The sequence below is a fragment of the Saccharothrix sp. genome (assembly GCF_031180885.1).
GTDB lineage: Bacteria > Actinomycetota > Actinomycetes > Mycobacteriales > Pseudonocardiaceae > Actinosynnema.
The window spans coordinates 1-113,485 of the sequence record NZ_JAPSLK010000023.1 but is presented as its reverse complement, the minus strand read 5'-3'; the positions used below and the strand labels follow the sequence as shown (position 1 = coordinate 113,485).

The following is a 113,485-nucleotide window of genomic DNA, read 5'->3' as shown; positions in this document are numbered from 1 at the left end:
GCCGAGCCCAGCCGAGCCCGGCCCCGCCCAGCCCAGCCCAGCCCAGCCCATCCCGGCCCCGCCCAGCCCAGCCGAGCCCAGCCGAGCCCGGCCCCGCCCAGCCCAGCCCAGCCGAGCCCGGCCCAGCCCAGCCCAGCCCGGCCCGGCCCCGCCCAGCCCGGCCCAGCCGAGCCGAGTTGGCCCGAGCCCCGCTGAGCCGGGCCACCCCCGCCGAGCCGTGCGGGGTCACCCGCGCCGAGTAGGGCCATGCAAGGCTGCGCCGCGCCGGGCCGCGCAGCCGCGTCGGGGCGACGCAGGCCCTAGCCACCCCGCGCCCAGCTGGCCACCCCGCGCCGTGTCGGCCGTGCCGGCCGAGCTACCCGGGTCGAGCCGCCCGTGCCGTGCCGCCCGCGTCGGGCTGAGCCTGGTCGGGCTGAGCCTGGTCGGGCTGGGCCCGTGCCGTGGCGGCTGCGGTGGGGGCGTGTCGGGTCCTTGTGTGCCGTGGTGTCCGCCGTTCCTTATTACGGAATCGCGCGAGAGGGCGGAAAGTTGCGGATTTCGCATGTCGCTCGATTGGGTGCATCTGCCGAGCGACCCGTTTGTGCAGGTTATAGGGGTTCTTCGAGCGGAGTGGAAGTGGAGATTAGCTCGGGCGTGTGAGTGGCTTCTGGCGTGGGTTGGGCGGGGTGCGCCGGGTCGGGACGGGTGGGGGCAGGGCGGGGAGCGGGCGGCTGGGGTGAGTCGGGGCGGGGGTGCAGGTAGGAGCCGGCGGGGGTGGGGTGGTCGTGGTGGCGGGTGGGTTGGCTGGTTGGGGTGGTGGTGGGTGCATGTCAGGGTTTCGTAATGAGTGATCTGGTGGTCGTTGATCCGGACACTGCGGCATGATCGGGACGTGATCTCCCGCAGCTCGTCCATGCGCCGCACCGCCCTGCCCGCTCTCGTCCTGCTCGCCGTGGCGGGGTGTGGGTCGCCGTCCGCCGGGGGTGGTGCGTCCACCGCCGCGACCACGACTGCCACGACGACCCAGACCTCCGCCGCGAGTCCCGGGGCCACCACGTCCGCCCCGGCGGCGACCGTCCCCGACCAACTCCGGTTCAACGCCAAGACCGTCGACGGCGCCGCCTTCTCCGGTGAGAGCCTCGCCGGCAAGCCCGCCGTGCTGTGGTTCTGGGCCCCCTGGTGTCCCAAGTGTCAGCGGGAAGCGCCGGGGATGGCTTCGGCGGCCAAGGACAACGGCCAAGTCACGTTCCTGGGGGTCGCCGCCCTCGACAAGGAACCGGCGATGCGGGACTTCGTGCAACGGTTCGGGCTGGGCGGGTTCCAGCACCTCGCGGATCTCGACAGTGCGGTGTGGAAGCGGTTCGGCGTCACCGCGCAGCCCGCGTACGCGTTCATCAGCCGGGACGGCAAGGTCGAGGTGGAGACCAGCCAGCTGAGCGAACAAAAGCTCCGGGAGCGGGTCGCGGCACTCGCGGGGGCGTGATGACCGAGGGTCTGCTGCTTGCGCTCGTCGCGGGCATGGTGGCGACGGTGAACCCGTGTGGGTTTGCGATGCTCCCGGCCTACCTGGCCCTTGTGGTGCAAGGAGAAGTGCAAGGGGAAGCGGGAGCGAAAGGCAGAGTTGGGCGGGCGTTGGCGGCCGCGGGGGTCATGACGGCCGGGTTCGTGGTGGTGTTCGGGGTCTTCGGGCTGGCGATCGCCCCTGTGGCGGCCTCTGTGCAGCGGTACCTGCCGTTCATCACGGTTGTGATCGGCGCGGCACTGGTAGTGTTCGGGCTCCTTCTGGTGGCGGGCAAGACGATCAACCTGATGGTGCCGAAACCGACCAAGGGCGCGCCGACCGCACGTCTGGGCTCGATGTTCGGGTACGGCATCGCCTACGCCATCGCCTCGCTGTCGTGCACCATCGGCCCGTTCCTCGCCGTCGTCGGCACCACGCTGAGCGGTGCGAGCTTCGTCGAGGGCGTGGGGGCGTTCCTCGCCTACGCGCTGGGCATGGGCCTGGTCGTCGGCGTGCTCGCGGTCGGCGCGACGTTGACCGACAACGTCCTCGCCACCCGCGCACGGACGTTGCTGCCGCGCATATCCCGCATCGGCGGGGTGCTGCTCACCGTCGTCGGTCTTTACGTTGCGTACTACGGCGTTTACGAATTGCGGTTGTTCTTCGGCGAGGCCGATCCGGCGGACCCGGTCGTCGACTTCGCCGGGGTCGTGCAGGGCGCGCTGGTCGACGCGGTCACCGCGGTCGGTCCGTGGCCGTTCGTCGCCGTGCTCGCGCTGCTGGTCGCGGCGGGTGTCGTGACGGCCCGCCGCAAGGCCGGCGCGCGAGCCGCCGACCCCGAAAGCGATTTGTAAGTCCACAATAGACTGAATGTGGACGGCAAGCGTTGTCGCACCTAGGATTTCGATCACGCGCCACTGCTGGGGAAAGGGGCGCCGGGGGTTGATCATGGGGGTGCGAAATTGTCGCGAGAACTGCTGCCGCCGTACCTGAGATGCCACTGCACGAGACCGTCGCACCACGCCGCGCGCGGCGTGACCGACCGCGCCGAGATCGACCGGTTGGAACGCGGACTGCTGCGCAACGCCCACGTGGAGGCCCGGCTGCTGTCCGTGGACGACCAGCCGGGACACCACCCGGACGACTGGGGCCTCGTCGGGGTGCGCCGGCGCACGATCTACACCGCGAACGCCTTGGACGACAACACGGCCACGTCGCTCGCGCAGGGCGTCGAGGAGGTGCGGGTGCTGCGCAACCGCCCGGCCACGGGACTTCTGGTGGTCGACGACGTTGCGGTGCTGCGGTCGGGTCCGGCGGGGGCGGTGGTGGTGCGGGCGCCGGAACTGGTCGCGTTGACGGCCGCGTACTTCGACGCCCTGTGGACGGACGCGGTGCCGCTCGGGGACGGTGACCGCACCCCGGCCGACGGTCTTTCCGCCGTGCAGCAACGGATAGTGCGGCTGGCGGCCAACGGGTTCAAGGACGACACGATCGCCCGGATGCTCGGGCTGAGCACGCGTTCGGTGCGGCGGCACATGGAACGGCTCGCGGCGCGGGTGGGCGCCACGAACCGGCTGTCGCTGGGAGTCGCCGCGACCCGGCTCGGCTGGGTCTGAGTCCGACCGCAACAGGGGATGCCCAACCGGGCATCCCCTTTTTTGTTGCTGGCACGCGGTTCTCAGCGTCTGTCCGGTTCCGGTCGTGTCCGCTTCTCCCCTCCCCGGCCCCGCCGGCCGAACCGATGATCGTTCGCGCGGCGGGCACCGCCGCTCTCCTCCGCCGGGCGCGGGACGCGGGCGGGGAGGAGGGGGATGGCGACACCAATGGCGACACCAAGGAGCGAGATGAGCCGGATGACGGCACGACGACGCCTCGGCCTGCTGGCCGTGACGACGTTGACGGTGGGGGGGCACCCTCGGCGGGCTGGTCCAGCCCGCTTCGGCGGCACCCGCGAGCGACCCGGTCCTGTACTGGAACGACGTCCTGCTGGAAACCTACAAAGCCGTGGGCGGAGCACCCGGTCCGCTGGCCAGAGGCGGCGCGATGGTGCACGCCGCGATCTACGACGCGGTCAACTCCATCACCAGCACGGGGCAGCCCTACGTCTACAAGGCCGAAGCGCCGACCGCGTCGGTGCGCCACGCCGTCGCCCACGCCGCGCACGACGCGCTGGTGGCGGCGTTCCCCGGCCAGGACTTCTCCGACGAACTCGCCGGGGCCTTGGCGGGCGCGGGGTCCGACACCGGCAACGGCACCGGTCTGGGCAAGGCCGCCGCCGCGGCGATCGTGGCCAACCGCACCAACGACGGCTCCGGGGACACCACGGCGTACCCGGTGAACACCGCGCCCGGCCACTGGCGGCCGACCGGCTCCGGTGACGCGGCGACCCCGAACTGGGGCAAGGTCAAGCCGTTCACCATGACCTCGGCGACCCAGTACCGGCCGCAGCACCCGGCCGGCTACTCGTCGATGACCTCGCTGCTGGCCGGCCCGGAATACGCCGCGCAGCTCAACGAGGTCAAGAGCCTGGGCAGCGTCAACTCCACCACGCGCACCGCCGAGCAGACCCAGATCGCGCACTTCTGGGCCAACGACCTGGACGGCACCTACAAGCCTCCGGGCCAGCTGTTCGCGCACACCCAGATCGTCGCCAACCAGCGCGGCCTGGGCCTGGCCGAGAAGGCGCGCCTGTTCGCACTGGTCGCCCTGGCGATGGGCGACGCGGGGATCGTGGCCTGGGACCGCAAGTACCAGACCGACCTCGACCTGTGGCGGCCCGAGACGGCCGTCCAGCTCGCCGACACCGACGGCAACGCGGCCACCGACCCGGACCCGAACTGGCGTCCGCTGTCGAAGCACCGCGACGGCACGCCGTTCTCGCCGCCGTTCCCGGCCTACACCTCCGGTCACGCCACCTTCGGCGGCGCGTGGGCGGGCGCGATGAAGTCGTTCTTCGGCACCGACGACATCACCTTCACCGCCACCACCGACGACCCGTTCGCGCAGGGTGTGACGCGCACGTTCACCAGCTTCACCGCCGCGGCGGTGGAGAACGCGCGCAGCCGGATCTACCTGGGCGTGCACTTCCAGTTCGACGGCGACTACGGCGTTTCATCGGGCAAGTCGATGGCCGAGAGCGCGGCGGTGCGGTTCGTGCGGGTCGCGGGCGCGGCGACGCCCGGCGTGGTCGGCTGCTCCTTCGGCGACCTCTACAAGACCTTCAGCAACGGGACCCTGAAGGACTACCACGCCTCGCCGAACCGGGACACCGCGCTGCAGGTGCACTTCGCCAGCAGTGACGGCGTGGCGCAGTACGTCACCGTGGACAGCGGTTTCCTGAAGGGCCAGAAGGGCTGGATCAGCAACTCCTGCGTCCGGTTCATCGCCTGACGCGCGGTGGCGGGCTTCCCGTTCGGGGGAAGCCCGCCACTCGCGGCGTCAGCCGTTGGTCGCGATGGAGGCACGGCAGCCGGAGCAGTACGTGCCGCTGCGGAAGTGCCTGCCGACCGCCCACGTGGTGGCCGTGCCCGGCACCTGGGTGACGCCGCGCAACGCGGTGTGGGACAGGTCCGCCGAGAGCGTCGCCGGCCGCCACGAGCCGTCGTACCGGGCCAGCAACGGGGTCGCGTCCCGCCCGGCGCGGGCCTCGCCCGCCACCCACAGGCCGCCCCGACCGTCGTCCGCGGCGGCGTTGATGCGCGTCGGCGCGAACGCGGTCGGCAGTGCCGCGCGGTCCCACGCGACGCCGTTCCACCGCAGCACCAACGGTTGCGCGTCCGCCCGGCCGACGGCCCACACCTGCCGGTCGGTGACCACGACGTCGGTCAGCTCCACCTGGTGCGCTCCGAAGGCCGGCACCGGGACGGCGGTCCAGCCCGTGCCGTTCCAACGCCAGGACAGGCCCCGGGACTGCGCGCCGGCGAGCCCGCCTTCCGTGCCCACCGCCCAGATCTGCGCCGACCCGGCGACCGCCTCGGCCTTGGCGTAGCTGCCCGCGGCCGGGAGGGCGAAGCGCTGCAACGCCGTGCCGTTCCACCGGTGCGCGACCGGGCGTTCGACCAGGCCCGAGCCCTCGTGCCCGACGGCCCACGCGGTCGTGTCGGACACCGCCACCACGTCGGTGAACCGGCCCTGGTCACCGGCCGGCGTGGTCCCCAGGGCCTTGCTCCACCCGCCGTTGCGGGTCAGCAGCAGCGGCCGGGCGACGCCGTCGACGTAGTCCTGGCCGGCCGCGAACACCCGGTCGCCCCGCGCGTGCACGCCCCGCAGCGTCGAGTACGCGGTGGCGGGGAAACCGCTTTCCGAAGCCCACTCGACCCCGTCCCACCGCAGCACGACCAACCCGCCGCCGACCTCCGTGAACCCCACGGCGTACGCGGTGTCCGGCCCGGTGGCCGACACGTCCTCGAGCAGGTACTCCAGCCCCGAGTCCGGCGCCGCGACCCGCTCCCACCCGGTCCCGTCGTCCGCCGCGGCGGTGCCCGCCGTCAGCACGACCAGCGCGCTCGCGGTCAACGCGGTGCGCCACCTCGTGTTCACCCGATTACCTCCCGTCACCCGGCTCGGACCGAGTGTGGCGGGGCGCGGGTGGCGGGGGAGAGGGCGGGACGGCGGACGTAAGGGGCTCGTAATCACCTTCGGGTGATCATGGCGAGGGCGGCGTCCACGGTGTCGCGCAGGTCCTGTGCGTCGGCTCCGGCGCGGGAGCGGAGGTTGACGGCGTGGGCGAGGAGGGCGAGGACCGAGGCGGCGGCTTCGGGGTCGGTGTCGAGTTGGCCGCGGCTCTGGGCGGTGCGCAGCGCCTTGAGCAGGGCGTCGCGCAGGCGCTGGTGCTGCCGGTCGAGCAGGGCGCGCACCTGCGGGTCGTCGTTCTCGGTGCCCGCGTGGGCGTTGGAGACCATGCAGCCCCAGCGCGCGTGCTCGCCGGCGCAGCGGACGTCGATCAGGCGGTGGAAGAAGTCGGTGATGGCCGGGAGGCCGCGGTCGTCCTGTTCGAGGGGCGCCAGGTTGGACCGTTCGTCGACGTAGCGCTCCAGGGCGGCCCGGTACAGCTCCTGCTTGCCGCCGAACGTCGAGTACAGGCTGGACCGGTTGAGCCCGGTCGCGTCCACGATGTCCTGGATCCCGGTCGTGGCCACGCCGCGCCGCCAGAACAGCCGCACGACGGTGTCGAGCGCGGCCTCCGGGTCGAAGTGCTTGACGTCGGGCATCCGGTCCTCGCCATCTTGAACTGGAGGTTCCAAGATACCCCGCGACGGCGTCAGGGGCGCCGGCGGGGGACTGACCAAGATCGTGTGCGGGATGCCGAAGTGGTGATGTTTCCGCGGTGCGGGGGCGAGGTAGACCGTGGGGTCGTGCCGCCAACGGAAGGGACCGCGTCGGTGTCGTCGGGTGTGTTGGCCGGGCGTTACGTGTTGGGCGATCTGCTGGGCAAGGGCGGCATGGGGGAGGTGCGGCGGGGCTGGGACCGGGTGCTGGGGCGGCCCGTCGCGGTGAAGCTGGTCCGGGGTGAGTCGGAGGCGTTGCGGCGGTTCGGGCACGAGGTGCGGGTGTTGGCCGGGCTGGACCACCCGGGGCTGGTGCCGGTGTTCGACGCGGGCGCGGACGGGCCGGTGTCGTTCGTCGTCATGCGGTTGATCGAGGGGCGGACGCTGCGGGAAGAGCTGGAGTCCGGGCCGTTGGGCCTGGAAAGAGTGCGGGAACTCGGGATCGCGCTGGCCGAGGCCCTGGACCACGTGCACGCGCGGGGCGTGGTGCACCGGGACGTCAAGCCGGGCAACGTGCTGCTCGACCGGGACGGCCGCCCCCACCTGGCCGACTTCGGCCTGGCCCGCCGCCTGGACACCCCGCACCTGACCAGGTCGAACCGGATCATGGGCACGGCGGCCTACCTCGCCCCCGAACAGGTCCGCGGCGAGGAGGTCAGCGCCGCCACCGACGTCTACGCCCTGGGCCTGCTCCTGCTGGAGTGCCTGACCGGCCGCCGCGAGTACCCCGGCGGCACCGCCGACGCCGCCGTGGCCCGCCTGCACCGCCCCGCCCGCATCCCGTCCGACCTCCCCGACGACCTGACCCGCCTGCTCGCCCTGATGACCTCCCTGGTCCCCCGAAGACGACCCACGGCCCTCGCCTGCGCCCACGCCCTGCGCCACCGCGAAACCCCCACCGCCGTGGACACGGCACCCGACCGGCGCAGGTGGCGCCCGGCGCTCGTCGGCGCGGCCCTCGTCCCGATCGCCGTCCTGGTCACCGCGCTGCACGCGCCCCTGATGGAGTCGAGCCCGTCCCCACCCTCCCCGACCACGACGACCACCCCGTCGGGCACCCGCTGACGCGGTTCGCCGAACGGCCCACCGGGTACGCCTCCGAATGAGCACGGGGAGGAGCACGATGACCGGTGACGGCACGCCCATGGGCCTCGTCCACGTCGAGACCGAGGTGTTGGCGGGCGTCGCGATGGCCACCTTCGCGGGCCAGGTCGACGCGGTGTCCCAGCAGCACGTGTCCGGCGAACTGCGCGGACTGCTCGACCAACACCCGGTCGCGCTGGTCCTCGACCTGCGCCGGGTCACCTTCCTGGCCTCCATCGGCATCGCCATCCTGGTCAACGCCCACCACGCGGCCCGGCGGCTCGGGATCGCGTTCGCGGTGGTCGCCGACAACCGCGCCGTGCTGCGCCCGCTGGTCGCCGCCCAGGTCGACCACGTCCTGCCGGTGCACCCGACCGCGACCGCCGCCCTTGCCGCCGTTCGGCTCGCGACCACCTGAGCGAACGGCGCCCATCGGGGTTTCGCGGCCGACTGATGCGGGTAGGCGGCGGGCACGGCAGGGGGTGGTCGCGGTGGAGATGGACTTCGACGACACGACGGCCCGGCGGTTGCGGCGTTACGTGGACCAGGTGGCGGCGGCGCTGGGGTTGGGCAGCGAGTGCGTGTGCGTGGACGCCGGTCCGCCGGCGAACGCCTACGTGGCGCTGGAGGGGCGCATCCCGTCCTTCCCCGAGTGGGACGTGGCGCTGCTGTGGGACGAGGAGTTCGGCTGGTCGGGTGCGATCGAGACGACCACTGACGAGGTCGTGCTCGCCTACATGGGTGGCCACGCGGTGCCGCCGCCCGCCGAGGTCGCGCGCTTCGCCACGGACCTGCTGCTGGACCGGCACCCTGGCGACCCGCGCGCGATCCGGCCGGCCGGGTCGGGCGGCGCGGAACTGGCGTCCCTGCCGCGCGCCGCCGGTTAGCCGGGGGTCGGACGCGGTCTGCGCAGGCGGCGGCCTGGTTCACGGTCAGCGCGGTGCGCTCCCGCTCGCCCGCCGAGCGCTCGGTCCCGCGCGGGCCGCGGGCGAACCGGGGCGAAGGTCCCGGCCGGGGGCTGTGGTGGTCCCGGCCGCGCGGTGACCGGTGAGCGCTGCCGAACCGGTCGTCCGGGGCGACCCTGGGGAGGCGACCAGTCGAGCGAGAGGACCGTGATGAGTTCCCCGATCGTGGTGGGTGTGGACGGGTCGGCGTCGGCGTTGTCGGCGGTGGCGTGGGCGGCCCGGGAGGCGGCGCGGCGTCGGGCGCCGTTGCGGTTGGTGCACGCGTACCTGGTGCCGACCCGGGGTTACCCGGACATCGTGCTGAGCGGGCACGAGGTGCGGGAGGCGGTGGAGGAGCAGGGCCGGCAGTGGCTGGCCGAGGCCGAGGCCGCCGCGAAGGCCGCCGCGGACGTGCCGGTGGAGGCGGTGCTGGAGTTCTCCGGCGCGGCCGGCGCGATGGTGTGGGAGTCGGAGCGGGCGCGGATGGTCGTGCTCGGGTCGCGCGGGCTGGGCGGGTTCACCGGGTTGGTCGTGGGGTCGGTGGCGGTGGCATTGGCTGCGCACGGCAAGTGCCCGGTGGTCGTCGTGCGCGGCGAGGATCACGAGGCCGGCCCGGTCGTGGTCGGAGTGGACGGGTCGCCGGCGAGCGAGCAGGCCGTGGACTTCGCGTTCGAGGCGGCCTCCGCCCGCAACGCCCCGCTCAAGGCGGTGCACGTGTGGAGCGACTTCTCGATCGACGGCCTGTACGACAGCCTGCTGACCGTGGACTGGGACCAGGTCGAGGCCGCCGAGCACCGCGTGCTCGCGGAACGGCTCGCGGGCCACGCGGAGAAGTACCCGGACGTGGCGGTGGAGCGGGTCGTGGTGCGGGACCGGCCGGTGCGTGCTTTGCTGGCCGAGGCGGAGGGCGCGCGGTTGCTGGTGGTGGGCAGCCGGGGGCGCGGCGGTTTCACCGGGATGCTGCTCGGCTCGACCAGCCAGGCGCTGGTGCACCACGCGACCTGCCCGCTCGCCGTCGTCCGGCCGATCGACGGGGAGTGAGATGTCGGCGAGCGACCGCGTGGACCTGGTGGACGCCTACTGGCGCGCGGCCAACTACCTGTCCGCGGGCCAGATCTACCTGATGGACAACCCGCTGTTGCGCGAGCCCCTGACGGCCGCGCACATCAAGCCCCGGCTGCTCGGGCACTGGGGCACCACGCCCGGCCTGAACTTCGTCTACGCGCACCTCAACCGGGTGATCCTGGAACGGGACCTGGACGTGCTGTTCGTGACCGGTCCCGGGCACGGTGGCCCGGCGCTGCTGGCCAACACCTGGCTGGAGGGCTCGTACGGGGACAACTACCCCGAGGTGCCGCGCGACGAGCACGGGATGCGGCGGCTGTTCCGGCAGTTCTCCTTCCCCGGCGGGGTGCCCAGCCACGTCGCGCCGGACGTGCCGGGGTCCATCCACGAGGGCGGTGAGCTGGGGTATTCGTTGGCGCACGCGTTCGGTGCGGCGTTCGACAACCCGGACCTGCTGGTGGCGTGCGTGGTCGGGGACGGCGAGGCGGAGACCGGGCCGCTGGCCGCGAGTTGGCACGGGGCGAAGTTCCTGGACCCGATCCGCGACGGCGCGGTGCTGCCGATCCTGCACCTCAACGGCTACAAGATCGCCAACCCGACCCTGCTGGCCCGCGTCCCGCACGACGAGCTGGACTCGCTGCTGCGCGGCTACGGCTACGCACCGTCCTATGTGGAGGGTGACGATCCGGCGGAGATGCACGCCCGCATGGCGGAGGTCCTGGATCGGGTGCTGGACGGGATCAAGCGCATCAAGACCTCGGGCGAACGGCCCCGGTGGCCGATGATCGTGCTGCGCAGCCCGAAGGGCTGGACCGGTCCGTCCGAAGTGGACGGCAAGCCGGTGGAGGGGACCTGGCGGTCGCACCAGGTCCCGCTGGCCGGTGTCCGGGACAACCCCGAGCACCTGCGGCTGCTGGAGGCCTGGCTGCGGTCCTACCGCCCCGAGGAGCTGTTCGACGACCAGGGCCGACCCCGGCCGGAACTGCTGGACCTCGCCCCGCGCGGGGCGAAGCGGATGGGGTCGACCCCGCACGCCAACGGCGGCCTGCTGCTGCGCGAACTCCGGCTGCCCGGCGTCCGGCCGTACAGCGTCGAGGTGGAGAAGCACGGCTCCACCACCTCCGAACCCACCCGGGCGCTGGGCCGGATGCTGCGGGACGTGTTCAAGCTCAACGCCGACCAGCGCAACTTCCGCCTGTTCGGCCCGGACGAGACCGCGTCGAACCGGCTGGACGCGGTGTTCGAGGCGACCGGCAAGCAGTGGCAGGCCGACACCCTGCCCACCGACGAGGACCTGGCCCGCGACGGGCGGGTGGTGGAGGTGCTGTCCGAGCACCTGTGCCAGGGGTTCCTGGAGGGCTACCTGCTCACCGGCCGGCACGGGCTGTTCAACTGCTACGAGGCGTTCACCCACATCGTCGACTCGATGTTCAACCAGCACGCCAAGTGGCTGGGCACGCACCGGAAGCTGCCGTGGCGGCGGCCGGTGGCGTCGCTGAACTACCTGCTGTCCTCGCACGTGTGGCGGCAGGACCACAACGGGTTCTCCCACCAGGACCCCGGCTTCATCGACCACGTGATGAACAAGAAGGCCGAGGTGGTCCGGGTCTACCTGCCGCCGGACACCAACACCCTGCTGTCCGTGGCGGACCACTGCCTGCGCAGCCGCGACTACGTCAACGTGATCGTGTCGGGCAAGAACCCCACTCCGGACTGGCTGAGCCCCGAGGAGGCGGCGCTGCACTGCGCGCGGGGTGCGGGGATCTGGGAGTGGGCGGGCACCGACGAGGGCGCGCCGGACGTGGTGCTGGCGTGCGCCGGCGACGCGCCGACGATGGAGGTCATGGCGGCCACCGCGCTGCTCCGCGAACACCTGCCCGACCTGCGGGTCCGCGTGGTGAACGTGGTGGACCTGATGCGCCTGCAACCGGAGACCGAACACCCGCACGGGATGCCGGACCGCGAGTTCGACGCGCTGTTCACCACCGACAAGCCGGTGATCTTCGCCTACCACGGCTACCCGTGGCTGATCCACCGCCTGACCTACCGGCGCGCCAACCACGACAACCTCCACGTGCGCGGCTACAAGGAGGTCGGCACCACGACCACGCCGTTCGACATGGTGGTGCTCAACGACATGGACCGCTACCGGCTGGTCATCGACGTCATCGACCGGGTCCCCGGCCTGGGGTCGCACGCGGCGCTGCTGCGCCAGCGGATGCAGGACCAACGGGTCCGCCACCACGCGTGGATCCGCGAGCACGGCGAGGACCTGCCCGAGGTCCGCGAGTGGACGTGGCCGTACTGATGAACGTGCTGGTGGTCAACGCGGGCTCGTCGAGCTTGAAGCTGAGCGTGCTGGGGGAGGGCGACGAGGTCCTTGCCCAGCGGCACGTCGAGCGGTGGGAGGGCGGGGACGTCGAGTTGCCGGACGACGTGCCCGAGATCCACGCCGTCGGCCACCGCGTGGTGCACGGCGGGCCGGACCTGACCGAGCCCGTGCGGTTGGACGACGAGATCCGGGCGGAGATCGGGCGCCTCACCGACCTCGCTCCCCTGCACCAGCCGCGTGCGCTGGCCGGGATCGACGCGATGATGGGGCTGCTGCCGGACGTGCCACAGGTGGCGTGCTTCGACACCGCTTTCCACGCCACCCTGCCGCCGGTGGCGAGCACGTACCCGTTGCCCGCGGAGTGGCGGCGGCGTTGGCGGTTGCGGCGGTACGGATTCCACGGCCTGTCCCACGCCTACGCGGCACGCCGGGCGGTGGCGCTGGCCGGCGGCGGCTCCGGTGGCGGTTCGCGTGCTGGTGGCGGTTCGCGGGTGGTCACGTGTCACTTGGGTGCGGGTTGCTCGTTGGCGGCGGTGCGCGACGGCCGGTCCGTGGACACGACCATGGGGTTCACGCCGTTGGGCGGCTTGGTGATGGCGACCCGGAGCGGCGACCTGGACCCCGGTCTGCTGGTGTGGCTGCTGCGCGACCGGCTGGAACTCGACGACTTGGACGACGGCCTGGAGCACGGTTCCGGCCTGTCCGGCGTGGGTGGCCGGGCCGACCTCCGCGACCTGCGCCAGGCGGCCTCGGACGGGGACGGCGACGCGAGGCTGGCGATCGAGGTGTTCGTGCACCGGCTGCGGCAGGGCGTGGCGGCCATGGTGGCGTCGTTGGGCGGCGTGGACGTGGTGGTGTTCACCGGCGGGATCGGCGAGCACGACGCCGACGTCCGCGCCGACACCCTGCGCGGCCTTGGCTTCCTCGACGTCGAGCTGGACGACGCGCGCAACGCCTCGGTGGACGGTGACGGGCGGGTCAGCGCAGATCAGTCCACTGTGGATGCTTGGGTGGTCGAAGCCCGCGAAGACGTCGAGATCGCTCACGGGGTTCGGCGCCTGCTCGGCTGAACCGTCACGGGGTGGCCTGGCGGCGCACCATCTCGTTGATCCAGATCGGCGCGTAAGGCGAGGTGCAGTTCGGGGGAGTGGGGTAGTCCTTGAGCACTTCCAGCCTTTCGCCGATGTCGATCGCGCGGGCGCGGTGCGCGGGGTGGTCGATGCCGATCTGGGCCAGGCAGTGGTTCATCGCCCACTGGAGGCGGTCGGGGGCGTCCTTCATCTCCGCTTCGACGACGTCGAGGAGTTTGTCCAGGTCGAGGCCTTCTGGCTGCTTCGCCACGCGGTCGGTGGTCAACGCCCAGCCGCCGCTAGCGACCACCGGGTCGGGGTCGGCGGTCCACGCCAGGCGCAGCTCTTCGGCGTGCGGGTTCTTCTTCACCACGTAGTTCACCAGCCAGTCGTGCACCTTGGGGGCGCGTGCCTCGCGCAGCATGGCGTCCAGTTCGTCGCGCGAGAACGCCTTGGGGCGGCTGACCAGGATCGCCAGCAGCCGCGCCGCCGTGTCGCCGGTCGCCCACAGCCCGCGCGCGAGTTCCTGTTGGGTCTTCAACCGCTTGGCGACCGCGCGCAACTTGCCGAGGTTCACCCCGTGGTCGTCCCCGTGCTTTTCGTTGACCGCCCGCGCCTTCGGGTCCTCCAGCGCCGCCAACTCGGCCATCACCTCGGCCACCGCAACCACGACTACCTCCCGCTCCTCACGTACAGCCTACGAGGTGACCGCCCCCGCGAGGTGGTCCCGCAGGCGGGCGTGGCGGAATTCGTAGGTGGGGCCGTTGCGGCGGAGGATGCCCCGACGGTGGGCGTCGTCCAGGAAAGTCATGAGGCGCAACGGGGTTCGGCCGCGCAGCGCCAGCCACAGCCGTGCGATGGTGAAGCGGGACCAAGCGGTGTAGGCCAGCCACACCAAGCCGTAGAACAGCCAGAACAGCACAAAACCCCGAGGTATCACCCACGGGGAAGTCGCGAACGCCAGGAAGGTGGCGAACATGGCCGGTATGGGCAGGCTGCCCACGACGGCCACGACCAGGTCACCGCGCAACACCGAAAGGGGAGTGGCGGACCGCGGCGGTGTGCTGTGGTCGATGCGGCCCACCATTCCCCACAGCAGCCCGGACACCGCGCCCGCGGCCACGGCGGCGGCCGGGCTCACCACCCAGCCCAGGGCGAACCCGAACGCGAAACCGCCCAGCACCCCCAACACGTGCAGCCGCGGCCCCGAGTGCAGCCGCTGCACGTCCGGGTACGGCCGGACGAGGGTCAACAGCACCACGGCGGCGGCGTTCGACAGCGCGACCATCGTGGCCAGCGTCAAGTTCCCGGGAGCCGACAGCCGCAGCCCGATCCAGGCGACCACCCCCACCCCTACCGCCGACAGCAGCGCCGTGACGGTCCGGGGCACGGTCCGGACCAGCCGCCACCATGCGATGTCCTCCTGCCGGGCCAGGAACCGCAGCCACCGCTCCACCTGCCCGGCCCGCCACCGCCGGCGACCGCGCGGCAGGGGCGTGTCGGGGTAGGCGGCCGGCACGAACCGGTCCAGCAGCCGCCGTTCCACCTCCGCGTCCGGCAACCCGGCCAGTTCCGCCGGACGGGTGCCCGACGCCATCGCCAACCACAGCAGCAACGGCGAGGAGATCCCCTCCCAGCCGGGGACGTGCGGCGGACCCAGTCCCACCACCTCGGCGCCGGTCAGCGTGACGTGGTCGCGGCTGGTCAGGACCAGCGGGTCGGGCACGGACGGGTCGTGGACCCGTTCCAGCGCGTGCAGCGCGGCCGGCGGGTCGCACACCTCGTCCAGCCCGTCCAGCACCGGCACGATCCGCCGCGCCCGCACCAACTCCAGCGCCACCGCGACGGACATCCCGTAGTCCCGGGCCAGTTCCGCCGCCATCCACTGGTGCACGTGCTGCCGCAACGGGTTCCAGGAGTGCAACGCGAACAACACCGCCACCGGTTCGCCCGGCGCACGCCGTGCCAGCAACTCCCGCACGATCCGCACCGCCGCGACGGTCTTCCCGGCACCCGCCGGCCCCACCACGACCAGCCGACCACGCTCCGGCACCGTCACGCTCGTCCACGCCGTCGCGATGCCCCGGACCTCGACCTCGTCTCGCCACTGCGCCGCCACCACCTCGGCGAGCCGGTCCAACCGCTGCGCGGTGGTCAACGACCTCCGTTGGCGCAGCGCGAGGAACAACCCGATGGCGGCGACCACGAACCCGGCCACACTGGCGACCTGGTCCGCGACCTCCAACATCACCCCATCATGGCCCAGAACGCTACGACAGGGCGCGGGCCAGTTCACGGCGGCCGTTGATGCCCAGCTTGGTGTAGATGCGGCCCAGGTGGTTCTCCACGGTCTTCGGCGTCACGAAGAGCTCCTGCGCGATCTCGCGGTTCGCCCGCCCGGTCACCGCGAGGTCCGCCACCCGGCGTTCGCTCGCGGTCAACGCCTGGACGCCGACGGACATCAGCTTGCGCGGCCGGTCTCCCAGCGCCTCCAACGCGGCGACCGCACGCGCGCGCAACGCGGTGGAGCCGCAGTCGGTGGCCAGGTCGATGGCGCGGTGCAGGGGCTCGCGGGCTTCACTGCGGCGACCGGCGACCCGCAGCGCCTCGCCCAGGTCGACCAGCGAACGGGCCAGGTGGAGCCGCGCGGGGGACGGCTCCAGCACCGTCACCGACTCGGTGAGCAGGTCGAGCCGGTCCTCGGCCGAAGCGTGCGCGAGCACCCGAAGGGCGGCGCCGACCTCCGTCGGCGTGTCCCACTTCCGTGCCACGCCGACCAGTTCCTCGGCCAGGGCGAGGGCTTCGCGCTGTTCGCCGAGCAGCAGCAACGCGCGCACAGCCGGGGCGCGCCACGAGATCGTCGGCGGGTCCACGCCCACCGCGTGCAACTGGTCGCGTTGCTCGAACGCCTCCGCCCGCGCCAGTTCCGGGTTGCCCCGCGCCAGGGCCACACGGGCTCGGGGCTCGTGCAGCCAGATGGTCGGGATCACCCGTGGCACGTCGGAGTGTTCCGCGTCGAAACGGTCCAACAGCGCCGCCGCCCCGTCGACGTCACCGCGTTCCAGAGCGCTGTACGCACCGAAGTGGGTCGCGGTGGCGCGCAAGGCGATCACGTGTGACACGGGGTCTTCCTGCGACACCGCCGCCAGCACGCCCTCGGCCTCCGCCTCCACGAACGCGACGTTGCCCAGCTGCCAGTTCAGGAAGATCGCCGGGTTGCACACCATCGCGTACTCGACCGGCGAGCCGTGCCGGTGCACGCGCTGCTTGGCCCGTTCGATCTCCTGCCGGGCATCGTCGAACCCGTCCGCGGAGATCAGCGCCACCAGGGCCACCACCCACGCCACCATGGCCTCGACGCTGCCGGTGCAGTCCTCGAAGTACGCCCCGCCCGCCAACGCGCGCCGGGCGGTGGCCGCGACCTCGCCGGCGGGCCACACTTCGTAGCGGCCGGTCTGGGCGAGCAGGCCGAGCAGGGTGCGCTCGTCCGGGGTGACGCCGGGCAGGGTGGCGTAGCCGCGCAGGTGGGCGGAGGCGGTCTGCCGCTGCTCGGGCAGGAACGACCTGATGACCGCGAGCCGCGCCTCCAGGTGCATCCGGCCCGCCTCCCGGGCGCCGGCCGGGCGGGCGGCGATGGCCCGGGTCAGTTCGTCGATCGCGGCCTGCGGGCCGTCGACGACCGCGGTGGCCGACGCGGCGGCGGCGACCAGTTCGGCGTCCGGCAGCCCTTCCGCGGCGAACTGCAACTGGGTCCGCGCCTCGCGCGCGTTCCCGGTGCGCAGCAACGCCCGCCCCCACTCGGCGCGCAACGCCGGGTCGTCCGGGCGTTCGCCGACCGCGCGTTCCAGGTGGGCGGCGGCGGTGGCGCCGTCACCGGCGGCCAGCAGGGCCAGGGCCGCGCGGCGCAGCACGTCGACCGCGTCGGGCAGGGTGCCGCGGGGCGCGTGCATCAGGTGCGCGGCGATGCGGTCCGCCGGCGCGCCGGCCGCGCTGAGTTCGGTGGCGGCACGGGCGTGCAGCGCGGCGCGCGACATCGGTCCGAGGTCGGCCAGGACCGCCTCGCGCACTACCGGGTGCAGGAACCTTGTGTGGTCGGCGTCATCGGCGATGACGTGCGCGGCGACGAGCGCCTCAACGGCGGCGGGCAGGTCGTCCACGCTCACCTCGGCCACCGCCCCGGTCAGCCACGGGTTGCCGCCCGGACCCAGCACCGCGGCGGCCCGCGCGAGCCGCACCGCATCGGCGGGCAGCCGGCCGAGCGTCGCCCGGAACACCGTGCTCGGGCCGAGCCCGCCGATCCGCTCCGCGGTCGAAGGCTGGTCGAGCGGCAGCCCCAGGGTGTCCAGTTCGTCGAGCAGGACCGTGGTCAGGAACGGGTTCCCGCCGCTGGCGTCGTGCAGCGCGGTGACCACGTCGTCGGCCGGTGCTCCGCCGCGGGCCGCCGCCAGCGCGGTCAGCGCCTCGCGGGTGAGCGGGCGGGGCAGCATCCGCTCGGCGTGCCGGGAATCGCTCAACTGGGCCAGCGGCCCGGAGCCCTCCGGCGGCCGGGTGGCCACCACCAGCGCGATCGGCAGGTCCGAGATCCGTCGCGAGAGGTAGACCAGGAATTGCAGCGACGGCAGGTCGGCCCAGTGCGCGTCGTCCACCGTGATCAGCAGCGGCCGGGTGGCGGACAGGTCGACCGCGACCCACCACAGCGAGTGCAGCGTGCGCGCCAGTTCGGCTTCGCTCGGGTCCGCGGCGGCGCCGTCGATCGCGGCCAGCGCCGCGCCGGCCGGGCCCGCCAGGATCGCTTCGCGCACCTCGCCGCGGTAGCGGGACACGGACCGTTCCACCATCTGGCGGACGACGCCCCACGGCATCGCGCTCTCCAGCGCGTCGCCGATCGCCTGCATCCGGCCGAAACCGCGTTGTTTGGCCATGTCCCGGCAGTCCCGCACGAGTCGGGTCTTGCCGATGCCCGCCGCGCCCTCGATCACGACGATCCGGCCCTCGCCCCGGGTGGCGCTGTCCAGGGCCGCGGCGATCCGCCCCAGCTCCCGGTCCCGTTCGAGGGTGTGGTCCGCGCGGCTCATCCGACCAGGCGGCGCAGCCGGTCGGGGTCGCGCAGCGGCTTGCCGTGCCCGAACAGGACGAGCTTGGGTCTCAGCTCGGCCAGCCGGCGCATGGACTCGCGGTTCTGCTCGCGGTCCCAGGTCAGGAGGTCCGGCGGTCCGGTGACCCGCAGGACGTGGAAGAACACGTCCCCGCAGATCAGCACGCCGTCCTTGTCCCGCCACAACGCGATGTGGCCGGGGGAGTGGCCGGGCACCTCCAGCACGGTGAACCCGGCGACCTCGTCGCCTTCCTTCAGACCCTTGGTCACCGGGTGGGGGTCGGGCATCTTCATGTGCGACAGCAGCTTGGGCAGCCGGCCGGGCGCGGTGACCGGGGTCGCGGTCTCGATCGCCTCGACGTCGGCCTGCCCGGCCCACAGCGGCAGGTCGAACTCGTCGCACAGGGCGTGGCTGGAGCCGAAGTGGTCCGGGTGGGCGTGCGTGACGACGTGCGCGCTGAGCCGCTGACCGCGCAACTGGCGGGAGATCCGCCGGCGGGCGGCGGGCGTTCCGGCGTCGACGAGCACGTCCTCGACCAGGTAGGCGTTGATCATGTGGGGAGGGCGGCCCAGCAGTTGGTGGACACCCGGCGCCAACGGTCGCATTCGAAGATCGTAGCGGCCGGAGGGTCCCCCGTGGGGGTTCCCCCACGCCCCCCGCGCCCGGAAGTGAGGGATCGCCCCTCATGCCCCGGGGGTGGTCCCGGCGCGAAGGTTCCTCCCAGCACCGGCGAACCGGGCCGGAGCGGACAAAGGGGAGGAAACGATGAGGAAGGCGAGCATGATCGCCGCCGCGCTCGCGGCGATCACTCTTGGCGGGACGGGCACGGCCACGGCCGACATCGGCACCCCGTTGGTCGACGTGGACACCGCCAAGGTGGCGCAGGCGCTGCACACGACGCTGGGGAACGGGGCGACCGTCGGCTACGCGTTCGCCATCACCGAGAACGGCGTGCTGGCGAACACCGGGGCGGCCGGCAAGGCGCGGGTGGACAAGAACATCGCCTTCACCCCGTTCACCCGGATCGAGATCGCCAGCTCCACCAAGAACGTCGTCGCGGCGGCGCTGCTCAAGCTCACCGAGGCGGCCGGGATCACGCCGGAAGCCAAGATCTGGCCCTACCTGCCGCCGGACATGCGCGCCACCGCGCACCTGTCGTGGCAGAACGTCAAGATCAAGCACATCCTCGGCCACCAGTCCGGGCTGGGGCAGTTGGTGAGGGACTCGAACGACACCGAAGACGCCCTGATGCACACCCGGTACGAGGGCATCAAGTACACGATGACCAAGGCGGTCACCGTCGACGAGACGCCCCAGGGCTACTACTACGAGAACCGCAACTACGCGTTCGCCCGGGTGGTCATCACCCGGCTGTGGCGGCTGACCGAGCCCGACCGCGGGGTGCCGGACTGGATCAACGCGAACACCCCGCCGTGGACCCTGAACTACGTCAACGAGAAGCTGTTCGCCCCCGCCGGCATCTCCTGGGTGACCTGCCTGGCCGAGAACCTCGACACCGCCGCGCACGCCTACGACCGGGCGAACCTCGCCAAGGGCGGGGTGCTGCACCAGATGTCCGGCACCGCCTTCGAGTCCTGCGCGAGCTACCGCGGCCTGCACATGTCGGCGATGGACCTGGCCCGCTGGCAGGTGTACCTGCGGTACGGCGACATCGTGACGCCGACCGTGCGCCAGTGGATGGACAGCATGAAGCTCGGCTGGCGGCCGTACGGCTACCTGCCCGCGGGTGGCTACGCCCACGGCGGCCGGTACCACGACGACAACGGGCGCGCGGTGCGCACGTGCACCGGGAAGTTCGCGGGCAACGTCGAGGTGTCCCTGGTCGTGAACAGCATCTTGGGCGGGGGTGACCTCCCCCCGTCGTTGGGGGTGGCCACCGCCGTCAACCGCGCGGGCTGTTCCGGTTGGGGGGGGTGCGGCCCGCGGTCGCCGACCGCGGGCCGCCTTCCGTAAGCTTCCCGGGTGAGGAGGCGCTGTGGATTTCGCGCCGGGTGAGGAGCGTTGGCGGGCTCGTCTGGGCACGCTGCGGCAGGTCGTGCGCCAGGAGTTGGTGTCCCGGCAGTTGGCGGCTCACCTGCCTGCGGGGGCACCGTTGGAGGTCCTGGACGTGGGGTGTGGTCAGGGCACGCAGGTGCTTCGGCTCGCGCGGCACGGCCACCGGGTGACGGGCTTGGACTCGTCGCCGACCTTGTTGCGCGAGCTCGGGCAGGCGTTGGACGAGGAGCCGGACGAGGTCCGGGCACGGGTGCGGACGGTCCAGGACGACCTCCGGAACCTGGCCGGGTTGTTCGACGCCGAGAGCTTCGACGTCGTGCTGTGCCACGGCGTTCTGATGTACTTCGACGATCCCGAGCCGCTGTTGGACGACCTGGTTCGGTTGGTGGCACCGGGTGGTGTGGTGTCCCTGCTGGTCCGGAACGGCGACGCACTGGCGATGCGCCCGGGCCTGCTCGGCGACTGGGACACCGCGCGCCGGGCCTTCGAGGAGTCGTCGTACGAGAACCGCCTCGGGGTGACGGCCCGCGCCGATCGCGTCGACGACCTGGTCGCCGCGCTGGCCACCCGACGGCTGGCGGTGCGCGCCTGGTACGGCGTCCGGGTGTTCACCGACACCGCGCCCGACGACGCCCCGGCGCCCGGCGAACCCGAGCTGACGACGCTGCTGGCGTGCGAGGAGCGCGCGGGGGCAACCGACCCGTACCGCCGGGTGGCCGCGTTGACCCACTTGATCGCCGCCCGGCGTTAGGCGCGCGCCGCTGCTCGCGGACACAGACCGGTGGACCCCGTTGTTCCGGACGGCGATCGTCCGGAACCCGGCATACCGTGCCCGGCATGGCCATCGCGCGCTTCCCCACCCTCGTCATCGACTGCCCCGACCCCGCCGCCCTCGCGAGGTTCTACGGTGCGGTGTTGGACTGGCGGGTCGAAATCTCCGCCGACTGGGCCGAGGTCTGCGCGGAGTACGGGCACCGGATCTGCTACCAGCGGGTGGACGGGTACACGCCCCCGGCCTGGCCGTCGCAGGAGCAGCCGCAGCAGATGCACCTCGACGTGACGGTCGACGACCTCGACGCCGCCGAGGCCGCCGTGCTCGAACTCGGCGCGTCCAAGCACCCCCACCAGCCCGGCGAGTCCTTCCGGGTCTTCCTCGACCCCGCCGGGCACCCGTTCTGCCTGTGCGTCAGCTGATCTACCGAGGACCGGTCGTCCCTACCCCTGGCGGACGCGCTCGTAGACGGCGGCGAGGGCGCCGGCGGCACCGTGGGACCCGTGCCGCAGCCCACCAAGCCGGGCACGGCCGCCACGATGACGAGCCGTCGCACCCCGGGCATGACGCACCTACGGCCATTCGGTACCGGGCATACCGGGCCGAATGGACCAGTGGGTGACACCGGGAATGCGCGACCGGGGCCCGGAAAAAACAGGCCCCGGTCGCGGTGCGGGTCAGCTGGTCGGGAAGTTGTCCGGGGTGCTGACCCGGCTCTTGATGAACGCCCCGGACTCCGTCAGCACCCCGCTGCCGGTGTACGTGCCGCCGTTGCACGTGCCCGGCCGCAGCGCGGCGCTGCTCTCGTTCGCGTCGGAGTACGTCCAGTTCGCGTACCCGATCTTCAGCTGGTCCAGCAGGTCCAGCCACGCCGTGCTGCTCGCGCGGTCGAACGCCCCGCCGCCGGTGGCGCTCACCGTGCCGAACTCGCTGACGAACAGCGGCAGGCGCGACGCCGCCCGGCTCACCGTGGACCGGTAGTTGTCCTTGTGCGAAGCGGCGTAGAAGTGGAACGTGTACATGATGTTGGTCGCGTTCACAGGGTTGTTGACGACCTCGGACTCGTTCGAGCCCTCCGAGACGCCCAGCGACGACCAGGCGCGGGTGCCGACGAACACGACCGCGTCCGGGTCGGCGGCGCGGATCACCGGGATCACCTGCTCGGCGTAGCTCTTGATCGCCGCCCAGCTCACGCCGTTGGGCTCGTTCGCGATCTCGTAGATGACGTTCTTCTTGGCCGCGTTGCGCGACGCGACCTGGGCGAAGAACGTCTTGGCGCGGTCGATGTTGTAGTTGGGGTCACCGGGTGTGAGCGTGTGGAAGTCGATGATCGCGTACATCCCGCGCGCCTCGGCCATGTCCACCAGGGTGTTGACCCGGTTGGTGAACCAGCTCGGGTTGGTCTCGTACCCCTGCTCCTGCACGTACATCGCGATGCGGAACAGGTCGGACTTCCACTCGTTCGCCAGCGCGTCCAGCGACGCGTTGTTGTAGCACTTGTCGAACCACTGGATGCCGTGCGTGCTCATGCCGCGCAACTGCACGGGCCGGTTGTACTGGTTGCACAGGTTCACGCCGCACACCCGCAACTGGCCGTTGATCTCGACCGGGTTGCGGCCCACCGGCGGGTTGCCCGTAGTCGTCGTCGTGGTGACCACCGGCGAGCCGGTGCACGCGACGCCGTTGAGCGTGAACGCGGTCGGCGCGGGGTTGGCGCCGCTCCACGTCCCGGTGAAGCCGATGTCGGCGGTCCCGCCGGTGCCCAGCGACCGGTTCCAGTCGACGTTGGTGGCCGTGACCGCCGACCCGGACTGGCTCCACGTGGCGTTCCAGCCCTGCGTGACCTTCTGCCCGGAGGTGGGGAAGGTGAACCCGAGCGTCCACCCGTTCACCGGGTCGCCCACGTTGGTGATCTTCACCGACGCCTGGAACCCGCCCTGCCACTGGCTGGCGACCGCGTAGTCGACTCGGCAACCCTGTGCCGCCGCCACGGCGTGCGGGAACAGGGCCGCCCCGGAGCCAGCGGCCAGCAGGACGGCCGCGGCCACAACGGTGGAGCGCTTCATCGAACTCCTCCTCGACGCAGATCGGCGCACAGGACCACCAGTGCGGCCGTGAACAGGACCAGGTTCTTGACGACGAACTCACCGGTGAGCGTGAGCACCAGCGGGTTGCCCGCCCGGAAGGCCACCGCCGGCTGCACGACCAGGGTCAGGAACGTGCCGCCCAGGTGGACCATCACCAGCACGGCGGCCGGCCGCAGGAACCGACCGGCGACCAGAGCGCCGCCCAGCAGCACCTCGACCGCGCCGAGCCCGGCCACGAGCACCCCCGGCGCAGGCCACGGCACCGTGCCCGCCACCAGGTCGGCGACCGGGGTCGTCCCGGCCACCTTCAACGCCCCGAACCACACGAACACCACGCCGAGCGACCCGCGCAACAGCGGCACGCTCACCGTGTCCAGCACGCGCAACCCCGCCAGACCAGGGCGGGGAATTCCCTCCACCATCCACACCACATCCTCCGTTGGACGCAACGGTCTGGGAGCGCTCCCAGAACTGTAACGTGAAAGACACCGACTGTGAACATCCAGTTGACACTTCGTCACCGGCAGGTCAGTGACCTGCGCATTTCCCGCGCGACCCTGTGGGGCGAACGACCGTCGCAGCCCGGCCGGAGCCGTACTGCGGTCGTCCCGTGGCGATCCCGTACCCGTCCGAGGTGACCGACGCCGCCCGAACGGCCGTCACCCCCTCGCCGGGTCGGGTTGACCCGGTCGCGCGACTGGGCGGTGCACATCAAGTGCACCCGCGCCGCCTCACCGTCCGGGTGCGCGGCCTGCTCGACCGCGCCGGCGCCGCGTTCCTGGCCGCCCGGGTCGCGTGCGCGCTGGAGGACGACTCGGTGCTGGTCGACCTCGCCGACGCCGTGGTCGTCGACCCGGCCGCGCGGGTGGTCCTGCGGCGGTTGGCCGAGTCGGTCCGGGCGCGGGGCTCGCGGTGCGCGGTGGTCGGTTTCGGCTGGCCGCCGGCGGCGGCACGCGCGATGCTGGGACGCGATGGCTACCCGGCGGGATCCGAGTCGTTCCGCGCTGGCCGACCTGGTCGCCCGCCAGCGTGACGAGATCGACCAGTTGCGGGCCGCCGCGCGGCGGCAGGCCGTGGTCGAGCAGGCCAAGGGGGTGCTGGCCGAACGGCTGTCGTGCCGGCCCGACGAGGCGTTCGAGGACATGGTCCGGCTCGCCCAGGCCTCGGGCAACGACCTGGTCGTCATCGCCGCCAGCGTGCTGGGCGTCCCGCCGCCGCCCGGCGGCACGGCGAACTTCGACCCGACCCGGTACGTGCGGCCGGTCCCGGACGTGCCGCCCCCCGGACCCGTCCCGCGCCCGGTGGCCCTGGCCGCGGTGGGCACCGCGACCGACCCGGAGGACCTGGCCGAACTCGTCCGCGAGCACGCCGGGTGCGACGGCGTGTTGGTCTACCTGGTCGAACCCGACGGCGGGTTGCGGCTGGAGGCGGCGGCGAACGTGCCGGCCAAGGTGCGGCTGGAGTGGGAGCGGGTGCCGCTGCGACTGGAGACCGGGGCGCTGGCGTCGGTGCGCAGCGGCCAGCCGGAGTGGCTGCCCGACCTGGAGGAGGCGCGCGGGCACTACACGCTGATCGGCGACCCGGAGACGGTGTGGCGGTCGCGCGCCTGGGTGCCGTTCCGCGACCAGACCCGCACCGCCGGCGTGATCGGTCTGCTGTGGACAGACCACCACGACTTCACCACCGAGGAGCAGTGGGACCTGGAACTGGTGGTGCGCTCGGCGGGCGCCACGCTGTTGTCCCTGCTCAGCCTGGGTGGCGCGCACGGCCGGAACTGGACGTTGTGGGCCCAGCACTTCCTGGACGTGCTGCCCGGCTCGGTCGCCCTGCTCGGGGCGGTGCACGCGGCCAACGGCGAGGTCGTGGACTTCCGGTTCGAGGCGGCGAGCCCCGACGCCGTGGACTTCGCCGGCCGCCGCTACCGGCAACTGGTCGGGCGCAGCATCCTGGCCAGCTACCCGACCGTGGAGGGCACCGAGCTGTGGGCGGCCTACCTGCGGGTCCTGCGCACCGGGGTGCGCGAGGTGATCAGGTCGTTCGACTACGAGGAGAACACCCCCGGCCTGCCCCAGCACGGCCGGTACACGCTGACCATCGGCAAGTTCGGCGACGGCCTGGTGCTGGCCTGGCGCGAGCACGAGGACCCGTTGCAGCTGGAACGGCTGCGCAGCGTGCAGCGGCTGGGCAACATCGGGTGGGGCGAGTGGAACCTGATGACCAACGAGATCAACTGGTCCGAGCAGCTCTACGTCATCTTCGACCGGGACCCGGCGCTGGGGCCGATGTCGCTGGACGAGATCCGGGCCTCGGTGGTCGCCGAGGACCTGCCCATCCTGCAGAACGCGGTGCGGCGGATGATCGAGGACGGCGAGCGCACGGACTCCGAGCTGCGGCTGAAGGCCGGTGACGAGATCCGCTGCGGCCGGTTCATCGGCGAGCCGGTGCTCGACGTGCAGGGCCGGCCGATCCGGCTGGACGTGGTGCTGCAGGACCTGACCGCGACCCGGCGCGCCGAGAAGCGGATGTTCGACCTGAGCGAGCAGTTCGCGCGCGAGCACCAGGTGGCCGACCACCTGCGCTCCGCCGTGCTGCCGCTGCCCAGCGGGCCGCTGGAGCTGCCGGGGCTGCGGGTGGCCGTGCGGTACCTCGCCGCCGAGCAGTGGGCCGAGGTCGGCGGCGACTGGTACCACGCCTTCACCATCCACGACGGCAGCACGTTGCTGGCCATCGGGGACGTGGCGGGCCACGGCCTGGCGACCGCGGCGGCCATGGCGAAGCTGCGCTACGCGTTCACCGGCGCCGCGCTCACCGAGCCCGACCCGGCCGGGGTGCTCGACGTGCTCAACCGGATGCTGACCGGCGGCGAGCACGTCACGCTGGCCACGGCGGCGGTCAGCCGGTACGACCCGGCGGACCGCCGCCTGTCGTGGGCGCAGGCCGGGCACCCGCCGATGCTGCTGGTGCGCTCGCACGAGGTGCACGTGTTGGAGCGGCCGTCGGGGCCGGTCCTGGGCGGTATGCCGGGCGCGGCCTACGGGACGGCGACGACGGTGCTGGTGCCCGGCGACACGGTCCTGATGTTCACCGACGGCCTGGTGGAACGCCGACCGTCCGCTCAGGACACCGACGACCGGGACGACGATCGGGACGACCTGGAGTACCTGATGGAGGAGATCCGCACGTTCGTCGCCGACATCGACCCCGCGGACATGCCGGAGGCCCTGACGTCCCTCCTGGTCCCCGCCTCCCCACTGGACGACACCTGCATCCTCGCCGCCGCCGTCCTGTCGTGATCCCCGCTCACTTGCCCGGCCACGCCCGCTTCGCCAGCAGGCGCAGGCCGTTGAGCGCGACCAGGACCGTCGAGCCCTCGTGCCCGGCGACGCCCAGGGGCAGCGGGAGGTTGCCGACCAGGTCCCACGTCACCAGCGCCAGGATGATCGACCCGGCGATCACGAGGTTGGCCACGACCACCCGCCGCGCCCGCCGCGCCAACGCCACCACCGCGGGCACCGCGTCCAGGTCGTCCCGCAGCACGACCGCGTCCGCCGTCTCCACCGTGAGATCCGAACCCTTGCGCCCCAACGCGATCCCGGCGTCAGCCGTCGCCATGGCCGGCGCGTCGTTCACACCGTCGCCCACGAACAGCACCCGGTGACCCCGGTCTCGCAGGTCGGCCACCGCGTCCGCCTTGTCCTGCGGCAACAGCCCGCCGCGGGCGTCCTCGATACCCACCTCGGCGGCAACCCGTTGCGCCGCACCGGGGTTGTCACCGCTGAGCAGCACCGGCCGCGCACCGGTCACCCCCCACAACCCCGCAACCGCGCCCGCGCTCGACGGCCGCACCCGGTCCGCCAGCACCAGCACCCCGACCCGCTCGCCGTCCACCTCCACCACGACCGCTGTCTCCCCGTCGACCGCCGACGACGGATCGGCCACCACGGAGACCTTCCGCCCACCGACCACCGCCGCCACCCCGACGCCCGGCGTGGCGCGGAAGTCCCGTGCCTCAGCCAACTCCAGCCCGCGTTCGGAAGCGGCGGACACGATCGCGGACGCCACCGGGTGCTCACTCCACCGCTCGACCGCCGCCGCCAGCGCCACCACCTCATCGGCCCGCACGTCCGAGGCCACCGGACGGACGTCGACCAGGCGCGGCCGGCCTTCGGTGAGGGTGCCGGTCTTGTCCACGGCGACCGCCGTCACGCCGCCCAGCCGCTCCATCGCCACCGCGGACTTCACCAGCACCCCGTGCCGCCCGGCGTTCGCGATCGCGGCCAGCAGCGGCGGCATCGTGGCCAGCACCAACGCGCACGGCGACGCCACGATCATGAACGTCATCGCCCGCAGCAGGGTCGGCTGCAACTCCGCACCGAACGCCAGCGGCACCGCGAACAGCGCCAGCGTCGCGACCACGACCCCCAGCGAGTACCGCTGCTCGACCTTCTCGATCAGCAACTGGGTCCGCGCCTTGGTCGCCGACGCCCGCTCGACCATCGCCACGATCCGCGCCAGCACGCTGTCCGCCGGGTCGCGCGTCACCCGCACCCGCAGCGCCCCGGACCCGTTGAGCGACCCCGCGAACACCTCCGCCCCGACCGTCTTGGCCACCGGCAGCGGCTCGCCGGTGATCGACGCCTCGTCCACCTCGCCCACCCCGGCGACCACGACACCGTCCGCGCCGACCCGTTCACCGGGCCGCACCAGGACCTCGTCGTCGACCCGCAGCGCCGATGCGTCCACCACCTCCTCGCCGTCCCCGACCACGCGCGTCGCGCGCTGCGGCGCCAGGTCCAGCAGCGCCCGCACGGAGTCCGCCGTGCGCCGGGTCAGCACCGCCTCCAGCGCGCCCGACGTGGCGAAGATGACGATGAGCAGCGCCCCGTCGACCACCTGCCCGATCGCGGCGGCCCCGGCGGCGGCCACGACCATCAGCAGGTCCACGTCCAGCGTCCGCTCCCGCAGCGCCCGCACCCCGGCCACCGCCGGCTCCCAACCACCGGCCACGCAGCAGGCCAGCAGCAACGCCCACCACAGCCACGCGGGCGCGTCGGCCCACCACGCGCCCAGGCCCAGCGCGAACAGGGCCGTCGAAGCGCACGCCCACCGGACCTCCGCCAGCGCCCACACGCCGACCTTCCCGGGGGCGACCCGAACCATCTCCGCTGTCGTCACACCGCGCACCATACAGGAACACATGAAGACCTCTTCATTTGTTCCTCAAGTAGGATCACCCCATGGGACACGGGACGGACAAGGCCGCGCCGCCCGCCGTGCTGGACGCGGAGTCGGCCGCGACCGTCGCCGCGACCCTCCAGGCCCTGGCCACCCCCAGCCGGCTGCGCATCCTCGCCCGGCTGCGGCACGGAGCGTGCGCGGTGGGGGAGCTGGCCGAGGCGATCGAGATGGAGCAGTCCGCCGTCTCCCACCAGTTGCGCCTGCTCCGCGCGCTCGGCCTGGTCGTGGGCACCCGGCACGGCCGCAGCATCGTCTACAGCCTCTACGACGACCACGTCGCCCAACTGCTGGACGAGGCGGTCTACCACATCGAGCACCTCGGCATGGGCGCCACCGACGTCGTGTCCTGACCTGAACGGGTGAGTCGGCGGGCACGATCGGCAGCGGTCCGTGCGCCGGTGGAGCGGTCGACGCCCACGAACGGGTAGATCTGGTGCCCCGACCCTGGCCGCCACGGCCGGCGACTGGTTGCGTGATCCCCCGGTGGCCAGTGACAGAGAGGTGCGGGGTCGATGCAGCCGTTCCAGTTGCCGGAGTTCTACATGCCCTACCCGGCACGGCTGAACCCCAACCTCGACCGGGCCCGCGCGCACAGCCGGGCGTGGGCGCACCGGATGGACTTCATCGACGTGCCCCAGCACGGCACGGTCATCTGGACCGACGACGACCTCGCGTCGCACGACTACGCGCTGCTGTGCGCCTACACCCACCCCGACGCCTCCGCCGAGGACCTCGACCTGGTCACCGACTGGTACGTGTGGGTCTTCTACTTCGACGACCACTTCGTCGAGCTGTACAAGCGCAACCCGGACGACATCCGGGGCGCCCAGGCCTACCTGGACCGGCTGCCGCTGTTCATGCCGGTGAACGGCGTGATCACCGAGGAACCCGCGAACCCGGTCGAGAAGGGCCTCAAGGACCTCTGGGAGCGCACCGTCCCCGCGCACTCGATGGACTGGCGCCGCCGGTTCGCCGACAACACCAAGCACCTGCTCGACGAGTCGATGTGGGAGCTGCACAACATCAGCGAGGGCCGGCTGGCCAACCCGATCGAGTACGTCGAGATGCGCCGCAAGGTCGGCGGCGCGCCGTGGAGCGCCAACCTGGTCGAGCACGTCACCGGGATGGAGGTGCCCGCCCGCGTCGCGCTGACCCGTCCGCTGGCGGTCCTGCGGGACACCTTCGCCGACGCCGTCCACCTGCGCAACGACCTGTTCTCCTACGAGCGCGAGGTGCTCGACGAGGGCGAGCTGAGCAACGGCGTCCTGGTGCTGGAGAAGTTCCTGGACCTGCCGACGCAGGAGGCCGCCGAGCGGGTCAACGACCTGCTGACGTCCCGGCTGCACCAGTTCGAGCACACCGCGCTGACCGAAATGCCCAAGCTGCTGGACGAGCACGGGATCGACCCGGCGGGGCGGTTGGCCGTGCTGGCGTACGTGAAAGGCTTGCAGGACTGGCAGTCCGGCGGCCACGAGTGGCACATGCGGTCCAGCCGCTACATGAACAAGGGCGCGTTGGACGGCTCCGGGTTGAGCGGCCCGACCGGCCTCGGGACCCAGGCGCTGCGGTCCCTGCTGAACACCGCCCCGCAACGGCTCCGCAGCTTCTCGCACGTCCCGTTCAGCGAGGTCCCGTCGGTTCCGTGGCCCGAGATGCGCCTGCCGTTCCCGAAGTCCACGAGCCCGCACCACCAGTCGGCGACGGACCACACGGTGGAGTGGTCGCGTGAGATGGGCTTCTTCGACGACGTGCCCAGGATTTGGACCGAGGAGATGGTCCGGGGGCACGACTACGGCCTGTGCTCCGCCGTGGTCAACCCCAGGGGCACGTCCGACGAGGTCCACCTGTCCGCGCTCTGGTACACGTGGGGCACCTACGGCGACGACTACTACCCGGCCGTGTTCGGGCGAACGCCGGACATGAGCGGCGCCAAGGCCCTCACCGCGCGCCTGAAGTCGTTGATGCCCATCGAGGGCGCGCCCGCGGCGAACCCGGCCATCCCGCTGGAACGAGGTTTGGCGGACCTCTGGCAGCGCACGATCGGCGGCATGGACCTCGACCACCGCCGCGAGTTCCGGTCGGCGGTGACGACCATGCTCGACTCCTGGCTGTGGGAACTGGAGAACCAGCACCTCAACCGCGTCCCCGACCCGGTCGACTACGTGGAGATGCGCCGACGGACCTTCGGCTCGGAGCTGACCGCCGCCATGGCGCACCTGTCCAAGCCGAACGCCATCCCGCCGCACGTCCGCCGCACCCGGGCGGTCCAGAACCTGGAGAACACGGCCGCCGACTACTCGTGGATGGTCAACGACCTGGTGTCCCACCGCAAGGAGGTCCAGTACCAGGGCGAAATGCACAACCTGGTCCACGTGGCCCGCAACTTCCTTGACTGCGACGTGCACCGGGCGTACGAGGTGGTGGAGAAGCTGCAGAAGGCGCGGCTGGCGCAGTTCGAACACGTCGTGGACGTGGAACTGCCCGGCATGGTCCAGGACTTGGCGTTGGACGACGACGTGCAGCGGGCGTTGGCGGACCGCGTCCAGGCGCTCAAGGACTGGATGGTGGGGATTCGCGAGTGGCACCTGAACACGTACCGGTACGGCGACGACGCGTTGGCGGAGCACTTCGGCGACGGTCGTGCGGTGGCGGTGCCGGCACTGCGCGGCCCGACCGGCCTGGGCACGACTTCACTCCGCAACCTGACCGCCGGCGTCCGCTGACCGTTGCGCGTTCGACCGGCTGGTGGCCCGGGAGCCCGCCCAGCCACTTCGGTCAGGATTCGAGAAGCCGCGCGCGGCGGCCGGCGCTTAGCGTTCTCGGCATGACGAACATCGCCTCCATCACCCTCGACGTGGCCGACACCGGGGCCGCCGAGCGCTTCTACACCGCCGCCTTCGGCTTGGACGGCGTGCTGACCTTCCGCACCTCGGACGAGCCCACCACGGGCTTCCGCGGCTTCATCCTGGCGCTCACCGTGGCGCAGCCGTCCATTGTGGACAGCTACTTGGAGTCCGCGGTGGCGGCCGGTGCGGTGTTGCTCAAGCCTGCCGCGAAGTCGCTGTGGGGCTATGGCGGGGTGGTGCAGGCGCCGGACGGCACGATCTGGAAGATCGCGACCTCGGCGAAGAAGGACAAGGGGCCGGTCGCCCGGCGGGTCGACGAGGTCGTGCTGCTGCTGGGGGTGGGCGATGTGGTGGCCGCCAAGAAGTTCTACGCCGGGCGGGGGTTCGCGGCGGGCAAGAGCTTCGGGCGGGTGTACGCGGAGTTCGCCACCGGGCCGGTCAAGCTGGCCCTCTACCGGCGTCGCGCCCTGGCCAAGGACGTGGGTGTCGGCGCGGAGGGCAGCGGGTCGCACCGGCTGACGGTTGTCGCTGACGCAGAACCGTTCACCGACCTCGACGGGTTCCCGTGGGCGGCGGTCAGCGTGCGCGGGGCTTGACGCGCGCTTCGCGCTGCTGTGAGGAGGAACGCGCTTCGCGCTCTCAAGATCAAAAGCTAAAAGCGAGCGCTCGCCGCGCGGCAGGCCCCCGAGGGTGGAAGGGCGTCGGTTCGTCCCCCGTACGGCCTGCCGGAGGCAATCACCCTTCGCCTTTCTTGGCAACCGGAAAAGCTGGTTGCCAAGAAGGGCGAAGCGCGGTTGGGCTGCGCCCAGGCCGTACGGGGGACGAACCGAGGCCCTTCCTGTGGCTGATAGCCAAAAGCAAAGCAGCCGCCGCGCGGGGAAGCGGTCAGGCTGCGGTTGTGGTCCGTCCCGACAGCCCTCAGCCGGTCTTGCCGCCCAGCAGGGCGCTGGTGAGGGCGTGGCGCTGGTCGGTCATGTCGCGGGCGATGTCGAGCAGTTCGTCGCCCACCACCGGCACGCTGGAACCGTTGCGCCGCAACGCTTCCAGGACCGCGCGGCGGAGGAGTTCCTTGATGAAGCTCGCCGTCACGCCCTCCGTCGCCTCGACCACCGGGGCGAGGTCGGCCCGCAGGTCCACGTCGCGTCCGTACAACTGGAGCAGGCGCAAGCGGCCTTCCGCGTCCGGCCGGGGCACCTCCACCGCCAGGTCGATCCGGCCGGGCCGGTCGGTCAGCGCCCGTTCCAGCTCGTCCGCGCGGTTGGTGGTGAGGACGAACGTGACGTCCGCGTCCGCGCCCACCCCGTCCATCGTGTCCAGCAGGGCGAACAGCAACGGGCTGGAGCCGTTCCGGGGGTGGTCGCGGTCCATGGCGATCAGGTCCACGTCCTCGATGACCACCATCGACGGCTGGAGCCTGCGGGCCAGCGCGGCGGCCTGGCTGAGGAAGCGCATCGCCGGGCCGGTCACCAGGATCACCGTGCAGTCTTCGAGCCGGCTCATCAGGTACCGGACGGTGTGGGTCTTGCCGGTGCCGGGCGGGCCGTGCAGGAGCAGGCCGCGCTTGAGGTGCTGGCCGGCGGCGAGCAGCTTCTCCGAGTGCTCGGCGATGCCCACCACGTGCCGTTCGATCGAGTCGAGCAGGCCGTCCGGCAGGACCACGTCGTCCGGGCCGAGGGTCGGTCGCGGCAGGAACGTGACGAGGCCGTTGCCCCGGTGCTCACCCACGCCGAACGCCAGGACCTGCCCGCGCAGGGCGTTGTGCTCGCGCATCAGCCGCTCGACCTCGACCCCGGTCGCGCGGGCGGCGGACCGGTCACCGGCGAGCACCTCCAGCCGGCACGCCGGCGGCCCGTACTCGTTGTAGCCGCGGATGCCCACCAGCACCGGCGTGCCGTCGGGCGCCCGGGTGAGCGTGAGTCCGAGTTGGACCACGTCCACGCTCTCCTCGGGCCCGATCGCGGCCGTCGCGTACTCCGCCGCCCCGAGGTCGAACGCCTTCTGCCGCCGCGCCGACACCAGCATGTCCACCAGGTCGTCGGACCCCTGCTGCTGCCCGCTGATCCCGAACCACTCGGGCTCGGGTGTCCGCCCGGCGAGGTAGGCCTCCACCGCGCGGTGCACGTTGACGTGCTCCCAGGCCTCGAACTTGCTCACCACCGACACGACCTCGCCCATGTCGCACCCGAGGTGGTCCAACACCTTCGCGATCAACGGCGGCGGCCGGTCGTCGGCCTCGCGCAACCCGTCGGCGAGCTGCAACAACCGCTGCAACCCCAGGGCCAGTGCTTTGAGATCTTCAGGGTTCACATCCCCCATGTCCTCCACATGTCCCATCTTCTGCGGTCGAACGGTGCAGCGACATCCGGGAAAACCCTGGGATGCCCCTGATCACGGGTGGCGGCTGCCGGGTTCGTGTGTTTCGGGTGTCAGTCCCGGACGAGGTCGCGGCCGGCTCGGGCGTACCAGCGGGACAGTTCGGTGTCGATGCGCGCGGAGTCCTCTTCGGACAGGGTGATGGCGGGCTCCTGGTGCGGCCGGCCCTCGACGATCCGGGCGCGCAGGCCGGCCGGCTGGGTGCTCGTTCCACAGGGTCGACTTTCCATGAGCGGGCTCGACCTGGTCGGGGACGAACTGGGTCGGACCAGGTCCGCCAGCACGCCGGGGGTGACCAGCGCGGGCGAGGTCGCGATGCCGCGCGTCGGGTCGCCGTTGACGAAGTGGCCCATCTCGTGGGCCGGCAGTGCTACGCGTTGTTGCGGCTCGAGGACGCCCCAGAGGGGGAGGCCGAGGACGAGGCGCCGGCGGCGGCGCAGGCCGTGGTCGGAGGCGCCGGCGTTGAACTCGAAGTCGAGCGCCACTTCGTGCGGGGTCGGTTCGGCCGGGTGGGGGGTCCTGCCGCGTAGGCGGCGAACTGGCGTGCGTCGAGCCGGCGTGCCGCGGCCTTGAGTCTGTCCACGGCGGGGAGCGTGCCGAGGGCGGGCGTGGTCGGGCGGCGGAATCGCCGAGTCGTTATCGGGGTGGTCAGCGGAACCCCGCGGCGGCGTCGGACGGGAGAAGTGGGGTGTGGCGGACGGTGAGCAGGGCGATGTCGTCGGTCGCGGGGTGGTCGCCGACCAGGTTGGCCATGATGCGGGCGCACGCGAGTTCCGGCGCGGTCGGGACGACCGACTGGCGGAGCAGTTCCAGGCGCTCGTCCAGGTCCTCGTCGCGGCGTTCCACGAGGCCGTCGGTGTAGAGGGCGACCAGCGCGCCGGGCGGCAGGTCGACGCTGGTGCGGTGGCGGCCGGTGACGGCCAGGCGGTAGCCGATGGGCGGGTCGACCGTGGTCTCGACGAACCGCGCCTGATCGCCCGGCACGGCCAGCACCGGAGGCAGGTGGCCGGCGAGGGCGAGGTCCATGCGGCCGGTGTCGGTGTGGATCACCGCGTAGGCGACCGTGGCCATGCTGTGGTGCTCGAAGTGGGCGGCCTTGCGGTCCAGCCGACCCAGCACCGTGGCGGGGTCCTCGAACTCCAGGGCGTACGCGCGCAGGGCGCTGCGCAGGCGTCCCATCACGATCGCGGCGGCCAGGCCGCTGCCGACCACGTCCCCGATGACCAGGCCGGTGCGGTTGCCGGGCAGTTGGAACACGTCGTACCAGTCGCCGCCGACCCCGCTGTCCGCGCCGGGCACGTACCGGGCGGCCATGCCCCACCCCTCCGTCGTGGGCAGGCGGGAGGGCAGGAGGCTGTTCTGGAGCACTGCGGCGGCGGCCCGTTCGGACCGGGAGCGGTGCGCGTAGACGCCCACGGCGAGCCGGTCGGCGACGAGTTGGAGCAGGTCGACCTCGTCGTCGGTGAACCGGCGGTCCGTGGTGCTGCCGATGTGCAGCACGCCGACGAGGTCGTCCTCGGCGATCATCGGGACGCCCAGGAGGGCGTGCAGGCCGCGCTTCCAGAGCAGGGGGTTGACGACCGTCGACTCGTCCACGTGCGAGATCTGCACGGGCTCGCGGAGCTGGGCCACCCGGCCGGCGAAGCCGGTGCCGAGGGCGACCCGGACGCCCTGGAAGACCTCTTCCTCCAGGCCGACGGTGGCGCGGGCGACCAGTTGGGTGCCGCCCAGGTCGGTGAGGAGGGCGGTGACGGTGTCGACCGCGAGGAGGTCGCGGACCTTGGTGAGCAGGACTTCGAACAGCTTGTCCAGGTCGAGTTCCCGGAGGGCGCTGTCGGTGATGGCCTCCAGGAAGCGCAGCCGCGTCTCGGAACCCCGGCTGACGTCCATCACGACTCCGTCCACGTCCCCCGCTCGTGCCACGACCATACTTGGTGCCGTTTTCACGCGTCGAGAAGACGCCAGGTGGTCAGGGCGATGCGTGCTCTGGTCAGGCCGGTGGGGGTGGTGAGGTCGGTGGTGAAGGCCTTGCTCAGGTGGTCCAGGCGGCGGGCGACGCTGGTGTGGTGGAGGTGCAGCAGGTCGGCGGCCCGGCGGAGGGAGCCTGTGGTGCAGTACGCGTCCAGGGTTTCCAGGTCGTCTTCGGTGAGTTGGGAAATCGTGGTGACGTCCGGGTTGGTGCGGATCGTGTCTTGTGGGATTTGGGACAGGAGGGTCAGCGCGCCCAGGTCGTTGTAGTGGACGACCGGGTTGCGTTTCGTGGTGAATTTCAGGGCGGTTCGGGCTTGTTGCCAGGAGGTGTGGGGGTTGGTGGCGGTGCCCAGGCCGGCTTTGGCGTCTTCGGGGAAGCGGGTCGGGTCGAGGGCCGGGGCGAGGATGGCTCCCACCTCGCCCAGAGGAGCGGCTTTGACCGGGCGGGTGGGGCAGAGGCGGGTTGCCAGCTGGTCCAAAGGGGAGGGTGATCGGATGGCTGCTACCTGGACGGGGATGTCGGGCGGGAAGCCCAGCAGCCGCAGGGCTCTGGTTCTGGCGGGTTCGTCGGTGTCCGGGCTGATGACGAGTTCGACCAGGGCCGGGTCGGCCATGGTGGTGCGGGCGGGGCCGTAGCGTTCGACCACGGCCGCGGCGGCGATGGCCAGGCGGTCCAGGACGACCTCGTCGAGGGGGTTGGGCGGGCCCGGGCGTTCCAGCCAGACGGTGCCGATCTCCTCGCCGTCGAGGGTGATGGGAGCGGTGGAGGAGGCCGGGGACGGGTCGGTCGTGGCGGGGGTGCCGTCCGGGGAGAAGCGGGTGGTGGTGTCCGCGCCGCGCAGGCGGTAGCCCGTCACGCACTCGGCCAGGTTCGCCGAAGCCCTGGTCAGGGCGGGGAGGTCCACTCGGCGGCGCATGAGGGTGTCGTAGAACATGACCACGCGGAGGGCACCCTCCACGTGCGTGTCCAGATGCGACAACCGTTGGGCCAGTGCCTCCATGCGGCCAGGATAGGTGCACCGAACGGTGCGCGATCACGGTCGGACCCGCTACGGGTGGCGGATGATCATCTCGGCGCGGGTCGTTTGGATGAAGGCATGGATCCCGAGTTGGAAGCCTTCGTCCCGTTGTTCCCCGACACCGACCTGAGCGACCCGGCCGCCGCGCGGGCGAAGTTCGGCGCCCTGGCCGCCTCGGTGGCCGCGCCGGACGTCGCGGACATGGTGGTCGAGGACCGGACCGTGCCCGCCGAACCGGACGTGCCGGTGCGGGTCTACCGGCCCCGGTCGGCGCAGGGTGCGGTCCTGTGGCTGCACGGTGGCGGGTTCGTCATGGGGGACGTCGACACCGAGCACCCGTGGGCCGCGCGGATGGCGGAGCGGTCGGGTGCGGTTGTGGTGTCGGTCGGGTACCGGTTGGCGCCGGAGAACCCGTACCCGGCGGCCCTGGACGACGTGTGGGCGGTGTTGCGCTGGGCGGTCGAGCAGGCCGACGAGTGGGGGATCGATCCCGCGCGGATCGCGGTCGGCGGGCACAGCGCGGGCGGTGGGTTGGCGGCGGCGCTGGCGTTGCGGGCGCGCGACGAGAACGGGCCGCGGATCTGCTTCCAGCTGCTGAACCAGCCCGGTTTGGACGACCGGCTGGACTCGTGGTCGGCGCGGAACTTCACCGACACGCCCTGGATGAACCGGGCGAAAGTGGCTTGGGCGTGGCGGCACTACCTGAGCGGTGTCGCGGAGGTGGGGCCGTACGCGGCGCCGGCCCGCGCGACCGACCTGTCCGGGCTGCCGCCCGCCTACATCGCGTCGGCGGAGTTCTGCCCCAACCGGGACGAGAACATCGCGTACGCGCTGCGCCTGTTGCAGGCGGGCGTGTCGGTCGAGTTGCACCAGTGGCCGGGGACGTTCCACGGGTCGCAGGCGATCTTGTCGGCGGAGGTGTCCCAGCGGCAGATCGCCGAGCTGGGTGCGGCGCTGCGTCGTGGGCTGGCGGGCTGATGGGCGTTCTGGTGCGCCCGTTCGTGGGCTCGTTCGCGCTGGTCGTGGTGTTCCAGGTGGTGGGGGCGGTGGCCGGGCTGGTGCCGTTGCTCGCGGTGGTCGAGCTCGGTCGGCTGCTGCTCCAGGCGGGCCCGCTCGACGAGGGCCGGGTGTGGTTCGTCGTCCTTGCCGGCGCGGTCGGGTTGTTCGTGCGGCTGGTGTTCACGGCCGCGTCGTCCGGGGTCGGGCATCTCCTGGACGGGCGGGTGCAGTTGTCGTTCCGGCGTCGACTGGCCGAGCAGCTCGGGCGGGTGCCGATCGGGTGGCTCTCCGGCCGTCGGACGGGCGAGTTGGCCAAGGTCGTGGGGGAGGACGTGAGCGCCGTGCACCCGTTCATCGCCCACACCCCCGGTGACATGGTGGCGGCGTTCGTCGTGCCGCTGGTGTCGCTGGTCTACCTGCTCACCGTGGACTGGCGGCTGACGCTGATCACCCTCGGGCCGGTGCTGCTCGCGATCGCGTTGGTGCCGTTGATGATGACCCCGGCCCGGCGGCGCGAGCAGGAGGAGTTCGACGGCGCGATGGGGCGGATCTCGGACTCCGTGGTGGAGTTCGTGCGGGGGATCGCGGTGGTGAAGGCGTTCGGCGGGGCCGGGCGCGCGCACCGCCGGTTCCGGACCGCCGCGGACGAGTTCGTCGGCACGTTCAGCCGGTGGGTGCGCGGTGTCTCCGGGATCGCCGCGGGCATGCAGCTGGCCCTGTCGCCGCCGTTCGTGCTGCTGGCGGTGCTGACCGGGGGCGCGGTGCTGATCGGCGACGGCAGTCTCGCGCCGGCCGACCTGCTGCCGTTCCTGCTGCTCGGGCTCGGGTTGACCGCCCCGGTCGCGAGCCTCGGGCACGGGTTCGACGACATGCAGGCCGCCCACCGCGCGGTCGGGCGCATCCGGGACGTGCTGGCGGTGCCGCCGCTGCCCGAGCCCGCGCACCCGGCCACGCCGGAAGGCCACCGGGTGGAGCTGCGCGGCGTCCGGTTCGGCTACGACGACGACCACGAGGTGCTGCGCGGCGTCGACCTGGTCCTGGAGCCGGGCGCGTTCACCGCGCTGGTCGGCCCGTCCGGCAGCGGCAAGTCCACGCTGATCCGGCTGCTGCCGAGGTTCTTCGACCCGACGCACGGCGCGGTCACCCTCGGCGGGGTCGACCTGCGCGACCTGGCCGACCGCGACCGCAACCGCCTGGTGTCCTTCGTCTTCCAGGACGTCCACCTGCTGCGCGCGTCGGTCGCGGACAACATCGCGCTGGCCGTGCCGCACGCCGACCGCGAGGACGTGGTCCGCGCCGCCCGCCGGGCCGGCATCCACGACCGGATCCTGGAACTGCCGCGCGGCTACGACTCGGTGATCGGCGAGGACGCGGGCCTGTCCGGCGGTGAGGCGCAACGCCTCTCGCTGGCTCGCGCCCTGCTGGCCGACGCACCGGTCCTGGTGCTCGACGAGGCCACCGCGTTCGCCGACCCGCGCACGGAGCAGGCCGTGCGCCGGACGCTCGCGGAGTTGCGGGGTGAGCGGACGGTGCTCGTGATCGCGCATCGGCTGGAGACGGTCGCCGATGCCGACACCGTGGTGGTGCTGGAGAACGGGTCGGTGGTCGAGCGCGGGACACCGGCGGAGTTGGTGGCGCGGGGCGGGACGTTTTCCGAGTTGTGGAAGGGGGTGGCGCAGTGATCACGGTGTTGTCGCGCGTGCTCGGGCACGAGTACGCCGGACCGATGCGCCGCACGGTGGCGCTGATGGCGGCGACCGCGATCGCCGAAGGCCTGTCGTACGCGCTGCTGGTCCCGGTGCTGCGGGCGCTGTTCGGCGGCGGGGACGCGTGGCCGTGGCTGCTCGGGTTCGGGACGGCGGTCGCCGGGTACGCGGTGCTGCGCTACGTCAGCGACCTGGCCGGGTTCAGGGTCGGGACCTCGGTGATGCACGGGGTCTACCACCGGCTCGGTGACCACCTGGCCCGGCTGCCGATCGGCTGGTACACGGCGGGCCGGGTCGGGGAGGTCTCGGCGCTGGCCGGTCGGGGCGTGCTGCAGGCGATGAGCGTGTCGGCGCACTTCCTGGCGCCGTTCATCTCCGCGTGCGTGACGCCGTTGACGATCGTCGCGGTGATGCTCGCGGTCAACTGGCAGCTGGGGCTCGCCGCGCTGGCCGCCGTGCCGGTCGTGGCCGCGGTGCAGGTGTTCGCGGCCCGCCGCAGCGTCGCCACCGACGCCGAACGCGCCGCCCGCGAGCACGACGCCGCCGCGCGGGTCATCGAGTACATCGAGGCCCAGCCGGTGCTGCGGGCCGGCGGCCGGACCGGCGAGCGGTTCCGGCTGCTGGACGACTCGCTGCGCGGCCTCCACCGCGCGTCCCGCCGGTCGGCGCTGTCCGCGCTGCCGGGTGTGGTCGGGTCGGCGTTGACGGTGCAGGCGGTGTTCACCGCGTTGGCGGCGCTGGGCGCGTACCTGGCGCTGGGCGGGGAGATCGGGGCGGCGGAGGTGCTGGCCACGCTCGTGCTGGCGGCCCGGTGCGCGGACCCGTTGCTGGCGTTGTCCGAGGTCGGTGGCGCGTTGCGGGCCGCGTTCGCCGAACTGGCCAGGCTGGACGCGGTGTTCCGCACCGAGCCCCTGCCGGTCGCGCCGCAACCGGTGGAGCCGTCGCACCACGACCTCTCGTTCGAGGAGGTCACCTTCCGCCACGGCGACCGGACTGTGGTCGACGGGTTGTCGCTGTGGGTGCCGCACGGGCATCGGCTTGCGGTCGTCGGCCCGTCCGGGGCGGGGAAGAGCACGCTGCTGCACCTGCTCGCGCGCTTCCACGACGTGGACGCGGGCGCGGTCCGCGTGGGCGGCGTGGACGTGCGGATGATCGACCCGGACGTGCTGATGTCCAAGATCGCGATCGTCTTCCAGGAGGTTTACCTGTTCGACGGCACCGTGGAGGACAACGTCCGCCTGGGCCGTCCCGACGCCACCGACGCCGAGGTCCGCGCGGCGGCGAAGGCGGCCCGGCTGGACGAGGTGGTCGAACGGCTGCCCGGCGGGTGGTCGGCCGGCGTCGGCGAGGGCGGGGCGCTGCTGTCCGGCGGCGAGCGCCAGCGCGTGTCGATCGCCCGCGCGCTGCTGAAGGACGCGCCGATCGTCCTGCTGGACGAGGTGACCTCGGCGCTGGACCCGGTCAACGAGGCGGCGGTGCACGAGGGCGTCGAGCGGCTGATGGCCGGGCGGACCGTGGTGATGGTGGCGCACCGGCTGCGGACCGTGCGGCGGGCCGACCGGATCGTGTTCCTCGACCGCGGCCGCGTGGTCGAGGAGGGCACGCACGACGAACTCCTCCAGCGGGGCGGCCGGTACGCGGACTTCTGGGCGCTGTCCGCGGTGGGCTGAAACGGGGCGTCGGCGACGTAACCTGACGGCGTGGACCTGCTGGCCGCCGCGCTGCTCCGCGTCGCCGACCGCCGTGGCCGTCCGGTGGGTGCCGCGTTCGCCGTGGCCACCGCCGACGGTCCGCGCGTGATCACCGCCGCGCACGTCCTGGTGGACGGCGCGACGGTCACCACCGTGGACGGCCGGGAGCGCGTCCACGTGGCGCTGGGCGACGACCGGGTCGTCACGTGGCGGGACAACCAGGAACGGGTGCTGGTGTGGCGGCTGGACGGCACGCTCGTGGCCGACGTCGTCGTGCGCCCGCCGGCCACCGCGCCGGTGGGTGACCTGCGCGACGACGTCCCGCCGTCCTGGGCCTTCCGGCCGACCGCCGACCCGGGCACCCTCGTCGCCCACAACACCGACAACGGCGAGGTGCACCTGGTGGCGATCCGCGACCCGTCCGCCACGGGCTGCGGCTAGACGACTGCACCGCGCCGCCGAGGGGAACCCCGGGCGCATGGGAGCACGCGCGGTCCGGGGACGGCTGGGGCTCGTCGGCGCGGCGGCGGCGCCGGGGACGTACCTGGGAGCGGCGGACTACCTGGGGTGGCCGCACCCGGAGGTGGGGGCGCCGGTCGCGGCGGTGGTGTTCGGGTTCGGGATCGTGGCCTCCGCCTTCCTGCTGACGTGGGCGGCGGAGGCGGCGCAGGTCGATCTCAGCGCCGGGTTGGCGATCGCGGTGTTGGCGGTGCTGGCGGTGTTGCCGGAGTACGCCGTCGACCTGGTGTTCACGTTCCGCGCCGGGCAGCAGTACGCCGAACAGGGGAGTTGTGAGCACGGGGGAGTGAACCCGTGTTCGTTGGCGCTGGCCAACATGACCGGCGCCAACCGGATCCTGGTCGGGTTCGGGTGGCCGTTGGTGGTGCTGGTGGCGACGGTCGCGGCGGTGCGGGCGCGGCGGCGGAGTGCGACGGCGAGTCCCGGGCGGGTGGCGCTCAAACCGGTGATGGCGGTGGACGTCGTGTTCCTCGGCCTCGCCACCCTCTACTCGCTGACCCTGCCGCTGCGGTCGTCGCTGACCCTGGTGGACGCGGTCGTGTTCGTCGGGATCTTCGCCGCCTACGTGTGGCGGCTGGCCAGGGCGCCGCGCGAGCAGCCCGACCTGGCCGGGGTCGCCGCGTGGGTCGCCGACCGGCGCAAGACCGCGCGGCGGACGGGGGTGGCGGTGCTGTTCGGCACGGCCGCGCTGGTCATCCTGGCCACCGCCGAGCACTTCGCGGAGAACCTGGTCGCCACCGGGCACGCGCTGGGCGTGGACGAGTTCCTGCTGGTCCAGTGGGTCGCGCCGATCGCCAGCGAGTCGCCGGAACTGGTGGTGGCGTGCCTGTTCGCCGCCCGGCTGAAGGCCGCCGAGTCGCTGGGCACCCTGCTGTCGAGCAAGGTCAACCAGTGGACGCTGCTGGTCGGCACCATCCCGATCGTGTTCGCGCTGTCCTCCGGCACCGGCCACGGGCTGCCGCTGGACGACAACCAGCGGCTGGAACTGCTGATCACGGCGGCGCAGTCGCTGTTCGCGGTGGCGGTCCTGATCGACCTGGGCGTGACCGCGGTCGGGGCGACCGGGCTGCTGGTGCTGTTCGTCGTGCAGTTCGCGGCGAGCGTGACGCTGTCCGCCGAGGCGAACCGGGTGGTGTTCCTGGTGTTGTCGGCGCTCTACGTGGTGCTCGCGATCGGCCGCCTGGTGGCGGTGCGGCGCGCGGCGGTGCGGACCGTGCGGGACGGCCTGACCACGCGACTCACCGAACTGGACGCCGAACCGACCGGCCGGCGGTGACCTCCCAGTGGGCCTGGACCTCGTCCAGCGAGCGGCCCTTGGTCTCCGGGGCCAGGAAGAACACGAACAGCCACGCCAGCGCGGTCACGCCCAGCAGCAGCAGGTAGGTCCCGGCGCCGCCGACGGCGTTGAGCAGGTCGAGGAAGAACTGCGCCACGACCAGGTTGGTCGTCAGGTTGGTCAGCAGCATCGCCGACGCGCCCGCCCCGCGCAGCCGGTCCGGGTAGCCCTCGGCGGCGAACACCCACACCAGCGCCCCGAACCCGGAGTTGAAGCCGACCACGAAGACGACGAGCCCGGCGAAACCCACGACACCGGGGGAGTCGGCCGCGAACACCACCACCATCAGGGCGTGCCCCAACGCCATCAACGCGGTGCCGGTGAGTAAGGCGGGCCGGCGGCCGAACCGGTCGACCGTCAACGCGCACGCCAGCGCCGCCACCGCGCCCGCGAGCTGGACCAACCCGGGCAGCACCAGCAGACCGAACGTGTCGGTGAAACCCATGTGCTGGAAGATCCGCGGGCTGAAGAACACCATCGCGTTGATCCCCGTGGCCTGCACGAAGAACCCGAGTGCGACCACGAACAACGTCAGCCTCCGGTGCCGGGGGCCGATCAGGCTGCGCAGGACGCCGGTCGGGCGCGGCTCGCCCCGCAGGTTGCGCCACCGGTCGGTCTCGGGCAGCGGCAGCAGGCGCACAGCGGTGGCCACGGCGAGTGCGCCCGGGATCGCGAGCATCAGCCGCCACTGCCCGCTGTCGGCGAGGACGTAGCCGCCGAAGTAGCCCAGCGCGCACCCGAGCGAGGTCGCCACCTGGTAGAGCACGGCGATCCGGCCACGGGCGCGGGTCGAGGCCGACTCGGCGATGAAGACCGGCGTCGCCACGATCGCCATGCCGATCGCGGTGCCCTGCACGAACCGGCCCGCGTCCAGCCACACCAGCCCGCCCGCCGTCACGGCCAGTCCGGTGCCCGCCAGGTACAGCGCGATCAGCACGAGCAGGGTCGTGCGACGGCCGATCGCGGTGACCAGCCGGCTGCCCAAGAGGGCGCCCGCAATCCACCCGGCGGCGGTGGCCGAGTACAGCGAGCCCTGCCCGGTGGTGGTGAGCCCGAAGTGGTCGGTGACCTGCAGCAACGCGCCCGCCATGGCGGTGGCGTCGTACCCGCACGTCAGTCCCATGAGCACGGCGAACAGGCCCACCCTGGTGTTCATCGGTCCTCCTCGGCCGACCGGACGGCGGCCATCACGGCGGGGTGCACGGCGGGCGTGGCCAGGCAGACGTCGAAGACCCGGTCGGCTTGAGCCAGCGGGTCGATCAGGTCCAGCGGACGGCCTTGGAGGTCTGTGCAGACACCGCCGCACTCCTGAAGCACGCACACCACCGCCGCCAGGTCCCAGATGCGGCAACTGCGGTGCACGAACGCCCCATAAGCCCCGTCAGCGACCATGCACAGGTCGAACACGCTGTTGCTCATCCGCACGCCCAGGCACTTGGATCCCAAAGCGGCCACCAACCGGCCCTCGAAGTCCATCTCCGGGCCTTTGTCCATGCCGTAGGCCACCAACGACCGGTCGGGCGCGGTGTCAGGCAACGGAGAAAGCGCTTTCCCGTCGCGGGTGGCTCCCCGGCCGGTCTGGGCGAGGTAGACGGTGCCGAACGCGGGCAGCGCCATACCGCCCGCGATCACGCCCTCCGGCCCGACCGCCGCCATCATCACCCCGTACAGCGGGCTGCCGGCGGCGTAGTTGCTGGTGCCGTCCAACGGGTCGATCACCCAGGTGATCCCGTCGCCGGGCCTCGCACCGCTCTCCTCCTCCAGGATCGCGTGCGTCGGGAAGGTGTCCCGGACCCGTCCGGTCAGCAACGCGCTCAACGCCAGATCCGCCTCGGTGACGACCTGGTTGGGGTCCTCCTTCACCGACGCACGCCCACCGCGCATCCGGACGGCCACGGCAAGCGCTTCCCGGAGGCACGAGTCGAGGAACGCGGTGTAGTCGGGAGTCACCGCACGGCCTTCGCGTACTCCGCGATGATCGGCCGTTCCGGCGAGATCACCGAATCCGGCACCTCGTCCAGCGCGAAGAACCGCCAGGTGCTGTTCTCCTCGGTGTCCAAGGCGATGGAGGCTTCATGCGGCAACCGCGCCACGTAGGCGACGGTGACGTTGAAGATCTCGTCGCCGTTGGGGTAGCGGTAGTAGTAGTCCGCGCCGGAGAAGACCCCGAGCAGGCTCAACTCGTCCACGACCAGGCCGGTTTCCTCCTCGACCTCCCGCCGCCCGGTCTCCTCGAAGGACTCGCCGGGCTCCATGAGCCCGCCGGGCAGCCCCCACCCGCCGGTGTCGACCCGGGCCAGCAGCAGCACCCGGCCGGCGGGGTCGGTCACCACGACCGAGGTCCCGGGCAGGATCAGCGGCCGGGTCCCGACCAGCGCGCGCAGTTCGGCCACGTAGTCGTTCACGATGCCTCCGTGTCGGTTCAGCGGCCCGCGTGCAGGTCGTGGACGAGGTCGCAGATGCGGTCCACGAGGTGCGCGGGCATGTGCGAGTAGAGCGGCAGCGTGATCATGCTCGACGCCAGGGCGTCGGTCACCGGCAGGTCCGGGCCGGTGACGTCCCGGTAGGCGGTCTGCCGGTGCAGCGCGGGGCTGAAGTACTTGCGGGTGCTGACGTTCTCCCGCGCCAGCCGCGCGGCCAGTTCGTCGCGGTCCATGCCGAACCGGGTCGGGTCCACCCGGATCGCCAGGTCCTTGTAAGCGCTCACGGCGCCTGGCGGGACTTCCTGGAACTCCAGACCCGGCAGTTCGGACAGTCGCCGCCGGTAGATGTCCACAAGGGACTGTCTGATGTGGAGCCAGCGTGGGAAACTCTTCATGGCGTGCGCACCCATGAGCCCCGAGACCTCGGTCATGCGGCCGTTGAGCCCGATGAACCTGCTGTCGTAGTCGCCCGGGTTGCCGTACTCGCGGGCGGTGCGCAGTTCGGCGGCGAAAGCGGCGTCGCGGGTGGTGATCAGGCCGCCCTCGCCGGTGCTCAGCGTCTTGGTGGGGCTGAGGCTGAACACCTCGGCCACACCCTTGCCGCCGACCATCGTCCCGTCCGGGTACCGGCTGCCGAATCCGTGCGCGGCGTCGAAGATGAGTGGTATGCCCCGGGAATCGCACAGCGCCTGCAACCGGTCGGCGTCGCACGGGACGCCGAAGGTGTGCACGGCCAGGACGGCCGAGGCCTCCAGCGGGGCCACCGCGTCCGGGTCCAGCGTCCACGTGCGCGGGTCGGCGTCGGCGAAGCGGACCCCGTGGCCCGCCCAGGCGACGGCGTGACCGGTGGCCATGAACGTGAAGCTGGGCACCACGACGTCCCCGGACCGGCCCAGGCAGCGCAGGACCAGCATCAACCCGGTCGTGCAGCTGCTGACCGCCACCACGTGCACGCCGCCGAGGTAGGCGCCCGCGGCCTCCTCGAACTCCCGCACGTGCCGGCCGTTGGTGAGCATCCCGGACCGGAAGACCTCCTTCAGCGCGGGTTCCAGGTCGGTGTCGGCGTCCACCGTGGGGCGGGTCAGCGGGACGGGTTCGGGGAAGCGCGGCGGGCGACGGGTGTTCACCGGTCAGGCTCCTCTGTGGACGGCGGCGACCGCGGTCAGGTAGTTGCTGTACCGCGGGGAGTCGTAGTCGGCGAACTCCCCGCCGTGCATGGCGTCCCGGATGTCCCGGACGGTGTCGACGACCCGCAGGCTCGGCGTGAACCCCAGGTCCCGCCCGATCGGGTCGAAGTTCACCCGGTAGTCGCGCGGGTCGGTCTGCTCGGCGCGGATCTCCACCCGCGTGCCCGGGACCTCGCCCGCGATCAGCTCGCCGATCGCGTCGAGGCGGTGGTTCTCCTCGCCGGACCCGACGTTGTAGACGCTCGGCGCGGCCCGCCGGCCGTCGCCCAGCACCAGCCGCACGGCCTCCGCCGCGTCCTCGACGTGCAGGAACGGCCGCCACTGGGTGCCGCCGTGCACGGTGACCCGGCCGCGGGTCACCGCGTCGGCGGTCATCACGTTCACCGCGAGGTCGAACCGCATCCGCGGGGACAGGCCGTGGATGGTGGCGAAGCGCAGCAGGCGGGTGCCGAGGACGTCACGCGGCAGGGACAGCAGGTAGTGCTCGGACATCACCTTCGTCTCCGCATAGGTGGACTGGGGTGCCATGGGCGACCAGACGTCCACCTCCGTGTCCTCGGTGACGCCGTAGTTGCTGCACGTGGACGCGAAGACCAACTCCCGGACCCCGGCCCGCCGGCAGGCCTCGGCGACCCGGATGGTGCCCAGGTAGTTGACCGCCCACGCGGTGTCGGTGTCGACGCCGCACGCCCCGTCGCCGACGATCGCGGCCAGGTGCACCACCGCCTCCACACCCTTGAAAGCGTTTTCCCACGCACCGACCTCGCGGACGTCGCCGTCGACGTAGGTGACCCCGGGCAGGTCCAGTTCCGGCCCGCCGACCAGCCCGTTGTCCACCACCACGACCGCCGCCCCGGACCGGTGCAGGCGCCGGGTCAGCACCGACCCCACGTACCCGCGCCCGCCGGTGATCAGGTACTTCTTCATGACACCTCCACTCCTCGGTCCGGCGCCAGGCGGGCGTTCGCCACCACGACCTGGCCCAGGGCGATGCCGCCGTCGTTGGTCGGCACCTGCCGGTGGCAGTGCGCGTCGAACCCCGCCGCGCGCAGCGCCACCAGGCAGTTGACCAGCAGGAACTCGTTCAGGAAGACACCGCCGGACAGCACCACCCGCTCCGTGTCGCCGACCGCTCGGCACCGGTCCACGACCACGTCGACCACCGCGGTGTGGAACTGCCTGCTGATCACCTCCGGGTCGACGCGCGCCAGGTCGGCGGCGATGGCCCGGATGACCGGACGGGGGTCGATCTCGGTGACGCCGTCCCGGTCGGCCAGGTCGAAGCGGTAGGGGTCGGCGGCGCGGGTGAAGTCGCGGCGCAGCAGGCCTTCCAGCTCGATCGGGCCGTGCGCCTCGTACTCGGCGTGCGTGGTGATGCCCAGCAGCGCGGCCACGCCGTCGAACAGCCGGCCCATGCTGGAGGCGGGCGGCGAGTTGATGCCGCGCCGGGCCATCGCGGCGAAGACGTGCCGCTGCTGGTCGTCGAGGGTGCGCAGGACCGGGAACGCGTCGAGCGCGGCGTCCCCGAGCGCGTCCAGCGCCAGCGCGAACCCGGTCCGGATGGGTTCGGCGACCGCCTTGTCCCCGCCGAGCAGCGGCACGGTCCGCAGGTGCGCGACGCGGCGGAACTTTCGGTAGTCGCCGACCAGGAGCTCACCGCCCCACGTGGTGCCGTCGAGGCCGTACCCGGCCCCGTCGAAGATCACGCCGATCGTCGTGCCGTGCAACCGGTTCTCGGCCATGCAGGACGCCATGTGCGCGTGGTGGTGCTGGACTTGGACGACCTGCTCGAACGCGCCGCCCTGCTCCTCGAACGCGAAGCGCGTCGCGCGGAACTGGGGGTGCAGGTCCACGGCGGCGTGCCGGGGGCGCAGGTCGTGCAGGTCGGCGAGGTGGCGCACGGCGGCCTTGTGCGCGCCGAAGGTCTCGTCGTTCTTGATGTCCCCGATGTGCTGGCTGACGTAGACCCGGGAACCGCTGGTCAACGCCACCGTCGTCTTCAGTTCGGCGCCGTAGGCGACGAGGGGCGCGAGGTCGGTGCCGATCTCGACGGGGTAGGGGGCGTAGCCGCGCGAGCGGCGGATGAAGCTGGTGATCGGCTCGGGGAGGTCGGGGTGCTCGGAGTAGCGGACGATCGAGTCGTCCACGCGGACCTCGATGTCCCGGTCGTTGTAGAGGACGAGGTCGGCGACCCGGGGCAGTTGGGCGAGCGCGTCCTCGTTGCGGTGGACGATGGGGTAGCCGGAGATGTTGCCGCTGGTCATGACCAGGGTGTCCAGGCCGGGGTGGTCGACGAGCAGGTGGTGCAGCGGCGCGGAGGGCAGCATCACACCCAGGTTGGGGTTGCGCGGTGCGATCTGCTCGGGCAGGCCGCCGGGGCGCTTGCGCAGCAGCACGATGGGGCGGGCGGGGGAGCGGAGCAGGTCCGCTTCGGCGGGCCGGACCTCGGCGAAGGCCTCGACGGTCGCCAGGTCGCGGGCCATCACGGCGAACGGCTTGGCGTCCCGCCGCTTGCGCCGGCGCAGCCGGGTGACCGCGTCGGCGTTGCGGGCGTCCACGGCGAGGTGGAACCCGCCGACGCTCTTGACCGCGACGATCCCGCCTTCGGTAAGCGCTTTCACGGCCTGCTGGAAGGCTTCCTCGCCCTCGGCGGTCGTCTCGTCCGGGCCTTTGGTGAGAAGACGGGGGCCGCAGACCGGGCAGGCGTTGGGCTGGGCGTGGTAGCGGCGGTCCAGCGGGTCGGCGTACTCGCGGGCACAGGGCTCGCACATGGTGAAGACGGCCATGGTCGTGGCCGCCCGGTCGTAGGGCAGGTCCCGGATGAGGGAGTAGCGCGGGCCGCAGTTGGTGCAGTTGATGAACGGGTAGCGGTGGCGGCGGTCGTTCGGGTCGCGCAACTCGTCGAGGCAGTCCGCGCACACGTACGAGTCCGTGGGGACCAGGGTGGTCCGGAGTCCATTGTGGACGCTCTCGCGGATGGTGAAGCCGTCCTCGTGGGTGGTGGGGACGCCCTCCGCGTGCACCGACGTGACGCGGGCCTGGGGTGGCGCCTGGGCGCTGAGCCCTTCGGTGAAGCGGGCCACCTCGCCGGGCCGGCCCTGCACCTCGACCAGCACGCCCTCCGGGTCGTTGAGCACCCAGCCGGTCAGGCCGTGCCGGAGCGCGAGCTTGTAGACGAACGGCCGGTACCCCACGCCCTGCACCACGCCCACGACGCGGACGCGCCGCCGGATGTCGCTGTCCGACATGGCCATCAGCAGAGCCTGGGCAGTTCGGCGCCCTGGAGTTCTTCGACCACCGAGTCCCGCCCGTCCTCGCGCATCAGCACGACCGGGCCTTCCCCGGCCGTCACCTCGCCGATGGACACCGCTTCGGCGGCGTACTTGTGGGCGCGGAGAGCAGCCAGGACGCGGTCCTCCGCTGCGGGGTCGACGAACAGGCACAGGCAGCCCTCGTTGGCGGCGTGGATCGCGTTGATCCCCAGCATGTCCGTGGCCATCACGGTCTCGAACTGGATCGGCAGCTTTTCCTTGTCGAACCTGATGGTGCGCCCGGACGCTTTCGCGTACTCGTGCAGCACCGCCGCCAACCCACCGCGCGTCACGTCCCGCACCGACCGCACGGCACCCTCTCCGACCTGGTCGAAGAGGTGGTCGAGGAGCCCGTTGAGCGGCGCGCAGTCGCTGAGCACGCGTTGCTCGAACCCGAGACCTTCGCGGATGGACAGCAGGTGCACGGTGTGGTTGCCGATCGGTCCGCTCAGGATCACCCGGTCGCCCGCCCGCACGTCCCGCATCCGCAGCGGCGGGCGTTCGAAGACGCCGACGCCGGCGGTGTTGAGGTAGATCTGGTCGACCTCGCCCTTGCGGACCACTTTGGTGTCACCGCAGACGATCTGGACGCCGGCTTCGAGCGCGGTGTCGCGGATCGCGGTGACGACTTCGAGGAGGCGGGCCATCGGCAGGCCGGTCTCCAGGATCATGCCGAGGGTGAGGTAGAGCGGTCGGGCGCCGACGACGGCGAGGTCGTTGACCGTGCCGCAGACCGCGATCTTGCCGATGTTGCCGTTGCCGAAGAACGGCGGGTCGACGACGAACGAGTCCGTGGTCATCGCGATCCGGCCGGCGGGCGGTGACAGCACGGCGCTGTCCTCCATCTCGCCGGTGTAGACCTCGCCGAGGGTGTCGACGACGAGGGAGATCAGGTCGCCGCTGAGCTTGGCCCCGCTGCCGTGGTCCAGGACGACCTCATCGAGGCTCGCCATCACAGGTCCTTCCTTTTGTGACTTTGGTTCAGGGAAGCGTCTTGGCAACCCGTCGAGGCAGCGCGTCCTGCGCGTCGAGAACGTCCAGGATCTCCTTCGAATCCGCGACCGTGGCGCAATACCCGCTGAGCCAGGTGAGGGAGCGGTCGCGGTCCGCCGGGTTGTCGGAGACGACGCAATCGGAGGGCACCCAGACGTTGTAGCCGCGGAAAAACGCGTCGGCCGCGGTGGTCTGCACGCAGATCTGCGTCTGCAGCCCGGTGACCAGCACGGTGTCCACCCCGGCCGCTTGCAGCAGGTCGTGCAGCTCCGTCTCGTAGAAACCGCTGTCCTTGTTCTTCTCGACCACCACGTCCCCTTCGCCGAGGAACTCGGGAAGGATCTCCGCGCCTTCCGTGCCGCGCTGGAGCGGGAGGGTCCCGTCGGCCCGGCGGTTGGCGTTGGGGTCGTCCGGCAGGTTGATGAGCTGCAGGTGGTAGACGGTGTGACCGCGCTTGCGCATCTCGTCCAGGAACCCGGTGTAGTGCGGTTGGGCCTCCTTCATCACGGCGGTGCGTTCCGGGGTCAGGAAAACCACGTCACCCTGGAGGTCGTTGGTCAGGACGGCGATCTTGCCCATGAGATCTCCCCTGTTGTGATTCGGGGGTTCGCGGAATAGGGCGCGGACGTACGACAAGTGGAAAATGCGCCGGGACCGGGTCGGCCCTATCGAGGTTCCCCCTGGATCGACTCACGATCGGACATGAGTCGCAACTCGTTCACAGCGGACCCTAGCGCCTGCCGAGTGGTTCAGACAAGTACGTCACTCACACGTCGTAGACGCCGCAAACCCCGCATTCACTCACACCCCGAAACCCTCCGGGTCCGGAGCAACCACCACTCCCCAACCCGCCTCGGAACACACCGACAACCGGCCGCGCCCCGATTCCACCGTCCGGTCCGAATACCCGCGAACACCCCCCACGCCAGTCCGTTTCGGACTCCGCCGCACACAAAACCTCGACCTGATCGGAGCTGACCATTCGGCTAGGGAACCCGAGCCGCCCGACCCGGCCGGCGTGCTCAGCGACGCCGAACTGCGCGTCAGCGCCCTGGCCGCGCGCGGCCTGACCAACCGGGAGATCGCGCAACGCCTCTACGTCACGGTCAGCACGGTCGAACAGCACCTGACCAAGGCCTACCGCAAGCTCAAGGTCACCGGCCGCGACGCCCTGCGGCCCCGCCTCGGCCCGCCCGTAGCCGAACCGGCCTGACCAGACACGCGATCAGGCCGGTTCACCACGTCAGGACACGGTGATCCGGACCAGGTCACGGCCCGTGTCCGCGGACAGCACCTCCACCCGCACCCGACCGTCCTGGACCGCCTGCCCCGGCCGCAGCGCCGCCATGTCCAGCGCCGCACACCCCGCCGGCGGTGTCACCCCGGGATTGCCGTTGAGCACCCGGATCGGTCCGGACCCGGTCCGCACCGCCGAATCCACCCGGTAGACCAGCGCACCGGTCGAGCACGCCCGCGCGTCCAAACCGGTGGCACGCCGCGACTCCACCACGTACGCGGTCGTCTCCCCGGTCCGCACCACCGCGATCTTCGTGCCACCAGCGGTCCCGCCACTGTTCAACCCGACGATTCGACGCCCCCGCGTGGTCGCGCAGTTCACCTGCCAGTCGTCGATCCACCCCAACTTCCACGCGTGCCACCCGAAATAACGCGGCCCGGGGCCGGAGATCAGCCCCATGACATCCCACCCGCCCACGTACTGGTGACCCGGCGCGGTGAACGCATAGAGATCCGGCAGCCCGAACGTGTGCCCGGTCTCGTGCGCCACGACCTTGTGGCCCCACCGCCACATGTCCTGCCCATACGTCACGGCCCACTTCACCCGCGTCCCGTCCGCCACCACCCCCGCCGTCTGCCGGTCGTACAAATACGTGGGGGAGAACGTGATCGCGCTCGCCGCCCGGTTCGCCACCACGTACACCATGTCGTACTGCGAAAAATCGGCGTACGGGTCCGCCGCGGCCACCGCCTGCCGCAGGTACAGCTCGTGCTGCTCGAACGTGATCCCCCGGTCGAACCCGTAGGAAGTGGACACCTGCGGCATCCGCAACCACCGCCGCAACGGCGTCACCGCCAACGACACCCGGCCGTAGGACGCCTCCCGCAGCCACCCGTCCGCCGGCGCCAACAGGGCCTCGTAATCCGCAGTGGTGTCAACGGCAGGAGCGTCGGGGAAGTCCACGAACAGCATGAGCACCCGACGCGCGCCCACCGAAGGCTGGAACTGGACGCGGTCGGTGTCGTGCCCCTCGTCGGTCCACCCGGTCCGCCCCGGCAGGGCGCACGCCGAAGCCGAAGCGGCGTCTGCCGTCGCGGGCGGCGCGAGGGCCAACAGCACGGAAGTCAGCGCGGTCAACAGCAGGGATCGACTACGCATTGGCCGGCTCCCATCACACGTTGCCGGTGGTCATGTCGAGCAGGCGTGCGAGCACGCGGTCCCCCGAGGCCGAGATCCCGTCGTGCTCCCACTCGTTGGTGATCCACACCCGGGACGAGCCCAGTGCCGCCGCGGTCTTCAGCGACAGCTCGACCGGGACGTACATGTCGTCGTGGTACACCACCGCCGCGACCGGAACCTTGTTGGCGCGCAACCGTTGCGGGTCGTACAACGCCGGCCAGTCGGACCGCTGCGCCATCAACTCGACCGCCTCGCCGAACGGCCGCAGCGCCCTGATCTCGCGGAACATCCACGGGTAGAACATCTCGCCGGTGAACAGCAACGGGTCGGCGTCCGCCGCGAACTCCGGGAACCGCCGCCCGACCCGCTCGGCCGACCACCCGGTCGCCGCGCCCTGCCAGTAGGCCGCTTCCTGGAGCACCGCGAACAGCGGGTTCTCCACGAACCCCGTCAACGCCATCACCTGGTGCCGGAACGCGTCGCTCAACGCGCCGTCCGCCCCGAACGCCTCGTCCAGCAGCCAGTGCAGCCGCTGCGGCCCGTCGCCCATGCCCAGCACGAGCCCCAACGCCCGCAACCGCCCCACGCCGAACCGGTCACCGTCGGGCAGCCGCACGTCCTCCGCCTCCAGCAAGGACGCGATCCGCCGTACCACGTCCACGTCCTGCGGGTAGCGCTCGTAGAACGCCCGGCACTTCTCCCGCACCCGGTGGTGGGTCAACCCGTAGACGTCGTCCGCGGTGCCGGTCGGGTCGGGCAGCCCACCCGCGATGTGGCAGGCCCGCAAGCCATCAGCGTGAAACGACAGGTACGCCAACGTGATGAACCCGCCGTAGCTCTGCCCCAACGTCTCCCACGGCTCATCCCCGCACAGCCGCCGCCGGATCAACTCCGCGTCGGCGACGATCGAATCGGCCCGGAACAACGCCAGGTGGTCGGCCAACGCACCCGCAGAGGAAAACCCGGCGGCCGTGCGGGCGGTGAGCGGGGTGCTGCGGCCGGTGCCGCGCTGGTCGAGCAGCAGCACCCGGTGGGTCTCCAGCGCCCGCCGCAGCCACCCGTCCGTCGACCGCAGCGGACGCGGCGACTTGCCGCCCGGACCGCCCTGCAGGAACAGCAGCCACGGCAGGGGCAACGCGTCCCGCGCCGGGTCGACCAACTCCCGCGCGAACACCTCCGTGGTGCGCCCGCCGGGGTCGTGGTGGTCCAGCGGCACGGTGAAGACGTGCTCGCGCACGGCGATGCCGGGCAGGGCGTACGCGCGGCGCGGCTCGTGGAACGGGCTCATGGGGTCCTTTCTTCGGGGAAGTGGCAGGCCACGCGGTGGCCGGGGGCGATCTCGCGCAACACCGGGCGTTCCACGGCGCACACGTCGGCGGCCTTCGGGCACCGGGTGCGGAACCGGCAACCGCTGGGCGGGTTCAACGGACTCGGCGGGTCGCCGCGCAGCACGATCCGCTCCCGACCCCGCTCGACATCCGGGTTGGGCACCGGCACCGCGGACAGCAGGGCGTGCGTGTACGGGTGTGCCGCGCGACCGAACAACGCGTCCCGGTCGGCGCTCTCCACGACCACACCCAGGTACATCACCGCGACGCGCGTGCTCACCTGCCGCACCGCGCCCAGGTCGTGGGCGATGAACACGTAGCTCAGCCCGAGTTCGTCCTGGAGGTCCCGCAGCAGGTTCAGGATCTGCGCCTGCACCGACACGTCCAGCGCCGACACCGGCTCGTCGCACAACACCAGCCGGGGCCGCAGCGCGAGCGCCCGCGCGATGCCGATGCGCTGCGCCTGACCGCCGGAGAACTCGTGCGGGTAGCGGGAAGCGTGCTCGGGCTTGAGCCCGACCCGTTTGAGCAGGTCCTCCACCGGTTCGGTGGGCTCCAGCCCCTGGTACCGGAACGGCGCGGACAGCAGTTGCCGCACGGTGTGCCGGGGGTTGAGCGAGGAGAACGGGTCCTGGAACACGATCTGGAGGTCCCGCCGCACGGGCCGCAGCTCGTCCTCGCGCAACGGCCCGATGTCGCGGCCGTCGAACCGGACCGTGCCCGACGTCGGCGTGTCCAGCCGGGTGAGCAGCCGCCCCACGGTCGACTTGCCGCACCCGGACTCGCCGACCAGCCCCAGCGTCTCGCCCCGGTCGACCGCCAGGTCCACCCCGTCCACCGCGCTGACCTCGCCGATCCGCCTGCGGGTCAGCCGGTGCCGCACGGGGTAGCGCTTCACCAGGTCGGTGGTTTCCAGCAGGCTCACGGGACCTCCACGGTCGGCAGCCGGTGCGGCAGTGGCCCGTCCACGCGCGGGACGCAGTCGAGCAGGCCGCGCGTGTAGGCGGTGACGGGGGAGTGGAAGACCTCGCGCACCGGCCCCGCCTCGACGCGCTTGCCGCCGTGCATCACCACGACGTCGTCGGCCAGGCCCGCCACCACGCCCATGTCGTGGGTGATCAGCATGATCGCCGTGCCGGACCGTTCCCGCAGGTCCCGCAACAGGTCCAGCACCTGCGCCTGCACGGTGACGTCCAACGCGGTGGTCGGCTCGTCGGCCACCAGCAGGTCCGGTTCCAGGCACAGCGCCATCGCGATCATGACCCGCTGCCGCATCCCGCCGGAGAACTCGTGCGGGTAGGACCGCGCCCGCCGCCGCGCCTCGGGGATGCCGACGCGTTCCAGCATCGACACGGCCAGGGCGTGCGCGGCCTTGCGCGAGGCGCGGCGGTGCGCCCGGTAGGCCTCGGCGATCTGGAACGCCACCGGGTAGTAGGGGTTGAGGCAGGACAACGGGTCCTGGAACACCATCGCCATCCGGTCGCCGCGCAACGCCCGCATCGCCTTAGGTCCCAACGACAACAGGTCCTGCCCCGCGAACCGGATCTCCCCGGACACCCGAGCGTTCCGCAGCAGCCCGAGCACCGCGAGGCTGGTCACGGACTTGCCGCTGCCCGACTCGCCGACCACGCCCAGCACCCGCCCGGCCTCGACGTCGAGGTCCAGCCCGTCCACGGCGCGCACGCCTGAAGGGAAGTCGACGGTCAGGCCCCGTACCGACAGCAGGCTCATACCGTCCTCACCCTCGGGTCCAGCAGGGCGTAGACCAGGTCCACCGCCACGTTGGCCAGCACCACGAACGCCGCCGCGAACAGCGTCACGCCGAGGATCACCGGCTGGTCGGCGGAGTTGATCGCGTCCGCGGCGAGCTTGCCCACGCCGGGCAGGCCGTACACGGACTCGGTGATCAGCGCGCCGCCGAGCAGCGCGCCGAGGTCCATGCCGAAGATCGTCACCACGGGCATCAACGCCGGCCGCAACGCGTGCCGCCGCAACACCGTCACCTCGGGCAACCCCTTGGCGCGGGCCGTGCGGACGTAGTCGCGCCCGAGGTTCTCCAGCACCTCGCTGCGCGTGATCCGCGCGTACACCCCGGCGTAGAGCATGGCCAGCGTGCACCACGGCATGAGCATCGACTGGAACCAGCCGACGGGGTCGTCGGTCAGCGCGACCTCGCGCGGGTAGGGCAGCCACCCCAACTGCACCACCAGCACGTACTGGGAGAGCAGGGCGGTCAGGTAGATCGGCAGCGACACCCCGCCCAGTGCCGCGATCATGGCCGCCCGGTCCCACACCGTGCCCCGCCGCAGCGCCGCGACCACCCCGGCCGTGCAGCCCACGAGCAGCCACAACAGCGCCGCGCCCGCCGCGATGGACACGCTGGTCGGCAACCGGCTGGTCAGCGCGTCCCACACGGGTTGGTTGGTCTGGAAGCTGAACCCCAGGCAGGGGAACCCGCACTCCAGCGACCCGTACGTGCGCCCCGCGACGATCCCGCCGAGATAAGCCGCGAACTGCGTGGGCAACGGCTGGTCCAGCCCCAGCGTGGCCCGGATCTGCGCGATCCGCTCCGGGCTGCACGCCTTGCCGCACGCGCCCTGTGCCGGGTCGGCGGGCATCAGGTAGAACACCGCGAACGTCAACGCGCAGATCACCAGCAGGATGCCGGCCGCGCCGACCAGTCGCCGTGCCGTGTAGAGGATCACCGCCGCACGCTCCTCGGGTCGAGCACATCGCGCACCGCGTCCCCGAGCACGTTGAACGCCAGCACGGTGACGAACAGGAATCCGCCCGGGATCAGGAAGTACGCCGGGTCGGCCGCGTACCAGGGGACCGCCGAGGCGATCATCTGCCCCCACGACGGCGTCGGCGGCCGAACCCCGACCCCGAGGAACGACAACCCCGCCTCGGTCGCGATGTACCCGGGGATCGACATGGTCGCCACCACCAGCACCGGCGTCGTCAGGTTCGGCAACACCTCCCGCAACAACAAGGCCCTCCGCGGGGCACCCAACGCCCGAGCCGCCGCCACGAACTCACCCCGCGCCAGCACCATCGCCTGCCCGCGCACGATCCGCCCCACGTAAGGCCAGCCGAACCCGCCCAACACCAGCACCAGCAACGCTTCCCGGTTCGCCTCCGGCAACGCCGAGATCAACGCGATCATGAAGATGAGGCTGGGGAAGGACATCAGCAGGTCCATCAGCCGCCCGACGACCGCGTCCACGACGCCGCCGAAGAACCCGGCGACCAACCCGAGCACGGTCCCCACGACCACCGACACCAGCGTCGCCAGCACCGCGATCAGCAGCGAAACCCGTGCCCCGTAGACGATCCGGGCCAGCACGTCCCGCCCGCTCACCGGCTCGACGCCCAACGGGTGCTCGGCGCTGATCCCGCCGAACGCCCCGCGCGGCAGCCCGCCCAGCGCCGGGTCGACGGCCGCCGAGTCGAACTCGGTGGGCGACGTCCACACCAGCAGCGGCGCGAACACCGCCATCAACACCAGCAGCACCACGACGACCAGCGCCACCGCCGCGGAGGGCTGGCGCAGCAGCCTCCGCAGCGGCGGCACGTCGGCCGGCCGGGTGATCGGCAGCACCGTCACTTGCGCAGCCCCACGGTCGCCAGGTCCACGCGCCCCACGTACGCCACGTGCCCGTAGGCGCCGGCGACCTTCGGCCCGACCAGGATCGCGGCCTTGTCCCACAGGAACGGCACCACCGGCACGTCCCGCGCGATCTGCTTGGCCAGCTCCCCGTACGCGGTGGCGGCGGCGGCCGGGTCGGCCAGCGCGGCGATCTCGTCGAACCGCTTGTTGACCGCGTCGGAGTGGTACTGCGAGTGGTTGTTGTTGCCCTCGCTGGTGATCAACCGGCTGTCGAAGATCAGCGGCAGGTAGGTCGACGGGCCGGCCCAGTCCGGGGTCCAGCCGTCGATGGCCATGTCGTGCATCTGCGCGGTGTTGGCGATGGTGCTGTAGAAGGCGGACGGGCTGATCGCGTTGATCGTCACCGTGATCCCGACCCGGCCCAGCGCCGCCTGCACCGCCTCGCCCTGCGCCTTGCCACCGGCGGTCGAGGGCGCGTCGAGCGTGACCGCGAACCCCTGCGCCAGCCCGGCTTCGGCCAGCAGCGCCTTGGCCTTGGCGACATCACCCTTGCCGTCCGCGCTGGGGAACTGGTCGTCGGCCGCGTGCCCCGCCAGCCCGGGCGGCAGCAGCGTGGTGGCGATGTCACCCGCGATCGGCCCGCCCCGCACGGTCCGCAACGCGTCCTTGTCCAGCGCGAACGCGATCGCCTGCCGCACCTTCACGTTGTCCAGCGGCGCACGCCGGGTGTTCAACGTCAGGAACCGGGTGTTGATCGACTCGCCCGTGATCAACCGGTCCTTCAACGCCGGATCGTTCACCACCCGGCCCACGGTCGCCGCCCCGATCGGCTCCATCGCGATCGCCTCGGCATCGGCCCCTTGCCCGGCCACCAACCGCTGGTCCACCACCGCCGGATCCAGGTTCAGTTCCAACACGACCCGATCCGGCAACCCCTTGCGAACTTCGTCGGTCTTCGGGTCCCAATGCGTGTTGCGCACCAGTTCGAGGCGCTTCTTGGGCTCGAACTTCTCGATCTTGTACGGCCCGGACGACACCGGCCGCCCGTCGTACCCGACACCCGTGTCCTGCTCCTTGGGCACCGGCGCGAACAGCGGCAGCGACGCGGCGGACCCGAAGTCCGCGACCGGTCGGTTGAGCCGGAACACGATCGTCTTGTCGTCCGGCGTCTCGATCGACGCCAGCCCGCCGGGGTTCTCGTAAGGACCCTTGTAACGATCACCGCCCACCAGCCACATCCGCGCGTAGGGCGCGCCTTCCGGGAGGTCCGGCGCGAAGGACCGCTCCACGCCGTACTTCACGTCCTTGCTGGTGATCGGCTGCCCGTCCTCGAACTTGACCCCGTCCTTGAGCGTGAAGGTCCACGTCTTCGCGCCGTCGCTGGGCCTGCCGGTGTCGGTCGCGAGGTCGGGCACGATCTCGCCGCCCGCCTGCCCCGGCTTCGGCGCGACCGTGGTCAGCGTCCGGTAGATCAGCCGGGCCACGTTCTGCGACGACGTGACGTAGTTGCGCGCCGGGTCGAGGTGCTCCAGGTCCGTGCTCGCCAGCACGTGCAACGTGCCGCCCCGCACGGCCTCACCCGTCGACCCGCCCTGCGCCCTGCTCCCGTTGCACGCGGTGAGGGCGAGCATCCCCACCACCGCGACCAGCCCGACTCTAGTGCACTGTGACATGGCACAGAAGAGTTCCTCGCGCCAACCAGCCCAGGAACCTCCCACCTCCCACTAACATCGCGTTATGGAGCTGGAGGTGCGGCACCTGCGCGCGATCTGCGCCATCGCGGAAACCGGCAGCCTGACCCGCGCGGCGGCGGCACTGCACCAGACCCAGCCGGGTTTGAGCGCCCAACTGCGCCGCATCGAGACCATGCTCGGCGGCACGTTGTTCGAGCGCGGCCAGAACGGCGTGGTGCCCACGTCGTTCGGCGAGGTGGTCCTGGCCCGTGCCCAGGCGGTCCTGCCCACCCTCGACGACCTCATGAACACCGCCGCCGTGGCCCCGAGAAAGGCCGGAACCCAACGCTTCCGCCTGGGCTCCGCCCCCGCCCCGCTCCTGGGCGGCCTGATCAGCGCCGTGCGCACGATCCACCCCCACGCGGACGTGACCTCACGCGGCCACCACACCCCCCAACCCCTGCTGGACGACGTGGCCGGCGGACGCCTGGAGGCCGCGATCGTCGGCGACAGCCCCGGCTACGAACTCCCCGCACCCCCGGGCGTGATCCTGCGCCCGATCGTCACCGAGCCGGTCTTCGCGATCGTGCCGTCCACGCATCCGTTGGCCGACCAGGACGAGGTCGAGCTGGCCGACCTGCTGGAGCAGGACTGGGCCGTCCCCAGGCCGGAAGACCGCACCCCGGAGTACTGGGCACGCGTGGCCCTGGGCGTCGGCAGGCGGATGCGCATCCGCTACGAGGCGGAGGGCAGGCTGCTGGTGGAGGTCGTCCGCCACGGCCACGCGGTGAGCCTGGTGCAGCCGACGTTCGACGAGGTCCCGGGCATCGCGGTCCGCCCGATCGTCGGCGACCCGATCCACTTCAGACACGTCCTGGCCTGGCACCGCGACGGCCCGCTGGCGACCACCGGCGAAACGATCGCGTGCCTGGTCACCCAGTCCTACAACGAGGCCCGCGACCGCTCCCCGGCCTACCGCAAGTGGCAGCAGTCCCGGGGCGTCCCGGCCTGCTCCTAGGAAGGCTTGGCCCAGCGCCCCCGGGTCTGGCTGATGTGCGCCCTCAGCAGCTCCTCGACCGCCGCCGCGTCCCGAGACTCCAACGTCTCCACGATGGTCAAGTGCTCCCGCGCCACCGCCTCCAGTTCCCCCTGCTCCAACAGCGAAGCCAGCCCGTACAACCGCGTGTGCGCCCGCAGGTCCGACACCAGGTCCGTGATCCGCGAGTTGTCCGCGTACGCCAGCAACGCCAGGTGGAACCGCCGGTCCGCCTCGGTGTACTCGACCAGGTCCCCGGCCACCGCACCGTCCACGATCCGCTGAGCCATCTCCCGCAACCCGGCGAAGTCCTCCTCCGGGATCAACGGCGTCACATCACGCACGACCGGGGGCTCGATCAGCATCCGGACCTGGGTGATGTCGTCCAGGTCCTTCTCGCTCACCTCGGTGACCCGGAAGCCCTTGTTGGGCACGATGGTCACCAGGTTCTCGCGGACCAGGTCGAGCATCGCCTCGCGGACCGGCGTGGCGGACACCCCGAAGCGCGCCCCCAGCGAGGGCGCGGAGTAGACGACGCCCGGCTCCATCTCGCCGGAGATCACCGCCGCTCGCAGGGCGTGCGCCACGCGGTCGCGCAGGCTGACCTTCTCGACCGGGCCGATGCTCGGGATGTTCACCAGCGCGGTCTCCTGGTCTCGGTGCTCACCACCGCATCGTAAGGGCTCCTTCCGTGAACCTGCCGTCCACCAGGGCGGGCGCCCGCGTGTCGTCCCGCAGCACGCCGGGGAGCAGGTCCGACGGGAAGTTCTGGTACGCGACCGGCCGCAGGAACCGCTCCACCGCCGCCGTCCCCACCGACGTGCTGCCCGCGGCCGTGGTCGCCGGCCAAGGGCCACCGTGGTGCTGGGCGTGCGTCACCGACACCCCGGTCGGCCACTGGTTCCACAACAACCGCCCGGCCCGCCGAGCCAACACCCGCACCAGCTCCTCAACCCACCCGGACGGCTCGTCGGCGATCACGGTGGCGGTCAACTGCCCCTCCAGCCGCCGCGCGAACTCGACCACCTCCGCGTCCTCCGCGTACGTGACCACCAGCAGGAACGGCCCAAAGCACTCCCGCGTGAACGCCTCGAAGTCCCCCAACACCCGCCGCAGGTCGGTCAAGAGCACAACCGGCCCGTCACCCACCACCAACTCGGTCACGCCATCCCCGGGGACCGAGGCCACGGCATCCCGGTAACCCTCCGAGATCCGCTCGCTGAGCATCGGCGCCACCGGCAACTCCAGCGACGCCAACTCCTGCGGGATCGCACACCCCTCCGGTACCAGCAACAACCCGGGCTTGGTGCACAACTGCCCCGCGCCCGTGGTGAACGACGCCACCGCCTCCTCGGCGATCCGCCGAGCCCGACTCCCCGCCGCGTCCCGCGCCACGAAGACCGGGTTGACGCTGCCCAACTCCCCGTAGAACGGGATCGGCTCCGGCCGTCCCGCCGCCAGGTCGAACAAAGCTCGCCCGCCCCGCACGGACCCGGTGAACGCACCCGCCTTCACCAACGGGTGGGTCAACGCCGCCCGCCCGGCCTCCTCGCCGTGCACGACGGTCACCACACCCAGGTCCCGCACCAACTCCCCGGTCAGGTCGGACAGCTCCGGATACCCCGGATGCGCCTTCACCACCACCGGGCACCCGGCGGCCAGCGCGGACGCCGTGTCCCCGCCCGCCACCCCGAACGCGAACGGGAAGTTCCCCGCCGGGAACACCACGACCGGCCCCACCGGCTGGAGCACCCGCCGCAGGTCCGGCCGGGGCGCACCCATCGGCCAGTCCGGGTCCGCGCGGTCGATCCGCACCCCCAAATGAGCACCCGTCTCGACCAGTTCCGCGAACAACCGGAGCTGGAACGTCGTCCGGGTCAACTCCCCACGCAGTCGCGACGCCGGCAACCGGGTCTCCCGCTCCGCGACCCCCAACAGGTCAGCCGTCTCCAACCGATCCGCGATAGCCCGAAGCACCCCGACCGGGTCGAACCCGTCCTGCCACACCCGGTCGGCCGCCTCGACCGCCGCGTGGACCTCCTCGACCGAGGTCACCGGTACCCCTTCGCCAACGCCGCCTCGGTGTCCGCCGTGATCCGCGCGGCCTGCTCGGCCGTCAACGCCAACCGGGGCGGCCGGCACGGGCCACCCGGCCGCCCCGCCACGTCCATGGACAGCTTGATCGCCTGCACGAACTCCGTCTTCGAATCCCACCGCAGCAACGAGTGCAGGTCCCGGTACAGCGGCAGCGCCGCACCCAGGTCACCCGCCACCGCCAGCCCGTACAACTCGCCGCACACCGCCGGCAGCGCGTTGGGGTACCCGGCGATCCACCCCACCGCGCCCGCCAGCGCCAACTCGACGAGCACATCGTCCGTGCCGATCAGCAGGTCCAACTCCGGCGCGGCCTCCCGGATCTCGTACGCCCGCCGCACATCGCCCGAGAACTCCTTCACCGCCACGATCAGGCCCTCGCCGTGCAGCTCAGCCAGCACATCGACGGTCAGGTCGACCTTGGTGTCATAGGGGTTGTTGTAGGCCACGACCGGCACGCCGACCTTGGCCGCCTCCCGGTAGTGCGCGACGACGGTCGCCCGGTCCGCCCGGTACGCGTTGGGCGGCAGCAGCAGGACCGACTGGGCACCGGCCGAGGCGGCTTGCTCGACCCACCGCACCGCCTCGCCCGACCCGTAGGCCGCGACGCCGGGCATCACGCGGAACCCGTCGGGCGCGGCCTCGACCGCCGTGCGCACGACGAGCGCCCGTTCCTCGGCGGTCAGGGTCTGGTACTCGCCGAGCGAGCCGTTGGGCGTGACGCCGTCCATGCCGTTCTCGGCCAGCCAGGCCACGTGGGCGGCGTACGCGTCGAAGTCGACGCTCAGGTCGTCGCGGAAGGGCAGGGCGGTGGCGACGTGGATGCCGCGCCAGGGGTGCTTCACAGGTTCTCCGTTCACGCGAGTAGTATGTGACATTGCACTGGCCGGCGCGAGACCCCCTTCCGGGGGATGCCGGTCAGGAACCGAGGTACGCCTCCACCACCCGGGGGTCCTCGGCGAGCACGGACGCCGGGCCGGAGAGGGTCACCACGCCGTTCTCCAGCACGTAGCCGCGGTGGGTGATCCCCAGCGCGGCTCGCGCGTTCTGCTCGACCAGCAGCACCGTGGTGCCCTCGGCGTTGATCCGCCGGACCACGTCCATGACCGCCGCCACCATCAGCGGCGCCAGCCCCATCGACGGCTCGTCCAGCATCAGCACGCGGGGTCCGGCCACCAGCGCCCGGCCGATGGCCACCAGCTGCTGCTCGCCGCCGGACAGGGTGCCGCCCTGCTGACCCCGCCGCTTGGCCAACAACGGCAGCAGGTCGAACACACCGTCGATGCGCCGGGAGACCGACGCCTTGTCCTGACAGGCGAACCCGCCCAGCTGAAGGTTCTCCAACACGGTCAACGTGCTGAACACCCGCCGCCCCTCGGGAACGTGCACCAGCCCGCCGCGCACCACATCCCAAGGCTTGTCCGGCAACGGCTCCCCGTCGAACGAGATCGTGCCTTTCGAGAGGGGCACAAGCGCGGACGCGGCGCACAACGTGGTCGACTTCCCCGCCCCGTTGTTGCCCAGCAGGGCCACGATCTCGCCCCGCTCCACCCGCAGCGACACCCCGCGCAGCGCCTCCACGTGCCCGTACCGCACGTGCACGTCGGTGAACTCCAGCATCAGCCCTCCCGTCCCAGGTACGCCTCGACCACCGCCGGGTCGGCCTTGACCTGCGCGGGCGTGCCGTCGGCGATCTCCCGGCCGTGGTCGAGCACCACGACCCGTTCGGAGACCTCCATGACCAGCCCCATGTCGTGCTCGATCAGCACGACCGTCCGCCCCAGGTCCCGTATCCGCCGGATCAACCCCAGCAACGCGCCCTTCTCGCCGTGGTTGAGCCCCGCGCCCGGCTCGTCCAGCAGCACCAGGGGCGCCTCGCGGGCCAGCGCGCGGGCGATCTCCACCTGCCGCTGCCGCCCGTAGGGCAGGTCCCGCACCGGCCCGCCGCGCGGACCCTCGTACCCGACGAAGTCCAGCCACCGGTGGGCTTCCTCGGTCAGAAAGCGCTCCGCGCGCTTGAACCGGGGCGTGCGCAGCAGCGCGTCGAACGCGTTCTGCCCACCCCGCAGGTGCATCCCGGCCCGGACGTTGTCCAACACGGTCAAATTTGGGAACAGCCGCAGGTTCTGGAACGTCCGCGCCACCCCCGCCGCCGCGACCGCGAACGGGCTCCAGCCGGTGATGTCGCTGCCGTCCAACACAACCCGTCCCCGCGACGGCTTGTAGAACCCGGTCACGCAGTTGAACGCCGACGTCTTGCCAGCCCCGTTCGGCCCGATGACGGACACGATCTCCCCGCGCCCCACCGAAAAGGTCAACCCGTCAACGGCCTTCACGCCCCCGAAGGAGATCCCCAGGTCGCGCACCTCCAGCAAGGCGTTCACACCCGCACTCCTTCCTGCACAGGCGCATCGACCCGCTCCGGTTCCCGCCGCCGCACCGGCCACAACCCCTGCGGCCGCAACACCATCACCACGACCAGCACCACCCCGAAGAAGACGTACCGGAACGCGCCGAGATCCCGCAGCACCTCGGGCACCACGCTGATCACCACCGCGCCGACGACCACACCCCGCGCGCTGCCCATCCCGCCCAGCACCACCGCCATCAGCACCAGCGCGGACTGGAGGAACACGAAGCTCTGCGGCGACACCGCCGACAGGTGCGCGGCGAACAGCACACCCGCCGACGCGCCCCAGATCGCGCCGAACACGTACGCGAGGAGCTTCACGCGGTAGGTGTTGACGCCCATCGCTTCGGCGGCGTCCTCGTCCTCCCGGATGAACATCCACGCCCGCCCCAACCGCGACCGCTCCAGCCGCGCCGAACCGAGCACCGCCAACGCCACCACGGCCACGCAGACGAAGTAGAACCCCGCCGGACCGCCCACGTCGATCCCGGGGATGCCGAAGATGCCCGTCGGCCCGCCCGTGAAGTCCAGGTTGGTCGCGGTGATCCGGATGATCTCGCCGAACCCGAGCGTCACGATCGCCAGGTAGTCGCTGCGCAGCCGCAGTGTCGGCGCACCGATCACCAGCGCTGCCAACACCGCCACCACCAGCACGGCCGGGATCGTGTAGAGCAGAGGGAGTTCGAACGCCGTGGAGAGGATGCCGGACGTGTAGGCGCCGACCGCCATGAAGGCTACGTAACCCAGGTCCAGCAGGCCGCAGTAGCCGACGACGATGTTCAACCCGGCCGCGAGCATCACGAAGATCGCCGCGGTCGTCAGCACGTTCAGCGTGTACGGCGAGGCGTCCACGAACGGGATCGCCACCGCCACCAAGAGGCCCGCCGGCCCCACCCACCTGCCCATGCTCACACCCGTTCCGAGACGCGTTCGCCGAGCAACCCCGTGGGCTTCACGGACAGGAAGACGATCAAGACGGCGAAGGTGAACACGTCCCGCCACTCGCCGCCGAGGAAGTGCGCGCCGAACGCTTCGAGCAGGCCGAGCAGCAGGCCGCCGAGCATCGCGCCCCGGATGTTGCCGATGCCGCCCATCACGGCGGCGGTGAAGGCCTTGAGGCCGATCAGGAAGCCCATCAGGAACTCGATCTTCCCGTAGTACGCGCCCGCCATCACGCCCGCCGCGCCCGCCAGGGCCGAGCCGATGAAGAACGTCCGCGAGATGACCGCGTTGACGTTGACCCCCATCAGCAACGCGCCCTTGGGGTCCAACGCGATGGCGCGCATGGCCCGTCCGGTCGAGGTGCGGTTGACGTACCGGTCCAGCGCGATCATCAGCCCGACCGCGATGGCCATCAACGCCAACTGCGCCAGAGTGATCCGCACCCCGAGCACCTGCCACGCCTGGCTCTCCACCCGGACCGGGAACACCCTCGGGTTCGCACCCGCCGCCGCCACCCCGTACTCCAGCGTGAACGACACACCCACCGCCGTGATCAGCACGGCCAGCCGCGGCGACCCCCGCAACGGTCGGTAGGCCACCCGCTCCACCAGCACACCCAGCCCGCCGGTGACGGCCATCGCCGCCACCAGCGCGCCGACGAGGGCGACCACCGAGAACGCCGCCGTCACCCCGCCCACGCCGGACAGCACCACGAACCCGGCGAACGCGCCGAGCATGTAGATGTCGCCGTGCGCGAAGTTGAGCAGCTTGATGATGCCGTAGACCATCGAGTAGCCCAGGGCGACGAGGGCGTAGAACGAGCCGACGAACAGGCCGTCCCAGACGAGTTGGATCATCGCAGCGAGTCCTGGAGCACGAACTTGCCACCCTTGACCACGAGGATCTGGAAGCCGCCCTGGGAGAGGGTGTGCCGGTCGTTGAAGGTCAGGGGGCCGGAGAAGATCGGGAAGTCCTTGAGTTGTTCGAGGGCTTCGACCACTTTCTTGCCGTCCGTGGTCTGCGCCTTCTTGATCGCTTCGGCGGCGACCCGGACGGCGTCGTAGGACTGGGTGGAGTAGGGGCCGGGTTCGGCGTTGAAAGCCTTGCGGTACTTGGCGATCCAGTCACCCGCGCCCTCGATCGTGTCCGGCGTCTGGGTCATGGTCGCGAACACCCCGTCCGCGCCGCCCGCGATCGAGGCCAGGGACGGGTCCACGCTGCCGTCGGCGACCATGAAGTCCTTGGCGTACCCGGCCCGGCGGAACTGGTCGACCAGCAGGCCGCCTTCCTGGAAGTAGCCGGTCCAGTAGACGAAGTCGGGGTTGCCGGAGAGGACTTTGGTGACCGTGGAGCCGTAGTCGCTCTCGCCGGGGGTGACGGAGGTGTTCGTGACGGTGATCCCGGCTTGCTTGGCCAGTTCCGTGGTGCGCTTGGCGATGTCGGTGGAGTAGCTGGTGTTGTCGTCCAGCACGGCCACGGTCCTGGCCTGCCGCTTGCGGATGAACTGGATAGCGGCCTCGGATTGTTGTGCGCCGGTGGGGTTGATCAGGAAGACCGAGCGGAGCTTCTGCTGGACCAGCTGCTCGGAGTTGGCCGCCGGGATGATCATCGGGATGTCGGCTTTGTCGAACACGGGCAGGGTGGGCAGGGTCGCGCTGGAGCAGTAGCCGCCGACGGAGATCACGGCCCCGGCGCTGACCAGCTTGTTGGCGGCGGCGACGGCGGAGGTGGCGTCACAGGCTTCGTCCTCGACGTCGAGTTCGAGTTCGCGGCCGAGCAGCCCGCCCTGGGCGTTGATCTCGTCGACGGCGAGCTGCGCCCCGTTCTTCATGTTCGGGCCGATGGGGGCGCTCGACCCGGACAGCGGCACCGCCATCCCGATCCGGATGGGTCCTTCGGCGGCCTTTTCGGACCCGAGCAGGCCGCCGCTGCACGCGGTGAGGAGGGAGGTGAGGAGGGCGGTGCCGGCGAGGAGGAGTGTCGACCGTTGCATGTGCTTCTCCGCAGGTGAGGACCACTGTGGTGGAGCGAGGTGGCGCACACCATGTCACATTGCAATTGCACTGACAAGAGTCGGTGCTGGCTTGGTCGTGGGGAGGGGTGCGCGCACCGGGAGGCGTCGGGGCCGTCCCGGTGCGCGTGACTGCTCAGGCTCGGGTGATCAAGATGTCGTCCACTCCCGCTTCGAGCAGACTGCCACCCTCCACGTCGCCGACCTCGATCGTCAGCTGGACCGTCTGCGCGCCGAACCCGCTGAGGTCCGCCGTGCTCGTCGTCCACGCCCCGCCGCGCACCGACGCCGCGCCCCGGATCTCGACCACCGTCGTGCCGCCAACCCTGCCGCCGCGGCCACCGGACGCCGGACGGGAGTCCATGACGCGCACCGGGCCGGAGCCAGAAGCAACAACACTGTCCACTTTGTACACCAGGACACCGGTCTTGCACGCGCGGGAGTCGTTGACCAACCGTGCCCTGACCTCGGCGACATAGGCTGTGCTGTTGCCATAACGGACGACCGCAGCCTTGGTGCCCCCGGCAGTCTCGACAGGGGACAAAGTGGTGGTCACGGAGGTGTTCCAGGTTCGGACGCAGCTGATCTGGTTGTCGTCCAACCACCCCGGCTTCCACTTGTGCCACGCGAAGTGGTCCGGCGCGACCCCGCCGAGGTTGCCCATCAGGTCCCAACTGCCGATGTAACCGTGACCGCCAGGACCGCCGTACAGGTCCGGCAGGCTGATGGTGTGCCCGCCCTCGTGGGCCAGCAGGTGCCGGTGGCTGCCCCAGTCGGTGCCCAACACGGCCCCGGCCTTGATCGTCTTCCCGTCCAGCGTCACGTTGTCGAACTGGGCGTCGTGCCCAGGGCGACGTCGTTGGGCGCGTGGCCGCACACGCTCATCCGATACCAGCGCGGGCGCGCGTCCACGGCCAAGCGGAACCGGCCGTAGGAGGCGGTGCGGTGCAGTCTGGTGTTGTGGCCGGGGACGCCGCCGGGCCAGCCTTCGGCGGGCGAGGTGATCTTGCAGTCCTGCGGCTCTGCTGTCGCACGGGTTGTGCTCGGGGATAAGAGGAGGGTCAAGGCGACGAGCAGGGGTGTCGCCCACCGCAGGGACATGGTCCGCCTCCACCGGTAGCGGTTCTGGTGTCCCAGTTGTAGTGGCGCGGTGGTCGCGGTGGGCGTGCGCGCGGTTTGACAGTGTTTGACAAAAGGCGCCGGTGGGGCGCGCGGCCCCACCGGCGTCGGGTCAGCGGACGGTGATGTTCGAGTTGCCGCTGCTCTGGTACCCCTCGGTCGCCATGATCATGTAGTAGCTGAAGTTGCCCAGCCGCATGCCGGCGCGGGACCAGGCGTCGAAGTGGTTGCCGGTGGTGATGGTGCCGCCGGTCTTCTTCTGCTGCCGGACGCTCCAGAACTGCGGGAACGTCTTGGTGCCCTCGACGGACGGGGCGTTGTACCGCATGGTCTGGTAGATGTCGTACGTGCCGCCGTCGGAGGTCACGGTGCCCTTGTACTGGCCGGTGGGCCGGTAGGTGCCCCAGTTGTCGACGATGTAGTACTCCACCAGCGGGTTGGACGTCCAGCCGTACAGGGTCAGGTAGCCGTTGCCGGACGGGTTGAAGGTGCCCGAGTACGACACCGTGCGGCGCGACCCGTTCGCCCACCCCTTGCCGCCGACGAAGTTGCCGGTGTTGCGCCAGGACGTGCTGTAGTTGCCGCCCGACCCCAGCTCGATGCACGCGGACCCGCCGCCGTCGCTCCACCACGAGTAGTAGTACCCGTTGTGCGTGCCGGTCTGGTTGTGGCACACCGCCGCGCTCGCCACGCCGGCCGGGACCAGCGCGGTGACCAGCACCGCGCACGCGCCGCCGACCAGCGCCCGGAACAGGCCGCGCCGGCGGCCGACCTTGAACTTGATCACGGAATTCTTCCCCTCGTCGCTGAGGATGGAATGGTGGCGGCGGATCCACCGAGTTTTGGGCGGTGGCGCGGCGCAGGTCAACGGTTTTCGCAACCCTTCGAAACTCCGCGCCGCCGCCCGCAGGAGGGTTCAGGCATGGCGGGGCTTGCGCAGCACGGTGAGGGTCGCGGCGATGGCGGCGGCCAGCAGGGCGGCGGCGATGGTGAAGGCCACGTGGTAGCCGGCGGTGAGGGCGGCCGGTTCCGGGACGCCGGCGGCGCGGTCGGCCCGGGTGGTCGCAGCGGCCAAAGTGGACAGCACGGCCACACCGAGGGCCATGCCGACCTGCTGGGTGGTGTTGAACAGGCCCGAGACCAGGCCCGCGTCGTCCGGCTTGGCGGTGGACATGCCCAGACCGGCCAGGGCCGGGAGGACCAGGCCGCCGCCCGCGATGAGGACCATGACCGGCAGCAGGTCGGTGACGTAGTCCGCGTCCACCGGGACGGTGGTGAGCTTCAGCATCGCGGCCAGCAGGAGCGCGAGCCCGGCGGTGAGGACCTTGCGCTCGCCGAACCTGGTGTTCAGCCGGGCCGACACGAACAGGGACACCGCGCCGATCGACACCGCCGCCGGCAGCATCGCCAGGCCGGTGGCCAAAGCGTTGTACGCCAACACCTTCTGCATGTAGAGCGCGACGATGATCTGGAAGGCGAACATCGCGGCCAACGTCAGCACCTGCACCAGGTTGGCACCCACGACGGTGCGGTCGCGCAGGAGCCGCAACGGCATGAGCGGGGTCTTGGCGGTGTGCTGGCGGACGGCGAACGCGGCCAGCAGTGCCAGCGAGAGCGCGCCGAGGACGAGGGTGCGCGTGGCCAGCCAGCCGTGTTCCTCGACCTTGACCACGGTGTAGATGCCCAGCATCAGGCCGGTGGTGACCAGGACGGCGCCGATGACGTCCGCGCCGGCGGTGAGGCCGGAACCCCGGTCGGCGGGCAGGGTGCGCAGGGCGAACAGGATGGTGGCCGCGCCGATCGGCAGGTTGATGAAGAAGATCCAGTTCCAGCTCAGCGCGTCGGTGAGGACACCGCCCAGCACCTGGCCGATGGACGCGCCCGCCGCCCCGGTGAAGCTGAAGACGCCGATGGCCTTCGCGCGTTCGGCGGGGTCGGTGAAGAGGGTGACCAGGATGCCCAGCACGACCGCCGAGGCCAGCGCGCTGCCCGCGCCCTGGAGGAACCTCGCCACGATCAGCAGGCCCGGGGTGGTGGCCAGGCCCGCGAGCAGCGAGGCGGCGGTGAACAGGGCGTTGCCCGCGAGGAAGACGGTGCGCCGGCCGATCAGGTCACCCAGGCGGCCGGCCAGCAGGAGCAGGCCGCCGAACGCGATCAGGTAGGCGTTGACCGTCCAGCTCAGGCCGGCGGGGGAGAAGCCCAGGTCGTGCTGGATGGCGGGCATCGCCACGGTGACGATGCTGCCGTCGAGGATCGTCATGAGCATCGCGGCGGACAGCACCGCCAGCGCGGCCCAGCGGCCCCGGCGGGGTGTTTCGAGGGTGGTGGACACGGTTTTCGCTCCTGTTCCGGTGCCGACTTCGGGCGCCGACAGGAGGAACCGTAGCGGATAGTTTCGTTGCAGACAATCTCTTACGGGTTCACTTGGTGCTCTCCCGGGCGCGGCGGGCGCCCGCGGGTGCCGGGGAGGGGGTGGCGAGGTGGTTGTTGACCAGCAGGTTCAGTGCGTGGAGGAGGGCGTCGCGGTCCTCCTTGGGCAGCGAGTCGAGGGCTGCGCGGTGGACGCCGTCGACGATCTCCTGGCTCCGCTTCGCTAGCTCCGCCCCCTTCTCGGTGACCGCGACGATCCGGGCGCGCCGGTCGGTGCTGGACGGTCGGCGCTCGGCCAGGCCCGCTTTTTCGAGGGCGTCGACCGTGACGACCATCGTGGTCTTGTCCATGTCGCCGATCTCGGCGAGCTGGATCTGGGTGCGCTCGCCTTCGAGGGCGTGCACCAGGACGCAGTGCATGCGCGCGGTGAGGCCGATCTCGGCGAGGGCGGCGGCCATCCGGGTGCGCAGGACGTGGCTGGTGTGGTCGAGGAGGAAGGACAGGTCGGACTCGGTGCGTGCGGGTGCCAGAGCGGACATGGTTGCGATGGTATCGGGATTATCTGCGACGGGATGGTCGCTGGCTTGAGGATGTCATAGTCAGCTAGGATGCTGGCTATGGTAATCAAAAGTCAGGATGCGGTGATCGTCGAGGCGGTGCGGACGCCCATCGGCAAGGGCAAGCCCGGCGGCGCGCTGTCCGACGTGCACCCGGTGGACCTGCTCGCCCACGCGTTGCGCGCGGTCGTCGACCGGTCCGGCATCGACCCCGGGCTGGTGGACGACGTCATCGGCGGGTGCGTGGACCAGGTCGGCGAACAGGCGATGAACACCACCCGGTACGCGCTGCTCGCCGCCGGGTTCCCCGAGTCGGTGCCCGCGACCACGGTGGACCGGCAGTGCGGGTCCTCCCAGCAGGCCGTGCACTTCGCCGCGCAGGGGGTCATGGCGGGGGCGTACGACGTGGTGATCGCGTGCGGGGTCGAGTCGATGAGCCGGGTGCCGATGTGGTCCAACGTGCCGCCCGGCGCGGACCCGTTCGGGCCGTCGGTGGCCGCCCGCTACCCGGACGGTCTGGTGCCCCAGGGGATCAGCGCCGAGCTGATCGCGGCCAAGTGGTCGCTGAGCCGGGACGCGATGGACCGCTTCGCGACCGACTCCCACCGCAAGGCCGCCTTTGCGCGGGACGCCGGGCTGTTCGAGGGTGAGATCGCGCCACTGGGCGAGGTTGCTGCGGACGAGTCGGTGCGGCCCGGTACTACGCCGGAGGTGCTGGCGGGACTGCGCCCGGCGTTCGCCGACCCCGGGTTCGCCGAGCGGTTCCCGCAGATCGACTGGTCGGTGACGGCCGGGAACAGCAGCCCGATCAACGACGGCGCGGCGGCTTTGCTCATCACCAGCAGCGAGACCGCCGCCCGCCTCGGCCTGCGCCCGCTGGCCCGGCTGCACTCGTTCGCGGTGACGGGCTCCGACCCGCTGCTGATGCTGACCGGCGTCATCCCGGCGACCGAGCGGGTGCTGCGGCGCGGTGGGTTGTCGCTGGGGGACATCGACTTGTTCGAGGTCAACGAGGCGTTCGCGTCGGTGGTGTTGGCGTGGCAGGCGGAGACTGGGGTGGACCCGGCGAAGGTCAACGTGCACGGCGGGGCGATCGCGTTGGGTCACCCGTTGGGGGCGAGTGGGGCGCGGCTGATGACGACGCTGGTGCACGCGTTGCGGGCTCGGGGTGGGCGGTACGGGTTGCAGACGATGTGCGAGGCGGGCGGGCTGGCCAACGCGACGATCCTGGAGAACCTGGCCTGACCTGCGGTGGGGCGGTGGCGCTGCCGTCCAGGTAGGGCGGCGGCGGGCCGCGCGGGTTGGGCGGCGGCGCGGCCGCCCGGGGCGCGGCGGGTTGCGCGGTGGCGCGCTGGCGCCGCCGCCCAGGTGGCACGGGTGGCGCGGTGCGGCGGCGGCGGGTGGGGCGGCCGCCCAGGCGGTGCGGCGGGCGGCCGTGCGGGTGGGGCGGCGGCGCGGCGCCCGCGCGGGTTGTGCGGTGGATGGCGTTGCGGCGCGCGCGGTGCTGTGGCGTAGGGCGCGGTGCTGCCGTGGGGTGGCGGCCAGCCTGCCGTGGGGTGGCGGCCAGCCTGGGGTGTCGCGGTGGCGTGGCCGTCCCGCGTGGGCGCTGTGGTGGCGTGGCCGCTTGGGTTGCGCGGCGGCGTGGGCTTCGGCGCGTGGTGCTGCTGCGGCGTGGCCTCCGGCCCCCGGTTCCATTGTCCCATGGGGGACCGACAGAGCCGGGCGTAGTGGCGGTGGAGGGGGCAGCCGGTTGGCCCCCAAGCGCGAAAGGGTCAGCCGGCGGCTCCTACCAGGCCCAGCTGGGCCATCATGCCGAAGGTGTTGGCGTGGGTGTGGAACTCGCTGACCTTTCCGCCCGCCGTCTTGACGAAGTACGTGCCGGACGTGTCGACCTTGCGGCCCGTCGGTGGGATGGTCGCGCCGCCCATCACCAGTGGGCCGGTGTTGGTGCCGGTGAAGCGCAGTTCGCCGGCGACCGCGTCGTCACCCACGACCCGGTTGACCACGTCGATGTGCATGTCCGGGAACGCGGTGAGCCACGCCTGCATCATCCGGCGCGCGTCCTCGCGGGTCCGGACTGGTGCGGGCTCGTCGTCGTCGGTCCACTCGAAGTCGTCGGCGAGGGTGTCCAGGAAGCCGTCCACGTCGTGGCGGTTCCACGCTTCGGTGCCCTCGTCGTCCAGCCGCAGCAGCTCTTCTTTCGATGTCATCTTCCGCCTCCTCGGAGCTCTTTGGCTAGGTCGAGCCTGCGCCCCGCTGCTCCGTTCGCACTAGTGCCGAACGGCCCGGCCTGTTCTCGGGAGCCGCCTGCGAGACTCGGTTCGACGGAGGGGGATGGGATGCGGGTTTTCCAGGGCGTCCTGGTCGTGCTGGGGCTGTTCATGCTGGTCACCGGGTCGTTGGACGTCGTCGTCGGGCCGGCGTTGCTGCCCGGCGCGCCGGAGGCGGTGCCGACGCTGGACAGCCACTACCGGTTCTTCGCCGCCCTGTGGCTGTTCCTCGGGGTGGCGTTGCTGTCGGTGGTGCGGCGGGTCCGGGAGGCAGCCAAGGTGCTGCGGTACGTGTGCGCGGCGGTGTTCGTCGGGGGTCTGGCGCGGGTGGTGTCGTTGGTCTCGGTCGGCACGCCGCACGTGCTGATGGTCGTGTTCATCGGGATCGAGCTGGTGCTGCCGCCGCTGCTGCTGTGGTGGCACTGGTCGCTGACGCGGCCCGCGCGAACGCCGTGATGACGGGGTGCGGGCGGGTGCCGTCGCCGGCCAGTTCGGGCTGGAAGAGGGTGCCCAGGAAGAACGGGTGGTCGGGCAGCTCGGCCACCCGGACCTCGCCATCCGTGTCGTGGCCGCTGAAGACCATGCCGTGCGCGCGCAACAGGTCCAGGTGGCGGGGGTTGAGGCCGTAGTTGCAGTGGTAGCGCTCGACGGTGCGGTCGGCGGCGAGCACGCGTTCGGCGAGCGTGCCCGGGACCAGGTGCACCGAGCCCTCGTGACCCACCAGCGAGCAGGCCAGGGGGGCGACGAGCGGGTCGGCGGCGTCCGGGTCGACCTCGGCGTGCGCGGCGGTGGACAGGCCGCAGACGGTGCGCGCGAACTCCAGCAGGGCGTGCTGGAAACCGCCGCAGGTGCCCAGGAACGGGACCCCGTACTCCCGGGCGTACCGGACGGCGGCGAGCGCTCCTTCCTCTGACGCGTAAGGGCTTCCGGGCAGCAGCCAGACCGCGTCGAACCCGGTCAGGCCGGCCGGGTCGGCGACGTCGTCGGTGCGCACCCAGTAGGCGTCGAGGTCGAGGTGCTCGCGCTCGCGGAGGGCTTCGAGCAGGACAGGGACGCGAGTGTGCGAGCGGACGTGGGGTGACCGGTCTCCGACGAGGGCGAGGCGTGGTGTCATGCGTTCGATCTTCGGGGCGTGGGTGGTTCACGTCCAACGATGATCTGTGCACTGTGGATAAGCGATACTGATGCTGATGGACCCGCACCTGCTCCGCACGTTCACGACTGTTGTCCGCCTCGGCTCGTTCTCCGCCGCGGCGGCTGAATTGGGCTACACCCAGTCGGCGGTCTCCCAGCACATCGCCGGGTTGGAACACGACCTGGGTGTGCCGCTGCTGACTCGTCGGCCGGTGGCTCCGACTGCGGCCGGCGAACGGCTCTTGGAGCACGCCACGTCGCTCCTGCTTCGCTTGGACGCGGCCCGGGCGGACGTTCGCCGGGCCGCGGCCCCACCGCCTGCGCGGACGGTGGTGGCGGCGTCGCCGTTGGCGGCGGTCGCGGCGGTGGGTGAGGTGCGCGGCACGCTGCACGTTCTGCCGCGTGCGGAGGTCGTCGCCGGGGTCGCGACGGGCGAGTTCGACGTGGGTTTCGTGGACGGGGTGGTGGCGCCCAGCGACCCCCTGCACCTGCCGGTCGGTGTGAAGGCGTCGGTGGTCGCTGAGCAGCCCCTGGTGGTGGCCCTGCCGCCGGGGCATCCCTTGGAGCGCCGGAAAGGGCTGAGGCTGGACGACCTGGTCGATGCCAGGTGGATCGACGCGCCGGACGCGGCCGTTCCGTTGGAAGATCTGCGGAAGGCCCTCGGGACGCAAGGTCTGCGGGCGGCGACTCTGTACCGGGGTGCGGACACCGCGGCCCTTCAGGCGCTGGTGGCGGCCGGGCATGGGTTGGCCGTGCTGCCGAACGGCAAGGGTGTGCCGCTGGTGTCCCCGAACCTGGTCCACCGCGTCGAACGGCTGCGCCTCGGCTGAACCGGGGAGGTCCAGCCGAGGCGCGGGGACTAGCGGCCGATCACCGTGCAGGACGCGGTCGCGGTCTTGGTCGGGTCGCTTTCCGAGGTGGCGGTCAACGTCACCTTGCCGACCGGGGAGCCGCCGTCGCGCTTGGCGTGCACCGGGACGTGGACCTGGCCGCCGAACTTCGCCGTGGCCAGGGCGTTGGGCACCGACACCGCCCAGCCGTCCGCCGTCGTCGCCGACACGCGGTACACGTCACCGTCGAGGTACTGGCCGACGTCCTCCGGGTGCCCGCCTGCGGGGGTGGCGGGGCGGCCGGTGTTGAACAGCGGGAAGTGGCACGTGGCCACGCCGTCCGAGCCGGTCCGGCCGGCGGTCGGCAGGACGCGGACGCCCCGCTGCTGCGGACCCTTGCCGTCCAGCGAGCGGATGGCGACGGTGTAGGACAGCACGCCCTGGTGGTCGTGCTTGACGTCCAGGACGTAGAAGTGCAGCCGGTTGGCCGGGTCGACGTGCTCGTACTCGCTGCCGGAGTTCGTGCCCGCGTGGAACAGGGCGTCGGACAGCTGCCGGTAGTCGCCGACCGTGATGGGCACCTTGCGCCCGTCCGGCAGGACGTAGTCGGTCATGCCGATGTCCTGCGGGTTGGCGTCGATCACCCACGCGAACGGGGCGCGGTCCTCGTTCTTGGTCTTGGCGAGCAGGACGCCGGCGTCGGGGGTGAACGAGTCCGACCCCATCCGGTCGACGACCTCGACGGTGTAGTTCTGGTAGCCGCCGCCGTCGCACAACGGATCGGTGCGCACGTCGCATGCGGGGGACAGATCACCGGTGCCCATCGCGATGTTGATGCCCGACAACCCGTTCGGTCCCGGCTGCACGGTCCGCGCGGTGACCTTGGCGATCACCACGCCGGAGTCCGCCAGGGCCTCGCGGGACAGGCGCAGCACGTTGCGCTCGTCCACGATCCCGAGCTTCATCTTGTTGCGCAGCACGTGCTGCGCGCCCATCGACCCGCCCGCGGTCGCCGGGATGACCCACCGCGAGTGCGGCCCGCCGGGACCGTTGAACGAGCCGCGCGACAGCATGTCCCAGATGCCGGTGTACGCGCGGCGCGGCGGGTTGGAGTACGGGTTGTTGTAGTTGTCGCCGATGCCGAGCAAGTGGCTCAACTCGTGCGCGTACACGCCCTGGCCCGAGCTTTCGGCCTGGGTGGACGACCCGTTGCCCGCGTTGGGCCACAGGCTCGACCCGGCCGCCCACGACGTCCAGTCCACGTACCGGGTGCGCGACCAGTTCGGCAGCGCGTCGTCCGGCGGGCCGAACGCGTCGGGCACGTCCTCCTTGGTCGGGAACTTCATCATCCCGAACTCCTGCCACGTCCCCGACTCGTCCTGGCCGGCGGACAGGAAGTACACGAAGTCGAACCCGGCCGGCACCTGCGCCCCGACGTCGGCCACCCACGCGGCACGCCCGTCCGTGCGGATGTCCCGCGTGCAGGTGTCCCCGGCCGGGCAGGCGGTGCCGCCCTGGAACTCCATCGCGTACTCGTGGTCCTTGCCCGGCATGGTGTACGGGCCGAACGCGGTGAGGTCGACGCCGTAGCGCCCGCCGGAGTCCTCCATCCAGTACTCGTGGACGGTGTGGCCCCGGTTGAGCGCGTTGGGCTTGTTGAGGAAGTCCTGGTAGAACCGCGCGACCTGGTCGCGGGGGACGTCGTGGGCTTCGGAGCTGGGGTTGTTGAAGACGGTGGAGTGCTTGGGCTGGGTGACCACGAACGGCTGGTTCGGGTAGTCGAGCAGCACCAGGGCGCCTTTGAAGTTGCGCACCGAGCCTTTGACGTCGGGGTCGGCCCAGTTGGTGCCGGGCACCTTCTTGTAGTCGCGCTCCCAGGTCATGTGGTCGGGGTTCACCCAGCTCTGCGGGTCGATGGGGCCGGGGAACCCGGCCTGCGCCGCGACTCTCGCCGAATCCCGTGACTGCTGCCAGGGCTGTTGTTGTGGCCAGTGGTCGTACTGCCAGGGGTGCGGCGGGCCTTCGGGCGGTGCGGCTGTGGCGGAGGTCCCGCCGGCGGTCAGGGCGGCGACCGAACAGAGAGCGGCCAACACCAGGACGGGACGCCGGTGCCCGCGACGTGTGTGGTTCATACCACCTCCGTGAGGATGATCTCCTCACGCTAACGGCCGCAGCGCGCGACGCAGCCGTTGTCAGTTGACGGTGGACCACGAAGGGGGGACGGGCGAAAACCCGGAAAGTGGGCGCGGAAGGACAGAGCTTCCCTCGCCCTTCTCAAGGTATAGCGCATGGGGGGACTTGCCGCAAGGCCCCGGGTGTGCCGCACACTTGCCGACCGTAACGAGGAAGTGCTTGATCGGGGGCTTGTGTCTACAGAGGGTTACGGCGCGGAACTGCGGGCCGAGCGGGAGTACGTGGCGGGGCTCTACGAGCGGCTCGACGGTGAGCGGGCGCGGGTGAAGGGGGCCTACCGGGACGCCCTGCGCGGGACCGGTGGCACGCCGATGGAGCGGGACTTCGAGGTGCGGGCGCTGGGCAAGGAAGTCCGGCGGCTGGACGTGGCGGACAACGGGTTGTGCTTCGGGCGGCTGGACACCGTGGACGGTGGGCGGTCCTACATCGGGCGGATCGGGTTGTTCGACGAGGACGACGAGTACGAACCCGTCCTGCTGGACTGGCGTGCGCCCGCCGCGCGGCCGTTCTACACCGCCACCGGGGCGAACCCGGAGGGGATGCGGCGGCGTCGGCAGTTCCACACGCGCGGGCGGCAGGTGCTGGAGTTCACCGACGAGGTGTTCGGCAGGCCCGGGAACGGCGAACGGGGCGACGCGGCGCTGCTCGCGGCGGTCAACGCGCCCCGCAGCGAGGGCATGCGGGACATCGTCGCCACGATCCAGGCCGAGCAGGACGAGATCATCCGGCTCGACCACCCCGGCGTGGTGGTGATCGAAGGCGGTCCCGGCACGGGCAAGACGGTGGTGGCGCTGCACCGCGTGGCCTACCTGCTCTACACCCAGCGGGAACGGATGGAGCGGCACGGTGTGCTCGTGGTCGGCCCGAACCCGGCGTTCCTGAACCACATCAGCCGCGTGCTGCCGTCGTTGGGCGAGTCGGACGTGGTGTTCATGACGCCCGGCAGCCTGGTCCCGGGGTTGCGGGTGACCAAAGAGGACGCGCCGGAAGCCGCGCGGGTCAAGGGTTCGCTGAAGATGGTGGACGTGCTCAAGGCGGCCGTCGCGGACCGGCAGCGGCTGCCCGAGGAGCCGTACTCGATCGACCTCGCGGACCTGACCGTGCGGATCGACGCGGCGACCGCGGAGTGGGCGCGGGACGAGGCCCGGCAGAGCGGGTTGCCGCACAACGAGGCGCGCCGGGTGTTCACCGAGATCGTGACGTACGTGCTCACCGAGCGGGCGATCGGGCGGATCGGGCGCGGGTGGCTCACCCGGGAGGACCGCGAGGGGTGGGAGCGACTGCGGGCGGACCTGGTGAAGGAACTGGATTCGGACGAGACGTTCGCCCGCGCCTTGGACGAGATGTGGCCGGTGCTGACCCCGGAGTCGGTGCTGGGGCCGCTGTACGAGTCGGAGGAACGGCTGAAGGCGGCGGGGGCGGACCTTGCCCTGCACCGGGCCGAGGGCTCGGCCTGGACGGTGTCGGACGTGCCGTTGCTGGACGAGTTGGTGGACCTGCTGGGCCGGGACAAGTCCGGTGAGGAGGCCGCCGCCGAACGGGAGCGGAAGAAGCAGGCGGAGTTCGCGGCGGGCGTGCTGGAGCAGCTGGTCGGCCGCCAGGACTCGATGGACGACGAGGACCACCTGTTCGCCACCGACCTGCTCTACGCCGAGGACCTGGCGGAGCGGTTCGACGAGCAGGACACGCGGGAACTGGTGGAACGCGCGGCGGCGGACCGGGACTGGACCTACCGGCACGTCGTGGTGGACGAGGCCCAAGAACTGTCCGAAATGGACTGGCGGGTGCTGATGCGGCGCTGCCCGGGCCGGTCGTTCACGGTGGTCGGGGACCTGGCGCAGCGCCGGTCGCCGGCCGGGGCGCGGTCGTGGGACGCGGTGCTCCAGCCGTACGTGCCGGGGCGCTGGGTGTACCGGTCGTTGACGGTGAACTACCGGACGCCCGCGGAGATCATGGCCGTGGCGGCCGGGGTGCTGGCCGAATTCGCGCCCGAGGTGCAGGCGCCGGAGTCGGTGCGATCCTGTGGTGTCTTGCCGTGGTCGCGGAAGGTCGGTGACGAGGAACTTCCCGCGGCGGTGGAGGAGTTCGTGCGGGCGGAAGCCGGCCGGGAGGGGACGAGCGTGGTGATCGGGCCGCCGGACGTGCCGGGCGCGGTGCCGGCGTCGGAGACCAAGGGGTTGGAGTACGACGCGGTCCTCGTGGTCGACCCGGACCGGATCCTGGCCGATGGGCCGCGCGGGGCGGCGGAGCTGTACGTGGCGCTCACCCGGGCCACGCAGCGCCTGGGCGTCCTGCACCGCAACCCGCTGCCGTCGTCCATGACCGGGCTGGCGTGATCACTCCCACCAGAACGACCACCGGTGGCCGTCTTTGACCAGTTGTTCGGCGTAGGTGGACAGGCGGGCGTCGCCCTGCCACACGTTGTCCGGGCAGAACGCGAAGTGCTCGGCGGCGACCGCCAAGGCTTGCTGGTACGTGGTGGGCGGGGTGGCGACGCTGAGCACCAGGTCACCGGGACCCAGGGCGACGACCCGCCCGCCGAACCGGTCCTCCCAGTCGCGCAGAACCGCCGAGATCTCGGCGGGGTTTGGGGTGTGGTTCGCCGCGCCGGTCCAGCCGGTGGCGGTCGGCACGTCGGCGCTCCGGTCTGCGGCGACCAGTCCCAGGAGCAGTTCCGGGTAGTGGTGGAGCAGGTCCGCGGCGACACCGTCGGCGGCGGCGTCCGGGTCTCCGGCGGTGTCTGCCGGCGCTGTCCCGGGCCACGTGCTGAACGGCGCGGTCATCGCGGGGTCGTTGGCGTACCTGGTCCACCACCGGGCCAGTAGGGCGGCAGGATCGTCGGGCGTTGGTCCGTCCGGCGTGGACCAAGGGCGGAAGTCGTCCGGGGTCTCGACGTGGAGCAGCACGGGCCAGAGACCGGTGCGCGGGTGGTCGGCGCGCAGCCGTGCCCACTGGTCGGCGTGGTCGTCGCCGGGCCAGGGCGTTTCGGTGATCATCGTGCCGCCGCCAAGCGGGCCTCCAGGCTGTCGAGGATCAGGTCCAGGCCTCGGGTGAACTCGTCGCCGTAGGAGTAGTCGCGGTCGAGGATCTGTTCGGCGACCATCTCCGTCAGGTGCGGGTACTGGTCGGCGGGCAGGTCGACCTGGGCGACGAACTCCTCCGCGCTCTCGCCCGCCTGGAAGGGCAGGTTCAGCTCGGTCAGCACGAACCCGTACACGTACGCGTCCAGCACGGAGAACGCGCTGGCCGCCAGCCCGACCGAGAAACCGTTGTGCCGCAAGCACCCCAGCACGGCGTCGTGGTGGCGCAGCGACGCCGGGCCGGGGGAGCGGCGGGATTCGATCAAGCCCAGGCCCCAGCTGTGCTCGGACAGCACGGCGCGGGCCGACGCGGCCCGGGTGGTCATCGCGGCGCGCCACGGCGTGGCCGGGTCGGGCAGGTCGATGCGGACGAAGATCCAGTCGGCGAGCGCGTCCAGGAGGGCGTCCTTGCCCTTGACGTGGTGGTAGAGGGACATCGCCTCGACGCCCAGTTCCTTGCCCACGTTGCGCATGCTCACCTGGGTCAGGCCACCGCGGTCGGCCACGCGGACGGCGGCGTCGACTACGCGGGCGTGGGTCAGGCGGGGCACGGGCGACCTCCTTGCGCTCTTACACCTGTAAGGCTACCGTCCGACTTACAGGTGTAAGGGAGACGGGTCATGCGTGCAGCGGTGGTCGACAGGTACGGCGCGCCGGAGGTGGTGCGGGTCGCGGAGGTCCCCCGGCCCGTGCCCCGGGCGGACGAGGTGCTGGTGCGGGTCAGGGCGGTGGCCGTGACCTCGGGGGACGCGCGGATCCGGGCGGCCCGGTTCCCGGCGGGGTTCGGGGTGTTCGGGCGGTTGGCGTTCGGGGTGGTCCGGCCGCGCAAGCCGGTGTTGGGCGGGTCGTTCTCCGGGGTGGTCGAGGGCGTCGGGGCGCGGGTCACCGGGTTCGCGCCGGGGGACGAGGTGTGCGGTATGACAGGGGTGCGGCTCGGGGCGCACGCCGAGTACGTGGCCGTGGCCGGCGCAAAGCTGGTCCGCAAGCCCGCCGAGGTGTCGCACGAGGACGCCGCCGGGCTGCTGTTCGGCGGCTCGACCGCCTTGCACTTCCTGCGCACCAAGGGTTCCGTGGGCGAGGGCAAGACGGTGCTGGTCAACGGGGCGTCCGGCGCGATCGGCACGAACGCCGTCCAGCTGGCCAAGCACTTCGGCGCGGTCGTGACCGGTGTGACCAGCGCGGCCAACGCCCAACTCGTCAAGGACCTCGGCGCGGATCGCGTGATCGACTACACGACCGGGGAACTCGACCGCACCCGGGACCGCTTCGACATCGTCCTGGACACGGTCGGGGCGCTGACGATCAAGGCGGGCCGCCGCCTGCTCAACGACGGCGGCATCCTCCTGCTGGCGGTGGCCGGACTGGCCGACACCATCCGGGCCCGCGGGGACGTGGCCGCCGGCGCGGTGCCCGAACGCACCGAGGACTTCGAGTTCCTCCTCGACCTGGCCGCCCGGTCCGGCCTCACCGTGGTCATCGACGAGTCGCACGACCTGGTGGACATCGCCGCCGCCTACCGCCGTGTCGACAGCGGCCGCAAGGTCGGCAACATCATCGTCCGCCCCTAGACCCCGACCGGGGCGCGCAGTCTCGGGCGCACCACCAGCCAGACGAGCGCGGCGGCGCAGGTGTGGGCCGCCGCCATCGTCAGCGCCATCGACAGCGGGCTGGTGCCGTTCAGCGACACCAGCGGCGCGACCAGGGGTCCCACCGCGAACGCCGACGTGCCGAGCAGCGCGGCGGCGGTGCCCGCTCTCGTGCCGTGCGCGGCCAGTGCCAGCGCGGAGCCGTTCGACGTCGAGCCGCCGCTGACCAGCATCACCAGGGCCAGCGGGACCAGCAACGCGAGACCCCAGCCGGCCGTTGCGAGCATGGCTGTCGCGGCCAAAGCGGTGCATGTCGTGGTCAGGACGTACATGCGCGCGGGTCCGGCTCGGCGCACGACGGCCCGGTTGACCTGCGCGCCCACCACCGACATGACCGCGTTGGCCGCGAAGCACACGCTGAACCACTGCGGGCTCAGCCCGAAGCTGCCCTGCACCACGAAGCTGATCGACGCCAGGTAGGTGAAGAACGCCGTCCCGCCACACGCCCCGACCGCCAAGAAGCACAGGAACAACCGGTCCCGCAGCAGGACGCCCACGTCCCCGAAGGTGCCCGAGACGCGCCGCGCCGGCGGTGGCAGGCTCTCCGGCAGACCCGTCAACGCCAGCACGAACAGCAACGCGCCGATCCCGGCCAGCACCAGGAAGATCCCGCGCCACCCCATCACCGCCGCGAGCTGCCCGCCGACCACCGGGGCCACGATCGGCGCCAACGCCCCGACCGTGGTCAGCATCGCGAGCAGCCGCACCAGTTCCACGCCCTCGGTGAGGTCCCGTGCGACGGCCAGGGCGATCACGATCCCGGCCGACCCGCACAACCCCTGCAGGAACCTGGCCGCCAGCAACAGCTCGATCGACGGGGTCGCCGCGCACACCAGCGACAGCGCGGTGAACCCGCCGATGCCGACGACCAGCGGACGCCGCCGGCCCAGCCGGTCGCTGAGCGGCCCGACCACGAGCTGACCGAGCGCCAACCCCAGCATGCACGCCGACATCGTGGCCTGCGCCAGGCTCTCGGACGTGCCCAGGTCGGCGGCCAGGCGCGGCAGCAGGGGCAGGTAGAGGTCCATCGAGATCGGCCCGAAGGTCTCCAGCAGCCCCAGGACGAGGGCGACCCGCCGCAGGTTCACCGCAGGACGCGCCGCAGGAACGACAACCGCGCCGCCTCGGCCGCCCGGGACACCTCGGCGTCGGGCGAGAAGCCCGCGAAACCGTGGTACCCGCCCGCCCACACGTGCAGCTCCGCCTGCCCGCCCGTGGCCCAGATCCGCGACGCGTACGCCACGGCCTCGTCGCGGAAGATCTCCGCCGCGCCGACGTCGACGTACGCGGGCGGCAGGCCCGACAGGTCCGCCATCCGGGCCGGGACCTGGTACGGCGAGGCCTGGTCGGTGCCGCGCAACGGACCCAGGATCGCGTTCCACGCGGTGTCGTTGTTGTTCCGGTCCCACGCGCCCAGTCCGTCGTACTGCCGGGTCGACACGGTCTCGTTGCGGTCGTCCAGCATCGGGCACATCAGCACTTGCCCGGCCAGCGCGGGTCCGCCGTGATCCCGTGCCAGCAAAGCCACTCCGGCCGAGAGCCCGCCGCCGGCGCTGGCCCCCGTCACCACGATCCGGCTCGGGTCCACACCGAGTTCGGCGGCGTTCGCGGCCAGCCACACCAGGCCCGCGTAGCAGTCCTCAACGGCGGCCGGCGCGGGGTGCTCGGGCGCCAGCCGGTACTCGACCGACACGCCGACCGCGCCGAACCGCAGGACGTCGTCGATCAGCCCGTCCAAGCCGAAGAACCGGTTGCCCAGCACCATCCCGCCGCCGTGGATGCTGTAGATCGCCGGTGCGTCCACGACCCCTCCGCGTGGACGCACCACCGTCACCACGATGTCCGGTTCACCCCGTGGGCCGGGCACCGCGCGGTCCTCGACCTCCACCGGCCGGTCGCCTACCACCTGCTCGACCGGCGGCACGATGGTCGCGAAGTGCGCGCGGTTGACCAGGATCGTGTCCGCCCGCAACGGGATGCGCTCCACCAGGTCCAGGAACGCGGCGAGCCCCGGTTCCAGCTCCGGGTCGTACGGGACGGGCTTCATCCCAGCCCCAGCACGCGCCGCAGCCACGAGTTCCGGGTGGCGAGGGCGGCCTGGCTGATGTGCCACTCGGGCACGTACATGTCGAACCCGTGGAACGCGCCGCTCCACACGTGCAGCTCCGCCTGGCCGCCGGTGGCCCAGATCCGCAGCGCGTAGTCGGTGTCCTCGTCCCGGAACGGCTCCGCGCTGCCCACCTCGATGAACGCCGGCGGCAGGCCGGACAGGTCGGTGGCGCGGGCGGGTGCCGCGTACGGGGAGACGTCCGGGCCGCCGGCCGCGTCGCCGAGCAGGGACCGCCAGCCGGCGAGGTTGGTCTCGCGCGTCCACGTGCCGGTGTCGAGGTACTGGTGGCTGGACACGGTGGTGTTGGTGTCGTCGATCATCGGGCACAGCAGGAGCTGCCCGGCGAGCTTAGGGCCGCCCCGGTCGCGGGCCATCAGCGCCACCCCGGCGGACAGGCCACCGCCGGCGCTGCCGCCCATGACCACGATGCGCTCGGGGTCCACGCCGAGTTCCGCCGCGTTGGCGGCCATCCACACCAGGCCCGCGTAGCAGTCCTCGACGGGCGCGGGGTGCGGGTGCTCGGGCGCCAAGCGGTACTCGACGTTGACCGCGACCACGCCGAGTTCCAGCACCAGGGCGAGCAGTCGGCCGGTGTCCATGTTGCGGTGGCCGATCATCATGCCGCCGCCGTGGATGTTGTAGAGGCCCGGCACCGGGCTGTCGAGGCCGCGCGGCGAGAGGATCGTGACCTCCAGTTCGCCGGCGGGGCCGGGGAACGTGCGTTCCACGACGTCCACGGGCGCGTCGCCGACGACTTCGGCGGCGGGCGGGAACATGGCCGCCATGGCTGCGCGCATGGTGGGGATCGTCTCCGGGGTGAACGGAGGGGCTTCGGGTTGGAGGATCTTCGCCAGGGCGGGCTCGATCTCCGGGTCGAACGGGACGGGGGTGCGCGGCACGTCGATCACGGCCCTTCGGGGTCGATCACGCCCCGGTCGGCCCAGAACGGCTCGACCAGCGCGCGGATCTCGTCGGCGCCGACCCGGTCGACCAGGTCGACGGCGGCGAGGTTGTCTTCGAGCTGCGCGAGCTTGGTCGCGCCGAACAGGGTGGTGACGTTGGCGGGGTGGGTGAGGGTGAAGGCCACGGCGAGGCGGGCGGCGCTGGTGCCGAGCTTCGCGGCGACCTCGGCGACCCCCTGGGCGTGCCGCTTGATCTCCTCGCGGACGCCGCCCGGGTCGCGCCCGATCTCGCGGGACTGCCCGCTGTTGCCCGCGAGGATGCCGCCTTCGAGCACGTCCGAGGCCTGCATGGCGAACCCGTCGGCGAACAGCCGGGCGAACGGCTCGCCGTCCGGGATGGCGCGGCGGCCGATGCTGTACTTGAGCTGGGCGATCTGCGGTCCCGGCACGCGCTTGACGGCGGCGACGTCCTGCAACGCGCGGATGTTCGAGGCGGACCAGTTGTTGACGCCCCAGGCTCGGATCAGGCCGTCGCGGGTGAGCGCGGCGAGGTCGTCGACGAGGTCGTCCAGCGCGATGTCGTCGCGCCGCAGGTCACCCAGGATCACCAGGTCGGCGACGTCGAAACCACCGCGCAGGAAGGCGTTTTCCAGCTGCGGGCGGAAGCCCTTGTCGCCGAAGCCTTCGAGCCAGAGCTTGGCCGAGACCAGGTACCGCTCGCGGGGGATGCGCGCGGCGCGCATGATCGCGCTCCAGATGACGTCGGTGAAGACCGGTGGCATACCGGGTGCGCCGTAGACGCCGACGTCGAACAGGTTGACGCCGGCGTCCACGGCCGTGCGGACCATGGTGACCGCGTCGGCGAAGTCCATGCGGTCGTAGGTGTGCCACGAACCCAGGGACAGCGCCGAGACCTCCAGGTCCGACGTGCCGAGGCGGCGGCGGGGCAGGGGGGACACGTGTTCTCCTCAGGTGAGTCGGGGGTCGATGACGGCCTTGACCTCGTCCAGCCGGTGCATGGCCTCGATCCGGTCGTGCGCGGCGGACAGGCCAACGGGAGTGCCGAAGAGGCGGTCCCACGGCGTGCGGTCGGCGAAGGCTTGGAAGAACTCGATCGCGTGGTGGTAGTCGGCGATGTCGCCGTTGAGGGAGCCGCGGACGGTCAGCTCCTTGCCCATGACCGTGCCGAGGGGGAGCGGGTCGCTGTCGGGGCCGGTGCTGCCGACGATCACGACCGTGCCGCGCTGCGCGGCCATCGCCACCGCCTCCCGGCCCACGGAGGGCGCGCCGGCGAAGTCCATGACCAGGTCCGCGCCACGCCCCTCGGTGAGTTCGAGGACCTTCTCCACGGTGGAGCCCTCGGCGATGTCGACCATGGCGTCCGCACCGAAGGTACCGGCGAGGTCGAGGCGGGCGGGCGGCGCGCCGACCGTGATCACCTTGCCCGCGCCGGAAATCCGGGCGACGGCGGTGGCGAACAGGCCCAGCGCGCCGGACCCCTGGACGACGACCCGAGAGCCGGGCCGCACGCCACCCACGCCGTCGAACGCCCGCAACACGGTCTTGGCCGCGCACCCCGCCATCGCCGCCCACGTGTCCGGGACGTCGTCGGGCAGCAGCAGCTTGGCCGCGCGCGGCACCACGTAGGCGTACTCGCACAGGCCGGCGGTCGCGTACGGGTGCACGTCGGAGCGCTGGAGGAAGCCGTAGCCGCGCTTGGCGCACGCGACCGGTTGGCGCAGGACGACGCAGCCGTGGCACTCGCCGCACGTCGACTCCGACCAGCCGATGCGCGCGCCGACCGGGATGTCGCGGCCCAGGGCGTCGCGGGTGTCCGCGCCGACGGCCACGACCTCGCCGACCACCTCGTGGCCCAGCACCATCGGCAGCATGCCGGGGAAGCTCATGCGGCCGGACCAGATCTCGACGTCCGTGCCGCACAGGGTGGCGCAGGTGATCCGGACGAGCGCAGCGCCGGGTTCGAGGTCGGCGGGCAGAGGGAGTTCGGTGAGGTGCAGCGGTGCGCCGTGCTCGGTCAGCACCGCGGCCCGGGTGGAGGTGGGCATCGGGTTCCCTGGGTCAGGTGAGGAGTTGGCCGCCGTCGACGGGCAGGCTCGTGCCGGTGATGTGGTCGGCGCCCGCCAGGAACACCACCGCGGCGGCGACGGTGTCGACGGAAGCCAACCGGCGCAACGGGATGCGGTCCAGCCAGGCCTTGCGGGCGGGCGAGCCCTCGGGCAGGCCGGCGGCGAGCACCGGGGTGAGGACGGGGCCGGGAGCGACCGAGTTGACGCGGATGCCGTGCTCGGCGAGTTCGACGGCCGCCCACCGGGTGATCGCGTCGACCGCGGCCTTGCTGCTCTCGTAGCCGCCCATGCCCGGGGTGGGTTGCCGGCCGCCGATGGAGGAGAGGTTGACGATCGCGCCGCGGGTGCCGCGTTGGACCATGCGGTGGGCGACGTGCTGGGTCATCAGGAAGGTGCCCAGGACGTTGGTGCGCAGGAGGGCGTGCAGGTCGGTGCCGGGGAGGTCGAGCAGGCGGCCGTGGATGCCGAGGAGCCCCGCGTTGTTGACCAGCACGTCGACCGGCCCGATCTCGTCCAGCGCCCGGATGATGGACTTCTCGTCGGTGATGTCCACCGCCACCCCGCGCACGCCGAGATCGGCCGCGGCCTCCTCGGCTTTGTCGATGTCCGCGAGCACCACGGTGTCTTGCACAGCGAGGAACGCGGCGGCGATGGCACGACCGATGCCGCCCGCTCCGCCGGTGACCAGCACGGTCCGGGCCATCTGGGTTGTCCTCCACGGGATCGGGGCGTTGAGGCTACGAGCGTAGAAAAAAAATTCGCGCGGCCGCAAGGGGTGTGCCGTTTTTAGTCAACGTGCGTAGACTCTCGACCCACCTTGACACCCTGGTTCACCTTGGAGGAGCCGCAATGACCGTCCCCGCACCGGACCGCATCGTCGACCTCGCCATCGGCTACATGGGCGCGAAGCAGTTGTTCGCCGCGTCCCGCGTGGGCCTGTTCCGGGCGCTGGCCGAGGGTCCGCGAACGGTGGCCGAGATCGCCGCCGAGACGGGCGTGAGCGAGCAGATGGTCCGAATCCTGGCCGACGCCATGAACGCCGAGGGCCTGCTGGAGCGGGTGGAGGGCCGGTACTCCCTGGCCCCCGACACGGCCGAGTACCTGGGCGGCGAGAACGACCTCGGGCCGTTCCTGACGTTCTTGAACGAGATCAGCTACGGCCACTGGCTCCAGTTCGACACCACGGTGGACACGACCACCCCCGGCGACCTGAAGATGGACGAGGGGCGGTGGGCGACCTTCATGGCCGGCGTGATGCGCTACAACGCCCTCCACGCCGCGATGCTCGCCCGCACTTTCGACTTCACGCCCTACCGGTCGATGCTCGACCTCGGCGGCCTGTCGCCCGAGTTCGCCGTGTCGGCCCTGCGAGCCAACCCCGCGCTGACCGCCCACTTCATGTTCGCACCCATGGCCACCCAGGGCATCACCGAAGCCCTGGCCGCCGCCGGCCTCTCGGAACGCGCCACCATCACCCCTGCGGAAACCGAAACCGCCAAGCCCGAGGGCGCGCACGAGCTGATCATGGTCAACCACGTCGTGCACCGGTTCACGGCTGAGCAGAACAGGGAGATCCTGCGTCGCGCGCGTGCGGCGGCGGCCGCGGGTGGGACGTTGCTGCTGCTCGACTTCTTCCTGGACGACGACGCCCGGCAGCGGCGGATCGACGCGTTGCACGCGGGGGAGTACTTCGTCATCGACGGGACCGTGGTCTACCCGGAGGCCGAGGTCCGGGCGTGGCTGGCGGGGGCCGGCTGGCGGGTGCGCGAGGTACTGGCGCTGCCGGGCAGCCCGCGCGTCCTGGTCGGCGACGCCGTCTGACGGCGGGCGGCGGGCCCAGCTGCTCGCTGTCCATCGGATCGAATACGATTTCCTACATTTGGAGAAGTTCGCCATCCGGTTGTCCGTGGGCGAACAGCAGGTTGCCCGGGCGTTGCATTTTTTGCCGACGACCGTAGACTAACCGCCATCGCAGTGAGCCAGGTCTCACTCTTCCCCGACACGCTCCGGGTGTGGCCGGCCGGCAGCGGCGCGTGACTCCCCAGCAGTCCCAGCACCCCGAGAGAAGGACTCGATGACCAGGAAACGGACATCGGCACTGGTCGCGGCGGCTGTCGCAGCGGCCACCGCGCTCGCCGGATGCACCGGGGCCGGTGGTGGCGGCACCGCCGCCCGGACCGACGTCGACGAGCTGAAGGCCGGCGTGTTCCTCGACGTCACGTCGTGGGACCCCGCGAGCGCCGACATCGGCTTCGACGGCCCCTACCTCTCCGCCGTCTACGACCCGCTGGTCGCCCTGGACAAGGACGGCAAGCCGGTCCCGGCGCTGGCCACCTCCTGGGAGTGGTCGGCCGACCGGCTCACCCTCACCGCCGACCTCAAGCAGGGGGTCAGCTTCGAGGACGGCCAGAAGTTCGACGCGAACGCCGCCGTCGCCAACATCCAGCACCTCAAGGCCGGCGTCCGCTCCGGCCAGGCCTACCTCAACGTCGCCTCCGCCACCGCCAAGGACGACGACACCATCGAGATCAAGCTGTCCAAACGCGACGACGCCCTGCTCTACCAGATGGGCCTCGGCCGCAGCTGGATGGCTTCGCCCGCCGCCATCCGGTCCGGCGCCCTCGCGAACGGCCCGGTCGGCTCCGGCCCCTACACCTACGACAAGGCCGGCTCCACCCCGCAGTCCCAGTACGTCTTCACCAAGAAGCCGAACCACTGGGACACCGGAACCTACCCGTTCCCGACCGTCCGCCTGTTCCCGATCACCGACCAGACCGCGAGCTTCAACGCCATGCTCTCCGGCCAGCTCAACGTCCAGTTCGCCAACGCCGCCAACCTCCCGAAGGCAAAGGAGAACGGCTGGAACATCGCCAGCCGCGCCGCGAGCTGGGTCGGCGTCCAGTACGCCGACCGCACCGGCGCCCAGGTCAAGGCGTTGGGCGACAAGCGGGTCCGGCAGGCGATCAGCTACGCGTTCGACGCCGCCGGCATCCTCAACGCGGTCGGCAACGGCTCGGGCACGGTCGCCAACCAGGTCTTCTCCGTCGACGCCCAGGTCTACGACAAGTCGATGAACGACAAGTACAAGACCGACATGACCAAGGCCAAAGCCCTGCTCGCCGAGGCCGGCTACCCCGACGGCTTCACGGTCAAGATGCCCATGTCCCCGATCTTCGCCGCCTGGCAGCCCGCCGCCAACCAGACCTTCGGCGAACTGGGCATCAAGGTCGAGTGGCAGGACATGGCCATGCCCGACTACCAGAAGAACGCGCCCACCTACCCGATGTTCCTCGCCGTGATCGCCTTGGCGGGCAACGACATGGCCACCCTGACCGACCAGGTCACCACCGCCCAGTGGTACAACCCCACCCCCTCGGTCGACGCCTACCCCGAGATCAAGGCGCTGGTCGAGCAGGTGGAGAAGGCCGAGCCGGGTCCGGCGCAGACCGAGCTGCTCAAGAAGCTCAACGCCGAGCTGGTCGACGAGGCCTGGTGGAGCGTCTGGTACCAGGCCGACAACACCTACTTCAGCGTCAAGGGCATCACGGTCACGCCGGTCACCGGCATGATGTTCCCGACGCTGCGGTTCATCCAGCGCGGCTGACGCGCCCGTGCCGCCCGCGGTCCGTCCACTCCGGACGGATCGCGCCCGGCGGATTTGTCGGTGCCCCGTGGGACAGTGGAACCGGGGGCCGGAGGCCAACAGGAGCCGACGATGCTGTCCTTCATCGCGAAACGCCTGATGTCCGGGGTGCTGCTGCTCGTGGTCGTCACCAGCGGCACGTTCTTCCTGGCGCACGCCGCCGTGGGCGACCCGACCCCCGGCCTGCTCGGCAACAGCGCCACCCCCGCCCAGCAGGCCGCGCTGCGCGCCCGGATCGGCTACGACCAGCCACTGCTCGTCCAGTTCTGGAACTGGTTCTCCCACGCCGTCACCGGCGACTTCGGCACGTCGTGGCGCAACTTCCAGCCGGTCAACGACCAGATGGCGCTGCGCGTCCCGGTCACGCTCTCGGTCGTCGTGGTCGCGACCGTGCTCGCCGCGGTGGTCGGCGTGGCCGTGGGGATCGTGTGCGGGCTGCGGCCCGGCGGACTGCTGGACCGGGGGCTCAAGCTCGCGTCCGTGGTCCTGTTCGCGCTGCCTGGCTTCTGGGTGAGCCTCGTGCTGGTCACGTGGTTCGCGATCGAGCTGAAGTGGTTCCCCGCCATCGGGTACGTGTCCCCGGACCAGTCGATGACGGGCTGGCTGCGGTCGATCACGCTGCCGGCGGTGTCGCTGGCGCTGGGCGCGATCGTGATGGTGGCCGAGCAGTTGCGCAACGGCTTCCTCCAGGTCGCGGGCCAGGACTTCGTGCGCACGCTGCGGGCGCGCGGCCTGTCCGACCGCCGGGTCACCGCGCACGTGCTGCGCAACGCCTCGCCCGCCGCCCTGACCGTCCTGGCCCTGCTGTTCGTCGGGCTGCTGGGCGGGGCGATCGTGGTGGAGATCGTGTTCAACCTGCCCGGCATCGGCAGCCTGACCCAGTCCGCGTCGCAGATCGGGGACATCCCGGTGCTGCTCGGCCTGACCGCTGTCACGGTGGTGTTCGTCGTGATCGTCAACTTCCTGCTCGACCTCGTGCTCGGGTGGGTCAACCCGAAGGTGCGCGACCGATGACCGCAGTGCCGACCCCTCTGGCCCCGTTGGCCGCCGTGAAGCGGATCTCGTTGTGGCGGCGGTACCTGCGCCGCCCGCTCGGCGTGGTCGCCCTGGCCGTGTTCGCGTTCGTGGTCGCGGTCGCGGTGCTGGCGCCGTGGCTCGCGCCGTTCGATCCGAACCTGGTCGACTTCCGGATCACCCGGGCCGCGCCGGGCGGCGAGCACCTGCTCGGCGGCGACTCGGCCGGTCGCGACGTCCTGTCCCGGCTGCTGCACGGGGCGCGGACCACGTTGTACGGCGCGGTGATCACGTGTGCGGCGGGGGTGCTGCTGGGTGTGCCGGCGGGGGTGGCGGCCGGGTACTTCGGCGGGGTCACCGACCGGGTGTGCTCGTGGATCAGCGACGCGTTGCAGTCCGTGCCGGGCATGATCGTGCTGCTGGTGGTCGCCGCGGGCACCGGTCAGGACTTCACCGTCCTGATGGTGGCGCTGGGCGTGTTCCTCGCCCCCGGCTACTACCGGATCACGCGGGCGAGGGCGCTGGCCGTGCGCCGGGAGCCGTACATCGACGCCGCGCGCGTCGCCGGCGTGACCAACCCGCGAATCCTGCGCACGCACATGCTGCGTGCGGTGTACGCGCCGATCGTCGTGCAGACCGCGCTGACGGCGGGGATCGCGGTGGGTATGCAGGCGGGGTTGCAGTTCCTGGGGATCGGGTCGGCGTCGACGCCGAGCTGGGGCCAGATGATGAACGACGGTTTCCAGACCATGCTCACCCAGCCGCTGATCCTGCTGTGGCCGTCGATCGCGTTGGGGGTCACGATCGCCGCGCTCGCGTTCATCGGGTCGACGCTGGCGGACCTGATCAGCGTCCGGGCGGACCAGCCGTCGCGGCGCTCGCGCGGGGCGGTGCGGCGTGAGCTGTCGACGTCTTCGCAGGTCCCGAGCGGTGTGCACGTGCACGAGGTCTGTGCGTTGCGGGTCGAGAACCTGCGGGTCGGGTACGCGACGGAATCCGGGGTGAAGGAGGTCGTGCGCGGGGTGTCGTTGGACGCCGCGCCCGGCGAGGTGCTCGGCATCGTGGGGGAGTCGGGCTCGGGCAAGACGCAGACCATCTTCGCCGTGCTGGACCTGCTGCCCGCCGGCGGCACCGCGGTCGCGGACGACATCCGGGTTGCCGGGCAGGCGGTGGACAAGCGCGCGCTCGGCCGGTCCATCGGGTACGTGCCGCAGGAGCCGATGAGCAACCTCGACCCGTGCTACACGATCGAGCACCACCTGGTCGAGCCGTTGCGGCACGTGCACGGCCTGTCCAAGGCCGACGCCCGGGCGCGCGCCCGGGAAGTCCTGGTCAGGGTGGGTATCACCGACCCGGACCGGGTTCTGCGCTCGTACCCGCACCAGATCTCGGGCGGCATGGCCCAACGCGTGCTCATCGCGGGCGCGGTGGCCGGGCGTCCGGCGCTGCTGGTCGCGGACGAGCCCACGACCGCGCTGGACGTGACGGTGCAGGCGGAGGTCTTGGAGCTGCTGCGGGAGTTGCAGCAGGAGTACGGGATGGCGCTGGTGATCGTCACGCACAACTTCGGTGTCGTGGCGGACATCTGCGACCGGGTGGTGGTGATGAAGGACGGCCGGATCGTGGAGACCGGTGCGGTGGAGCAGATCTTCCGGCAGCCCGCCGACCTGTACACGGCCGAGCTGATCAGCGCGTCCCTCGACGACACCGAGGGCCGGCACGAGTTGGACGAGTTGGCCCGCGTGGGCGGAGAGGACGAGACCCGATGACCGCTCCGCTGTTGGCCGTCGAGGACCTGGTGGTCGACTACCGGCTGCACCGCAAGCTGAGTTTGCGCGCGTTGAAGGGGGTTTCGCTGTCCGTCGGGCCTGGGGAGTGCGTCGGGCTGGTGGGGGAGAGCGGGTCCGGGAAGTCGACGCTGGGCAAGGCCGTGCTGGGGCTCGCGGCCGTCACGTCGGGCAGGATCACGTTCGACGGCACCGACATCACCCACGCGCGCGGCGCGGCCCGTCGCCGCCTGGCCAACGACATCCAGGTGGTCTTTCAAGACCCGTACGGCTCCTTGGACCCCACCATGACCATCGGCGAGGTCCTGGCCGAACCACTGGTCGCGGCCGGCTCCCGCAACGCCCGCGCCGTGGTCGCGGAGATGCTCGACCACGTCCGCCTGCCCGCCGACTCCGTCCACCGCTACCCCAGCGAGTTCTCCGGCGGACAACGGCAACGGATCGCCATCGCCCGCGCCCTGGTCCGCCGTCCCCGACTCATCGTCTGCGACGAGCCCGTCAGCGCTCTGGACCTGACCACCCAAGCCACCGTGCTCGACCTCTTCCTCGACCTACAACGCGAAACGGGCGTCTCGTACCTCTTCGTCTCGCACGACCTGGGTGTCGTGCGGCGCGTGTGCCACCGCGTGTCGGTCATGTACCAGGGCGAGATCGTCGAATCCGGCGACGCCCGCACGGTGACCAGAACCCCCGAACACCCCTACACGCAACGACTCCTCCTGGCCGCCCCGGTGGCCGACCCCGCCCGCCAGTCGGAGCGCCGCGCCGTGTGGCTGGCCCTCCGCGACACGGCCTGACCGCCATGCCCAAGGTCATCGACCACGACCAGCGCCGCCGCGAGATCATCGAGGTGGCCAAGCGCCTCATCGCCGAGGGCGGCTTCGAGGCGGCCACCATGCGCAGCATCGTGACCGCGGCCGGGTTCGCCAACGGGGCGCTCAAGCACTACTTCGCCGGAAAGGACGAAATCATCGCCGCCACTTTCGAGAGCGTCCTGAAGGAAACCACCGAACAGTTGTCCACAATGGACACGCCCGCCACTCCCGTGGACGCCCTACGCGGCTTCATAGAGGCGGTCATGCCCCTGGACCCTCACCGCATAACCTCAGCCCGCGTACTCCTGGTCCTGTGGGAACACTCGGTGGCCAACCCAGACCTGGCCCGCCGCTACCGCGACCTGCTGACCACCTGGCGCTCGGAACTGATCACCCGCATCACCGCCGCGTGGCCCACCGCGTCCGCGCCGGAGACCGAGGTCCTGGCCGACGAGATCATCTCCGCCACCATCGGTGCCAACGTGGCCAGCCTGATGCACCCGGTAGGCACCCTGATCGACCGCTACCAGGCCTACGTCGACTCCGTGATGCACCGGATCACGAGCTGATGCCGGAAGACTGGACGCATGACAGCCCTGACCGCCGAGGCCGTGACCGATGGCCGCGCCCCGCGGACCCCGGTTCTCGCCCCGAACGGGCGACTCCTCTGCTACGTCCTGACCCCCGCAGGCGGAACCGGTGATCACCTCGACACCGAACTGTGGCTCGACGGCACCGGCACGCCGCGCCGGGCGACCGCCGACACCGCGACGGAATCCCTCCCACGCTGGTCCGGGGACTCGGCGACTCTGTTCTTCTTGTCCGACCGCACCGAACGCGGTACCGCGCAACTGCACCGGCTGACGGTCGCCGACGGCTCGGTGACCGCGTTGACCCAGTGGCGCACCGGCATCATCGACCACCTGCCGCTCGCCGACCCCACCCTGATCGCCCTGCTCGCCACCGACGAACCCACCGAGCAGGACGCCCGCCGCGTCCGGGAGCGCGACGACGCGATCGTCGTGACGGACGGCGAGCCGCGTGCCCGGTTGCGCCTGCTCGACCTGACCACGGGCCGGGTCACCACACCGGACGCGTTCGGCGACCGGCACGTCGTGGAGCTGCGGCAACGTCCCGACGGCGGCCCGCTCGCCGTGCTCACCCGGGCAAGCGCCGACCACGACCACGGCCCCCGCACCTGCCAACTGCACCTGTTCGACCCCACCACCGGCACCGCCGAAGACCTTGGCCCGGTCGAGGCGGAAGCGCGCTCCTTGGCCTGGTGGCCCGCAGAGGACGGTTGGCACCTCGGGTACCTCGCCCTCACCCCACCGGTCCTGCACGCCGGCACCGCCGTGTTCGACCTGGCCGTGGACACCCGCGTCCTGCGCAACCGGACCGCCGGTCTCCCGATGTGCCCGACCGAACTGTGCCAAACCGACGCATTTCCGCTGGTCGTGTTCGCCCACGGCCTCGACACGACCCTGGCGCGGCTCGACCCCACCGGACCCACGACCTTGGCCCAGCACCCCGGCGACCTCCACGACCTCACCACAGCCGGCCAGACGATCGCCGCACTGACCAGCACCCGCTACGAACCCGAGAACGTGCACGTCGGCCCACCCACCGGCCCACTGCGGAAGGTCACCGACACTCGCCCGGAACTGGCGGGCATCACCCTCGGCACCCAGCAGCCGCTGGCCTACCGCGCCCCGGACGGCCTCGACCTGGACGGCCTGCTCGTGCTGCCGGTCGGCAAGACCGCGCGCGACGGCCCGTTCTCGCTGGTCACGATCGTGCACGGCGGCCCGTACGACCGCTACGCCGATCGTCTTCAGCTGGCGTGGTACCCCAGCGCGCAGTGGCTGGCTGCCGCCGGGCACGCGGTGTTCCTGCCCAACGCGCGCGGCGGCCAGGGGCACGGTCACGAGTTCGCGGCGAGCGTGGCCGGTCGGGTCGGGCTGGAGGAGTGGACCGACGTCCTGGCCGGCATCGACCTGCTCGTCGCCGAGGGCATCGCCGACCCCGACCGGCTGGGCATCGCCGGCTGGAGCCACGGTGGCTTCCTGTCCGCCTGGGCGGTCGGCCAGACCGACCGGTTCCGGGCCGCGCTGGTCGGCGCCGGCATCGTCGACTGGGGGATGCTCGCCGCGACCGGGGAGAACGGCCTGTTCGAGGCCGCGCTCGGCGGCAGCACCGGTTGGTCCGGCGCCGGCCCGCACCCGCACGACGCGGTGAGTCCGATCTCCTTCGCCGGCCGCATCCGGACCCCGGTGCTCCTCCTGCACGGCGCGGAGGACACCAACGTCCCGCTCGGCCAGGCCGTGTACTTCCACAGGGCGCTGCGCCACTTCGGCGTCGAGCACGAGTTCGTGGTCTACCCGAGGGAGGGGCACTCGATCCGCGAGCGCGACCACCAGCTCGACGTCCTGCGCCGGACCCGTGCCTGGTTCGACCGATGGCTCGTTCACTCGATCGTGTGACACTGGTAACCATTGCGTGACCAAACCCGACATAACGGACACATGCACTAGTCCACTCGGGGAGGAAGGTGCGGCCAATGGGTTATCGAATCGCCTGTGCGGCAGCGCTGGTAGTCGCCGCACTCGCAGGTTGCACGACCGGTCTGCCCCGCCCGACCACGACCGCACTCCCGCCCGCGACGTTCCCGCCCGCCGACCCCACCACGACCCACGTCATCCCCACGACACCCGAACGCGCGGAGCCCACCTTCGTCCCGCCACCCCGGACCAGCGGCACCTCCAACGCCCTCGCACCACCCGCCGCCGCCGGCACCAACGCCCCGTACACCCCACAAGAGTTCTACGGCGACTACTACACGGCGATCCAAGTCGTCGACCAGTACTGGACCGCCCACTGGGGCGAGCACTTCACCAACACCTACCAGTCGCCGCGCATGTGGACGGGCACCCGCTACCCCGAGGGCATGTATGAAGGTGGCGCGGACGCGGTCTTCTGCGGCACCGACATCCTCAAAGCAGACAACGCCTACTACTGCTCCGTCGGCGACTACATCGCGTTCGACATCAACTTCCTGTGGCGCGCCCGGTACAACGGCGACATGTTCGTCTACATGATCGTCGCGCACGAGTGGGGGCACGCGATCGCGGCCCGGCTCAACGACCAGTTGAAGCTCAAGGCCTCCGAACTCCAAGCGGACTGCTTCGCCGGGGCCGCCCTCCAAGGTGCCGCGCGGGACGGCACGCTCGTCATCGAACCCGGTGACCTGGAGGAAGTCGACGTCGGCCTGACGGACATCGCCGACAGCAGCCTCTGGGGCAAACCGGAAGACCACGGCGCACCCGATGAGCGGATCGCGTTCTTCAACCGCGGCGTCCGGAACGGTCCGCTCGGCTGCGTCCAAGACTAGGCGACCCTCGGGTCGTACTCGTAGAGCCACCCCGTCACACGCGGGTAGAAGTGCCGGAAGAACAGCTTCATCCCGACGCCCTGCGCCCCCGCCGCACCGGGCCCGACTTCTTGAGGTCCCGGCTGTCGTCCGACACCTTCAACAGCCTCCCGATCCGAGGCTGCCGCCCCACCCGGAACTTCGTCAACGCAACCGGAATCGACGACGAGGTCCGCAACCGTCGCCTCAGCACAAGGGCGTCCTCAATGGACATCGAAGCACCTTGGCCTGCCCCAACAGGATGAGCGGCGTCACCGATCAGCACGACCCGTTGGCCGGCGACCCGGAGGTCCGCGCGGCGGCGGCCACCCGTTGGTCGGCGACCCGGAGGTCCTCGCGGCGGCGATCGGCGCGATGCTGTCCACTTTCGCCTTCGCCTACCTGGCCGGCGGCCCTCGAAGGGTGACGACGAGGTCGTGGACGCGTTGACCGACCTCCTGCTGAACGGTCTGGCCGGACCCGCCTGACCGGCTCACCTCATCGGGTGGTTTGGCCGGTACACCCGCAAGTGGCGTTGTCCACTACCCGCCACCGCGGTTGACACCCGTCGGCGGGGCGGTGACCTTGGATGGAGTTTGTTCGATCCTGTGTCACTCCCTGCTGGAGGTTCTGGCAATGGCGTCAAACCTCGACAAAATCAAACGACACTTTGGGGTGATCCTCGCCGCGCTGGTCGTCGCGAGCGGCCTCGTGGTGATCTCCGCGCCGCCCGCCCCGGCGCTGCAGAACACCCTCACCCGCACCCCGCAGATGGGCTTCAACAACTGGAACGCCACGCACTGCCGCGCCGAGTTCAACGAGGCGATGATCAAGGGCGTGGCCGACGCGTTCGTCACGCACGGCCTGAAGGACGTCGGCTACAACTACGTCAACATCGACGACTGCTGGGCGTTGCCGCAGCGCAACGCCAACGGCGACCTGGTGCCCGACCCGGCCCGTTTTCCCAGCGGTATCAAGGCGCTCGCCGACTACGTCCACGCCCGGGGGCTGAAGTTCGGCATCTACACGAGCGCCGGCACCAAGACGTGCGACGCGCTGGGGTTCCCCGGCGGCATCGGGCACGAGCAGCAGGACGCCGACCTGTTCGCGTCCTGGGGCGTGGACTACCTGAAGTACGACAACTGCGGCGACCACCTGGGGCAGAGCGCCCAGCAGCGCTACACCGCGATGCGGGACGCGTTGCTGAGGACCGGTCGGCCGATCGTGTTCGCGATCTGCGAGTGGGGCACGTCGCAGCCCTGGACGTGGGCGCGCGAGGTCGGCAACTCGTGGCGCACCACGGGGGACATCACCGACACGTGGTCGAGCATGATCTCCATCGCGCGGCAGAACCGGGTGCTGGCCGAACACGCGTCGCCGGGTTCGTGGAACGACCCGGACATGCTGGAGGTCGGCAACGGCGGCATGACCGACACCGAGTACCGCACCCACTTCAGCCTGTGGGCCCAGATGGCCGCGCCGCTGCTGATCGGCAGCGACCTGCGGACCGCGAGCCCGGAGACGTTGGCGATCCTGAAGAACACCGACGTCATCGCGGTGGACCAGGACCCGTTGGGCCGTCAGGGAACCGTGGTCAGCGAGGCTGGGGGCTTGGTCGTGATGTCCAAGCAACTGGCCAACGGCGACGTCTCGGTGACCCTGACCAACGAGACGGAGACGACGGCGACCATCAGCACGAGCGCGTCGGCCGCCGGCATCGCGGGCGCGGAGTCCTACCGGCTCAAGGACCTGTGGACCAAGGCGGTCACGACAACCTCCGACGCGATCACCGCGACCGTCCCCGCACACGGCACCGTGATGTACCGGGTGACCCCGGCCTCCCCGGTGCCGCCTCCGACCGGCGTGCACAACTTGGCCGACCTGCCCACAACGTCCGCGACCAGCGGCTGGGGCCCGTTCGAACCCGACCACAGCAACGGCGAACGGGCGTCGGGCGACGGCCGCGTCCTGACCATCGGCGGCACCACCTACCTCAACGGCCTAGGCGTGCACGCCCCAAGCGACCTCCGCTGGCACCTAGGCGGCGCCTGCCGCTCGCTGACCGTAGACGTGGGTGTCGACGACGAGACAACTTCCGGCGGATCAGTCATCTTCCGCATCTACCGCGACCGTTTCCTGGTAGCCGACAGCGGCCGCAGCACTTCATCCGACCCACCCCGCCGCCTGACCGCGAACCTGCACGACGGCAACGAGTTGCGCTTGGTCGTCACGGATGCCGGCGACGGCAACGTCCGCGACCACGCCGACTGGGCGAACCCGAGGCTGGCCTGCGGCGACGGCCCGTCCGCCGGCACCCACCACCTCAGCGACCTGCCGTGGACATCAGCCACCAACGGCTGGGGTCCCGTCGAACGCGACCGCAGCAACGGTGAGCAGTCGTCCGGCGACGGCCGGACGCTGATGGTAGGCGGCACGACTTTCGCGAAGGGCTTGGGCGCGCATGCGACCAGTGCTGTCACGTACTACTTGGGCGCGGGGTGCAGCACTTTCCGCACCGGGGTCGGCGTCGATGACGAGGTCGGCTCCAACGGCTCAGTGACCTTCGAGATCCACGTGGACGGCAAGAAGGCCGCCGACTCCGGCCGCCTGACCGGCGCCGGTTCTTCAACCACCTTGACCGTATCCGTGACCAACGCCCTGGAACTCACCTTGCGAGTGACCGACGCCGCCGACGGCATCACCTACGACCACGCCGACTGGCTAACCCCCCAACTAACCTGCTAACCCCTCCGCCCGCCCGCCCCACACTGACGCCCCCGGGCGGCCGGACCTACCCTCCGGCCGCCCGCCGGGCATTTGCTTCCCAGCTGGCAACGCACCGAATTGTCGGTACCACCTGGGACAATTGAACCGGGGGCCGGAGGCCACGGCGGCGGCATCACGTCAGCGTCTCCGAGTCGTCGAGTCGGCTTCGCACCGCCGCCCGCGCGCGGTGCAGACGCGACTTCATCGCCGGCACGCTCAACCCCAGCGCCCGCGCCACCTCGTGCCCCGACAGGCCCTGCACGTCACGCATGATCAGCACCTGCCGCTGGTCCGCGGGCAACCCGGCGATCGCCGCCGCCACCCGTTCCCGGCCGGCCAAGCGAACCCACTCCTCAACGTGCCCTCCCACGACCATCGGTGACCACAAGTTATCTATCCATAAGAGCCACCGCGGCCGAAAAAGGATTCACCCCGGAGGAAGCCCCGACCGGGGTGGCCGGGGCTTCCTCGTCGTCAGGCGCAGATGCTGCCCCTGCTGCTGGTGGTGAGCACGTGCGTGCAGGCCAGCTCCTCTTCGTCGACGTCCTCAGCTTGCAGCCGCAGGACTTCTTCCATGCCGGTCACTCCTCTCTACTCCGGTGTCGAGCACGGTCCGCAGGGCGAGCAGCACGCCGGCCGACCCGGACCACAGGTCGGCGGACAGTCGCTGCCCGGGCTCACCCAGCCACCCCACGCCCTCGGGCCGCGGGATCGCCGAGCGGAACAGGCCGCGAGCGCTGGTGACCGCCGCGTCCACCAGGTCCGGTCGACCCATCCGCCGGCCGACGTCGGCGAGCACGACACTCAGGCCCGCCAAGCCGGTGAACAGTCCGGGGAACACCGCGAACCGGACCGTGCACGCCTTCAGGCAACGTTCCAGCGCGTCGGCCGGGCGGTGGTTGGTGGGCACGCCGAAGTCGGCGTCCGGTCGGTGCGCGAGGTAGCGGGACAGGACGGCGGCGTAGCCGGCGCTGCCCGCGAACAGGTACGGGAAGACGCGGCGGTCCTTGAGCCCGATCTTGAAGCCGAGGCCGTCGACGGGAAGTGGTTGCGCGTAGGCCAGTTCCTCGCCGAGCAACCGCATCCCGCGGTCGAACGGGCGGGTGTCGCCGGTCGCGCGGTGCAGGTGCAGGAGCGCGAGCGCCACGCCGGTCCGTCCGCCGACGAGTCCGGAGCGGTTGGTGCGGCTCAGGTGTGTGGTGAGGTCGTCGGGGATGCCGTCGAGCAGGTGCTGGGCGAGGTCGAGCCACCGCTGCGTGCCGGTGCGGCGGTGGTGGGCGAGCAGTCCGAGTGCGGTGCCGGCCGCGCCGCCGGTGAGGGTGGCGGACGTCGTGTTGAGCGGGTGGTCGGCGGCGGCGGTGAGGAGGGTTTCGGCGGCGTCGAGTTCGCCCAGGTCGGCGAGGACGTGGGCGATCCCGGCGGTGCCGACGAGCAGACCAGGTGCGGTGTTGTCGACCTCGGCCAGCGAGTCGTCGCGCAACCTCTTGACGATGGCGGGCGCGCAGGGGCGTCCGTAGCGGTGCAGTGCGTGCAGGACGCCCGCGGTGCCGGCGGCGAGGGCGCGGGTGTTGGTCTCGTAGCCGTACGGGTTGGTCGGGTAGACGCGGTCGGGGTGGTCCGGCCGGGCCATCGACTCCAGGCAGTCGGCGGTGCGTTCGGCCAAGTCCCGCAAGGCTTTCAACGTGTCTGTCCGGATGGCTCGGGGTTCTTCGGCGCACGGCTCGTGGTCGCGGGAGGCCAGTTGCCACAGGCGTCGGGGGACGGGTGCCAACTCGGTCAGATCGGCGTGGAGGTGGTCGAGTGCCTGTGGGTTGCGTTCGACGGCTTCGTGCAGGGGGAAGAGGAGGAGGAGCGCGAGGGCGGACAGGCCGAATCGGTCCAGTTCCAACGGGTCGGTGGTGCGGGCTTGGGGGTGCAGGTAGCCGGGGGTGCCCATGACGCGGCGGACGTCGCCGATGCGTTGGGCGGCTTCGAAGTCGACCAGTCGGACGGTGTCGTCATCGTCGATGAGGACGTTGGTGGGGCTGAGGTCGATGAAGACCCAGCCGAGGTCGTGGAGGTGGTCGAGTTGGGTTCGGAGGTCGTCGAGGAGGGTCAGGCAGCGGTGGTGGTAGGCGGTGAAGTCGGCGGGTTCGGGGTTGGTGCGGACGGCGGGGTTGTTGGTGACCATCCAGCGGTAGAGGGACATGCCGGGGACGAGTTCGGTGACCAGGTAGGTGTGTTCCCAGTGGTGGAAGAGTTCTATGGGGCGTGGGCAGAGGCCGGGGGCGTTTTCGTGGATGGCGCGGAGGGCGAGGCACTCGGCGTTGAGGCGGGTTTTGGCGTCGGATTCGTCGGCGGTGTAGCCGTTGTGGGCGCGGGCTTCTTTGACGAAGACGACGTCGTCGCCTTTGCGGAACCGGTAGGCGCCGCCGGCGTTGCTGTGTTGCAGCACTGCTTCGAAGGTGTAGCCGTGGAGGGTGACGGGGCCGTTGGTGGAGGTGGTTTCGGTCTTTCGGAACGGGTCTTCGATGCCGGGCGGCAACACGAACTCGGGGCGTCGGAGGTCGTCTACTTCCGTGCCGTCCGGTGTTGTCATGCGGTCGATGTGGTGGCCTTCGGCGTCGATGCGGGTGTGGCTGCGGAAGGCGCCGTAGCGGTAGGAGACGCAGTTGCTGCTCCCGAACCTCCGGTCGGTGAGCACGAACGGCCCGTCGATGCCGGTGAGAGCGCTTGTTAATCGTTGCAGGACTTCGTGGGCGTGGTCTTCGTCGGGTGGGTAGAGGGTGCAGAACTTGCCGCTTTGGACCCGGTGGGCGTGCTTGTCGTGCGCGAGGAGGAAGCTGCGTCTGCCGGTCAGGTGCTTGAACGGTGTCCCTGACTCGGCGCAGGTTGCGGCTACTACCGCGAGTACGTGTGCGGCGTTGGTCAGCGATGCGGATACGTGCACCTTCCAGCCTTGCTGCGGGAGATGGACGTCGGGTGGGGCCCAATGCACCCAGGCGCCGGACGTGTGGTGCCGCCATCCGGCCGGTAGGGGTCCGGCGACGAACCGGGGACCGGGATCGCCGATGTCCCAGGGCGCGTAGAAGTCGTCGTCAGCGAGGAGGAACGACATGTCCACGGCCATCGCGCCAAGGTGTCAAACCGTTGCCCGGGAAGTCAATACGCCTGACTGTAACGTCCATTGTGGACTCTTCCGCCCTTGGTAGAGATGGCCGACCCGCACTCACCCCAATGCCACGCCCAACCCTTTCGAACCCGCCTCTGTCAGCCCTTCCGCGTGGCTGACGTTGGCGATGACGCCGGCAAGTGGCGGATCGCTGGGGGAGGGTCACGTGGTCGGCGAGGCTGGGGCGGGTTGGGCTTGGCGGCTGTCGGACGCGGTTGCCGGGACGGGGTGGTGGGGCGCTGGATGCCGGCACGGAGGGCGCAGGTGGACGAGGCGGGGGCGCTTTGGGTGCAGGAAGGCGGCGTGGGGATGTGGACGCGCGCTGGCGGGTGCGACCGGGCGGGCGCGGCGCAGCCGGTGCGGGGATGTGGGCGCGACCGGGCAGGCGGCGCGGGGTGGGCGGCGCGGGGATGGTGCGCGACCGGGTGTGCGCAACCGGGTGTGTGCGGGGCGGGCGGCGCGGGGATGCGGGCGCGGGCAGGCTGGTGCGACGGGGCGGGCGCGCGCAGGCGGGCAGGTGCATGCGCAGGCGGGCAGGTGCATGCGCAGGCGGGCAGGTGCATGCGCAGGCGGGCAGGTGCATGCGCAGACGGGCAGGTGCATGCGCAGACGGGCAAGCGGGCGCGGGTAGGTGGGCGGAGATCGCGGTCCCGGGGGCTGCGGTTGGCTGGCGCGGGCGGCGTGGGGCGGGCGGTGGCGGTCGGGCTGGGCGTGCGGCCGGTGGCGGTCTGGCGGATCGGGCGGGTCGGGCGGGGCGCGCGGCCGGTGGCTGGATGGTGGTGGCTTGGCGGCGGTGGGAGTTGGGCGGCGTTGGCGGTCAGGCGGGTGCGGGGACCGGGGCGCGGGTAGTCGGCCGGCGCGGATGGTTGGTGGCTTGGCGGCGGCGGTGGTCCGGCGGGCACTTGACGGGGTGTGGTTTGCGGTGCAAACCTGATGGTAGGACAAAGGGGGAGTGATGGGTGAGTCGCCTACCGCAGGGCTGATCGACGATCTGACCGACCTGCGCCGCCGAACCCGAAGGGTCCGGCACGGCTACTGGTTCCCACTTCTCCTCTTCGGCCTCCTCACCCTCGGCTCCATCCCCCTCCTCCGCCCCCACGACTGGCAGCACTCACCCGACGCCCAGTGCACCTACCGCCCCGACGGCAGCCTGGGCAGCTGCGCCACCCCGAGCACCGGGTTCAACGTCCCGGGCCTCGGCCGAGTCGACCCGCTGGGCGTCTTCAACAGCGGTTTCCTGGAGCCCGTCGCCCACCCGCTCGCGCTCGGCCTCTACTGGCTCTGCGTCCTGATCCTCGGCTTCCTCGCCACCGTCTGGTGGTACCGCTGGCGCGCCCGCCGCGTCGGAGTCGAGACCTCCACCCGGATCTACGCGCAAGTCACGGTCTGCGGACTCGCCGTCCTCCTCCTCGTGCCGCTCATCAGCGCAGTCGCCCGTGAATGGTTGTGGTTGGGCGGGTGGGAGCGGCGGATTGGGAGTGTTGCGTTGGTCGCGATACCCGTCGGTGCGGTCCTCGTGGCGATGCGGGTGGCGCGGTCTGGGAGGGCTGTGTCGCGGCGGGTCGTCGGAGTGGGGGTGGGGGTGACCGTTCTGGTCGTCTCCGTCTTGGGGGCGGCTGTGATCCACAAGACCGGTGGGTTGATGCTGTTGGCGATCGGGCTGCTCACGCTGGCGCTAGTCGAGCGCAGCGTGTGGTGCACGACCGTGGTGCTCGCGTTCACCGGCCTCACCCTGCTCGCCAACGCCTCCTACATGGGTACGATCTTCTACCGCTTGAACTGGGACATCGGACCACGGGAGACCAACCTGCTCTTCAACGGCAAGGACATGGTGCTGCCCGGTGCCGTGCTGGTCGTCGGCGGCCTGGTCGCGCTGCTCGGCCACTGGTGGGCGAAACGGCGGACCGGGTGAGCGAAACCCACCCGACCAACGGGCTCGACGACGTCGTCCACCAGCGTCACCGGCTGGGCATCCTCACCATCGCGGCGGAGGCCAAGCGGGTCGAGTTCGGCTACCTGCGGTCCACTTTGGACCTGACGGCTGGCAACCTGTCGCGGCACATCAGCGTGCTGGAGGAAGCGGGCCTGGTGAAGGTGGACAAGGGGTACGACGGCCGCCGGCCCAAGACCTGGGTCAGCATCACCGGCGCCGGCCGCACCGCCCTCGCCGACGAGATGGCCGCCCTGCGCGCCCTCCTCGCCCGCCACGAGAACCCGCCCGAGTGACGCCCTGGTCCGGTCCCCGGCTCTTCAAAGGGGGAGGAGCCGGGGACCTCCGCACGGACCGAGCGTGACAATCAAAAGTGACCTTCACCGGGGCGAGGGGAGTTGTGCCCGGACCGGGTCGTCCTGAGCGCGTCGCGGCCGGGTCGACGGCACAGTCGTGGGCGAACGCACTCGCGAAGGGACTGTCATGCGCACCCTTGGTCTGGTCGTAGCCTGCGCCGCTCTCCTCGTGACGACAGCGGGTCAGGCGGTGGGTACGCCGTTGCCGCCGGTCGGGCAGGAGTTCGAGCTGCCCCTCGCGGTCCAGGGTTTGACCGTCGTGCAGGACGGCGTCGAGCGCACCTACGACGCCACCGGCACCTGGAAGGTCAAGGTCGAGGCCAACCCGGACGCGCCCCTGACCAGCGTTCTCCTCGACACCAACGGCTTCCGCCTCGACGGCCGCAGCACCAGCGGCCCCGGCGCGCGCACCATCGCCATCCGGCAGGACAACACCGACACCCGGTCGGTCCTCCGCCTCACCCAGGCCTTCCCGCCGAAGTTCGAACAGCTCATGGTCATGGGGTTCACGACCGTCTTCGATCAAGCTCGCAGCCCGCTGACCATGGTCACCCGGGAACCGGCCCGCCTCATGGCCACCCTGACCAAGTTCCCGCCCACCGGCGAACTGTTCATGCTGCGCAACCCGGTCACCCTCGTCGACCTCAACAACCCGGCCGCCACCCTCGCCACGATCCCGACGTTCCCGACCATGGTCGGCGTCCCCGCGTAGTGCGCAAAGCTGTCACTTTTCGCCAACTTCCGATCGGTAATTGACATCGAACCGCACACGGTCCGACGATGAAGGCCCCGCAACCTTTGTCGGAGGAGCCGTGCGGCCGCTCCGCGCCCTGCTCGCGCTCCTGGTCATCGCCCCGCTGACGACCGCCGCCACCGCCGGGGCCGCCACGTCGCTGTTCGACGTCGTCCCCGCCCCGGTCTCGGTCACGCCCTCGGGGACGACCCACACCCTGTCCCCGAACGCGACCATCCACACCGACTCCGCCCGGTCGCCGAACACCTCGTCGCCCTCCCGCGCCCCGCCACCGGCTACCCGCTCCCGATCAAGACCCCCGCCGGCACCCCGACCGACGGCGTCTCGCTGCTCCTGTCCGGCGCACCCGCCCAAGTCGGCCAAGAGGGCTACCAACTCGACGTCACCGCCACCGCCGTCGTCGTGCGCGCGCACCGCCACCGGCCTGTTCCACGGCGTCCAAACCCTCCGTCAACTGTTCCCGGCGAAGGTCGAGCACCGCACAGTCCAAAGTGGACCCTGGACGATCCCCGGCGGCCGGGTCGTGGACCACCCCAGGTCCGCCTGCGACCGGCGGCGGACGGCACGGCCAACGGCACGCTGGTCAAGCTCCACACGTGCCGGACGGGCGGCGTCGGCAGCCAGGCCTTCACCCGCCGCTGAAATCGCGCTTGTCTCAGGACGCCGTGACGACCTTCCACAGATAGCCGTCCGGGTCGCTGAAGAACCCCGAGTACCCGCCCCACTCCTCCGCGCTCGCGGGCTTCACCACCGTGCCCCCGGCGCCCTGGGCGGCCCGCATGACCTCGTCCACCTGCTCGCGCGAGTCGGTGATGTGGTGGAAGGACACACCGCGGAACCCGCACCCCTCCGGCGACACCCCGGCGTCCCGCGCCACCGCGTCCCACTCGTAGAGCGCGAGCATCGACGACCCGTCGCCCAGCCGGCACCGGACGAAACCGGGGAAGTCCTGGTCCACCTCGCACCCCAGGCCGGCCACGTAGAACGCCTTCGCGCGGTCCACGTCCGCCACCCCGAGCATGATCGCGCTCACCTGCACTGACACGGTCGCCTCCTCTACGGCTGTTCGGTGCCACCACGCTAGGGCGGCCGGCGGGGGCCCGCTTCTCGATTCCCGACCGGTCGCCGGGCAGCACCGCCCCAGCCTGGCCGGCCCGCCCCCCACCCGGGTCTTGAACGAACCGCTCGCGGTTCGATGCTGCCACGACACGGTGTCCCCGCCGGCGTTCAGCCGGCGCGGACCAGGTCGTGCACGGCTCGGGCGATGCGGGTGGAGCTGTCGCCGTCGCCGAACGGGCAGGGTGCGTCCCGCAAAGTCGCCCGTGCCGCCGCACCCTTGGCCAGCCAACCCAAGGCGGCGTCGGCGAGGTCGTCGGGCGACGCCAAGCGGCCGAAGTGGTGCAGCACTTCCGGGCGTTCGGTCGACCGGCGGACCACCAGGACCGGGCGCTTCAAGACGGTCGCCTCCTCCTGCACCGCGCCCGAGTCGGTGACCAGCAGCGCCGCGTGGCTGGCCAGCGCAAGGAACTCCGAGTGCCACAAGCGGTTGACCACGCGCAGGTTCGTCGCCCCGGACAACGCGTTCGACCGGATCAGGGCCGCGCGGGTCGCGGGGTCCGCGGGCAGCACGACCGGGTAGCCGGCCCGGGCGAGCCGGGCCAGTTCGCGGGTCAGGGCCGGGTGGTCGACGTTCTCCGGGCGGTCCAGGGTGGCCAGGACGTAGTCGTCCGGGGTCAGGCCCCACTTGTCGAGCACCTTCCAGCGGTCGGCTTCGGCGATCAGGCGGTGGCCCACAGCCTCGGCGGTGGTGTTGCCGGTGAGCCGGATGTCCTTGCCGCCCAACCCTTCCGTGTGCAGGTTGGCCACGGCGGTCCGGGTCGGCGCGCACAGGACGTCCGACAGGCGGTCGACCAGGACCCGGTTGTGCTCCTCGGGCACGGTGAGGTCGCGGCTGCGCAGGCCGGCGTCCACGTGGACCAGCGGGATGCCGTTGGAGTTGGCGGCCAGCGCGCCGGCCAGGGCAGTGGTGGTGGCGCCCCGGACGACCACCACGTCGGGCCGGTCCTCGGCGAACACGCGGTCCAGCCGGTCCAGGGCCACCGCGATGCGGCCGGAGCGCGGGTCGGCGGGTGTGTCGTGGAACACGGGCGGCTGCTCGGTGAACGCGGGCAGGTCCCGTCCGACGCGCACCACGCGGGCCAGGTCGCCGAGTTCGCACAGGACCGGGGCCAGTTGGAAGATCTCCGGTCGGGTGCCCACGACCACCGCGACGCCGCCGGAGCGCGGCGGGGTGGTGGTCGACGGGGCGGTGGGGCGGGTGGGCTGCTGGAGGATCGCGGTCATGGTTCCCTCTCGGACCTCGCGGTTGGACTCCTCCAGGAGACCCGGTGCGGGGGTGCGTCGCCGTCGTCCCGCGGTGACCGTTCGCGCCGATTTGTAGACCCGGGTTGACACGATCGTGGACGCACCCGGCCGGCGCCCCGCGGTGCTGCTTCCATGGACTGGGTGATGGAGCGTTGGCAGGACGTGTTCCGCTCGCGGCGGTCGCGTGACGTGATGGTGGCGCTGGTGATCGCCGGGCCGGCCGCGATCGGGCTGCTGACCGGCTTCTACCGCACGTCGCTGCTGCCGTCGTTGCCGCTGTTCGCGGGCCTCACGGCGGCGTGCGCGGTCGTGGTGGGGCTGTGGCGGCGCGAGCACGACTGGGCGGCGGCGCTGCTGGCGTGCGCCACGTTCGTCGTCACCGACCTGCCGTACGCGAACTACGTGATGACCTACTCGCTGGCCCGCCGGAGGCGTTGGCCGCTGGCCGGGCTCACCGTGGGCCTGCTGCTGGTGTGGCCGTTGCACCAGACCCTGTTCGAGCCGGCCACCGGCACCACCCCGCTGTTCGAGTTCGAGACGAGCCTGCCCGCCTCGGGCCTCAACGGGCTGGTTTACTGGTCGTTCGCCGCGGTGTCGCCGTTCGTGATGGGGCTGGCGAAGAACAGCCTGGAGGCGGCGCTGATGGAGCGCGAGCGGCACGCGAAGCAGTCCGCGGAACGGCAGCGGCGGTTGCGGGAGAGCACGCTGCGGGAGCGCAGCCTGACCGAGCGGGCGCGGCTGGCGTCGATGATGCACGACGGTGTCGGCCACCACGTCAGCGTGATGGTGACCACGGCGGGCGCGATCAGCGTCGACCCGGCCGCCACCGGGTCGATCGTGGAGCGCTGCGACCTGATCGTGGGCGTCGGCCGCGAGGCGATCTCCCGGCTCGGCGAGGTGCTCGACGTCCTGGCCGCGCCCGCGCCGGAATCCGGGGACGTGGCCGCCGAGTACCGCGTGGACGACATCGCCGACCTGGTCGGGGACTACCGGTCGCTGGGCGTGGAGGTGGCGTACGCGGTCGAACCGGTCGACGGCTGCGACCCGGCCACCCAGGACCTGTGCTACCGGATCGTGCGCGAGGCGCTGACCAACGTCCTGCGCCACGCCGCCGTGCCGCGCGCCGACATCCGGCTCACCTCGACCGCCGACCGGGTCCACCTGGCCGTGTCCAGCCCGCTCGCCCCGGCGGACCGGGCCACGCTGCCCGGCACCGGCCGGGGCCTGCGGCTGCTGGCCGACGAGGCGGCCCTGGCCGGCGGCACCCTCACCGCCACACCATCGGGTGAAACCGGGCGGTTCGTGCTGCGTGCGGACCTGCCCCGGTCCTCAGACGGTCGCGACACGGGAGAGGCCGTGGGACCATCGATGACATGATCAGGGTGCTCGTCGTGGACGACCAGGCTCTGATCCGGGCCGGGACCACGGCGATCCTGGAGTCCGCCGACGACGTCGAGGTGGTCGGCGAGGCGGCGGACGGCGCCGAGGCGGTGGCGGTGAGTCGCGAACGCTCACCCGACGTGGTGCTGATGGACCTGCGGATGCCCCGGGTCGACGGGGTGACCGCCACGGCCCAGCTGAAGAAGGACCCCGACCCGCCGCACGTGCTGGCGCTGACCACGTTCAACGACGACCAGCTGATGATCGACGCGTTGACCGCCGGCGCGGACGGCTTCCTGCTCAAGCAGCTGACGCCCCGGGACCTGCTCAGCGCCATCCGCGCGGTCAGCGGCGGGGCGTCCGTCGTGGACACCGAGCTGAGCAAGCGCCTGCTGCGCCGCATCACCGACCACTCGACGTCCTTCCCGGACGCGGCGCGACGGCTGGACCTGTTGAGCGACCGGGAGCGGGAGGTGCTCGGGCAGGTCGGGCTGGGGTTGAACAACGCGGAGATCGCGCAGCGGCTGTTCATGAGCGTGTCGACGGTGAAGACCTACGTGTCGCGGACGTTGTCCAAGCTGGGCCTGGACAACCGCGTGCAGGCCGCCCTGCTGGCCCACCAGCTCCGGCTCACCCCGGAAGTCTGACTGCTTTGTAAGCTTTGTCGGTGGGCGCGCGGCGTGGGAGCATGCGTGCATGGGCGGGGACGGGCGGCGGCGGGCCGATGCCGAGCGCAACATCGAGGCGATCGTGGACGCGGCCGTGGGGTGCTTCAGCGAGGCGCCGGACGCGAGCATGACGGCGATCGCGAAGGCGGCCGGGGTCAGCCGGGTCACGCTCTACGCGCACTTCCCTTCCCGGGAGGACCTGCTGGCGCGGGCGCTGGACCGGGCGGTGTCGGGCGCGGCGGAGGTGCTGGACGCGGAGTCGCTGGACGACGGCCCGGCGGCGGAAGCGTTGTCCCGCTTGGTCCGGTCGGGCTGGCGCGTGCTGGCGGGCTACCGGAACCTGATGACCGCCGCGACCGCGGTGCTGACGCCTCGGCAGGTGCGGGCCTATCACAAGGTCGTGCTGCAGCGGGTGGAGAAGTTGATCGCGCGGGGGTGCGAGGAAGGCGCTTTCCGCTCGGACCTGCCGCAGAAGTGGCTGGTGTCGGTGTTCTACAGCGTGCTCCACCTCGCGGCGGACGAGGTCGCCGCGGGCCGGCTCAAGCAGAAGGAAGCGGCCGACGTCGTCGAAGCGACCGTGCTCAGCACCGTCCGCGCGCCGGGCTGAGTCCATCTCGCCGCGTCGCGTCACGGCGTGGGAAACCGACTCCGCCGGCTACCGGCAGCCCGACCCGGCCCTGACCCCTCAGCGCTCGACCCCTCAGCGCTCGACCCCTCAGCGCTCGACCCCTCAGCGCTCGACCCCTCAGCGCTCGACCCCTCAGCGCTCGACCCCTCAGCGCTCGACCCCTCAGCGCTCGACCCCT

The 113,485-nt window shown here is 71.6% G+C and carries 102 protein-coding genes and 5 pseudogenes; 47 read left to right on the top strand and 60 right to left on the bottom strand.

The features are described from left to right. Positions 1-248: pseudogene (locus RIN75_RS24765) on the bottom strand (hypothetical protein); the annotation flags it as partial. Between the two features lie 623 nt (positions 249-871). Between RIN75_RS24765 and RIN75_RS24760 the strand changes: the two are divergent. The 4 genes from RIN75_RS24760 to RIN75_RS24745 all read left to right on the top strand — a co-directional run bounded on the left by RIN75_RS24760 (position 872) and on the right by RIN75_RS24745 (position 4,870). Further along, positions 872-1,462: a redoxin domain-containing protein gene (locus RIN75_RS24760; RefSeq protein ID WP_309114399.1), complete on the top strand. Its 591-nt coding sequence runs from the start codon at positions 872-874 to the stop codon at positions 1,460-1,462. Beyond that, a complete protein-coding gene (locus RIN75_RS24755) occupies positions 1,462-2,334 on the top strand; it encodes a cytochrome c biogenesis protein CcdA (RefSeq protein WP_309114398.1) in 873 nt (290 codons plus the stop codon). Before RIN75_RS24760 ends, RIN75_RS24755 begins: the two co-directional genes overlap by 1 nt. 108 nt (positions 2,335-2,442) lie before the next feature. Beyond that, positions 2,443-3,096 (top strand): LuxR C-terminal-related transcriptional regulator, encoded by a 654-nt coding sequence (locus RIN75_RS24750; protein ID WP_309114397.1) that lies wholly within the window; start codon positions 2,443-2,445, stop codon positions 3,094-3,096. Positions 3,097-3,484: 388 nt separating this feature from the next. Further along, positions 3,485-4,870 carry a vanadium-dependent haloperoxidase gene (locus RIN75_RS24745; protein ID WP_309114396.1) on the top strand — a complete coding sequence of 462 codons (1,386 nt, stop codon included), beginning with the start codon at positions 3,485-3,487 and terminating at the stop codon, positions 4,868-4,870. 48 nt (positions 4,871-4,918) lie between these two features. Here the strand turns inward: RIN75_RS24745 and RIN75_RS24740 are convergent, their stop codons facing one another. Further along, positions 4,919-6,019, bottom strand: a complete 1,101-nt coding sequence (locus RIN75_RS24740) for a hypothetical protein (RefSeq protein WP_309114395.1) — start codon at positions 6,017-6,019, stop codon at positions 4,919-4,921. A 92-nt stretch (positions 6,020-6,111) separates the two neighbouring features. Continuing rightward, positions 6,112-6,690 carry a TetR/AcrR family transcriptional regulator gene (locus RIN75_RS24735; RefSeq protein WP_309114394.1) on the bottom strand — a complete coding sequence of 193 codons (579 nt, stop codon included), beginning with the start codon at positions 6,688-6,690 and terminating at the stop codon, positions 6,112-6,114. A 144-nt stretch (positions 6,691-6,834) separates the two neighbouring features. On the opposite strand from RIN75_RS24735, the gene RIN75_RS24730 reads away from it, so the two are divergent. The 6 genes from RIN75_RS24730 to RIN75_RS24705 all read left to right on the top strand — a co-directional run bounded on the left by RIN75_RS24730 (position 6,835) and on the right by RIN75_RS24705 (position 13,241). After that, positions 6,835-7,812: a serine/threonine-protein kinase gene (locus RIN75_RS24730; RefSeq protein ID WP_309114393.1), complete on the top strand. Its 978-nt coding sequence runs from the start codon at positions 6,835-6,837 to the stop codon at positions 7,810-7,812. A 58-nt stretch (positions 7,813-7,870) separates the two neighbouring features. After that, on the top strand, positions 7,871-8,248 hold the full coding sequence (locus RIN75_RS24725) for an STAS domain-containing protein (protein WP_309114392.1): 378 nt from the start codon (positions 7,871-7,873) through the stop codon (positions 8,246-8,248). Positions 8,249-8,327: 79 nt separating this feature from the next. Then, the gene (locus RIN75_RS24720; protein ID WP_309114405.1) at positions 8,328-8,717 is read left to right on the top strand and encodes a DUF6292 family protein; all 390 of its coding nucleotides are present in this window, start codon (positions 8,328-8,330) and stop codon (positions 8,715-8,717) included. A 228-nt stretch (positions 8,718-8,945) separates the two neighbouring features. Then, positions 8,946-9,815: a universal stress protein gene (locus tag RIN75_RS24715; RefSeq protein WP_309114391.1), complete on the top strand. Its 870-nt coding sequence runs from the start codon at positions 8,946-8,948 to the stop codon at positions 9,813-9,815. 1 nt (position 9,816) lies between these two features. Then, complete coding sequence (locus RIN75_RS24710) at positions 9,817-12,147, top strand: phosphoketolase family protein (protein ID WP_309114390.1); 2,331 nt, start codon at positions 9,817-9,819, stop codon at positions 12,145-12,147. Beyond that, positions 12,129-13,241, top strand: coding sequence for an acetate/propionate family kinase (locus RIN75_RS24705; RefSeq protein ID WP_309114389.1), 1,113 nt, complete (start codon positions 12,129-12,131; stop codon positions 13,239-13,241). The genes RIN75_RS24710 and RIN75_RS24705 overlap by 19 nt, the downstream gene beginning before the upstream one ends. A gap of 4 nt (positions 13,242-13,245) precedes the next feature. Here RIN75_RS24705 and RIN75_RS24700 read toward each other — a convergent pair whose 3' ends face one another. The 6 genes and pseudogenes from RIN75_RS24700 to RIN75_RS24685 all read right to left on the bottom strand — a co-directional run bounded on the left by RIN75_RS24700 (position 13,246) and on the right by RIN75_RS24685 (position 18,942). Then, on the bottom strand, positions 13,246-13,890 hold the full coding sequence (locus RIN75_RS24700) for a DNA alkylation repair protein (RefSeq protein ID WP_309114404.1): 645 nt from the start codon (positions 13,888-13,890) through the stop codon (positions 13,246-13,248). 48 nt (positions 13,891-13,938) lie between these two features. Next, positions 13,939-15,489 (bottom strand): hypothetical protein, encoded by a 1,551-nt coding sequence (locus RIN75_RS24695; protein WP_309114388.1) that lies wholly within the window; start codon positions 15,487-15,489, stop codon positions 13,939-13,941. A gap of 22 nt (positions 15,490-15,511) precedes the next feature. Further along, positions 15,512-15,703 carry a helix-turn-helix transcriptional regulator gene (locus RIN75_RS44220; protein WP_375296016.1) on the bottom strand — a complete coding sequence of 64 codons (192 nt, stop codon included), beginning with the start codon at positions 15,701-15,703 and terminating at the stop codon, positions 15,512-15,514. 1,245 nt (positions 15,704-16,948) lie between these two features. Then, positions 16,949-17,191: pseudogene (locus RIN75_RS44215) on the bottom strand (tetratricopeptide repeat protein); the annotation flags it as partial. A gap of 621 nt (positions 17,192-17,812) precedes the next feature. Beyond that, positions 17,813-18,316: pseudogene (locus tag RIN75_RS44210) on the bottom strand (ATP-binding protein); the annotation flags it as partial. Continuing rightward, complete coding sequence (locus tag RIN75_RS24685; RefSeq protein WP_309114386.1) at positions 18,313-18,942, bottom strand: MBL fold metallo-hydrolase; 630 nt, start codon at positions 18,940-18,942, stop codon at positions 18,313-18,315. The pseudogene RIN75_RS44210 and the gene RIN75_RS24685, both read right to left, overlap by 4 nt. A 160-nt stretch (positions 18,943-19,102) precedes the next feature. Here RIN75_RS24685 and RIN75_RS24680 point away from each other — a divergent pair, with 160 nt between their 5' ends. The 3 genes from RIN75_RS24680 (at position 19,103) to RIN75_RS24670 (ending at position 21,547) form a co-directional block, all read left to right on the top strand. Continuing rightward, positions 19,103-20,311, top strand: a complete 1,209-nt coding sequence (locus RIN75_RS24680; RefSeq protein WP_309114385.1) for a serine hydrolase domain-containing protein — start codon at positions 19,103-19,105, stop codon at positions 20,309-20,311. Positions 20,312-20,333: 22 nt separating this feature from the next. Beyond that, positions 20,334-21,104 (top strand): class I SAM-dependent methyltransferase, encoded by a 771-nt coding sequence (locus RIN75_RS24675; RefSeq protein ID WP_309114384.1) that lies wholly within the window; start codon positions 20,334-20,336, stop codon positions 21,102-21,104. A gap of 86 nt (positions 21,105-21,190) precedes the next feature. Beyond that, positions 21,191-21,547 carry a VOC family protein gene (locus RIN75_RS24670; protein WP_309114383.1) on the top strand — a complete coding sequence of 119 codons (357 nt, stop codon included), beginning with the start codon at positions 21,191-21,193 and terminating at the stop codon, positions 21,545-21,547. Positions 21,548-21,802: 255 nt separating this feature from the next. Here the strand turns inward: RIN75_RS24670 and RIN75_RS24665 are convergent, their stop codons facing one another. Together RIN75_RS24665 and RIN75_RS24660 are read right to left on the bottom strand one after the other, a co-directional pair. After that, positions 21,803-23,191 carry a cellulase family glycosylhydrolase gene (locus RIN75_RS24665; protein WP_309114382.1) on the bottom strand — a complete coding sequence of 463 codons (1,389 nt, stop codon included), beginning with the start codon at positions 23,189-23,191 and terminating at the stop codon, positions 21,803-21,805. After that, positions 23,188-23,634, bottom strand: coding sequence for a DoxX family membrane protein (locus tag RIN75_RS24660; RefSeq protein WP_309114381.1), 447 nt, complete (start codon positions 23,632-23,634; stop codon positions 23,188-23,190). The genes RIN75_RS24665 and RIN75_RS24660 overlap by 4 nt, the downstream gene beginning before the upstream one ends. Positions 23,635-23,822: 188 nt before the next feature. Between RIN75_RS24660 and RIN75_RS24655 the strand changes: the two genes are divergently transcribed. Both RIN75_RS24655 and RIN75_RS24650 read left to right on the top strand, forming a co-directional pair. Continuing rightward, the gene (locus RIN75_RS24655) at positions 23,823-24,245 is read left to right on the top strand and encodes an STAS domain-containing protein (RefSeq protein WP_309114380.1); all 423 of its coding nucleotides are present in this window, start codon (positions 23,823-23,825) and stop codon (positions 24,243-24,245) included. Beyond that, positions 24,184-26,505, top strand: coding sequence for a SpoIIE family protein phosphatase (locus RIN75_RS24650; RefSeq protein WP_309114379.1), 2,322 nt, complete (start codon positions 24,184-24,186; stop codon positions 26,503-26,505). Before RIN75_RS24655 ends, RIN75_RS24650 begins: the two co-directional genes overlap by 62 nt. Positions 26,506-26,512: 7 nt before the next feature. On the opposite strand, the gene RIN75_RS24645 is transcribed toward RIN75_RS24650, so the two are convergent. Continuing rightward, entirely contained in the window at positions 26,513-28,372 is a 1,860-nt protein-coding gene (locus RIN75_RS24645) for a heavy metal translocating P-type ATPase (RefSeq protein ID WP_309114403.1), read from the bottom strand. Positions 28,373-28,449: 77 nt separating this feature from the next. Here RIN75_RS24645 and RIN75_RS24640 point away from each other — a divergent pair, with 77 nt between their 5' ends. From RIN75_RS24640 to RIN75_RS24630, 3 genes are all read left to right on the top strand, one after another. Continuing rightward, the gene (locus RIN75_RS24640) at positions 28,450-28,800 is read left to right on the top strand and encodes a metalloregulator ArsR/SmtB family transcription factor (protein WP_309114378.1); all 351 of its coding nucleotides are present in this window, start codon (positions 28,450-28,452) and stop codon (positions 28,798-28,800) included. Between the two features lie 162 nt (positions 28,801-28,962). Beyond that, a complete protein-coding gene (locus tag RIN75_RS24635; RefSeq protein ID WP_309114377.1) occupies positions 28,963-31,173 on the top strand; it encodes a germacradienol/geosmin synthase in 2,211 nt (736 codons plus the stop codon). A gap of 101 nt (positions 31,174-31,274) precedes the next feature. Beyond that, entirely contained in the window at positions 31,275-31,892 is a 618-nt protein-coding gene (locus RIN75_RS24630; protein ID WP_309114376.1) for a glyoxalase, read from the top strand. A 322-nt stretch (positions 31,893-32,214) separates the two neighbouring features. On the opposite strand, the gene RIN75_RS24625 is transcribed toward RIN75_RS24630, so the two are convergent. From RIN75_RS24625 to RIN75_RS24610, 4 genes are all read right to left on the bottom strand, one after another. Beyond that, the gene (locus RIN75_RS24625) at positions 32,215-33,612 is read right to left on the bottom strand and encodes an ATP-binding protein (protein ID WP_309114402.1); all 1,398 of its coding nucleotides are present in this window, start codon (positions 33,610-33,612) and stop codon (positions 32,215-32,217) included. A 110-nt stretch (positions 33,613-33,722) separates the two neighbouring features. After that, positions 33,723-34,154: a hypothetical protein gene (locus RIN75_RS24620; protein WP_309114375.1), complete on the bottom strand. Its 432-nt coding sequence runs from the start codon at positions 34,152-34,154 to the stop codon at positions 33,723-33,725. A 163-nt stretch (positions 34,155-34,317) separates the two neighbouring features. After that, the gene (locus RIN75_RS24615) at positions 34,318-35,574 is read right to left on the bottom strand and encodes a SpoIIE family protein phosphatase (protein WP_309114374.1); all 1,257 of its coding nucleotides are present in this window, start codon (positions 35,572-35,574) and stop codon (positions 34,318-34,320) included. Between the two features lie 38 nt (positions 35,575-35,612). Further along, complete coding sequence (locus RIN75_RS24610) at positions 35,613-36,641, bottom strand: helix-turn-helix domain-containing protein (protein ID WP_309114373.1); 1,029 nt, start codon at positions 36,639-36,641, stop codon at positions 35,613-35,615. Positions 36,642-36,737: 96 nt separating this feature from the next. Here RIN75_RS24610 and RIN75_RS24605 point away from each other — a divergent pair, with 96 nt between their 5' ends. From RIN75_RS24605 to RIN75_RS24585, 5 genes are read left to right on the top strand one after another with little or no spacing between them, the layout of a single operon-like run. Continuing rightward, entirely contained in the window at positions 36,738-37,637 is a 900-nt protein-coding gene (locus tag RIN75_RS24605) for an alpha/beta hydrolase (protein WP_309114372.1), read from the top strand. Beyond that, positions 37,637-39,340, top strand: a complete 1,704-nt coding sequence (locus tag RIN75_RS24600) for an ABC transporter ATP-binding protein (protein ID WP_309114371.1) — start codon at positions 37,637-37,639, stop codon at positions 39,338-39,340. Before RIN75_RS24605 ends, RIN75_RS24600 begins: the two co-directional genes overlap by 1 nt. After that, a complete protein-coding gene (locus tag RIN75_RS24595; protein ID WP_309114370.1) occupies positions 39,337-41,034 on the top strand; it encodes an ABC transporter ATP-binding protein in 1,698 nt (565 codons plus the stop codon). The genes RIN75_RS24600 and RIN75_RS24595 overlap by 4 nt, the downstream gene beginning before the upstream one ends. A 30-nt stretch (positions 41,035-41,064) precedes the next feature. Continuing rightward, the gene (locus RIN75_RS24590) at positions 41,065-41,496 is read left to right on the top strand and encodes a hypothetical protein (protein WP_309114369.1); all 432 of its coding nucleotides are present in this window, start codon (positions 41,065-41,067) and stop codon (positions 41,494-41,496) included. A 37-nt stretch (positions 41,497-41,533) separates the two neighbouring features. Then, positions 41,534-42,850: a sodium:proton exchanger gene (locus RIN75_RS24585; RefSeq protein ID WP_309114368.1), complete on the top strand. Its 1,317-nt coding sequence runs from the start codon at positions 41,534-41,536 to the stop codon at positions 42,848-42,850. Here RIN75_RS24585 and RIN75_RS24580 read toward each other — a convergent pair. From RIN75_RS24580 to RIN75_RS24545, 8 genes are read right to left on the bottom strand one after another with little or no spacing between them, the layout of a single operon-like run. After that, positions 42,813-44,066, bottom strand: a complete 1,254-nt coding sequence (locus tag RIN75_RS24580) for an MFS transporter (protein ID WP_309114367.1) — start codon at positions 44,064-44,066, stop codon at positions 42,813-42,815. The two genes, RIN75_RS24585 and RIN75_RS24580, sit on opposite strands and share 38 nt — an antisense overlap. Continuing rightward, a complete protein-coding gene (locus RIN75_RS24575) occupies positions 44,063-44,860 on the bottom strand; it encodes an inositol monophosphatase (protein WP_309114366.1) in 798 nt (265 codons plus the stop codon). The genes RIN75_RS24580 and RIN75_RS24575 overlap by 4 nt, the downstream gene beginning before the upstream one ends. Then, positions 44,857-45,315: an NUDIX hydrolase gene (locus RIN75_RS24570; protein WP_309114365.1), complete on the bottom strand. Its 459-nt coding sequence runs from the start codon at positions 45,313-45,315 to the stop codon at positions 44,857-44,859. The genes RIN75_RS24575 and RIN75_RS24570 overlap by 4 nt, the downstream gene beginning before the upstream one ends. A gap of 17 nt (positions 45,316-45,332) precedes the next feature. Further along, positions 45,333-46,460, bottom strand: coding sequence for a DegT/DnrJ/EryC1/StrS family aminotransferase (locus RIN75_RS24565; protein WP_309114364.1), 1,128 nt, complete (start codon positions 46,458-46,460; stop codon positions 45,333-45,335). A 3-nt stretch (positions 46,461-46,463) separates the two neighbouring features. Continuing rightward, on the bottom strand, positions 46,464-47,447 hold the full coding sequence (locus RIN75_RS24560; RefSeq protein WP_309114363.1) for an SDR family oxidoreductase: 984 nt from the start codon (positions 47,445-47,447) through the stop codon (positions 46,464-46,466). Then, positions 47,444-49,774 (bottom strand): carbamoyltransferase HypF, encoded by a 2,331-nt coding sequence (hypF, locus tag RIN75_RS24555; protein WP_309114362.1) that lies wholly within the window; start codon positions 49,772-49,774, stop codon positions 47,444-47,446. The genes RIN75_RS24560 and hypF overlap by 4 nt, the downstream gene beginning before the upstream one ends. Next, positions 49,774-50,784, bottom strand: coding sequence for a hydrogenase expression/formation protein HypE (gene hypE / locus RIN75_RS24550; RefSeq protein ID WP_309114361.1), 1,011 nt, complete (start codon positions 50,782-50,784; stop codon positions 49,774-49,776). Before hypE ends, hypF begins: the two co-directional genes overlap by 1 nt. Before the next feature lie 28 nt (positions 50,785-50,812). After that, on the bottom strand, positions 50,813-51,403 hold the full coding sequence (locus tag RIN75_RS24545; RefSeq protein WP_309114360.1) for a cysteine hydrolase: 591 nt from the start codon (positions 51,401-51,403) through the stop codon (positions 50,813-50,815). Positions 51,404-51,842: 439 nt separating this feature from the next. On the opposite strand from RIN75_RS24545, the gene RIN75_RS24540 reads away from it, so the two are divergent. Beyond that, positions 51,843-52,037, top strand: coding sequence for a helix-turn-helix transcriptional regulator (locus RIN75_RS24540; protein WP_375296014.1), 195 nt, complete (start codon positions 51,843-51,845; stop codon positions 52,035-52,037). Positions 52,038-52,067: 30 nt separating this feature from the next. Here the strand turns inward: RIN75_RS24540 and RIN75_RS24535 are convergent, their stop codons facing one another. The 7 genes from RIN75_RS24535 to RIN75_RS24505 are packed head-to-tail and all read right to left on the bottom strand — an operon-like array spanning position 52,068 to position 59,851. Then, positions 52,068-53,219, bottom strand: coding sequence for a M6 family metalloprotease domain-containing protein (locus RIN75_RS24535; protein ID WP_309114359.1), 1,152 nt, complete (start codon positions 53,217-53,219; stop codon positions 52,068-52,070). Between the two features lie 13 nt (positions 53,220-53,232). Continuing rightward, entirely contained in the window at positions 53,233-54,528 is a 1,296-nt protein-coding gene (locus RIN75_RS24530; RefSeq protein WP_309114358.1) for an alpha/beta fold hydrolase, read from the bottom strand. Further along, positions 54,525-55,493 carry an ABC transporter ATP-binding protein gene (locus tag RIN75_RS24525; RefSeq protein ID WP_375296013.1) on the bottom strand — a complete coding sequence of 323 codons (969 nt, stop codon included), beginning with the start codon at positions 55,491-55,493 and terminating at the stop codon, positions 54,525-54,527. The genes RIN75_RS24530 and RIN75_RS24525 overlap by 4 nt, the downstream gene beginning before the upstream one ends. Next, on the bottom strand, positions 55,490-56,299 hold the full coding sequence (locus RIN75_RS24520) for an ABC transporter ATP-binding protein (RefSeq protein WP_309114357.1): 810 nt from the start codon (positions 56,297-56,299) through the stop codon (positions 55,490-55,492). The genes RIN75_RS24525 and RIN75_RS24520 overlap by 4 nt, the downstream gene beginning before the upstream one ends. Next, positions 56,296-57,273 (bottom strand): ABC transporter permease, encoded by a 978-nt coding sequence (locus RIN75_RS24515; protein WP_309114356.1) that lies wholly within the window; start codon positions 57,271-57,273, stop codon positions 56,296-56,298. Before RIN75_RS24515 ends, RIN75_RS24520 begins: the two co-directional genes overlap by 4 nt. Continuing rightward, positions 57,270-58,175, bottom strand: coding sequence for an ABC transporter permease (locus RIN75_RS24510; RefSeq protein ID WP_309114355.1), 906 nt, complete (start codon positions 58,173-58,175; stop codon positions 57,270-57,272). The genes RIN75_RS24515 and RIN75_RS24510 overlap by 4 nt, the downstream gene beginning before the upstream one ends. Further along, the gene (locus RIN75_RS24505; RefSeq protein WP_309114354.1) at positions 58,172-59,851 is read right to left on the bottom strand and encodes an ABC transporter substrate-binding protein; all 1,680 of its coding nucleotides are present in this window, start codon (positions 59,849-59,851) and stop codon (positions 58,172-58,174) included. The genes RIN75_RS24510 and RIN75_RS24505 overlap by 4 nt, the downstream gene beginning before the upstream one ends. Positions 59,852-59,915: 64 nt before the next feature. Here RIN75_RS24505 and RIN75_RS24500 point away from each other — a divergent pair, with 64 nt between their 5' ends. Continuing rightward, positions 59,916-60,869 (top strand): LysR family transcriptional regulator, encoded by a 954-nt coding sequence (locus RIN75_RS24500; RefSeq protein ID WP_309114353.1) that lies wholly within the window; start codon positions 59,916-59,918, stop codon positions 60,867-60,869. Here RIN75_RS24500 and RIN75_RS24495 read toward each other — a convergent pair. From RIN75_RS24495 to RIN75_RS24435, 13 genes are all read right to left on the bottom strand, one after another. After that, positions 60,866-61,525 carry a GntR family transcriptional regulator gene (locus tag RIN75_RS24495; protein ID WP_309114352.1) on the bottom strand — a complete coding sequence of 220 codons (660 nt, stop codon included), beginning with the start codon at positions 61,523-61,525 and terminating at the stop codon, positions 60,866-60,868. The two genes, RIN75_RS24500 and RIN75_RS24495, sit on opposite strands and share 4 nt — an antisense overlap. A gap of 25 nt (positions 61,526-61,550) precedes the next feature. Then, positions 61,551-62,942, bottom strand: a complete 1,392-nt coding sequence (locus tag RIN75_RS24490) for an aldehyde dehydrogenase (NADP(+)) (protein ID WP_309114351.1) — start codon at positions 62,940-62,942, stop codon at positions 61,551-61,553. Beyond that, positions 62,939-63,841, bottom strand: a complete 903-nt coding sequence (locus RIN75_RS24485) for a dihydrodipicolinate synthase family protein (RefSeq protein ID WP_309114350.1) — start codon at positions 63,839-63,841, stop codon at positions 62,939-62,941. Before RIN75_RS24485 ends, RIN75_RS24490 begins: the two co-directional genes overlap by 4 nt. A gap of 58 nt (positions 63,842-63,899) precedes the next feature. Further along, entirely contained in the window at positions 63,900-64,601 is a 702-nt protein-coding gene (locus tag RIN75_RS24480) for an ABC transporter ATP-binding protein (RefSeq protein ID WP_309114349.1), read from the bottom strand. Next, positions 64,601-65,365, bottom strand: coding sequence for an ABC transporter ATP-binding protein (locus tag RIN75_RS24475; protein ID WP_309114348.1), 765 nt, complete (start codon positions 65,363-65,365; stop codon positions 64,601-64,603). The genes RIN75_RS24480 and RIN75_RS24475 overlap by 1 nt, the downstream gene beginning before the upstream one ends. Then, entirely contained in the window at positions 65,362-66,297 is a 936-nt protein-coding gene (locus RIN75_RS24470; RefSeq protein ID WP_309114347.1) for a branched-chain amino acid ABC transporter permease, read from the bottom strand. The genes RIN75_RS24475 and RIN75_RS24470 overlap by 4 nt, the downstream gene beginning before the upstream one ends. Before the next feature lie 2 nt (positions 66,298-66,299). Next, positions 66,300-67,190 carry a branched-chain amino acid ABC transporter permease gene (locus tag RIN75_RS24465; protein ID WP_309114346.1) on the bottom strand — a complete coding sequence of 297 codons (891 nt, stop codon included), beginning with the start codon at positions 67,188-67,190 and terminating at the stop codon, positions 66,300-66,302. After that, the gene (locus RIN75_RS24460) at positions 67,187-68,326 is read right to left on the bottom strand and encodes a branched-chain amino acid ABC transporter substrate-binding protein (protein ID WP_309114345.1); all 1,140 of its coding nucleotides are present in this window, start codon (positions 68,324-68,326) and stop codon (positions 67,187-67,189) included. The genes RIN75_RS24465 and RIN75_RS24460 overlap by 4 nt, the downstream gene beginning before the upstream one ends. Positions 68,327-68,480: 154 nt before the next feature. Further along, positions 68,481-69,167 (bottom strand): hypothetical protein, encoded by a 687-nt coding sequence (locus RIN75_RS24455; protein WP_309114344.1) that lies wholly within the window; start codon positions 69,165-69,167, stop codon positions 68,481-68,483. Continuing rightward, positions 69,164-69,445 carry a hypothetical protein gene (locus tag RIN75_RS24450; protein WP_309114343.1) on the bottom strand — a complete coding sequence of 94 codons (282 nt, stop codon included), beginning with the start codon at positions 69,443-69,445 and terminating at the stop codon, positions 69,164-69,166. Before RIN75_RS24450 ends, RIN75_RS24455 begins: the two co-directional genes overlap by 4 nt. A 130-nt stretch (positions 69,446-69,575) precedes the next feature. Next, positions 69,576-70,250, bottom strand: a complete 675-nt coding sequence (locus tag RIN75_RS24445) for a glycoside hydrolase family 11 protein (RefSeq protein ID WP_309114342.1) — start codon at positions 70,248-70,250, stop codon at positions 69,576-69,578. A gap of 129 nt (positions 70,251-70,379) precedes the next feature. After that, a complete protein-coding gene (locus tag RIN75_RS24440; protein ID WP_309114341.1) occupies positions 70,380-71,795 on the bottom strand; it encodes an MFS transporter in 1,416 nt (471 codons plus the stop codon). Between the two features lie 88 nt (positions 71,796-71,883). Continuing rightward, a complete protein-coding gene (locus tag RIN75_RS24435; RefSeq protein WP_309114340.1) occupies positions 71,884-72,372 on the bottom strand; it encodes a MarR family winged helix-turn-helix transcriptional regulator in 489 nt (162 codons plus the stop codon). A 78-nt stretch (positions 72,373-72,450) separates the two neighbouring features. Here RIN75_RS24435 and RIN75_RS24430 point away from each other — a divergent pair, with 78 nt between their 5' ends. Next, positions 72,451-73,635, top strand: a complete 1,185-nt coding sequence (locus RIN75_RS24430; RefSeq protein ID WP_309114339.1) for a thiolase family protein — start codon at positions 72,451-72,453, stop codon at positions 73,633-73,635. A 527-nt stretch (positions 73,636-74,162) separates the two neighbouring features. On the opposite strand, the gene RIN75_RS24425 is transcribed toward RIN75_RS24430, so the two are convergent. Then, positions 74,163-74,600 carry an ester cyclase gene (locus tag RIN75_RS24425; protein ID WP_309114338.1) on the bottom strand — a complete coding sequence of 146 codons (438 nt, stop codon included), beginning with the start codon at positions 74,598-74,600 and terminating at the stop codon, positions 74,163-74,165. A 129-nt stretch (positions 74,601-74,729) separates the two neighbouring features. On the opposite strand from RIN75_RS24425, the gene RIN75_RS24420 reads away from it, so the two are divergent. Continuing rightward, positions 74,730-75,116: a DUF4345 domain-containing protein gene (locus RIN75_RS24420; RefSeq protein WP_309114337.1), complete on the top strand. Its 387-nt coding sequence runs from the start codon at positions 74,730-74,732 to the stop codon at positions 75,114-75,116. Here the strand turns inward: RIN75_RS24420 and RIN75_RS24415 are convergent. Further along, a complete protein-coding gene (locus RIN75_RS24415; RefSeq protein ID WP_309114336.1) occupies positions 75,037-75,774 on the bottom strand; it encodes a hypothetical protein in 738 nt (245 codons plus the stop codon). The two genes, RIN75_RS24420 and RIN75_RS24415, sit on opposite strands and share 80 nt — an antisense overlap. Positions 75,775-75,850: 76 nt before the next feature. On the opposite strand from RIN75_RS24415, the gene RIN75_RS24410 reads away from it, so the two are divergent. Continuing rightward, positions 75,851-76,624, top strand: coding sequence for a LysR family transcriptional regulator (locus tag RIN75_RS24410; RefSeq protein WP_309114335.1), 774 nt, complete (start codon positions 75,851-75,853; stop codon positions 76,622-76,624). Positions 76,625-76,653: 29 nt separating this feature from the next. Here the strand turns inward: RIN75_RS24410 and RIN75_RS24405 are convergent, their stop codons facing one another. Then, complete coding sequence (locus tag RIN75_RS24405) at positions 76,654-78,756, bottom strand: M6 family metalloprotease domain-containing protein (protein WP_309114334.1); 2,103 nt, start codon at positions 78,754-78,756, stop codon at positions 76,654-76,656. 234 nt (positions 78,757-78,990) lie between these two features. Between RIN75_RS24405 and helR the strand changes: the two genes are divergently transcribed. Next, on the top strand, positions 78,991-81,153 hold the full coding sequence (helR, locus tag RIN75_RS24400; RefSeq protein ID WP_309114333.1) for an RNA polymerase recycling motor ATPase HelR: 2,163 nt from the start codon (positions 78,991-78,993) through the stop codon (positions 81,151-81,153). Here the strand turns inward: helR and RIN75_RS24395 are convergent, their stop codons facing one another. Both RIN75_RS24395 and RIN75_RS24390 read right to left on the bottom strand, forming a co-directional pair. Next, complete coding sequence (locus tag RIN75_RS24395) at positions 81,154-81,813, bottom strand: DUF4253 domain-containing protein (RefSeq protein WP_309114332.1); 660 nt, start codon at positions 81,811-81,813, stop codon at positions 81,154-81,156. Further along, the gene (locus tag RIN75_RS24390; RefSeq protein ID WP_309114331.1) at positions 81,810-82,448 is read right to left on the bottom strand and encodes a TetR/AcrR family transcriptional regulator; all 639 of its coding nucleotides are present in this window, start codon (positions 82,446-82,448) and stop codon (positions 81,810-81,812) included. Before RIN75_RS24390 ends, RIN75_RS24395 begins: the two co-directional genes overlap by 4 nt. Positions 82,449-82,517: 69 nt before the next feature. Between RIN75_RS24390 and RIN75_RS24385 the strand changes: the two genes are divergently transcribed. Continuing rightward, positions 82,518-83,465: an NAD(P)-dependent alcohol dehydrogenase gene (locus tag RIN75_RS24385; protein WP_309114330.1), complete on the top strand. Its 948-nt coding sequence runs from the start codon at positions 82,518-82,520 to the stop codon at positions 83,463-83,465. On the opposite strand, the gene RIN75_RS24380 is transcribed toward RIN75_RS24385, so the two are convergent. The 6 genes from RIN75_RS24380 to RIN75_RS24355 are packed head-to-tail and all read right to left on the bottom strand — an operon-like array spanning position 83,462 to position 89,345. Continuing rightward, positions 83,462-84,631 (bottom strand): multidrug effflux MFS transporter, encoded by a 1,170-nt coding sequence (locus tag RIN75_RS24380; RefSeq protein WP_309114329.1) that lies wholly within the window; start codon positions 84,629-84,631, stop codon positions 83,462-83,464. The genes RIN75_RS24385 and RIN75_RS24380 overlap by 4 nt on opposite strands. Further along, positions 84,628-85,590: an alpha/beta hydrolase gene (locus tag RIN75_RS24375; protein ID WP_309114328.1), complete on the bottom strand. Its 963-nt coding sequence runs from the start codon at positions 85,588-85,590 to the stop codon at positions 84,628-84,630. Before RIN75_RS24375 ends, RIN75_RS24380 begins: the two co-directional genes overlap by 4 nt. Next, positions 85,587-86,552 carry an alpha/beta hydrolase gene (locus tag RIN75_RS24370; protein ID WP_309114400.1) on the bottom strand — a complete coding sequence of 322 codons (966 nt, stop codon included), beginning with the start codon at positions 86,550-86,552 and terminating at the stop codon, positions 85,587-85,589. Before RIN75_RS24370 ends, RIN75_RS24375 begins: the two co-directional genes overlap by 4 nt. A gap of 5 nt (positions 86,553-86,557) precedes the next feature. Next, a complete protein-coding gene (locus RIN75_RS24365) occupies positions 86,558-87,514 on the bottom strand; it encodes an aldo/keto reductase (protein ID WP_309114327.1) in 957 nt (318 codons plus the stop codon). Between the two features lie 9 nt (positions 87,515-87,523). Continuing rightward, positions 87,524-88,621 carry a zinc-binding dehydrogenase gene (locus RIN75_RS24360; protein ID WP_309114326.1) on the bottom strand — a complete coding sequence of 366 codons (1,098 nt, stop codon included), beginning with the start codon at positions 88,619-88,621 and terminating at the stop codon, positions 87,524-87,526. A gap of 13 nt (positions 88,622-88,634) precedes the next feature. After that, a complete protein-coding gene (locus tag RIN75_RS24355; RefSeq protein WP_309114325.1) occupies positions 88,635-89,345 on the bottom strand; it encodes an SDR family oxidoreductase in 711 nt (236 codons plus the stop codon). Positions 89,346-89,491: 146 nt separating this feature from the next. Between RIN75_RS24355 and RIN75_RS24350 the strand changes: the two genes are divergently transcribed. The 10 genes and pseudogenes from RIN75_RS24350 (at position 89,492) to RIN75_RS44205 (ending at position 102,055) form a co-directional block, all read left to right on the top strand. After that, positions 89,492-90,463 carry a methyltransferase dimerization domain-containing protein gene (locus RIN75_RS24350; RefSeq protein WP_309114324.1) on the top strand — a complete coding sequence of 324 codons (972 nt, stop codon included), beginning with the start codon at positions 89,492-89,494 and terminating at the stop codon, positions 90,461-90,463. 253 nt (positions 90,464-90,716) lie between these two features. Then, entirely contained in the window at positions 90,717-92,246 is a 1,530-nt protein-coding gene (locus tag RIN75_RS24345) for an ABC transporter substrate-binding protein (protein ID WP_309114323.1), read from the top strand. A 111-nt stretch (positions 92,247-92,357) separates the two neighbouring features. Then, complete coding sequence (locus tag RIN75_RS24340; protein WP_309114322.1) at positions 92,358-93,299, top strand: ABC transporter permease; 942 nt, start codon at positions 92,358-92,360, stop codon at positions 93,297-93,299. After that, positions 93,296-95,068: a dipeptide/oligopeptide/nickel ABC transporter permease/ATP-binding protein gene (locus RIN75_RS24335; RefSeq protein WP_309114321.1), complete on the top strand. Its 1,773-nt coding sequence runs from the start codon at positions 93,296-93,298 to the stop codon at positions 95,066-95,068. The genes RIN75_RS24340 and RIN75_RS24335 overlap by 4 nt, the downstream gene beginning before the upstream one ends. After that, positions 95,065-95,883: an ABC transporter ATP-binding protein gene (locus tag RIN75_RS24330; RefSeq protein WP_309114320.1), complete on the top strand. Its 819-nt coding sequence runs from the start codon at positions 95,065-95,067 to the stop codon at positions 95,881-95,883. Before RIN75_RS24335 ends, RIN75_RS24330 begins: the two co-directional genes overlap by 4 nt. Before the next feature lie 5 nt (positions 95,884-95,888). Next, positions 95,889-96,470 carry a TetR/AcrR family transcriptional regulator gene (locus tag RIN75_RS24325; protein WP_309114319.1) on the top strand — a complete coding sequence of 194 codons (582 nt, stop codon included), beginning with the start codon at positions 95,889-95,891 and terminating at the stop codon, positions 96,468-96,470. A gap of 18 nt (positions 96,471-96,488) precedes the next feature. Then, positions 96,489-98,384, top strand: coding sequence for a prolyl oligopeptidase family serine peptidase (locus RIN75_RS24320; protein ID WP_309114318.1), 1,896 nt, complete (start codon positions 96,489-96,491; stop codon positions 98,382-98,384). 77 nt (positions 98,385-98,461) lie between these two features. Continuing rightward, positions 98,462-99,292 carry a hypothetical protein gene (locus RIN75_RS24315; protein ID WP_309114317.1) on the top strand — a complete coding sequence of 277 codons (831 nt, stop codon included), beginning with the start codon at positions 98,462-98,464 and terminating at the stop codon, positions 99,290-99,292. A gap of 654 nt (positions 99,293-99,946) precedes the next feature. Beyond that, positions 99,947-101,602: pseudogene (locus tag RIN75_RS24310) on the top strand (NPCBM/NEW2 domain-containing protein); the annotation flags it as partial. After that, positions 101,594-102,055, top strand: a complete 462-nt coding sequence (locus RIN75_RS44205) for an NPCBM/NEW2 domain-containing protein (RefSeq protein WP_375296015.1) — start codon at positions 101,594-101,596, stop codon at positions 102,053-102,055. The pseudogene RIN75_RS24310 and the gene RIN75_RS44205, both read left to right, overlap by 9 nt. 154 nt (positions 102,056-102,209) lie before the next feature. Here RIN75_RS44205 and RIN75_RS24305 read toward each other — a convergent pair whose 3' ends face one another. Together RIN75_RS24305 and lanKC are read right to left on the bottom strand one after the other, a co-directional pair. Continuing rightward, a complete protein-coding gene (locus RIN75_RS24305; protein ID WP_375296012.1) occupies positions 102,210-102,416 on the bottom strand; it encodes a sigma factor-like helix-turn-helix DNA-binding protein in 207 nt (68 codons plus the stop codon). Positions 102,417-102,623: 207 nt separating this feature from the next. Beyond that, positions 102,624-105,185 (bottom strand): class III lanthionine synthetase LanKC, encoded by a 2,562-nt coding sequence (lanKC, locus tag RIN75_RS24300; RefSeq protein WP_309114315.1) that lies wholly within the window; start codon positions 105,183-105,185, stop codon positions 102,624-102,626. Between the two features lie 997 nt (positions 105,186-106,182). Here lanKC and RIN75_RS24295 point away from each other — a divergent pair. The 3 genes from RIN75_RS24295 (at position 106,183) to RIN75_RS24285 (ending at position 108,225) form a co-directional block, all read left to right on the top strand. After that, positions 106,183-107,139, top strand: a complete 957-nt coding sequence (locus RIN75_RS24295; RefSeq protein ID WP_309114314.1) for a hypothetical protein — start codon at positions 106,183-106,185, stop codon at positions 107,137-107,139. After that, on the top strand, positions 107,136-107,453 hold the full coding sequence (locus RIN75_RS24290) for a transcriptional regulator (protein ID WP_309114313.1): 318 nt from the start codon (positions 107,136-107,138) through the stop codon (positions 107,451-107,453). Before RIN75_RS24295 ends, RIN75_RS24290 begins: the two co-directional genes overlap by 4 nt. Positions 107,454-107,640: 187 nt before the next feature. Next, a complete protein-coding gene (locus RIN75_RS24285; RefSeq protein WP_309114312.1) occupies positions 107,641-108,225 on the top strand; it encodes a hypothetical protein in 585 nt (194 codons plus the stop codon). 12 nt (positions 108,226-108,237) lie between these two features. Here RIN75_RS24285 and RIN75_RS24280 read toward each other — a convergent pair whose 3' ends face one another. Next, positions 108,238-108,687 carry a hypothetical protein gene (locus RIN75_RS24280; protein ID WP_309114311.1) on the bottom strand — a complete coding sequence of 150 codons (450 nt, stop codon included), beginning with the start codon at positions 108,685-108,687 and terminating at the stop codon, positions 108,238-108,240. Between the two features lie 4 nt (positions 108,688-108,691). Here RIN75_RS24280 and RIN75_RS44200 point away from each other — a divergent pair. Next, a pseudogene (locus RIN75_RS44200) lies at positions 108,692-108,751 on the top strand (hypothetical protein); the annotation flags it as partial. Between the two features lie 171 nt (positions 108,752-108,922). Here the strand turns inward: RIN75_RS44200 and RIN75_RS24275 are convergent. Next, on the bottom strand, positions 108,923-109,312 hold the full coding sequence (locus RIN75_RS24275) for a VOC family protein (RefSeq protein WP_309114310.1): 390 nt from the start codon (positions 109,310-109,312) through the stop codon (positions 108,923-108,925). A gap of 182 nt (positions 109,313-109,494) precedes the next feature. After that, positions 109,495-110,610 (bottom strand): UDP-N-acetylglucosamine 2-epimerase, encoded by a 1,116-nt coding sequence (locus RIN75_RS24270; RefSeq protein ID WP_309114309.1) that lies wholly within the window; start codon positions 110,608-110,610, stop codon positions 109,495-109,497. A 153-nt stretch (positions 110,611-110,763) separates the two neighbouring features. On the opposite strand from RIN75_RS24270, the gene RIN75_RS24265 reads away from it, so the two are divergent. From RIN75_RS24265 to RIN75_RS24255, 3 genes are read left to right on the top strand one after another with little or no spacing between them, the layout of a single operon-like run. Next, entirely contained in the window at positions 110,764-112,008 is a 1,245-nt protein-coding gene (locus tag RIN75_RS24265) for a histidine kinase (RefSeq protein ID WP_309114308.1), read from the top strand. Further along, a complete protein-coding gene (locus RIN75_RS24260; protein ID WP_309114307.1) occupies positions 112,005-112,658 on the top strand; it encodes a response regulator transcription factor in 654 nt (217 codons plus the stop codon). Before RIN75_RS24265 ends, RIN75_RS24260 begins: the two co-directional genes overlap by 4 nt. Positions 112,659-112,707: 49 nt before the next feature. Next, complete coding sequence (locus RIN75_RS24255) at positions 112,708-113,286, top strand: TetR/AcrR family transcriptional regulator (protein ID WP_309114306.1); 579 nt, start codon at positions 112,708-112,710, stop codon at positions 113,284-113,286. Positions 113,287-113,485: the final 199 nt, after the last annotated feature.

What these genes read in the sequence shown, in the direction of transcription:
- RIN75_RS24755 (WP_309114398.1), top strand. Translation starts at nt 1,462, where the DNA reads ATGACCGAGGGTCTGCTGCTTGCGCTCGTCGCGGGCATGGTGGCGACG.
- RIN75_RS24735 (WP_309114394.1), bottom strand. Translation starts at nt 6,690, where the DNA reads ATGCCCGACGTCAAGCACTTCGACCCGGAGGCCGCGCTCGACACCGTC.
- RIN75_RS24725 (WP_309114392.1), top strand. Translation starts at nt 7,871, where the DNA reads ATGACCGGTGACGGCACGCCCATGGGCCTCGTCCACGTCGAGACCGAG.
- RIN75_RS24720 (WP_309114405.1), top strand. Translation starts at nt 8,328, where the DNA reads ATGGACTTCGACGACACGACGGCCCGGCGGTTGCGGCGTTACGTGGAC.
- RIN75_RS24715 (WP_309114391.1), top strand. Translation starts at nt 8,946, where the DNA reads ATGAGTTCCCCGATCGTGGTGGGTGTGGACGGGTCGGCGTCGGCGTTG.
- RIN75_RS24710 (WP_309114390.1), top strand. Translation starts at nt 9,817, where the DNA reads ATGTCGGCGAGCGACCGCGTGGACCTGGTGGACGCCTACTGGCGCGCG.
- RIN75_RS24700 (WP_309114404.1), bottom strand. Translation starts at nt 13,890, where the DNA reads ATGGCCGAGTTGGCGGCGCTGGAGGACCCGAAGGCGCGGGCGGTCAAC.
- RIN75_RS24695 (WP_309114388.1), bottom strand. Translation starts at nt 15,489, where the DNA reads ATGTTGGAGGTCGCGGACCAGGTCGCCAGTGTGGCCGGGTTCGTGGTC.
- RIN75_RS44220 (WP_375296016.1), bottom strand. Translation starts at nt 15,703, where the DNA reads ATGTCCGTCGGCGTCCAGGCGTTGACCGCGAGCGAACGCCGGGTGGCG.
- RIN75_RS24685 (WP_309114386.1), bottom strand. Translation starts at nt 18,942, where the DNA reads ATGCGACCGTTGGCGCCGGGTGTCCACCAACTGCTGGGCCGCCCTCCC.
- RIN75_RS24680 (WP_309114385.1), top strand. Translation starts at nt 19,103, where the DNA reads ATGAGGAAGGCGAGCATGATCGCCGCCGCGCTCGCGGCGATCACTCTT.
- RIN75_RS24670 (WP_309114383.1), top strand. Translation starts at nt 21,191, where the DNA reads ATGGCCATCGCGCGCTTCCCCACCCTCGTCATCGACTGCCCCGACCCC.
- RIN75_RS24665 (WP_309114382.1), bottom strand. Translation starts at nt 23,191, where the DNA reads ATGAAGCGCTCCACCGTTGTGGCCGCGGCCGTCCTGCTGGCCGCTGGC.
- RIN75_RS24660 (WP_309114381.1), bottom strand. Translation starts at nt 23,634, where the DNA reads ATGGTGGAGGGAATTCCCCGCCCTGGTCTGGCGGGGTTGCGCGTGCTG.
- RIN75_RS24650 (WP_309114379.1), top strand. Translation starts at nt 24,184, where the DNA reads ATGGCTACCCGGCGGGATCCGAGTCGTTCCGCGCTGGCCGACCTGGTC.
- RIN75_RS24645 (WP_309114403.1), bottom strand. Translation starts at nt 28,372, where the DNA reads ATGGTTCGGGTCGCCCCCGGGAAGGTCGGCGTGTGGGCGCTGGCGGAG.
- RIN75_RS24640 (WP_309114378.1), top strand. Translation starts at nt 28,450, where the DNA reads ATGGGACACGGGACGGACAAGGCCGCGCCGCCCGCCGTGCTGGACGCG.
- RIN75_RS24635 (WP_309114377.1), top strand. Translation starts at nt 28,963, where the DNA reads ATGCAGCCGTTCCAGTTGCCGGAGTTCTACATGCCCTACCCGGCACGG.
- RIN75_RS24630 (WP_309114376.1), top strand. Translation starts at nt 31,275, where the DNA reads ATGACGAACATCGCCTCCATCACCCTCGACGTGGCCGACACCGGGGCC.
- RIN75_RS24625 (WP_309114402.1), bottom strand. Translation starts at nt 33,612, where the DNA reads ATGGGGGATGTGAACCCTGAAGATCTCAAAGCACTGGCCCTGGGGTTG.
- RIN75_RS24610 (WP_309114373.1), bottom strand. Translation starts at nt 36,641, where the DNA reads ATGGAGGCACTGGCCCAACGGTTGTCGCATCTGGACACGCACGTGGAG.
- RIN75_RS24605 (WP_309114372.1), top strand. Translation starts at nt 36,738, where the DNA reads ATGGATCCCGAGTTGGAAGCCTTCGTCCCGTTGTTCCCCGACACCGAC.
- RIN75_RS24600 (WP_309114371.1), top strand. Translation starts at nt 37,637, where the DNA reads ATGGGCGTTCTGGTGCGCCCGTTCGTGGGCTCGTTCGCGCTGGTCGTG.
- RIN75_RS24585 (WP_309114368.1), top strand. Translation starts at nt 41,534, where the DNA reads ATGGGAGCACGCGCGGTCCGGGGACGGCTGGGGCTCGTCGGCGCGGCG.
- RIN75_RS24580 (WP_309114367.1), bottom strand. Translation starts at nt 44,066, where the DNA reads ATGAACACCAGGGTGGGCCTGTTCGCCGTGCTCATGGGACTGACGTGC.
- RIN75_RS24560 (WP_309114363.1), bottom strand. Translation starts at nt 47,447, where the DNA reads ATGAAGAAGTACCTGATCACCGGCGGGCGCGGGTACGTGGGGTCGGTG.
- hypF (WP_309114362.1), bottom strand. Translation starts at nt 49,774, where the DNA reads ATGGCCATGTCGGACAGCGACATCCGGCGGCGCGTCCGCGTCGTGGGC.
- hypE (WP_309114361.1), bottom strand. Translation starts at nt 50,784, where the DNA reads ATGGCGAGCCTCGATGAGGTCGTCCTGGACCACGGCAGCGGGGCCAAG.
- RIN75_RS24545 (WP_309114360.1), bottom strand. Translation starts at nt 51,403, where the DNA reads ATGGGCAAGATCGCCGTCCTGACCAACGACCTCCAGGGTGACGTGGTT.
- RIN75_RS24535 (WP_309114359.1), bottom strand. Translation starts at nt 53,219, where the DNA reads ATGCGTAGTCGATCCCTGCTGTTGACCGCGCTGACTTCCGTGCTGTTG.
- RIN75_RS24530 (WP_309114358.1), bottom strand. Translation starts at nt 54,528, where the DNA reads ATGAGCCCGTTCCACGAGCCGCGCCGCGCGTACGCCCTGCCCGGCATC.
- RIN75_RS24520 (WP_309114357.1), bottom strand. Translation starts at nt 56,299, where the DNA reads ATGAGCCTGCTGTCGGTACGGGGCCTGACCGTCGACTTCCCTTCAGGC.
- RIN75_RS24505 (WP_309114354.1), bottom strand. Translation starts at nt 59,851, where the DNA reads ATGTCACAGTGCACTAGAGTCGGGCTGGTCGCGGTGGTGGGGATGCTC.
- RIN75_RS24500 (WP_309114353.1), top strand. Translation starts at nt 59,916, where the DNA reads ATGGAGCTGGAGGTGCGGCACCTGCGCGCGATCTGCGCCATCGCGGAA.
- RIN75_RS24480 (WP_309114349.1), bottom strand. Translation starts at nt 64,601, where the DNA reads ATGCTGGAGTTCACCGACGTGCACGTGCGGTACGGGCACGTGGAGGCG.
- RIN75_RS24470 (WP_309114347.1), bottom strand. Translation starts at nt 66,297, where the DNA reads ATGGGCAGGTGGGTGGGGCCGGCGGGCCTCTTGGTGGCGGTGGCGATC.
- RIN75_RS24465 (WP_309114346.1), bottom strand. Translation starts at nt 67,190, where the DNA reads ATGATCCAACTCGTCTGGGACGGCCTGTTCGTCGGCTCGTTCTACGCC.
- RIN75_RS24460 (WP_309114345.1), bottom strand. Translation starts at nt 68,326, where the DNA reads ATGCAACGGTCGACACTCCTCCTCGCCGGCACCGCCCTCCTCACCTCC.
- RIN75_RS24450 (WP_309114343.1), bottom strand. Translation starts at nt 69,445, where the DNA reads ATGTCCCTGCGGTGGGCGACACCCCTGCTCGTCGCCTTGACCCTCCTC.
- RIN75_RS24435 (WP_309114340.1), bottom strand. Translation starts at nt 72,372, where the DNA reads ATGTCCGCTCTGGCACCCGCACGCACCGAGTCCGACCTGTCCTTCCTC.
- RIN75_RS24430 (WP_309114339.1), top strand. Translation starts at nt 72,451, where the DNA reads ATGGTAATCAAAAGTCAGGATGCGGTGATCGTCGAGGCGGTGCGGACG.
- RIN75_RS24425 (WP_309114338.1), bottom strand. Translation starts at nt 74,600, where the DNA reads ATGACATCGAAAGAAGAGCTGCTGCGGCTGGACGACGAGGGCACCGAA.
- RIN75_RS24420 (WP_309114337.1), top strand. Translation starts at nt 74,730, where the DNA reads ATGCGGGTTTTCCAGGGCGTCCTGGTCGTGCTGGGGCTGTTCATGCTG.
- RIN75_RS24415 (WP_309114336.1), bottom strand. Translation starts at nt 75,774, where the DNA reads ATGACACCACGCCTCGCCCTCGTCGGAGACCGGTCACCCCACGTCCGC.
- RIN75_RS24410 (WP_309114335.1), top strand. Translation starts at nt 75,851, where the DNA reads ATGGACCCGCACCTGCTCCGCACGTTCACGACTGTTGTCCGCCTCGGC.
- RIN75_RS24405 (WP_309114334.1), bottom strand. Translation starts at nt 78,756, where the DNA reads ATGAACCACACACGTCGCGGGCACCGGCGTCCCGTCCTGGTGTTGGCC.
- RIN75_RS24395 (WP_309114332.1), bottom strand. Translation starts at nt 81,813, where the DNA reads ATGATCACCGAAACGCCCTGGCCCGGCGACGACCACGCCGACCAGTGG.
- RIN75_RS24385 (WP_309114330.1), top strand. Translation starts at nt 82,518, where the DNA reads ATGCGTGCAGCGGTGGTCGACAGGTACGGCGCGCCGGAGGTGGTGCGG.
- RIN75_RS24375 (WP_309114328.1), bottom strand. Translation starts at nt 85,590, where the DNA reads ATGAAGCCCGTCCCGTACGACCCGGAGCTGGAACCGGGGCTCGCCGCG.
- RIN75_RS24360 (WP_309114326.1), bottom strand. Translation starts at nt 88,621, where the DNA reads ATGCCCACCTCCACCCGGGCCGCGGTGCTGACCGAGCACGGCGCACCG.
- RIN75_RS24355 (WP_309114325.1), bottom strand. Translation starts at nt 89,345, where the DNA reads ATGGCCCGGACCGTGCTGGTCACCGGCGGAGCGGGCGGCATCGGTCGT.
- RIN75_RS24350 (WP_309114324.1), top strand. Translation starts at nt 89,492, where the DNA reads ATGACCGTCCCCGCACCGGACCGCATCGTCGACCTCGCCATCGGCTAC.
- RIN75_RS24345 (WP_309114323.1), top strand. Translation starts at nt 90,717, where the DNA reads ATGACCAGGAAACGGACATCGGCACTGGTCGCGGCGGCTGTCGCAGCG.
- RIN75_RS24340 (WP_309114322.1), top strand. Translation starts at nt 92,358, where the DNA reads ATGCTGTCCTTCATCGCGAAACGCCTGATGTCCGGGGTGCTGCTGCTC.
- RIN75_RS24335 (WP_309114321.1), top strand. Translation starts at nt 93,296, where the DNA reads ATGACCGCAGTGCCGACCCCTCTGGCCCCGTTGGCCGCCGTGAAGCGG.
- RIN75_RS24330 (WP_309114320.1), top strand. Translation starts at nt 95,065, where the DNA reads ATGACCGCTCCGCTGTTGGCCGTCGAGGACCTGGTGGTCGACTACCGG.
- RIN75_RS24325 (WP_309114319.1), top strand. Translation starts at nt 95,889, where the DNA reads ATGCCCAAGGTCATCGACCACGACCAGCGCCGCCGCGAGATCATCGAG.
- RIN75_RS24320 (WP_309114318.1), top strand. Translation starts at nt 96,489, where the DNA reads ATGACAGCCCTGACCGCCGAGGCCGTGACCGATGGCCGCGCCCCGCGG.
- RIN75_RS24315 (WP_309114317.1), top strand. Translation starts at nt 98,462, where the DNA reads ATGGGTTATCGAATCGCCTGTGCGGCAGCGCTGGTAGTCGCCGCACTC.
- lanKC (WP_309114315.1), bottom strand. Translation starts at nt 105,185, where the DNA reads ATGGCCGTGGACATGTCGTTCCTCCTCGCTGACGACGACTTCTACGCG.
- RIN75_RS24295 (WP_309114314.1), top strand. Translation starts at nt 106,183, where the DNA reads ATGGGTGAGTCGCCTACCGCAGGGCTGATCGACGATCTGACCGACCTG.
- RIN75_RS24285 (WP_309114312.1), top strand. Translation starts at nt 107,641, where the DNA reads ATGCGCACCCTTGGTCTGGTCGTAGCCTGCGCCGCTCTCCTCGTGACG.
- RIN75_RS24270 (WP_309114309.1), bottom strand. Translation starts at nt 110,610, where the DNA reads ATGACCGCGATCCTCCAGCAGCCCACCCGCCCCACCGCCCCGTCGACC.
- RIN75_RS24265 (WP_309114308.1), top strand. Translation starts at nt 110,764, where the DNA reads ATGGACTGGGTGATGGAGCGTTGGCAGGACGTGTTCCGCTCGCGGCGG.
- RIN75_RS24260 (WP_309114307.1), top strand. Translation starts at nt 112,005, where the DNA reads ATGATCAGGGTGCTCGTCGTGGACGACCAGGCTCTGATCCGGGCCGGG.
- RIN75_RS24255 (WP_309114306.1), top strand. Translation starts at nt 112,708, where the DNA reads ATGGGCGGGGACGGGCGGCGGCGGGCCGATGCCGAGCGCAACATCGAG.